Source organism: Bacillus cereus (assembly GCF_002561295.1).
Classification (GTDB): domain Bacteria; phylum Bacillota; class Bacilli; order Bacillales; family Bacillaceae_G; genus Bacillus_A; species Bacillus_A cereus_S.
Genome location: NZ_NTUG01000015.1, coordinates 1 through 83912, shown reverse-complemented (window position 1 = coordinate 83912; position 83912 = coordinate 1). Strand labels below are relative to the sequence as shown.

The window sequence follows — 83912 nt, the reverse complement described above, 5'->3', positions numbered from 1 at the left end:
TCTGCCCCCCTCCACCATTTTTCAAAAAAACAACCTGATAAAGGTTTATTTTTTTGAAAAGACAAGCATACTAGTAAATATTAATGGGCTATAGCCAAGCGGTAAGGCAACGGACTTTGACTCCGTCATGCGCTGGTTCGAATCCAGCTAGCCCAGCCATTTACGAGCCATTAGCTCAGTTGGTAGAGCATCTGACTTTTAATCAGAGGGTCGAAGGTTCGAGTCCTTCATGGCTCATCATTTTTGCGGAAGTAGTTCAGTGGTAGAATACAACCTTGCCAAGGTTGGGGTCGCGGGTTCGAATCCCGTCTTCCGCTTTGTTACTTTGGGGCCTTAGCTCAGCTGGGAGAGCGCCTGCCTTGCACGCAGGAGGTCAGCGGTTCGATCCCGCTAGGCTCCATAATCATTTATAGGAAAGCTTACATCGATTGATGTAAGCTTTTTTGTTTTATTCAAGGAAGACGGCTTGTACTCATTTTGTTTACAATAGAGGGGTAGAGTGAAGTATAGGATTTGAATTAAAGGGTATTTGGATAGGGAGAATGGAGGGATTGTGTTGAAGATTGTTATTGCTTGTGATTCGTATAAGGAAAGTTTACGGGCGATAGAGGTATGTAAAGCGATTGAAAAGGGATTTTCTAAAATCTTTCCCGAAGCTGAGTATGTAAATGTTCCAATTGGAGATGGAGGAGAGGGTACGGTCCAATCTCTTGTTGATGCTACTGGTGGAAAGATTATTTCACTTTATGTAACAGGTCCACTTGGAGAGCGTGTAGAGGCATTTTACGGCATTTCGAAGGATAATAGAACGGCATTTATTGAAATGGCGGCAGCATCTGGATTACATCATGTTTCAGTTGAAGAGCGAAACCCACTCATCACAACAACAAAAGGAACGGGAGAGCTTATATTAGATGCGTTAGACAGAGGTGTACAGCACATCATTTTAGGGCTTGGAGGAAGTGCTACGAATGATGGAGGTACGGGAATGCTCTCGGCCTTAGGCGTAAAGTTTTTGAAGAAAAACGGACAAATAATGGAGCCCGTCGGTGGAAATTTACAGTCTATTGATTCTTTAGATTTATCGACGTTAGATCCTCGTTTAGCACATGTAAAAATAGAAGCAGCGTGTGATGTAGATAATCCGTTAACAGGAAAAAAAGGAGCAGCTGCTGTATTTGCGAAGCAAAAAGGTGCTAGTAGCGAAATGATTGTAGAGTTAGATGAGAATTTAAAGCATTATGCCTACGTATTAAAACATCAGTTACATATTGATGTGGAACAAATTTCAGGTGCAGGAGCAGCAGGTGGATTAGGTGCTGCAGTTGTTGCTGTACTGCGAGGGGAATTAAGAAAAGGAATTGAAATTGTATTAGACTATACAAATTTCGATGAACATATAAGAGCCGCAGATATAGTTCTTACAGGTGAAGGAAGGATAGATGAACAAACAGCTTATGGAAAAGCTCCAGTTGGTGTTGCTAGGCGTGCAAAGAGATTCCGTATACCTGTCATAGCGATTGGAGGATCTGTAACTTCTAATCATATGTTAGTGTATAAGGAAGGGATAGATGCTGTGTTTAGTGCTACATCAAGTCCAATGAAGTTAGAAGAGGCTTATATGGCAGCGAAGGAAAATATTGAAATGACAGCAAGAAATATTGCATCTGTATGGAAAATGGCATCGGAAAAACGTCTCTAATATAAAGGGACGTTTTTTTATTTTCAATTATATGTATGCTTTTCTAATATATTTTTTGAAAATAATTCACTTTATGCATGAAATAGCTTCAAAACATAGATTTTCACATAAATATGAGTGAATAGTTTGTATATACATACAAAAAAATGTTGAGTTGAGTCAGAGTATATAAAAGATTTAAAATATTTAGTGAAGGCATAAAAGGGGGAGACTATCTATGAAGAAAGAAATTTCAATCGTTGGAGTTCCAATGGACTTAGGACAAATGCGTCGTGGGGTTGATATGGGACCAAGTGCAATTCGTTATGCGGGAGTAATTGAAAGAATTCAAAATATCGGGTATGACGTAGACGATATTGGGGACATTTGTATCGAGAGAGAAAAAGAAGTAGCTGAAAATACAAATTTAAGAAACCTTACACAAGTTGCAAAAGTTTGTGATGAATTAGCAGGTAAGGTTGATCATATTATAGAAGAAGGTCGTTTCCCACTTGTACTAGGTGGTGACCATAGTATTGCAATTGGTACACTTGCAGGAGTAGCAAAACATTATAAAAATTTAGGGGTTATTTGGTATGATGCACACGGTGATTTAAATACTGAGGAAACATCACCATCTGGAAATATTCATGGTATGTCACTTGCAGCAAGCTTAGGTTATGGACATCCTTCACTCGTTAATTTATATGAAGCGTATCCTAAGATCAAAAAGGAAAACGTTGTTATTATTGGTGCACGTGCATTAGATGAAGGAGAAAAAGACTTCATTCGTAATGAAGGAATTAAAGTATTTACAATGCATGAAATTGATCGTATGGGTATGACAGCTGTTATGGAAGAAACAATTGCATACTTGTCACATACAGATGGCGTTCATTTATCACTCGACTTAGATGGACTAGATCCACATGATGCGCCAGGAGTAGGAACGCCTGTAATTGGTGGATTATCATACCGTGAAAGTCATTTAGCAATGGAAATGTTAGCGGAGGCTGATATTATTACATCTGCTGAATTTGTTGAAGTAAACACAATTTTAGATGAGAAAAACAAAACAGCAACAACAGCGGTAGCTTTAATGGGTTCTTTATTCGGTGAAAAACTAAAATAAATGTAAGAAAAGCAGCTGAAAAGCTGCTTTTCTTATTTTAAAATGAGAGTATAATAATGAGTTATATTATACTGCTCTGCAAAATAAAGTTCGACATCTTACCAATTTCCACCAAGGAGGGAACGTCGTTTGTAATTGTCGTTTCTTTCATGTATGGTATAATTAACTAGTTGTTGTAAATACATACAGATAGAGCAAAATAATAATATTTCAGTATATAGATAAAAATGCTCATAAGTAGGAGGAAGGGTTAGCATGCCTTTTGGAGATATGAACTTTTTGAAATATCTCAGTACGATATTAGATATCGCCGTTGTGTGGTTTGTTATATATAAGCTAATTCTTGTAATCCGAGGTACAAAAGCTGTTCAACTTTTGAAAGGGATTACAGTTATTATTATTGTTCGTATATTGAGTTATTTATTTGAGCTACATACATTGCAGTGGCTCACAGATCAAGCTTTGACGTGGGGATTCTTAGCGATAATAATTATTTTCCAACCAGAGCTTAGAAGAGCGCTTGAACAATTAGGAAGAGGAAGCTTGTTCTCCCGTGGAATTGGCCAGGAAGAAGAAGAACATGAAATGGTAGCAAGTGCTGTAGCAAAGGCAACAGAATATATGGGGAAAAGGCGTATTGGCGCGCTTATTACCTTATCGAGGGAAACTGGGATGGGAGATTATGTAGAAACTGGGATTCCTTTAAATGCGAATGTCTCATCAGAACTTCTTATTAATATCTTTATTCCAAATACACCGCTTCATGATGGAGCTGTTATTATGCAGGGAAATACGATTAAAGCAGCGGCTTGTTATTTACCATTATCGGAAAGTCCATTCATCTCGAAAGAATTAGGTACACGTCATCGAGCTGCAATGGGAGTTAGTGAAGTAACTGATAGTATTACAGTAGTGGTATCGGAAGAAACAGGCCAAATTTCTTTAACTAAAAATGGAGAGTTACATCGTGACTTGAAAGTCGAACAGTTGAAAGAAATGCTTTTAGCAGAATTCAGTGGGAATGTGAAACCGACTTCTTCATCTTTATGGAATTGGAATTGGAGGAGAAAGCGTCATGGATAAGCTAATGGAGAACCACTGGTTTTTAAAAGGAATTTCATTACTATTGGCGTTCATGCTTTACATGTCAACGAATTTGTCAGACAAAAGTACAGTAGGAAATAAAAATACGTCACCTTTTCCAACGGGTGATATAACAGAAACAGTATCTAACATTGTGGTAGCAGTAAACTACGATGAAGATAAATATATTGTAAATGGAATTCCAAAGTATGTAAAAGTAAAATTAGAAGGATCTAAAAACGTAATTACTGCGGCAAAATCACAACGCGAATTTGGTGTATCTGTAGATTTACGAGGATATTCTACTGGAACATATGATGTTCCTTTAAAATATACCGGGATGGAAAGCAATTTAAAAGTAACAGTTCAACCAGAGACAGTTAAAGTTACAATCCAAAATAAGGCGAAGAAATCGTTTCCTGTGGAAGTGAAATATTCGAATGAGAATCAAATACCAGGAGGTAGTTTGATTGAACCGCCAACTATTAAACCAGGAACTGTTGAGGTTATTGGTACAGAAGAGGAACTAGAAAAAGTTGCTTTTGTTAGGGCGTATATTGATTTGAAGGGAATAACAAAAACAGTAACAAAAACAGCTGAAATTGTAATTTATGATAAAGATGGACAGAAGTTAGATTTACAAACAACACCATCTAAAGTCAATGTGACGATTCCAATTTCAAATCAAACTGCGACAAATAATATTGAAAAAACCGTCCCACTAACTTATGTGGAAAAAGGAAGTATAGCAGAAGGTTTAGCTGTTACAAATATCGGTATCGAACCAAAAGAAGTGACAATATCAGGTCCAAAAGATGTTTTGGACAATATAAAGTCCTTGGAGGGCGTCGAAGTAGACCTTAGTAAAATTACAGGTTCTACAACATTCGATGCCTCTGTTTTATTACCGAAAGGTGTAACAAGTGTAAGTCCTAGTCAAGTAAAGGTTTCTGTCGAAGTGCAAGAACAGAAAAAAACAAAGCATAAGACAATTGATGGCATTTCTATACAGGAAAATGGATTGTCAGATGAATTCACTTTACAGTTACTTTCTCCCCAAAGTGGGAAGATAAGCGTTGATATTTCAGGAGAAGCAAGTATAGTAGATAAAATAACAGCAGAACAAATAACAGCGTCGATTAATCTACAAAACGTGTCTTCTGGGACTCATGATATTTCCATTCAGGTTAGTGGACCTAACAATATTTTGATAGAAGCAAAACAAAAAAGTGCAAAGGTCACCCTTGTAAAGAAAGAAAAAAACGATCAAGAAGTGCAAGGTAAACCAGAGGAACCAGAGCCAGAGAATGAAACAGAGCAACCAAAAGAAGAGCAGAATCAAGATACAGAACAAGAGAATGCAGTAGGAAAACAAGAGGAAACTCAAAAACAGAATGAGCAAGAAAAAGGAGCGAATAGTAATGGGTAAATATTTTGGTACAGATGGTGTGCGCGGTGTTGCAAATGAGGAGTTAACGCCTGAATTAGCGTTTAAAATTGGACGTTTTGGAGGTTATGTATTAACAAAAGATACAGATCGTCCAAAGGTTATTATTGGTCGTGACACACGTGTATCTGGTCATATGTTAGAAGGTGCTTTAGTAGCAGGCCTATTATCAACAGGAGCAGAAGTTATGCGCCTTGGCGTTATTTCAACTCCAGGAGTTGCATACTTAACAAAAGCATTAGATGCACAAGCAGGCGTTATGATTTCAGCATCTCATAATCCAGTACAAGATAACGGAATTAAATTCTTCGGTTCAGATGGATTTAAATTAACTGATGAGCAAGAAGCAGAAATTGAAGCTTTATTAGATAAAGCAGTAGATGAATTACCACGTCCAACAGGAACGGCACTTGGACAGGTGAATGATTACTTCGAAGGTGGACAAAAGTACTTACAATACATTAAACAAACTGTAGAAGAAGACTTCTCTGGTTTACATATTGCGTTAGACTGTGCACATGGGGCAACATCTTCTTTAGCACCATATTTATTTGCAGATTTAGAAGCTGATATTTCTACAATGGGAACTTCACCAAACGGCATGAATATTAATGATGGTGTGGGTTCTACACATCCAGAAGTTCTAGCAGAACTAGTAAAAGAAAAAGGTGCAGATATTGGACTTGCATTCGATGGCGATGGAGACCGTCTAATTGCAGTAGATGAAAAAGGCAACATCGTTGATGGCGATCAAATCATGTATATTTGTGCGAAGTATATGAAGCAAACTGGTCAATTAAAACATAACACAGTTGTTTCAACAGTTATGAGTAACTTAGGTTTCTATAAAGCGCTTGAAGCAAACGGTATTACAAGTGATAAAACAGCAGTTGGTGATCGCTACGTAATGGAAGAGATGAAACGCGGCGGTTATAACCTTGGTGGTGAACAATCTGGTCATATTATCTTACTTGATTACATTACAACTGGAGATGGAATGTTAAGTGCACTTCAGCTTGTAAATATTATGAAAATGACGAAAAAACCATTGTCTGAGCTTGCAAGTGAAATGACAAAGTTCCCGCAATTATTAGTGAACGTTCGTGTAACAGATAAAAAATTAGCATTAGAAAATGAAAAAATTAAAGAAATCATCCGTGTGGTAGAAGAAGAAATGAACGGAGATGGACGTATTCTTGTTCGTCCTTCTGGAACAGAACCACTTATTCGTGTAATGGCAGAAGCACCAACACAAGAGATTTGTGATGGATATGTACATCGTATTGTAGAAGTTGTGAAAGCTGAAGTTGGAGCTGAATAATTCGTTGGTTTTATACAAAAAAGGAGCACAAAGCGTGCTCCTTTTTCATATGTTTTATAGACAATGAAAAATTTTCATTGACGGTTTATGTTGTTTGTTATAAGATTGTCTTGTTCTTTTTCTCAAAGTAAATATATGAATTATGAAAGCGCCAGAACTACAAGTTGTGTAGTTGACGAGGAGGAGTTTTATCGAGATTTCGGCGGATGACTCCCGGTTGTTCATCACAACCGAAAGCTTTTACTTAAATCACAGAGGTGACTCGGTGGACAAAGGTAAAGGTTTGATGAGAGAAAAGGAACGGATCAATACTAGCTGTATAACTGTATAAGTATATACGGACTTAAACCCAATCGAGAGGAAGGTGAAAGCCGTTACAGACTTACAGGGCTAGCAATATGTAATCCGTTTTTTATATATAAATAATGGGATCGGACTATGTCGTTACATGTTCGCAGAGCAATGTAAGTATTTGTAACGGCGACTAAACATGTGTGGAATCGTAGGATTTATTGGAGATCAAGATGCAAAGGAAATTTTATTAAAAGGTTTAGAAAAGCTAGAGTACCGTGGATATGATTCAGCGGGTATTGCAGTACAAGCAGAGAACGGCGTTGTTGTATACAAAGAAAAAGGCCGTATTGCAAAACTTCGTGAAATCGTAGACGAGAACGTAGCAGCAAGCGTAGGAATCGGTCACACACGCTGGGCTACACATGGTGTTCCAAGCAAAGTAAACGCGCATCCGCATCAAAGTACATCAAAACGTTTTACATTAGTTCATAACGGTGTAATTGAAAACTATGAATTAGTGAAAAAGGAATATTTACAAGATGTAACGTTCGTAAGTGAAACAGATACAGAGGTTATCGTACAACTTATGGAACAACAAGTGAGCACTGGATTAAGTGTAGAAGAAGCGTTCCGTAATACGCTGTCTCTTTTACATGGTTCTTATGCAATCGGATTACTTGATGCTGAAAATCCAAACATGATTTATGTTGCTAAAAACAAAAGCCCGCTATTAGTAGGTGTTGGTGACAACTTTAATGTTGTGGCGAGCGATGCTATGGCGATGTTACAAGTTACAGATCAGTTTATCGAGTTAATGGATAAAGAAATTGTAATCGTAACAAAAGAAAGCATTACAATTAAAAACTTACAAGGTGAAACGATTGAACGTGCACCGTTTACAGCGGAATTAGACGCAAGTGATATTGAAAAAGGAACATACCCTCATTTCATGCTTAAAGAAATCGATGAGCAACCACTTGTAATCCGTAATATTATTCAAAAGTATCAAGATGAAAATGGCGAAATTGAATTAGATCAAGACATCCGCAATGCGATTTTAGATAGCGATCGTATTTACATCATTGCATGTGGAACGAGTTATCATGCGGGTCTTGTTGGAAAGCAATTTATCGAGAAGTTTGCAAAAATGCCAGTTGAAGTACACGTAGCAAGCGAATTCTCTTACAACATGCCATTATTAACAGAAAGACCATTCTTCATTTACATTTCGCAAAGTGGTGAAACAGCAGATAGCCGTGCAGTACTTGTACAAACAAACGAAATGGGTCATAAAGCATTAACAATTACAAACGTACCTGGTTCTACACTTTCTCGTGAAGCAGATTATACACTTCCGTTATATGCGGGACCAGAAATCGCAGTTGCATCAACGAAAGCTTACACAGCACAGCTTGCAGTACTTTCAATTTTAGCAGCGGATATTGCTAAAGCGAAAGGTGAAGTTCTTGATTTTGATTTAACATATGAACTAGGACTTATAGCAAATGCAATGGTAGTACTTTGTGATCAAAAAGAAGAAATGGATGCACTAGCAAAACAATTTTTAGCAACAACTCGCAACTGTTTCTTCATCGGACGTAGCGTAGACTTCTTCGTAGGCTTAGAAGGAGCGCTAAAGTTAAAAGAAATCTCTTACATCCAAGCAGAAGGATTTGCTGGTGGAGAATTAAAACACGGTACAATCGCGTTAATTGAACAAGGTACACCAGTTATCGCACTTGCTACACAAGAGCACGTAAACCTTGGAATTCGCGGCAACGTGAAAGAAGTAGTAGCACGCGGAGCAAACCCATGTATCATCTCAATGAAAGGTTTAGAAATGGAAGGCGATAGCTTCGTATTACCAGCTGTACACGAAGCATTAGCACCGCTTGTAGCAGTTATTCCATTACAACTTATCTCATACTACGCAGCGCTTCACCGCGAGTGTGATGTTGATAAGCCTCGTAACTTAGCTAAGTCTGTTACGGTTGAGTAGGAAATTAAGCAATTTATAATCTTTGTGTAGATTTGAAATAAAGTCGCGACGTTTTAAAAAAAGTTGCGAAGCTTTGCCCCTTTGGATATGGTTATCTAAAGGGGTGTTTTTGTGTCGAAAAGAAAAAGAACATCTAAAATCGATAAGTGGTTTGGCAGTGGGGAAGATTATCAGCCTTGGCTTAAAATTCAAGGTGTTTCCTCATTAGATCGGTCAACAAGATTAAAAGATATAAAAGCCGGCAGACAACAGGGGTCTTTATCGGATTTGGAACAGAACTATCCTTATTTAACTGAATTTTCTGTTGTTATTTCGGTATTCGTGAATAATTTCTCTTATTATCACAAGACGGGACGATAGATTACTGGACATTACGAGGGGGTTTATTAATGAAAATGAACGAAAAAACATATTTAAGTATAGAAGAGGTTATTTCATTACCAACCTTATCAGGTACAAACATAAGTGATAATGGTAAAAACGTAGCATTTGTCAAGAAGACAGCTAACTGGAAAGACAATAAATATAGGAATCATGTATGGATATATGAAAAAGATAAGGGGCGGAGTTACCCATTAGCAACTGGGGATATAGATAGTACATACCCATTATGGTCTCCAGATTCTAAGAATATCGCATACCTTAGCCCAGTTGGTGACGGGGATAATAAAAAAAATCAGATCTTTGTTAAGTCAATAGATGGTTATAGTGGGGTTCAAATTACTGATGAGAAAGAAGGAGTCAGTAAATTCAAGTGGGAGCCTACTGGCAAGGGTTTTTATTATGTTGCACAGTCAAAAGAATCTGAGGCGATAAAGAAACGTAAGGAACTATATGGGGATTTCCATCATATAGGTAAGGAATACCAGAATAATTGTTTATATTACATTGAAGTAGAAAAAGTGATACAAAATGATAAATATGAACACGAAAATAGCGTTGTTTATCCACTAACGGATGGGAAGGATTTTCATATCCATGAATTTGATATTTCAAATGATGGGAAAAAGGTTGTATTTATGGCTACACCAAGCCCAAATATGGGAGATTATATGAATGGAGATCTATACATACTAGATATTAAAGCTGGAGAGCTACAAAAGATGAATAGGGATAAGTTGTTGGGAGGGAGTGTTTGCTTTTCTCCTGAAGGTAGCAAAATATGTTATTCAGCAAGCATAAGGGAGAGGGATTACTATAAGACCCATATACAAGACAATACACTAGAGATATATGATATTAATAATGGAGAGCTAATTCAGCCTTTAACAGATTTTGATAGTACGGTTATTCCATTACGGTGGACAGCTAAGGGAATTTTAATTAGATGGCAGAATAAAACGAATTATCTTATTGGGTTGTTATCTGAGAATGGCACTGTGGAAAGGTTAAGCGAAAAAGCAGATAGCTTTATAATGGATGCTTCTATAACAAGGGATGGAAATCATATATCTTATAGTAAGGCTATTACAAATGAAACCTTTGAAATCTATTTGGACGATAAAAAAATAACGAATGAAAATAGCTTTTTCAAAGGAAGGCTTAAAGGTAACAGGGAAATAATCTCATGGAAAAGTAGTGATGGTCTTGAAATAGAGGGTGTTTTATCAACCCCGGTAGAGTTTGACGCAAATAAAAAATATCCTTTATTAGTGGTAATCCATGGTGGTCCGGCTTGGGCATCCTTTCCAATATTTTCATACTGTTTTAATGAGAAATATCCTATTGAACAGTTTATCGAAAAAGGATTTATAGTTTTAGAACCAAATTACAGGGGAAGTTCTGGTTATGGTAATGAATTCTTAAAAGCAAATTATAGAAAACTGGGACTTGCTGACTACGATGATGTTATATCTGGAGTGGATAAACTGGTTGATAAAGGGATGGCAGATAAAGATAGAGTAGGGGTTATGGGGTGGAGCAACGGGGGATATATATCAGCTTTCTGTTCTACATTTAGTAGTAGATTTAAAGCTATTTCAGTTGGAGGTGGAATTACGAATTGGAGTACCCATTATGTAAATACAGATATACCTTACTTCATTAGGATGTATTTAGGAAATAATCCATGGAATGATCCAGAGATATATACGAAAACATCACCAATGACATATATTAAATCAGCCTGTACGCCCACTTTAATCCAACATGGCGAAAAGGATGCAAGAATTCCAACTCCAAATGCATATGAGCTATATCAAGGATTAAGGGATATGGAAGTTGATACAGAATTAATTATATTTAAAGGAATGGCATATAGTTCTGATCATCCAGGAATTAATATGGCTATTATGAAGCAAAACTTGATGTGGTTTTCCCACTATATTCTTGGAGAAAGTATGAAAGATTTTAGGGTTTTATAATGGTTGCCACTGTATAATACGCTAGCAACTACATTGACTTATAATTGTATAGCAATATCATGTCAGTAAGTTCCCTGTACTTTTATAGGGGTACGGAAACGACTCGTGTAAAAACTGCAATAGGATAAAAGCGTGGCTCGGATATGGAAAATTACATATTTGCCACGTTTTCTTCTTATAAAAGATTAATTAGGCCTAGAAGGCAAAGTAGATATAAGAAATAGGTACTTCAGTCATGAGATGAAGTGGAAATCCGTTCAAGCTGTTGTATAGTGTTCTCATGAAAAGAAGCTAGGGTGAGGAAAAACCTCATCCTAGCTTCTTTTAACTTTATTTTATTTAGTTAATGTAAATTTCACTTTGTGTCCTTTTGAAATATCTTTCGCCTCTTTATTTCTCATAGGACCTAATTCGATTTCGAAGCTTTTGTCTTTCCAAATTTTTTCATATTGTTCTTGATCCAACGTGTAAACCTGTAATAGCTCTCCAGATGTTCCGGTTTTGATTACATCGTTATATTTGTAATTCAGTAACATGCCTTCGCTGATTGTGTATTGTGCGCCATCATTCACTCTTAGTGTAGAGCTTATAGGAGACAACGCGATATCTTCAGCCTCTTTATTATCGAGTTTAAATTTGACTGTTAATAAAACAACACCATTTTTGAAATTTTCAAACCGAGGAGCTTCAACGGAATTTGGTGTGAATTTAGTGAATTGGTATCCATCTAATGTAACGTTGGTAGCACCTAATTGTTCACTTTTATTTATGTTTGATTTCTCGTTTAGCATTTGCTTCTCGCCCATGTTATCAGTCGTTGCTTTATCTTGATAAAAAGCTTTATCTGCCGAAACTTTTTGATCACCTTGTTTATTCAAACTTAATGCGAAATTTCCTGCACTTCCAATTGGGGTGTCATATTTTCCTTTATTCGCTTGCGCTTCAGGAACTTTGACTGATACTGTCGATAGCCCTAAAATCTTTGCTAAATCATCTTTACCAAATGGATATGCAATATAACCAGAAATGCTTTCTCCGGCTTTTACTAAATAATCATTGCTTGGAGATAATTTTGTAGGTAATTGATCCTCTTTTGGAATTAAATCTCTATAGTTACTGTAAACTTTCTGAGCGCCTGTAAATGTCATGTCTAAAGTTGGCATATAATACACATCTTTATTTGAATCATTCTTTACAGTATAGTGTGCAAGAATGACCCCACCGTTTGTTTGATTGTTAAACGGAATGTTAAAATCGGTATGAAAATCATTTAATTCAACTAATGTATAGTTATCGAGCGATACGGAAACCTCTTGTAATTTATGTACTTGTGGTTCCTTATTTTCATAAAGGACTTTCGTCTTACCTTGTGTTTCTTTCTCCATATATGAGATAAGCTTTGAATAATCATTTGAATTAGCTGTTGTATTTTTATCTTTTGCCTCTTTTTCAGTATCTGTTTTTGTTGTATCCTTTTTTTCTTCTTTGTTTTCTTTTTCAGTATCTGTTTTTGCCGTATCTTTTTTTTCTTCCTTATTTTCTTTTGTTACGGTCTCTTTTTGGTCTTTATTTGTTGTCTCACTTTGACCGCAACCAGTCATCATAAAGACTACAACCGTCATGATAGAAAATAAAGAAATTACTTTGTTTGACATTTCTTTTCCCCCTATTGTTCTCTACTAAACTTTTCACCTACCAAATTAAATAATGAATTGTATCCCCCCTATCGCCGTTATATTACATTATAGAAAAAAAAACCATCTTTTTCTAGTTAGTTCCATTAATTGAGTTGTAATTCAGGTCTGCCAAAAAGAAAGATGTATGACAAGAGATTCTATTAATTGGGAAAAATTCTATAAAATTCAAAAAACTATTGGCAATGTGCACGATTTAATATATAAATAAGGGATATTACTAGAAATGGGGGAGAGCGACTAATGAAAAAAATTATCGCAGTTTCTGGTTTAGTACTTATGATTGGGGTAGCAGGAGGATGTAGTAGTGAAAAGACTACAAAGAACAGTGAGTCCAAAACAGAATCAGTGCAAAAAGAAAAAGAGTTAGTAGCAAAGGATATTTTTAAGAAAGCGACTGAGGAGTTTAAAAAAGAAGAATATGTAACAATGGCATATGATATGGCTATGAAGGGGACAAATAAGTCAGAAGATATGAAAATGAAAATACAGATGCAACCAAAGGCAAAGAGTTCCCGAAGTGAGATGAATGTCTCGGGGACAGAAATCATAGTGTTTGAAGTTGATGGGAAGATTGTCGGTCAGGTGAAAAATCCTAATACAGGAGAGCTTATGACGATTCCTAATGAACAATTAAACACAGGTGATTTGCAGGTGACGAAAAATATATTGGAGGATGCCGATCTGCCGGCACCGATAGCAAATAAAATGAAAGCAGATAAAGATGGAGATAAGTACAAGCTTACACTTAGCTTAAAAGGAAAAGAAGCGATAGATGCTTTACAAAAAATGAACGGGAACATGAAAAATGTATTCGAAGGGTTAAATCTAGACTCGTTAAATGTGGAATATATAATTACAAAAGATTTTAAATTTGAAGCCTTTAAAGTAGATATGAAGGTGAGTGCAAATAAAGAAGAAATGAAAGCAATTATAGGCGGGAAAATTACTTCTTATGAGAAATTCGATCCAATTAAACTGCCAGAATTAAAATAAAAAAATAGTTTATATATATGAAGTGATGAATTTAGCGGAGGTGTCTTAAATAGAAGGCATCTCTTTTTTTATACTGTGATATGCTTCCCTTAAAAAGTAGGTACAATACAAACATAGATAAATGTTCTGGTTAATGGCATATACAAATTTTGTATTAAAAAAATTGAAGAAAGTGTAACTTGAAAAACGAAAGGCTGTAGTTATAATGGTGGCATGATTTCATAGTATTATTTTTAATAGCTTCGAGAATTTAAATATTTTAGTGGATATGTTTATACGTAAAAATGAAGAAATGCCCTTTGTATAGGGCATTTTTTTACATTGTTGGCTTCATAATTTCCTGCATAATCCCACCTATGCTCATTAAAGCAGTAGTAATTACAAATAACACAATCACCAGTATCATAATTTTCTTTTTATGTAATCCCGTTAAAACATATAACCCAATACCTAAGACGATATAGTACCAAATCGCAAATATATCTATTCTTTGCGCCATTGCATGTAAGATGGGATTATCGGTGAGTAAGGGGGCTAAACTCGTATAGGAAATTTGATAATCTCCTAGTAAAACAGCAATCGTTCCATTCAATAGCATGCCGAGTTTCATAATGAACACAGAATAGAGTGTAACGCAAAGTAATTCTTTGTAGGTTGTATCGACTCCAAAAAAGATTATGATGTTTTTATAGAAGATAGGAGCGCAAAATATGGATATAATGCCGCTAAATGCTGCAAAGCCGAAAGTAGTTAAGAAAGTAATATCAGTAGAGATTTGAAAAGCAGAATTACTATTCATTTGTTTTATTGCAGGATTATTGAGTGTGACATATGAGAAAAGAGCACTTGTAATAATTGTTAAAAGTAGAATTATGAATAATGGTACTATAATTGGTTTGTGAGTACGCATTCTTTGAAATTGTAGTGCGGGTGAGGTAATGATACTGAATATAGATGGTTTTTTTATAAGTTCTTCGTTTATTGCTGCTGGTGATTCCATGATTACCCCCTTCTTCTGAAATACTTATTTCCAATTTTATCATAAAGGTATTTTGTATTCCTATTTTTACCTCATTACCCCTTATTTGGTATACTAAAAGGGAAGACATAATAAAAGGAGACATTGCCTTTGATTAAATTTATAGTTTTAGCCATTCTCACGTTGTTTTTGATTCCATGGACAAGGGGCGGTAAGGCACTTCGTACGGTGGATAAAGAAGGATCTGAGAAAGTTATAAAGAGAAAAACAGCACCGATTTTATTTATTCCGATTCTATTTTGGATTGGTATTGCAATCTATGAATATCTTTGGTTAATTGATGACCGCGTGGATTCGATTATTACGCATTATTCAGTTGTAATTGCGTTATTAATTGGGGTGGTCCTTGTTTCTCAAGGAAAGAGAGGGAGATTAGAAGTTAAACTGAAGGCGGTAGTGATGCTTATTTTACTAGTATCTTACGGCTATTTTGGTTACTTGCATGATATCGTAATCTCTCAAAAAAAATATGATTCAGTTGTGAAAGTAGAAAAAGATATTTCAGAGCCATTTACGGAAAATGATCAACCGTTTACTGTTCCTCCAAAAACGGCAGAAAATAAGATGAAAAAGGTATTTGGAGATATTCCAAAAGTAGCATATTTTGAATTAGGAGAGCTTACGCCACAAATGGTGAATGGAGAAGCATTATATGTAGCTCCAATTGAAGTTTCTGGATTCTTTAAGGCGCGTAAGGCAGAAACAATTCCAGGTTATGTAACGATGTCAGGCACAAATCCTGATGCGGAGGCAAAATTACATCTTGGTTATAAAATGAAATACGTACCAAGTATGTTTTTCGGTAATAAATTGGAACGTGTTGTTCGAAAAGCGGAGCCAAATCTTATCTTTAAGGGGAAACCGAAGTTTGAAGTAGATGATCAAGGCAAACCATATTATACAATGACATATGGTGAATTTATTTCAGGGCGATCTGGATTTGAAGTACAAGGTGTTGTAGTTGTAGACGCGCAAACAGGTGATGTGAAAAAATATGATAAAGGGCAAGCACCTAAGTTTATTGATGGTGTCTTAAATCATGAAACAGCGTCAACATTAAATACGTATTTTGGTAAGTTCATACATGGTTTTTGGAACACGAAATTTTCCCAAAGTGATGTGAAGATTCCGACTGAATGGGGGACGAAGGAAGGGGTTACACCAATCTTCGGGAAGGATGGCAAACTGTATTACTTTACAGACTTTACTTCTCCAAAAGAAGGTGTTGATTCCGCATTAGGTTATTCCTTAGTAGATGCACGTACAGGGAAGCTGTATTACTACAATGGAAAAGAAGTAAAAGGAATCATGGATGGTTCAGCCGCTACAGAAGTGGTGGATAATTCCTTTAAAAGAGAGAAATGGCATGGAACAATGCCTGTAATTTATAATGTATATGGCAAACCTTCTTGGATTGTACCTGTTATTGATGACGGAGGCTTAGTACGTGCTCATACTGTTATTTATGCTTCGAATGCCAAAGTTTTTGCGACAGGTTCAACGCAAAAAGAAGCGCTTGAAAAATATAAGAGTGTATTAACTGGAAGTGGCGATTCATTCCGTCCAACTTCTAGTGGAAAAGAAGCACAAAAAGAAGGCATAGTACAACGTGTTTACAAAGAAAAATCAGGTGAAAATACAATGGTATTTCTACTGCTAGAAAATGAGCAAAAGGTATTTATGATTTCAGCAAAAGACTTTCCGTATGCTATGTTTACAGAAGTTGGAGATCCAATTCAAATCACATATTTAGACACAGGAGAAACGATGTCTTCTGTATCTAAGTTTGCAAATAGTAACTTGAAAAAATAAGGCGATAGATATTCTATCGCCTTTTTCATTTGGTTATACAGGAAAATACGCTATACTTGACGTAGATTTAACGTTGTAACTATAATTGTTACGAATTTAATTTTAGTATTAGAAAGGATGAATGATGAAAGTGAATGAAGTTAATCACGGTTTATATAAGCCTGTAAAACCAAACAGGTTATGGATGATTCTTGTATTAGGGACACTTACAGCAATTGGACCGTTGTCTATTGATATGTATTTACCTTCGTTACCAAAACTAACGGATGATTTACAAACGAATGCTTCTCTCGCCCAGCTTACTTTAACAGCTTGTTTACTCGGACTTTCGGTTGGACAGCTATTTGTTGGATCTATTAGTGATATTTATGGGCGGCGCAAACCACTTATTATTGCTCTTATTATTTATGTTGCCTCCTCTTTACTTTGCGCAGCTGCACCATCTATTTGGAGTCTAGTTCTCTTACGTTTCTTACAAGGAGCTTCAGGTTCAGCCGGGATTGTGATATCTCGTGCAATGGTACGTGATATGTACACAGGTTCTGAGATGACAAAGTTTTTCTCACTTCTTATGTTAGTAAATGGAGCAGCACCGATTTTAGCACCGATTATCGGCGGACAATTATTACAGTTTACATCATGGCGAGGAGTCTTTATCGTCCTTGGAGTAATGAGCGTTTTTATGTTAGTATCCGCTATTTTTGTATTGCGTGAGACATTGCCTTTTGAAGAGAGGGAAACAGGTGGGTTGGCAGGAACGTTGTCAACGTACGGAAAGCTATTAAAAGACCGTTTATTTATGGGATATGCTTTGTCGCAAGGTTTAGTGTCAGCGGCGATGTTTGCTTATATTTCGGGGTCGCCGTTTGTGTTGCAAAATATATATGGAGCAACGCCACAAGCATTTAGTTTATTCTTTGCTATTAATGGTATTGGTATTATTATTGCTAGCCAAATTACCGGCCGTTTAGCAGGGAAGGTGAGTGAGAAAACATTGTTTGTAGCGGGTATCGGTATTGCTGCATTTGGTGGCATTTCCTTACTCCTTACAATTGTATTAGGAATCGGACTAATTGGAGTTTTATGCTCATTATTTCTTGTTGTATCGAGTGTTGGGGTAGTATCGACAACAGGTTTTTCACTCGCGATGAGAAACCAAAAACAAGCTGCGGGCACAGCCTCGGCTTTACTCGGATTGTTACAGTTTATTTCTGGGGCACTTGTTGCACCTTTAGTGGGGCTTGGAGGTAGTAATACTGCACTGCCTATGGGGATTGTGATTGCCCTTTGTGAAGTAGGTGCAGTGTTATGTTATATCTTTATGGCAAATCGTAGTGAAAAGCAGTTAGTATTTCAAGAGAAGCGAGATATAGAAGCATAGGGAAAATATAAAAAGCCGCAATGAGAATTGCGGCTTTTACCATTATTTTTTTGAACGGGCCAGTAACCAAATAAAGTATGGCCCACCAATAAGTGCTGTAAAGACTCCAGCAGGAATTTCTAGAGGAGGTACGAGCCCTTTTCCTAAAGTATCAGCAAGTAGTAAAACAATGATTCCTATTAAAGCAGAGGCGGGAAGGAGTACGTAATATTTTCCCCCAACAAGCCTTCTTGCAATATGCGGTGCGATTAACCCAACAAAACCAATTGTCCCGACAGTTGTAACAGTAGCAGCGACAAGTAATGCGGATAAGAATAATAGAAGCATCCTTGTACGATCCACATTTGTTCCTAAACCTGTTGCAAGTTCATCTCCTAATGAGAGTACTTCAATACGAAGCGAGAAATACATGATAAGTGGTACGAGAACGACGATCCATGGTAGTAGTTGACAGACGTGATCCCATTGTCGTCCCCAAAGGCTCCCAGCTAACCATGCGAGTGCAGTATTAATTTGTACTGGGAATTTCACCATCAGTAGTTGTAATCCTGCCTGACAAAGTGCTGAAAGGGCAACTCCGACAAGAGCTAAAGTCGAAGTTTTTAACTTGTTACCTCGTGCAAAAAGGTATAAACATACTGTAACAAGCATAGCACCAATAAATGCAAAGATAGGCAGAGCATAAACCGGTGCGCTTGGTAAAAGTAAAATAACAATTGCAGCACCTAGTCCAGCACCTTTAGATACACCGATAACATCAGGAGATGCCAGTGGGTTTTTTAAAATTCCTTGCAAAATTGCCCCAGAAATAGAAAGACCAATTCCCGCTAAAATAGCAATAAAGTACCTTGGTAAGCGAAATGTTATAAGAATGTTTTTAACTGAAGTAGGTTCTCCGGTAAATAGACACTGAATGATGTCGATAGGGGAAATCCAAATTGCTCCAGCCCCTAAACTAAGTAAGCTTGCAATAATCAAAAGAGCTAATAAAGCTGTAAAAGTAATGGATAGTTTCTTTCTATGATTTACGTTTGTTGTTTTCATTGCTTCTCAAGTCTCGCTCCTTTCTTCGCTAAAAATAAGAAGAATGGAGAACCGATAATCGCTGTTACAATTCCGACAGGTGTATCGTAAGGGTACATGATAAAGCGTGATAAAATATCGGTATATACTAATAGTACACCGCCCAGTACAGCGGTAAATGGAATGAGTCTTTGGTAAGACGATCCGATAAGTGAACGCGCAATATGGGGTCCCATTAATCCAATAAATCCAATAGGACCAGCAATTGCTACAGAAGCGCCTGATAGTAGTACAACGCTAATTGCAGCTAGAATTTGTGTTCTTTTTACATTGGTCCCAAGTCCTTTTGCTACTTCTTGCCCCATATTTAATAGAGTTAAAGATTTGGATAGCCAAATAGCAAGGATTAAACCAAGGATATACCAAGGCCAAGCCATTTGTACTTTAATCCAGCGAGCTCCATCTACACCACCAGCCATCCAATAAATGATACTATCTGTAGAATTTTCATCTATTAGAATCAGTGTTTGTGTAAATGAAGATAAAATTAAATGAATGACCATTCCGGCTAGTGCGAGACGTACGGGTGACATTTCTTTTATATTTGCTAACATATAGACGATACAACCGCCTAATGCTGCACCGATAAACGCAGCTATAACCATCCCAGTGCTTGAAACGGAAGGGAATAGTACCATGATTGTAACGACCGCAAGGGAAGCACCTGCATTTACTCCAAAAACTTGTGGTGAAGCAAGAGCGTTACGAGTGATTGCTTGCATAATCGCACCAGATACGGCTAAGGCGCTACCAACAAGAAAGGTAACAATAAGGCGAGGCATACGAATATCTCGGATTATTAAATATGTTTTATGATCTTTTGGTGCCCATAAATCGTGCATTTGTATATTTGTAGCGCCGATTAAAAAGCTGCCAAATGCCCCGATAATAAGTAAAAGAAAAAGTAAAATATAAAATATGATGGCACGTTTTTGATTAGTGCTCCTCATGTTCTTTAATCGCTCCTTTTATCATAAATAAAAAAGTAAGGTATATACGTAGAAGTAAGCTACTACTCCACATACACCTTACTTTGTTTACTATTATTTCTTTTCTACCTTTTTCAGTGTATCGATTGTTTGATCCATAATAATTTCAGCTGGAATTAATCCACGGAAACGAGCCCATTTCATACGGTCAAAATAGTAGATTTGTTTGTTGTTTGCGACTTTTGTTTCTTTCCAGAGTGCTTCTGTTTCCCAATCCTTTTCAATTGTTTTTTCGCCATCTGTCATTAGGAATAGAACATCTGGATTTATTTTTAAGAATTGCTCTAAGTTAACGCTATAGTATGGGCCACCAGCTGTTTCTTTAAATGCTTGTGCATCTTTATCTTGTAGTGCAGTTGAAAGGCCAAGCTTTTTAAAGATTGTTCCTACATATGAAATGTCTGAGTGTAAAAACATTTTATCTACTGTTGCGTGAGCTGGAGCAATAACTAAATCTTTAAATTTACTTTCATCTAGTTCTTTTTGGAACTGGGCTACTTTTTCATTATGTTTTTTTAATACTTCTTCCCCTTTTTTGTCTTCTCCAACCGCATGCGCAATTTGTTTAAACTGTTCGAGTGTTTGATCATAAGTTTGATTTGAACTTTGGAAGCCAATTGTTGGTGCGATATCACTTAATTGCTTATAAATATCTTTATGACTTTGACGACTAGAGTCGATAATAATTAAATCTGGTTGCAATGAACTAATCACTTCAACATTTGGTTGTTTACGTGAACCAACAGATGTATAATCCTTTACTTTATCTTTTATTTCTGGAATAATGCGTTCGGGCTTACTATCATCAGCGATTCCTACAGGAGAAATATTTAAGTTAGCCAAAGCGTCTAAGAAAGAAAACTCTAGCACAACGATTTTTTTCGGTTTTCCTTTTATTTTTGTAGTACCTAAATCATGTTTTACAGTAATTGTTTCTGCATTGCTGTTATCCTTTTTATTGGCCTGTGCCGTCCCCTTATCACTACCACATGCTGTTAAAGCAAAAAGTAGAATAGCGGCTAAAATAGAAAAGGCCCATTTTTTTCCTCTCATCCTAAAACATCTCCTTATTACCATATATAAATCGATATTGAAAATCGTTTTCAATTATACTGTTGTTTGTAAGCGAAATCAATATATTTATTTCACTAGGTGTATTTTTTTATTTTTCTTATATAATTTTATTTAGTAAGGTACAAAGAGGAGACTATGAAGATCTTGTTCGTATAAAGTGACGATACTGTGACAAAAATGAGGGTATGTATATAAAATTATGTCTATAAGTGCACAATTTGAGGCGTTCTCGTTATAATAACAGTGGAGATAAGTAGTAGACGTAGATAAAAGGAGAGTAATAAATGAAGAAAGTATGGGGGATTGCCTTGCTTGGAAGTATGCTCCTGCTAGCAGGATGTACTGGAAATGAGGATACAAAAGAACCGACAGAAAAAGTAGAACAATCGGCAGATCAGCAAGAAGATCTGAAAGTATATCGTGATGTGCATAAGAAGTACGATGAGAAAATGAACAAAGAGTTAAATGAATCAGTAAAATTATTTGAAGAAGCAAAAGAAAAAGGCGGAAAAGCATTAGTTCATCCGCAATTTAAAGAAGATGTACAAAAAGTAACAGCGAGTATGTTAGAGGACATTGATCATATGCGTAAAGAGATTCGTGTACCTAAGTCAAAAGAACAAGAACATGAGTTGTATATTGGTTTCTTAAATGAGACAGAACAAGCAATGAAAAAGCTGGATAAATTAGCAAAAGAAGAAGATTCATCATTAATTCGAGATATAGAAGTACATTTTTCAACAGCTTCCACGTACTATAAACGTTTTCTGGAAGAATTTCAAAAATAACCTTGCGATGCGCAAGGTTATTTTTTCTTTTTCCCATCGCCGTCTTCATCTTCAGCTACTAAAACTTTCTGTTCCTCGTGAAATTCTGAAATTGTTTGTCCAGTAATATTATCGAATGGGGTATAGAAAGAGGTTATACTTTTCTTTTTAATAAATAATTTATAGAAGCCAATTATTACTAAAATAACGATTGTTAACGGTAATCCTATAACAGCCATAAGCAAAGGATCCGTGGTTAATCCCCTTTCTACAAAGTCCAATTATATTCTTGTTTGCAAAAGTCATCTGTATGTGGTCTAGAATATTCTATTGATTCTAAACTTAGTTTACAATATATTGTTAAAAAGTGAAAAATAAAGAAGTAGGCAATCGCCTACTTCTTTATTTTATTTCCTTTTTATATTCTTTCTTCGTACCATCTGAGAAAACAACTTCTAAATCAAATTTTTGATAGTCTTTGTCTAATTGGAATACATCTACAACTTGATCGATTACTTCTTGATCAGGTGTATCTTTATCAAACTTTAACTTTTGTAAAAGCGGGCTTAGTTTTGTAATTGCTTCGTCACCTGTGAATTTCACATCAGTTTTATGGTCTTCAATTTTTGCTTCCATCTTTTTATCAGCAGCTTTATTTTTATAGTCAGCTTCATAATCTTTTTTCGTATCCTGATAATCTGTATCTAAACTGAATTCGTTAAAATTTAGTTTTAAATCCGCAGGTGCTTCATCTTTTGCATTCTCTGTAGTCTTTTTATCAGAGGTTGCATCTTCTTTTGCAGGTGCTTTACAGCCTGCTAATGCCGGTACTAGCATAAGTGTTAATAGAACAGAAAGTAGAATTCTCATTATATATTCCTCCTTAGTATATCTTCTCTTCCACATTAGTTTTTCCCATTTTTATGTAATTATGTATGTGTTTTGAATAATTTATTGCCTTTGCTATACGAGATATTTCGCAATTCAAATCAAAAAACAATTGTATGTATATGGTAAATTTAGAGTGTGAGGAGGGACTAAAATGTATGGAGAATATGAAGAGGTTATGAACAAAGCTGTTTTGTATATTGAAGAACATTTAAATGAAGAACTTACAACAGAAAAAGTTGCTTCTTATAGCGCTATATCCATGTATCATTTTCATCGTATTTTTCAAAGTTATCTAGGGATGAGCGTTGCTGAATATGTACGAAAAAGAAGGTTAACACATGCGGCGCAAACATTAGTAATGACAGAAAGGCCAGTTCTTGACATTGCAATTCAATATGGTTTTTCTTCACAAGAAGCATTTACAAGGGCATTTAAGCGCATGTTTCATTTGCCGCCAAAAAGATATCGTACATATTTTCAATCGTTTTATATAGAAAGGGAGGGAATTTCAATGCAAAAAGGCTTACCAAAGGGATGGGTATTAAGCGGAAGTCATCCTACAGAATACGAAATGGGATTAGATTATGAGACTGTTCATCAAGGAAGAGCATCAGCTTATATACAGGCGAGAGAAGGTGTTACACATGGTGGGTTTACAACGTTGATGCAGATATTTAAGGCGGACAAATATAGGGGGAAGCGTTTGCGTTTAACGGCTTTTATTAAAAGTGAGGATGTAAAAGATTGGGCAGGGCTGTGGATGCGTGTAGATGGAAAAGATACAGAGCCATTAGCAATGGATAATATGCAAAATCGCCCCATTAAAAATACATCAAACTGGCAACCATATTCAGTTGTTTTAGATATAAAAGAAGAAGCACTTGGTATTGCATTTGGTATTTTATTATCAGGAAAAGGTTGTATATGGGCTGATAGTTTTCGATTGGATGAAGTTGATGAAAAGGTACCATCGACAGACTTAGCAGAAAATTTTTATGAGACTCTGTCTGAAGAACCAGCGAATTTACAGTTTGAAGAGATAGAAGTGTAAGAAAAGGTGAGGGCGTATATATGTGGAAAATGCTATTCTATTCAATTGCGGAATTATTGAAATTAGAGACTCCTTTTTATTTCATTATATGGTTTTTTGTATTATTTATAATTGGTGTGTTGAATGAAATGATAGAAGTAATAGGGAAAAGAAAACAAATTTTATCTTCTCTCTTAAAGGCTAGTATAGAATGCTTCCTTGCATTAATTATTTGTATCGGCATGGGGATGCTATTATTTCGTATCATACATTTCATATTTCCAAGCCAAATTGAACCCTACGATATTACTTATGGAAGATGGCTAGCATTTATTGCATTAACTTTATTTTCAATTATTGGTTTTTTAGTGAAAATCACAAAACACCAGACGAGGATATGGCTGAAACCAACAGGATTCATTGCTCAATTCGTCTTTTTTAGTATGAGTGTGTGGGTAGCAATTACTATCTTTTATCCATCTCTACATATGAGTATATTAGTAATACTCTTATTTAGTTTTATATTAACTATAGTTCAGTTTTTTTGCTGTTTATACGAATATCGTTCTTAGTGATTTGCAAAAAATGGATTGACAATAATTAGAAAAGTTATATAATCTAAATGTAAGTGATCACTTGCATTAGGGAGAGAGGATTGTATGGCGCGCTCAAAGACAGCAGACAAAATTATTCAAGCAGCAATTGAATTAGTGAAAGAAAAAGGATATAAGGCAGCAACAACAAAAGAAATTGCAATACGCGCTGGTGTTAATGAAGTAACGATCTTTCGTAACTTTAAAAACAAAAAGGGCGTCATTGAAGCAGCCGTTTATGAATTTTCATATGTGCCGCATTTACAACGATTTTTACAAACAGAAATTGTGTGGGAATTAGAAACAGATTTAAAGAATTTAGCAAGGCATTATCATAAATTTTTGAATGAAGCAAAAGACATCATTTCTATTGGTATACGTGAAACGGGCTTGTTTCCTGAATTAGATGAGGAAATTGCCAAAATACCAAAAGGTTTAAAAGAAGAATTGATGAGTTATTTTGCACAAATGCAACGAAAAGGAAAAATTATTGATACAAATATTGAAGCTCAAGTAATGAACTTTATATGGATTAATTTTGGTTACTTTTTATCTAAATTACGTTTTGAAAATCGACTTATGGAAATAAATGATGAGGATTTTATTGAAAATAATATAACCTTATATACTAGGGCACTAAGACCCTAGTATTTATTTAAAACAAAATGCAAGTATGTACTTGCTTGCTGGAGGGAGGAAGCATGAATATATTAAAACAATTTTTAAAAATGCCAGGTACGTATATAGGGATTGTGGTGGCATTAGCATTTCAGCTTATTTTCTTTTGTATTTGGCTTACAGCGTATGATGGAGTAAATGAAAGAGCCAATGAAATGAAAATCGCCATCGTGAACCAAGATGCGAATATGGGGAGCAAAATAGGAGAAGAATTAAAGAAAAATTTGCCTTTTCAAGTAACGAAAGAGAAGTCTATGGAAACAGCAAAAAGAGAAATGGATAAACATTCATACGATATGATTATTGAAATTCCAGCTTCTTTTTCAAAGAATATAAGTGAAAAGGGCAAGACAGATTTAAACTTCCATATTAACCAAGCAAACTCTATGATGGCTAAACAAATGATGGAGGGAGTTGCTAAGCAAGTACATGACAATGTAAATAAAGAGATATCAAATTATAAGCGGCAAATAGTTACTGGAAAACTACAAGATATGAGTCCTGAAAATATAGAGGTGATCAAAAGCTTAACAGGAGACTCAGTTGGATTTACTGTTTATAAGGTTCATAATGCAGAAGGATTTTCTGTAAATATGGTACCGCTTATGATTGTGCTAGCCTCATTTGTAGGAGCTATGGTCATGAGTGTGGAGTTATCCAAAGTGGCGAAAGAAGTGGGAGGAGATTGGAGTAATTTTCTTTCACGACAAGCGATTAACGGTATAGTATCCATTCTACTAGCCTGCATTACAATTGGTTTAATGAAAGGCTTTCAAGTTGAATCTCAAGAAACGATAGGGAATGTGTGGTTATTCCAAGCTATTGTCTTTTTTGCTTTCCTATCATTAACCCAGATGTTCCTTGTTTTATTTGGAAATGCAGGCATGTTATTTAATATTATTTCGCTTTCATTACAACTTGTAAGTTCTGGTGTGATAGTACCACATGCTATGTTATCAAAAACATATCAAACAATCGGTGAATTATTTCCCGCAACATATGCCGCGGAGGGTTATTTCGCAATAGTATTTGGTGGTGGGGATTTAAAAGGAAATATTATCTCTCTATTATTTATAATTGTTGTCACACAAATTGTAGCTTTAATCGCTGTGGGGGTATCAATCGTATTGAAGAAGAGAGTTGTAATAAAAGAAGCGTAAAGAAAAAGGAATCCTGGTGAAGGATTCCTTTTCTTCTCATTGAGGCTTTATTTTTCAATTTTAGCCCATTTGAAATTAAGTGGTCCCGCAAAATCAACTTCAACTACGCCTTTTACATAAGAACGCTCTAAGTATGTTGTTCCATTTTGATAAAGAGGAGAGATCACGGCATCTTTAAATAAGATTTTTTCTGCTTGTTTTAAAGCTTCCCAACGTGCTTTTTCATCACCAGCTAAGTCGGTTTTAACTTTTTGGATTAAGTCATCAAATTCCTTGTTAGAATAGTGATCTAAGTTATATGGGTTATCAGTTGTAAATAACTCTAAGAATGTAATTGGATCAGCAAAATCCGGGCTCCATCCGTCGATAGCAATTTCATAATTTCCTTGCAGTAATAATGTGACTTGTTGTTTACGTGGTTGTGGCTTCACGTTTACTGTTAATCCTTCTAAATTTTTCTCCAGTTGTTCTTTTAAATATTCACCTGTTTTTCTAGGTAGATCGCCATCACTTGTTAATAATTCAATTGAAATTTTATCAGATCCTAATTCTTGTTTTGCTTGTTTCCAAAATTGTTGTGCCTCTTTTGTATTTTCTTTTGTTAAATTCCCATTCTCTTCGCGGAAGTCTTTTCCATCTGGCCCTTTAGCGAAATTTTTTGGCACTAGGGAGTAGGCAGGAAGAGATCCATCATTTAAGAGAACATTTACAAAAGCCTTTTTATCTATTGATTTATCAATAGCTTTGCGGACATTTATATTTTGCAGCGTTTTATTTTTCTGGTTCATACGTACAAATTGTACGCCAACATCTGGTCGTTCTTTAAAGTTACTATCTTTGCGATATTTATCAACAAGGTCCGATGTTAAAGTAAGACGATCAATTTGTTTAGATTCATATAAATTAACAGCCGTTGAATGATCTTTGACAACATTAAAATTAATTTCTTCAAGTTTCACATTATCCTTATCCCAATAGTTGGTATTCTTCTTAAACTTAAAGCTTTGTTCGTGTTTCCAATCACTTAATGTAAAGGCACCATTATAAAGAATTGTATTATCTTCTAAAGCATATTTATCGCCTTGTGATTTGAAGAATTCCTCGTTAATAGGTAAAAATGTTGGGAATGCAGTCAAGCTAATGAAATAGGGCACAGGGCGCTCTAACTCTACTTCAAAAGTGTGATCGTCGATTGCTTTTACACCAAGCTGATCAGCCGGAAGTTCTTTACTATTAATCTTTTTCGCATTTTTTATATCAAAAAATAGAAATGCGTATTCAGAAGCTGTCGCCGGATCAACGGCACGTTGCCAAGCAAAGAGGAAATCTTTTGCTGTAACAGGAGTACCATTTGACCACTTAGAATCTCGTAAATGGAACGTATATTTCGTTTTATCGGGACTTACGTCATGAGATTTCGCTACACCAGGAACAGGTTTATTTCCTTCGCCGAGGTTATATAAACCTTCAAATACATTTCTCATTACTTGACCAGAGTCAGTATCTGTAGCACGTGCAGTATCCATCGTACGAATTTCTGTGCCTGTGGCTAAGTTCAATATTTGTTTATCAGGAGCTTTATCTTTCGCTTTTGCTCCACTTGCTTCGTCTTTATAACTACCGCAACCTGTTAATAAAAGGCTTGCTCCTAAAACAGATGCGACAGCAGGTACAAATTTCTTCTTCATGTAAAATTCCTCCCTAAATTGTGTTGTTATTAAGTATGAGGGAAAGAAAAAATCCCTCTTTTCATATTGAGAAAGAGGGATTTTTGTTTACAAGGCATGTACCTATATATAAACGAAGTCCCTCATTCTATCTTTCAAGCATAATGCTTGCAGGAAGTGGCACAGTATTCAAAATGAACCTGCTGCCGAGGTTTCAAAGGGCCAGTCCCTCCACCTCTCTTGATACAATGAGTAAACAAATGAGTTATATTAATTTTTTGTTTCTTTGATTATTCAAAATCTTACACCTTGATAAAAGAACTGTCAACGGGATGTTATATAGTTGTAATTTTCAGTTTTCTAACAAAGGAGGAAAAGTCACTGCACGATTACACAGTGACTTTTCTCTTGAGAATCAAAACGATCAGGGACGGGGCCAACAAGGTTGTTTCATTTAAAGGCTTAATTCAAAATCAAAGATGTTTGCATTTTTACACCGTTATATAATGTTGTGCAATCTTGTAGGCTTGTTACTTTCATATTATTTTCCCCTAGCTTTTTTATTTGTTTCTTCAATTGCTTGAGAAAGGATCTTAGAAAAATTATTCTCATATAGAACTTTCAAACCTTCTGCAGTTGAGCCACCTGGTGTTGTCACTTGTTCGCGAAGCATAGCTGGATCTTGTTCTTGTTCAAGCATAGCAGCAGAGCCGGCGATCATTTGAATAACGAGGTGTTTTGCTGTAGCCTTATCAATTCCATAGCTTTTTGTTGCCTCAATTAATCCTTCAGCAAAGTGGTAAAGGAATGCGGGAGCACTTCCAGTAACAGCGGTAAGTTGATGTATTTCTTCTTCTGTGCAGAGTTGCGCTGTGCCAATCCCCTTTAAGAGTAGTTGCAGTGTTTCTTGATGTTCACTATTTACAAAATTACCTGTTGCATAGAGAGAAATAGACTTTCCTATTGTTGCAGCTGTATTTGGCATAATCCAGGCAACAGGTGTGCCTGAAGGAAGTTTTTCTTCTAAATAAGATGGACCGATCCCGGCGGCAACTGTTACAACAAGCTGATTGGTTAGAAGAGGGGATAACTCTGATAATAATTGTTCATGAGCAGCAGGTGGCATCGCTAAAACAATGGTATCCACAATTTTGATGTGTTGTTTCCAATCACTTGTAACGGAGATATTATATTTTTCTTCTAATTGTTTAAGTTTTACTATATTACTTCTATTAGATACGATAATTTTTTCAATGTGTTCGTTACTTGTTTTGAGAAGTCCGGCAAAAATGGCCTCTGCCATACGGCCAGCTCCAATAAATAAAATTCTATGTTTCTTTAGCATATCAAGTGTCCCTTTCTATTTAAAATATATTATAAAAAACGATAACATTGATGGGAGAAGATTGTAAAAAGAAAAGTCTTATTCAGTTATTCACGTGGACGATCTCTACTATGAAAATCGAATTGTTAAGGGTTAATGATTCATACAAAAGAGGTTAGTTCTATTTATCCCGCTATTCGCGGGCAGTAAGCCCCCGCTGGTTAAAGTTTCACTTTATGGCATTGTGTAGATTATAATCCATCTATATAAACTATGTTTTAAATATTCTGTATATATATTGTGTTTATCACAATATATATGTTATATTAAGACGCTGGTTTTTTTAATAACTTACTGATTTTGGGTTCCTTATATGTATTCTTTGTGAATATGTATAGATTTATGAAAGATAAATGTATTTTTTCATATAACATATATAATCAAGTTTTTAGGAGGAATGTATGGAGAGGAATGTAAACTTAGCTGGCGTCCTTTATAAGTTAATAGCAGATTATGAAGCAATATATGGTGAAATGATTTTTAAATTTCGGAAAGATAATGACGAGTTTATTTATACAGATATAGACCCCAGGCTCTTAAAATTAATAGGCTTAAAGAGGGAACAATTTGTTAATAGAACCCCTCAAGAGATTTTCAGTAGAAAAGAGACAGCTGATAAATTATTCACTATTTATAAAGAAGCTTGGGGAGGGGGAAAAGTTCTTTACTGTATAATAGATCCATTAAAAAATGTCTATTTAATATCTTTACAAGAAAAGGTGAAGAACGATGAAGTTGAAGAAGTGCATGGTCATTGTATTATTATTGCCGCGGAGGATAATGTACTAGACATGACCGAAAAGATAATTAGTTTCGATTATTCTGACTTTTCAATTGAATTGTTGTGTTATCTACTGCTTGACGCAGCTTGCGAATAATATGAATAATAAATTCAAGTTCATCTTCAGTAATATTTTTCCCATCGAGTGTAATATTGTATTTGTACAGTAGTTCCTTTGAATCCATATCTAAATCTTGAAGAAACTCTTTTTCATTTTTTTTATGCTTTTCTTCATCTTCATCATTTAAAAGATCCCACATATCTACCTCATAAATATTTGCAATTTTTTTTAATAATGTTAAAGAAGGTGTATAAATGCCGCGTTCAATTTTTGAAAGGTTACTATAATCATAATTAATTTTTTCAGCTAAGCTTTTTAACGTATCGCCATTTTTTTTTCGTAGTTCTTTAATTTTTGAGTTCATTTTTCTCCCACCTTAACAAATCACATACAACTCAATTTTACCTAAATTTGTATTCAAAAGGATATTCTTATTTTATTTTTTGGTCTAATAATCAAAAAATAAAAACATTTGGTATAAAAAACCAATATATATATACTACAAAACTATTTTTCTTTTAAATAGGCTGCAACGTTAGGGGATTGGATAACTTGTAGATCGTGTTCATTAAGAATTGAATAGCTTGAAGCAGAGATAATCCATATATATGGGAATATAGACCTCGAGTATGAGAGTGAACGAGGCATCCATTTCTTAGATTTTAAATAATTTCTATAACGACTTCATTTTTCCTCTATTATTGCAGAGGAATAGCTAGAATTTTGAATTTCAACAAAAAACTCTTCTTTACACCATATCATATATACGTCCGGTTACATAAAGTAATGGAAAATAAATATAAGGTTGAAAAGTTGTATTCGCTTCTATATACTTTTCGCGCCTTAACCTTTTTAAGTTATAAAAAAGCCCGACTTTTAAATTGTCGGACTTTATGAAAATAGCATTATGCTTTTGTCATACCAAGTAGAACAGCACCGCCGATAATGAGAACACTACCTAGTGCAATAAATACCATTTGACGCTTTGTTTTCTTTTCGCCTAAGAAGACGATTGCTCCAAATGTAGAGATAACGATACCAGTTTGAGATAATGGGAAGCTTGTTGCTACTCCAACTCTTGGTAAAGAAAGAAGTAAGAATAAGTTACCTGTTCCCCAAAGTAGGCCAGATAAAGCATTACGAATTGCATATTTGTTAAATGGTTTATGTTTAGATGTCAATACAACTGCTCCGACAAACATACCGACTGCTTGCGGTAAAATAGCAGACCAACCATCAATATTGTACCAACGAATAATAATTACATATACAAGGTAACCGAATGTAGAAACAATTAAAGTTAAAAGTCCTTTTTTCAGTTGTCCTGGTGGTTGAGCATTTTCTTTATCATCTAATGAAGTGAAGACAACACCGACTACAATTAAAAGGATTGCAATCGTTCCCAGAATGATTGTAGTAGTAGTAGTCCACTCACGAAAAGCGATAACGCCAAAGATAGAAGTCGCAACAAGTTGCATACCAGTAGAAATCGTTACAGTGGTTGAAACACCTAGTTTTTCAACTGTTTTTAATTGGTTTACTTGTCCTAAAGCCCAGAATAAACCTGAAATGAAGCCGACGATTAAGACTGTCATCGTTAAAGCTGGTTGAGTAAATACATACATAATTGTTGCGAAGAATAGAGCACCGATTGTCATACCTACCGTTTGGCTGTATGCACCACCGCCCATTTTTACGCTAACTAATAAGATGTTTCCCCATGCAATTGCAGGGAGAAGCGCTAATAAAATGTCCATTACAAGACTCCCTTCATTTCTCTATATTAATATAATTTTTAATTCGTTCTAACGATCGGTAATTTCCCACTTAGAAGTTGGGAGATTACCGATCGTTAAAACAAAATGAAGAATGTACAATATAAATACGTTTTCATTTCTTCATTTTTTTCAAATACCTAAATATAATAACAGGAAAGCGACTGTTTTAGAAAGTAAATTCAAATAGAATGTATATTTCTATAAATATTAAAATTCTGTTATTTTACCGCGATAAAAAAGACCTCAAAAATTGAGGTCTTTTTTTATAAAGGGGGGGATAAAGTTATTTAGCTCTTTTTTAGTAATGGGAAAAGGGGGGACAACCTAATTCCCATTGGCTTTACTTTATGACTTAATTATATGCAATAAGGAAAGTAGTAACTATCGAATTAGCTTACAGTAGGATTACAGTTTTGTAAGGTTGTGATAAGGGGAAACTTTAATCAATGAAGGGGTTGCTGCCTGCTAATGCGGGATAAATTATTTTATTCAACAAAACAGTTTATTTTTCGGGAAATATAAAGGCAGCCTTTGTCGAAAGCTGCCTTAAGAAGTAGTAATTCTTTTATTAATGAGTTGGATGGACAATAAGAAGAGGAGTGACATACCAACTGTTATGATAACAAGCGTCCAAGCAAGCTGCATATTACTTGCATCGATCGCCATATAAATGGCTGTAGGAATCGTTTGTGTCTTTCCTGGAATATTACCAGCAAACATAAGTGTTGCTCCAAACTCGCCAAGTGCACGCACAAAGCTTAAAATCATGCCGCTAAGTAGTGCAGGAAATGCAAGTGGTAATGTGACGTGTAAAAAGACTTGATATTCACTTGCTCCAAGATCACGAGCACCTTCTTCAATTTGCTTGTTTGCAATAGAAAACCCTGTCTTTGCCGATTGATACATCAGCGGAAATGAAACAACTGTTGAAGCAATGACAGCTGCCCATGATGTAAACATAATTGATTGTTGAAATAATGATTCAACCCACTTCCCAACAGGGCTGTTATTCCCAAAAACAATAATGAGAAAGAACCCAATAACAGTTGGCGGAAGCACCATCGGTAATAGAAAAATAGTTTCTAATAACACTTTATATCGCCATGAGGAGCGTGCTAATATTCGTCCAATAACCGTGCCCAAAATCATAACAATAATGGTGGCGAGTGCAGCTACTTTTAAGGAAAGAAAAACAGGCGACCAAAGTGTATCAAATGTCATAGTTGTTACGATAGGATTGTAAATCCATATTTTTTAAAGATAGATTGTGCATCTTTTGACTGCAAATATTCATAGAATGAAGTCGCCTCTTTCTTATGCTTAGATTCTTTTATAACTCCTACTGGATAGTGGATCGGTTCATGAGAATTAGCGGGTGCAGTATTTGCGATTTTTACTTTGTCTGAAATAAGGGCATCGGTTTTGTATACAATTCCAGCGTCCACATTCCCTGTTTCTACATATGTTAACACTTGGCGGACGTCTTTTGTTAATACGATTTTGTTTTGAAGGTCGTTCCATAAATTTTCATGTGTAAGAGAAGCCTTTGCATATTTTCCAGCCGGGACAGACTCAGGTGTACCAATTGCTAGTTTCTTCACTTTTTCTTCTTTTAATTCTTGAAATGTTTTAATGGAGCTCTCTTTTGGAACGACTAAAACAAGTTCGTTTCCTAGAAGATTTTTCCCCTCTTTTTCATTGATAAATCCTTTTTTCACAAGCGTTTGGAATTTGTCTTCTGCTGCAGAGAAGAATAAATCCGCAGGAGCTCCTTGTTCAATTTGCTGCTGAAGTGCACCAGAACCACCGAAATTAAAAGAGAGTTTTATATTTGGTTCTTTCTGTTTATATTCTTTTTCAATTTCTTTGAAAGCATCTTGTAAACTTGCAGCTGCAGATATTGTGAGTTCAACCTGTTTTTCTTCTTTAGCATTTGTTTTTTCTTTCTTTTCCCCATTTGCGCAAGCGCTACTCAAAATAAGAAGAAAAGACAGGACGAATACCCCAATGTACCGTAATGTAAATTTGTTCATACATATAATCCCCTTTCTTTTTCATCATATTAATTATAACTAATTATATTTAATTATAAATAGATATAACTAAATATAATGTGAAATAAATCACTTTTTGAAAAAATAGGAGAAATTTTCTTTCTTTGTTACAATGGAAAAAGAAAGTGAGGAATCGTCTATGGATCATCATTCCTACACAACGGAAGAGGTAGCAAATCGACTAAAAGTTTCAAAGTTAACAGTGTATGATTTAATTAAAAAGGGAGAACTACCTTCTTATAGGGTTGGTAGACAAATGCGTATTGATGCATCGGATTTAGAAGAATATATTAAACAAATGAAAACAGGGAAAGTGCAGCAGGTTTCTATGAAACTAGAGAAGAAGAACAGGGAATCTTCCTGTGTGATTAGTGGACAAGAATTAACATTAGATGTGCTAGCAAAACACCTTGAAAGGCTTTTACCAGGCTCTAGTATGCTTAGGGCTTATCAGGGAAGTCTAATAAGTTTAATTAAACTATCTCAAGGAGACGGAAGTATTGTTAGTTTACATTTGTTTGATGGCGATACAAGGGAATATAACATCCCATATGTAAAACGGATTTTAGTTGGACAGCCGTGTATTGTGGTGAACTTATTAGCGAGAAATGTTGGGTTTTACGTACAAAAAGGAAATCCAAAAGGAATACAAACATGGGCTGACTTAAGTAATTCGTCGATTCAATATGTGAATCGTGAAAAAGGATCGGGAATTCGAGTGTTAGTAGATGAACAGGTAAGAATTCAAAATTTGGCGAAAACAACGATTCGAGGTTATGATTGGGAAGAGTCGAATCACCTTGGAGTTGCTTCTCAAATTGCTAACGGAAAAGCCGATGTTGGTGTAGGGGCAGAAAAGGTAGCTCAAATTGTGAATGTAGATTTTATTCCACTTATGAAAGAGCAATATGACTTGGTAATCTTAAAAAATAAAGAAAACGAAAAACTCATTGAAGCAGTAAAAGAAATATTGCAATCGACAGAATTCCAAAATGAACTGCGAGCAATTGGTGGATACGATATAAGTAAAACGGGTCAAGTTATATATGAAACGAATTGAGAAAGGCTGCTTGTCTATGAGACGAGCAGCCTTTTTCTCTATATAAAGGGGTTACGGGAAACAATTTTATAAGACAATACCTTGTGCCAGTGCATAAATAAAACCTGTAAGAAGAGCTGCACCGCTAGCAAGTCCGATAAAGTCTAATTTGTTAAAAGTAATGTTGTTCATAGGTATCTCTCCTTATTTGTTTAAAGTTGTAGCAACCGCTTTTGCATCGATTAGGGCAGATAGCACCATGCCCATTGTATTTACGAATTTATTTGTTTTCATTTTGTTCATCATGCGTATCCGCTCCTTTTCGAATGTTTGTCGTTGCCCTTGTTTCTGTCTTAATTATATGAAATATAGGCAGGAGTAACTATCGAATTAGCTTACGGAAGAATTACAGTTTTGTAAGAAAAAAAGACATTCGTGTAAGAATGTCTCTTAAAGCATATTGATATGATGGTGCTCCTCTATCGTTTTTAAAAAGCTTCGCATCGAGTTTGTCATATAGGTATCTTTCCGGCGGATAAATACGGTTGAAATGCTACCGTATTTTTCAGGGATTGGGTGACAATGAATCTTACCTGTCGTAGAAAGATACTGAACGGCAGATTGTGGAACGAGCGTAATTCCAAGGCCGAGTGCGACGCTGTTTAAAATTGTCTCTAGTACATTGAATTCCATAATTCTTTTTGGGAGTAATCCTTCATCTTTGAGCCAGCGTTCTAGTTTTGAACGATATCCACATCCTTGATTAAAGACGAGAAGTGGCGTTGTTATAAATTCATCTATATGAAAGGCTTTATTTTGTGTAATGAGAACGAGCTTTTCTGTACATACATTATATTGTTCTAATAATGGATGTTTAATGGGCCCTGATATAAAGGCACCATCTAATTGGTGGTCAATCACTTCTTTCATAAGCTCCTCTGTCAAACCAGCTTGTAGTGACAAATCGACATTTGGATATTTTTTATAGTAAGAAGAGAGTATGGTTGGTAATGTACGTACTGTTTCGACTGTACCAATTTTTAAAATACCAGATGGAGTATCATTATCCAGAAATACTTGTTTTAGTTCTTCAACATCTTGCAAAATTTTATTAACGTAAACAAGCATTTTTCTTCCTTCTGCATTTAACGTCATCCCTTTTTTATGGCGATAAAAAAGCGGCATTTTGAGCTCGTTTTCTAATTGTTTAATACGTGCTGTTACATTGGATTGTACATAATTTAATTCTTTTGCGGCTTTACTGATACTTCCGTAATCTGCAACGCACTGAAAAATTTGTAAGTCTCGAAGTTCCACTAAGTATTCCCCCTTGATGTTAACTATCATTATAAATGATAGTTAACATCATTTTGAATCATTTTACGTGATATATTTTTTCTTTTACAATGCTCATTGTGCAATGTATCAAGATTTACATAGAAGCGGGGGATTACAGTGAGAAAAAGTCAAATGATAATGGGGGCACTAGCATGTTTAATTGCAAGCATGTCATGGGGAGCGATGTTTCCAGTTGCAGATCATGCACTAGAGTATATAGATCCATTTTATTTTTCATTTATTCGTTATGGGGCAGTAGCGATTATATTAGTTTTATTGTTATTGATGAAAGAAGGTAAGAAGGCATTCCGTTTAGAAGGGAAAGGCAAGCTACTCGTCTTTTTCGGAACGATGGCGTTTACTGTATATAATGTGCTTGTTTTTTTAGGTCAAATGATGATGGGGAAACCTGGCGTTATGGTAGCTTCTATTATGGAGGCGCTTATGCCAATGATTTCAATTTGTATTCTGTGGGGATATAAACATATAAAACCGAAGAAGTATATGATAACAAGTATGGTTATTGCTTTTGTTGGAGCTGTTTTTGTTATTACAAAAGGTGATATGAGTTTCTTTCTTACATTGAAAGATAATCTATTTTCGCTAGCATTTATTTTTATAGGTGTTGTGGGATGGGTAGTCTACACGATGGGTGGCCAAGTATTTAGTGACTGGTCGACGCTTCGCTATTCTACATTGACATGTGTATTTGGTACAGCTGTAACAGGTGTTATAACAATAATCATTACAATGCTAGGCTATGTGCCAGTACCAAGTGCGGAAATACTTTCTATCGTTAAGTACGATTTATTATTTATGATGACATTACCGGGTATTGTAGCGCTACTTGCCTGGAACTATGGTGTAAAAATTTTATCATCGATTAACGGGATTTTATTTATTAACTTTGTGCCAATTACTACATTGGTTATTATGATGATGCAAGGATATAAAATAACAACTTTTGATATAGTAGGAACATTGCTTGTTATGACAGCTCTTATTCGAAATAACGTATGTCAGCGCAAAGAAGAAAGTAAAAATAAGCAGGTTTTACAAGAAGAACCGTTACGTAGAGCTGTCTAATAGACAATGCATTTGGAGGATTTTATATGTCGGAAAGTTTATTGTTTTTCCTTGCTGTTGGAATTGCTTGCGAGCTTGCGGCGATTAATCGAAATGGCCGTAAAAAAATAAAACAACAAGCAGAAATGATTCAATTATTAAAGGAATTACAAGAAAGAAAGGCATAATAAGAAAGACGACCGGGCATAGACGGTCGTCTTTCTATTACTATCTATATAAAGGGGAAAGGGGACACAAAATTTATAGGAGTGTAGCGGCATAAATGAAAGCTGTAAGAAGAGCAGAGCCACTAGCTAGTCCGATAAAATCTAATTTGTTAAAAGTAATGTTGTTCATCATAATCTCTCCTTACTTGTTTAATGAAGTAACAACCGCTCCTTTTCGAATGGTTGTTGTTACTTTGTTACTTTCTGACTTAATTGTACGAAATGTAGAGAGAAGTCACTATCGAATTAGCTTACAGTAAGATTACATTTTTGTAAGAATTAATTTTTATAAATTGTCACTTATTTTTAATACCAACTACTAAAACTTAGTGTTATAATTCTTGTAAGAGAATGATTAAACCTTTGACATGGAGAAAGGAACAAAACGAATGTATAAACCAATTACATTTTCGTTGAAATATATATTTAAAACGCTTGGAAAAGTGGAGGTTCAAGGGAGAGAAAAGTTACCTGAGGGTGGGCCGTATGTTGTTGCTTGTACACATACAAGTTTTATGGATGTTTTAATGTTAGCGGCAGGTATGTATCCAACAGAAATTCATTATATGGCGAAAAAAGAATTATTTGAAAGTAAGTTTACAAATTGGTTTTTTAAGAATGTAAATGCTTTTCCGGTAGATCGTGCGAATCCAGGACCAAGTACATTAAAAATTCCATCTCGTTTATTAAAAGACGGTAAAGTAGTAGGTATTTTTCCAAGTGGAACGAGATCGTCAGAAGATGTTTCTTTAAAAGCAGGAGCCGTTACAATCGCAATGCGTTCGAATGTTCCTTTAGTACCAGCAGCTTATGTTGGACCGTCAAGTGTAAAGGAATTAATAAAAGGAAAAAGAGCACAATTGATTTTCGGTGATCCGATTCAAATAGAAGCGGGAGAGACAGTAGACCGAAAAACAGCGATGAAAATGATGACAGATCAATTGAACGAAACATTTGAAGAACTAACAGAAACATTAAAAAACATGAGCAAATAGGAAAAAACGACCGGGCATAGACGGTCGTTTTTTCTATTATTATCTATATAAAGGGGAAAGGGGACACAAAATTATAGAAGCGTAGCAGCGTAAATGAAAGCTGTAAGAAGAGCCGCGCCGCTAGCAAGTCCAATAAAATCTAATTTGTTAAAAGTAATGTTGTTCATTATAATCTCTCCTTACTTGTTTAATGAAGTAGCAACCGCTTTTGCATCGATAAGAGTGGATAACACCATGCTCATTGTATTTACGAATTTGTTTGTTTTCATTTTGTTCATCATGCGTATCCGCTCCTTTTCGAATGGTTGTTGTTACTTTCTGACCTAATTGTACGAAATGTAGAGAGAAATCACTATCGAATTAGCTTACAGTAAGATTACACTTTTGTAAGAGAAATGCATGGGGAGGTAAGGTAGGGAGTATTTGAGAAGGATAACTTCACCTTTTCATACCAACAAGGTAAATTTGTTGGAGCAAAAGTAATCGACTTCATTGTCGAAGGAATTAATACGAAAACAGCAGTTACAATTATATCAAGTCAACCAGATTTAATTCGTGAAACGATTACGAAACATATGACACGCGGTATTACTGTGTTAGAAGGACGCGGTGGTTATACCGGAAAAAATAAGGAAGTACTATATGTCGTAATCAATAAGCAAGAGCTTGTAAAATTAAAACAAGTAATCAGTAACGTGGATGAAGATGCGTTTGTTGTTATTCATGAAGTACGAGATGTACTTGGCGGTGGTTTTAAAGCAAGCTAAAAAGATGAACGAGGGGTTCGTTCATCTTTTTTATTTTATAACTTGAGGAAGAACCTTCATTAGTTTTTCTTTTATTCGTTTGGCCAAGGATGGGCTTCTCCCTGACGTGGATATGCTTATAACATACTCATCATCGCGAATAACTGCGGGTGTATGAAAGGAGGATTCTTTTCCATCACTGACGATATTAACCCATTGAAATTCATGTGCTGCTTGTTTAACCATCATATTTACATCATGATAATTTGTTGCAGCGTAGATGAGATGTGCGTCTTTAATGTCTTCTTCTGAAAATGTTTTTTGTTTCCATGTAATATAGGAAAGGTTTTTCATTTCCTCACAAATATACGGGCTCACAACAGTGATAAAAGCTCCTGTGTTTTCTAATCCGCTCGCTTTTCGGTATGCAATTTTTCCACCACCGATAATTACAACTGTTTTGTTCTGCAGATTACACATGATAGGGTAGATGTTATGCATGAACATGTTCCTCCATTCGCTCTAACAAAGCGGATTTCATATAGGAATCAAATTGAAGACAGTTACAAGTTGTAACGTTAGCGTATTTTTTAGCGTACCGATTAATCTTTTGAAGTAATAATCCGGTGAAGAGAAGATAGGGCATGACATATACATGCTTTGCCGATGCTGCTTTGTTATTGAGTTCATCAGTAAAAGAAGGCGTTCCTTTTGTTAAAAAGGAGCAGGAAACTGGTAAGGAAATCCTTTCCCCGACAGTTGCTCCAATTTGCTTCAACTCATGTATAGGTTGAGGATCGCTACTACCACGACCGACAAGTATAATTTCGCTATTTTCTATTGGTATAGCTTCACGTATTCGTTTTATCACAAGTTCAATCATAAGCGGATGCGTACTAAAAGGTGGCACAACTGAAAATGTAATGTGTGGATAGAGCTTCTGTATTTTTTTTATTTCAAAAGGGACATCACGTTTATAATGGGCTGCTGCAAATAATAGAACAGGGACAATTAAAATCTCAGTTGCGCCGTCTTGAATCGCTTTTACAATCGCATCCTGAACAGTCGGTGTTGTTAGTTCAAGAAAGCCGATCTTTTGGATACTTTCGCTGCGCTCCTTTATAACGGACTTAACAAAGTGAATGAATTGTTCATTGCCTTCTTGTAATCGGCTACCATGTCCAATATAGACAATGCCTTTCATCTTGTCACCACTTCTTTCTCATTGATGATAGTTTGCAGCTGGTGATCGATAGTATGGAATCCAACTTTATTTGCATATTGCAGCGTGAGTTCATCGGCATATGAGAATGGCAAATGAAGAATATCGCTGAAACCAAGGCGTTGTACTTCGGATATAAACGTATCAATTGCAGCACGACCTTCAAATACGATACTATCCCATGCGAATTCAGTTAGCGTACGTGCATGAATTTCATCAAAACGATGATCAATGTTATATTCATGTGTTATGATCTGAGAACCCGCCCCTATTTTTTCTTGAATGATGGCAATGCGATTGATATTTCGCCCTAAGTAAATAGTTGTTTCGGTAGAAGATCTTGCGGATTCGCTTAATAATCCATAGTCCATTAATGCTTTTTGAGTAGTGCTATTCATATGTTGTAGTGTTGCTTGTAAGGAGCGAATATCTTTTTGATGCTGCGCACATGATTGTAATAAGATTCCTACACTTTCAGGTGAACAGAAAACAAGGCGCTCAGCTTTAAATATTTCACAAAGTTTATTGGATGTTAATACATGTTCCTGCTTTTTGAAAGTGGGTATTTGATATATTTCTGCCCCAGCTTCTTGTAACTTCTGCGCTAGTATACTTGTTTTGTTCGTTGCAGAAGCAAATAAAACTTTTTTTCCGTATAGTGATTTGCGTTCTTGCCAAGCAATTTGTTTACGTAAAGATACAACCTCACCAACAATTGTCATCGAAGGGTTTGAAATATGTTCTTTCTTTACGGAATCGACGATTGTAGAGAGTGTACCTGTAACAACTCGCTGTTTTCCGGTTGTACCCCATTCAATGACTGCTACGGGAGTATCCTTTTTTCTTCCTGTTTGCAGCAAGTTTTCACAAATTACAGGTAGATTTTTAACGCCCATGTAAAAGGCGATTGTATCGCTGTTTAAGAGGGCACTGTAATTGACTTGATCGCTAATTGCGCCTTTTGTATGACCAGTTAACAATGTTACACTATTGCTGTAATTACGATGAGTAAGAGGGATACCGGCATACGCACTAGCTGCAATACTAGATGTAATACCTGGGACGATCTCATATAAAATATTTTCTTCAGCTAAAGCGGTTGCTTCTTCACCGACGCGTCCAAAAATAGAAGGATCTCCGCCTTTTAAGCGAACGACTGTCTTACCTTCTTTGGCAGATTGGATTAAATGCGTGTTAATCATTTCTTGTCGCATAATATGATTTGTTGGCATTTTTCCGCAATAGACGAATTCACAAGTTGGCTTCGTATAACGAAGTAAACTTTGATTCAATAATCGGTCATATAAAACAACATCTGCCTTCTTTAGACAATCTATCGCCTTTTTTGTAATAAGTCCTTCATCACCAGGCCCTGCACCAACTAAATATACGTATCCGTTCATCTCTACACCTCATCTATTTTTACTTGAAAGGAAACCCAAAAAGGGATTACCTGTACAAGTTACATGTATATATAAATATCGCCATCAATAACTTTTACTTCATAGGTTTGAATACAACCGTCATCAGGCTTTTGCACTTCACCCGTTATTAATGAAATTTTCCAGTCGTGCAATGGACAGAAGACGAATTCTCCAGAAACAATCCCCTCTGCTAAAGGTCCATTTTTATGAGGGCACCGATTTTCTACCGCACGAATATCACCATTGGAAAGGCGAAATAAGGAGATGGACAACTCCTTTATTCGTACCTCCTTACCAATTTGCACGGGAAGGTCTTCGGCACGCATGATTTTTACTTTCTCTTTCGTTTGTAACATGTAGATCGCTCCTTACTTTACAGTTTCAACTTCATACATAGCTTTTAGTGACTGAGTTTCTAACGCTTGTCCCCAGGCTTCTTCATATGTGTTACGTGCTTTTTGGAAACGCTCATTTAACATTGCGACCATACCTTCATCTTGCAGCACTTTTTTTATGTGATCTAAGCCGATTCGTTCTACCCAAGGGGCAGTTCGTTCGCCATAAATACCAGTTTCACGATAATGTTGTACATAAGCTGTGGCAATATGAAGTACGTCGTCTTCAGTAGGAACAATCATGACAAAATCAGCTTCACGAACTTCCGTACCACCGTTACCACCAATATAAAGCTGGAATCCATTTTCAACACAAACGACGCCAAAGTCTTTTGTTAATGCTTCCGCGCAGTTACGTGGACAACCCGTTACACCCATTTTCATTTTGTGCGGTGTATCGACCATTTCTAACGATTGTTCTAGTAACATACCAAGTCCTAACGAATCTTTTGTACCAAAGCGACAGAACCGAGAACCAACGCATGATTTCACATTACGAAGGGATTTTGAATAGGCATAACCTGAAGGCATATCTAGATCAGACCAAACTTTTGGTAAATCTTCTTTTTTAACACCATATAAGCCAATCCGACTTGCACCTGTTATTTTGACGAGCGGTACATCGTATTTTTTCGCAACTTCGGCGATTTTCATTAAATCATCTGCAGTAGTAACGCCACCGTACATACGAGGAATAACAGAAAATGTACCATCATGCTGAATATTACCGTTCATTCTTTCATTCACGAAGCGGGATGATTTATCATCTGCATATTCTTCTGGACGTGCCATACGTAAATAGTAATTTAATGCAGGGCGGCATTTTGAACAGCCATCTTCATGTGCGAAGCCGAGGACATTTCGTACTTCTTTTGGTGATTTTAAACCTTTCTCATGAATTGCTGTGACAACTTCATCACGCGATAAAGTTGTACATCCACACATACCTACATTTTGAGCGGATGCATCGAAGCTATCCCCGAGTGTATGAGATAAAATTTGTTCAACAAGTGGACGACATTTACCACATGATCCAGCGGCTTTCGTGCATCCTTTTACTTCTTCAAAAGTTGTTAAATCTTGCTCTAAAATGGCATGAACAATTGCGCCCTTCGTCACACCGTTACATCCACACACAGTGTCATCAGCACTCATGCTTGCAACGTCAAGTCCGCTTTCTTCACCAGCTTTATGAAGTAGAGAAGCTGATGTATAGTCTTGTATATCTTCTTCTTTCTTCAACATGCTAAAGAGACGTGTACCTTCAGCTGTATCTCCATATAAAACAATGCCAACGACTTTATTGTCACGAATAAGTACTTTCTTATAGGAACGAGTACATTCATTAAAGATTGAGATTGCTTTTGTATTATTATCTTCATGAATTTGTCCAGCGGAGAATAAATCGCATCCAGCAACTTTTAGCTGTGTACCGACAATACTACCTGTATATCCGTCAGTTTGTGAGTTTGTAATATGTTTTGCTAGTACGGCCCCTTGTTCATATAAGGGAGCGACAAGACCATAGGCAATACCGTTATGCTCTGCACATTCGCCAACTGCATAGATGGATTCATCATCTGTTTGCATATAGTCATTTGTAACGATTCCGCGATTTACAAGTAAGTCCGCTTCTTTTGCTAATTGTGTATTTGGACGTATTCCGACAGCCATTACAATTAAATCGCATTCTGCAATACTGCCATCTTCAAATTGAATTCCTTCAACATGGTCAGTACCAAGAATTTTCACCGTTTTCTTTTCCATAAGAAATTTCATACCTTGTGCTTCTAAGTCTTCACGCAGTAACGAAGCAGCTTTTGCGTCAAGTTGTTGCTCCATTAAGTGTGGCATTAAATGAACAACATGTACGTCCATGCCAAGGTCAATAAGTCCTCGCGCGGCTTCTAAACCAAGTAAGCCACCGCCTATTACAACAGCTTTTTTATATTGCTTAGCAGCATTCATCATAAATTGTGTATCTTCAATTGTACGAAATCCTGTTACACCTGGAAGTTCTGAACCTTCAACAGGTAAGATAAAAGCACTTGAACCTGTTGCAATAATAAGCTTGTCATACATGACAATACGGTTCTTTTCTGTAACAATGACTTGTTCTTCACGATCAATAGTTATTACTTTTTCATTTGTATACAGGGTAATGTTATTTTCTTCGTACCAATTGTATTCGTTCATGATGATATCGTGTATATTGGTTTTTCCTTGTAGGACGTGAGATAGCATAATGCGATTGTAGTTTGGATGAGGTTCATCGCCAAAAATGGTAATGTCATAAAGAGTTGCATCTTGTTTTAAAATTTCTTCTATGCAGCGTATACCAGCCATACCATTTCCGATCATGACTAAACGTTTTTTCATATTCATTTCCCCTCTTAAATGTGAAATGTTTAACAAAGTTTTATACTTGTATTATAGAACCTTTGGAAAATGGAGAGTGTGATGTTTATCACAGTTTTGGAGGGTTCACAAATTGTTAAAAATAATATAAAATTTCATTCGGATTCTTACAAAAATGTAAGGCAAATGTAATAGGATTCAATGGCAGAATTGCTTCAGTCTCTTTAAAATAAATGTATAGAAAACTACACATATTGTGTGGAGGAGGAATCTACTGTGGGGTGGGAAAAAGTAAAAAAGCGAGTAATTATTACTGGAATGGCAGCACTAGCTATGATTATACTGTTACTACCAACAAAGCTTGGGCCAGTAATTGATAAATACAATCCATTTTATAAAACGAAAGAATACTATACAATTGTGAACGGTATCGGTCAGCATATTGGAGATGATTGGTATGAATATGAATTTGTTGCATACGACGAAAAAGGCAGGAAACAAACAATAAAGAAAACTGTAAAACATATGTTAAAGAGAGATGAACCTTTGAAGATTTTTGCAAAAGGGCGTTATGGTGAATCGTTGGTAGAGATAGATGTTCAAAATATTCCTGTGCAGGCGAGAAGTAAGCTTTTGGCAGTGAGGTAACGTCGTTTATGACAATATTGTAAGGTATATGTAAGTTAATTCGATAGTTAGCATTTGCGAAGTTTATTACAATACAAGTAGAAAGTTTGGACATACAACTTTCTGTCTGAAATGATGATGAATGTTTGAAAGCCAACCAACTATTGAATAGGTCTCTTCTCTTTATGAGATGAGGCCATTTTTTTAAACCTTACAACATTGTAAGGTTTACGTAAGTTAATTCGATAGCTTGTTTGTCATATTTTTTGCATAATAAAGTGAAACTTCCATCAGAGGGGACGTTATTCCCCCTACGATGGTTAGCCCTCATCAATCGGGCTTTTACTACGGGCAGTTGTTCTCCGTCTTATTTTCCTTGTTTTTTCTGAAGCTTGAGGTAGGGGCTTACTGCCCGTTAATGCGGGGTAAAAAAAGATAAGAAATTAGGGAGATAATGAGAAGGGAGAAGAATGGGATGCGAAAAGAAGAAGTAGTTAATTTTCAGGTGAAAGATTTCTGTGGCTACTTTACCGTTGCTGCCATATGTATTGGGCTCTTTGATATAATTACAAATTTAATTGTTAAATAACATAGATGGTAAAACAAGAAGGAGGCCCTTCTTGTTTTTTTTATTGCCTTTAATCTGAAGTAGAGTATTAAAATAGATATGAGAGGTGATAGAAATGAAGTGGATTGATAGTCATATACATTTGGATCAATATAAGGAAAAAGAGCAGATGAAGCTAATTGATGATGTGAAAAGAAGTAGTGAGATAGCTGGATTGATTGCGGTGTCCATGAACTATCGTTCTTGTCAGCAAACACTATCTTTAGCGGAGCAACATACATGTGTATATCCGGCGCTGGGGTTTCATCCGGAGCAGGAAATCAATAAAAAAGAATGCGAAGAAATTTATAAGTTAATTGAAGAAAATGTAGAGCAGCTTGTTGCGATAGGTGAGGTGGGCTTACCGTATTATTTGCGGCAAGAAAAGAAAGATATTATGGTAGGACCTTATATAGAAATATTAGAAGAATTTGTGGTGTTATCGAAAAGGCATGACTTGCCAATTGTGCTACATGCAGTTTATGAAGATGCGGACCTTGTATGTAACTTACTTGAACGATATGAAATTTCACGGGCACATTTTCATTGGTTTAAAGGAAGTAAAGAAACGATGGAGCGAATGATTCAAAACGGATATTATATTTCAATTACGCCTGATGTTTTACAGAAGGAGAAAATTAGAAAAATCGTATCGTTTTATCCGTTAGAATATATGATGGTAGAAACGGATGGACCTTGGGAATTTCAAGACAATGCGATGACACATCCAAGAATGATTCACGATGTGTTAAAAGAAATAAGTTTGATAAAAAATATTTCTATGGATAAGGTTGCGGAGCAAATATATCAAAATACAGTTCGTTTTTATGGGGAAAGATAGAGGAGAAAAAAGAAGTGGAAGTAGATGAAATGTCTTACTTTGATTTGGATAAAAAATCCCAAGCACAAATTTGTGCTTGGGATTTTCTATGATTCAAGTCGTTTTGCACGTCGTATCAATAAAAGAAATACAATCAAAATAACACCAAGTATGAGGAAAAATCCATATTTTTTCAGAAGTTCAACCGTAGCATTTAAAGAAAAGGGTTTATCAATATGGATACCATCTTTATTAGAAGTAATATGGATATCCTTCGCCTTTACTTCATTTGATTCTCTTTGTAAATCAATCCATTCTATATTTGGGATTGTTTCTAGCTCATTTAATAGCTTCTTGAAAGGCTTGATACCTAAGTATGGATGATAAAAGGCGCCAATTATACCATCTGATAGTTTTGTGAATGATAAGGCCCGTTCTTTTATTTGATACGCTGCATGAGACTTATTTGCTTCTACAAAACCGACTGTTTCAGGAAGTACTTTCATTCCATGTAAAAAGGATGGATTACTTTGAAAGGCTGTGGCATGCATAGCTCTCCATGTTGCGTCACCTAACTGTAATTGTCCTACATAAGTTGAGAAGTAGCGTGATAATATTTCGTATCCTTTTTGTGATATTGCATAGTGTGGCGCTTCAAAAGCGAGTGGATATAGTTTAGCTAATGCGAGCTCCGTAATTCCTTTTTCGATATGATCTCTTATATACGTTTCCTCAAATTTTTCACCATTTTCCACATATGCATTATAAGCAGCATCTGATTTGAAATCTTGTCTTGTTTTTGGTTGTTCATGATTTGGATGACGGATAGGCTGATCTGTTTTTACATCCCAAAATTCAAACCCTTCTCCTGTTTCACTATCATAAAATTGATGAGTATAGCCATGCATAACAATGGAACCGCCATTGCTCTGCATAAAACGTAATACATCTACTACCTCAGGTTTATCTTTAAGGTGTATTGTCTTTCCGGTACTTGGATCCATATATACTGGGATAACAGCAATCATATACGGTATATTTTTTTCTTTTAATAATTCAGCGATTTCTTGTAATTGCTTCGTATCAGCGGCTGGGTGCACATCTTCTAATCGTAAATAAGCACGATGTTTATCTGTTTCCGGTTTTTGCTGAAAGTAAGAAAAGAGCATTTCACCAACATAATGAGACGTCCAATCAAACAGTTGAGATGTCGCTACGTAATAAGATTGATTTTGTTTTACGATAAAGGGATACGTACCTTTTGAACCGATCGCATAAGCAAGAGATTCCCCAGTTGTATCAAATTGTTGAATTAAACGATCTTCGTGTAAGTTGTTTTTGAGATGATGTGTTGGATATTGTAAAGTATGAATTCGTGTTTGTTCTCGCTTAAGCGTAATAAAGGAAAAACGATTGGGTAATTGTTCTATATTTTTCCCGAGAAATAATAAGGGGCCTGAAAAACTTTCTAGAAATTGTTTTGTTTCATCAGGTAATTGTTCTTGTTGCTCTCCTATGTAAATGACATGTGTGTAAGATGATTGTGCGGACAGTTCGCTTGGCTGCGATGCACTTTTCAGTGTTATATCACTTGTGAAATGGCCGACTAGACTATTTAAAATTTGTATATCATTTGTAACTTGCCCATTTTCTGTGCTATATAAAATCAGTACTTTTGGTTTTTTTGTTGTTTGAGCGGAAGTATGGATAGGAATGAGTAATAAAATGGTGAGCAAGAGTAATAACGCTCTTTTCATATAGGTAGTCTCCTGTTCTTTGTATATAATTCAATTTACAATTATATACAAAGGGAAAGATGGAATCCATTTTAAATAAGTGTTGGTAAAAATTACATATATTTGAGTGAAGGAAAGGATCTTACATTTTCTCTCTAGTTTTACCATTTATTTTTCGCAAAATCAGTCTTAAGCATGATGTTAAGATAAGTGCTTGTTTGATATGATTAAAGGGTAGTAGGTTGATAGACTTCCGGTAATTGTAAGGAAGGGCTGAAAGGGGAAAAATTTCAGCAGAGAAAGAGGTAGAGGTAGTGAAAAAATTCTTTGTAGGATTTTTAGTTGTTCTTGGAATGTATTTATATTTCCAAGGAGAGTCTGAAGGAATGGAAAGATCGAAGAATCAAACAAGTTATGTTGATTCAGAGGAAGCAAAACAGATGAAACAAATTATTACTGAAGAAGCAAAGAAAGTAAATCTTCCGGAATGGATACCTCTTACAATTGCCGAGCATGAAAGTCGTTTGAACCCACGAAGTGTTGGAGATAATGGTACTTCATTTGGACTCTTTCAATTACATCGCGGTGGAGGGCTTGCTCCTGATGACTTAACGGACGAGCAATTGAAAGACCCACGGACAAATGCCCAAATTGCTATGCCTCATTTAATGAAAGGGTATAAAAGAGGTGTGGAAAAAGGTTTGACTGATTTCCAATTACTAAAATATGTAGCAAATACATCCGGATGGCCAGGTAATTTAGGACCTGAGTGGACTGATAAAAATATGAAGTATAACGTTGGGCTAGAGGACGTGTACTATCGAAATAAAGGAATAGTGAAAGAGTAGGTGCTAGGCACCTACTCTATTTTTTTGTGGGGTGGTTCAAAAAGTATTGTTCGAGCTGTTGTTTTACATCTTCTAGTTTTGTAGAAACTTGTGGGATTTTATACCCGACATATAAAGGTGAAACAACAAAGCGTGGAACGACTTTACAAATGATTTTGTCATTCAAGTGATAGAAAAATAAGTTATAGCTACTGCACCCTTTATGAAAGTCAGTTAATATATAACGCACCATCTGCTGTATATAATGTGCCATTATATCGATGAATTTTATGCTTTCAATGATGATATTAAACTCAGTAAAACCGATAATCGGTCGTGTAGAAATGTTGAGTTCAACCTGTGCATCTTTTTGTACGATTACGCCTTGAAAGTTTTCAGGTGTTATATTTTCAAGGTAGTCTACATATTTCATGCCGATAATTTGCATATGTGCATGGTGCAAACTCCCACCTGAAAATGGCCCGTGATTTTTATATAAAATAACAGAAGTAAATTCATCACTGCTTTCTAAAGCAATCCAATGTTTAATTGAGAAACGAATTAATTTTTGCATATGTTCTTCTGTATAGGTTGCGATATGATCATCGCAATTATCTGTTTCGATAAGAACGGTTTGAAACGTATCTTTCAGTGTTGGAAATTTGTTTTTTAACCAGATAATAGAGTCTTCGGTTTCTAAAATATCAGTGAGATTTTCCGTATCACAAAAAGGACAAGCCGTATTCTTATTACGGATGCTTTCTGGTTTTTGTTTGCTAATATCATTTAAAAAATAAAGTTGTTGTGTATCCATTCGTATATGCCCCTTTGAAAATATATGTAAAATTCCCGTCTACTATATTCGTGAAAAGGAAAGGGAAATCCTGTATAGTGAAAATGGAATATAGATAAAAGAAGGAGCTAGAAGATGGAAGAGCAACAAAATGTATCATTTCAAGATATATGGAAAACCGCTAATCCGCCCAAAAAAATATTTGCAGTAGGATTAGCGGTTTTCAATACTATCAACAATCGCTGGATTAGGTATCCCCCTATTAATTAAAGAGCTGATGGAAGGATTTTCGAAGGGATTCTCCTTTTCGACGTTAGGAATAATAGCTGGGTTATTATTATTTGAGTTTATTTGTGAAGCGACCTCCATGTATATGCTGTCTCGAGTTGGAGAAGGTATCGTGCGAACAATAAGGGAGAAAGCGTGGAGGAAATTACTAAATCTTCCTGTAGATTACTATGATAAAAATCAGTCTGGTGAGATGGTAAGTCGTATAACAAATGACACCACAGTACTTATGACACTCATTTCTGATGAAATTGTACAACTTATTAATAGTGCATTATCTATTACTATATCGATTATTATTTTATTTATTTTGGATATTCCAATGACTTTAGTTCTATTGTCAGCGGTACCAATTACGTTGTTAATTGTTTTTCCACTTGGAAAAAAGCTTGCTGACTTATCTGATCGAGAACAAGAGAAAATGTCAGAGCTAACAGCATTTCTATCACAAACATTAGGCGAAATTAAACTAATTAAATCATATAATGCTGAAAAGATTGAATATAAAAGAGGTAAAAATAAGTTTCAAAGTTTATTGCAATATGGAATGAAGCAATCCAAAATTAAATCTATTTTAGGGCCAGCTTTAGGAATATGTACGATTGTGGTATTAATGAGCGTTGTTGGATTTGGTGTATGGAGAGTGGACCAAGGATATATTTCTTCTGGTGAATTGGTAGCATTCATTTTATATTTATTTCAAATTTTAATGCCGTTTGTACAAATGAACCAATTCGTAACAAGTTTCCAAGAGGCAAAAGGATCTACACGTCGTTTATTCCAAATATTGAATGAAAGAGAAGAAGAGCATATTTCTATGCCACAAAAATTTGAAGAGCCGGAAAAGTTGGTATTTCAAAATGTAAATTTTCATTATAATGAGTGTGACCCTATTTTGAAAGATATTTCATTTACAGTGAGAAAAGGTACAACGACAGCGCTTGTAGGACCAAGTGGGGCAGGGAAAAGTACAATCTTTGCATTGATGGAACGGTTTTATGAGCCAACAGGTGGAGACATTTCATTAAATGGAAAGTCATATCGTGAGCTAAATATAGAAGCATGGCGACAACATTTTAGCTATGTTGCTCAAGCAGCTCCTGTATTGTCTGGAACAATTACAGATAATATTACATATGGTATGAATCGTAAGGTTTTATCAGAAGAAATCGTTCGTGCAGCGAAACTTGCGAATGCACATGAATTTATTATGGCATTTCCAGATGGATATGAAACAGAAGTTGGAGAGCGTGGTAACCAATTATCAGGTGGTCAAAAACAACGAATCGCCATTGCACGTGCCCTTTTACGTGATGCAGAATTTCTATTATTAGATGAAGCGACAGCAAGCCTGGATTCGGAATCAGAAGCCAAAATACAAAGAGCAATTGAAAATGTATTTGCGAGTAGAACGACGTTTGTGATTGCACATCGCTTATCCACGGTAGTGCAGGCAGATACTATTCTTGTATTAGAGAACGGTAATATTACAGGAACTGGTACACATGAGGAGTTAATGAAACATCATCCATATTATAAAAAAATTGCGGAACAGCAATTTTTAATAAAAAAAACAAAAGACAAGATATCCTAATTGTGTGAGGGTATCTTGTCTTTTATTTTTTCTGTAATAATGTATATGGATAATATAAAGTGTTTTCGTTTTGTTTCTTTTTTCTATTTTTTAGTGTGTACAAAGCAACAATTGTGCTTGCGATTGTAATCATAGCTTTCTTCATATTCCTTTACCCCTTTTTATTGTTCATTTAATTCTTGGCTAACTGCTTTTGCATCAATTAAAGCATGGAGAATCATTTTTACCATGTTCATCATTTTACTTCCTCCTTTTATAGTTGGTTAAGCTCTTTTACAACTGCTTGTCCATTTACTAATACCTCGAAGGTTGCTTTTACGATTTCTTTCATCATGATTACTTCCTCCCTTTGTTTGTCTCTTGTTTACATCTTTATTGTATAGGTAGGCGCTGTTTCGTACTATCGCTTTCCATTACGTGAACATAACAGTTTTGTAAGATTGGATGTTGTTTGTTGAAATGTTTAGTCTATCTTCATTATTTTCAGAAAAATGACTATTCAAACATGAAATGGGACAGTATAATAAAAGAGTAAGTATTAATTTCCGTACGAAAGGAGTGAATGAGATGAAACGTTCTTTAGCTTCGCGCGCAAAATTTTTAGATTTTATTTATTTTTGTCGTGCGATTTTTCATGATGTGGTTGCGAACGGGATACGTATGCCCTTTTTTAGCAATTGCATAGTAGCTATTGAACGATAGAAATCTCTTCACCCATTTTATAAACGTGTGAAAAGGGAGGCTATTCGGCTTCCTTTTTCTATGCAAAAAACCATGGGGAAAGTTTCTTTCCCTGTGGTTTTTTACGTTGGAAGGAGTATGGAAAATGACAATTTGTAGTGTAAACAATATAAAGAAATCTTTTGGTGGAAACATCATATTTGAAAATATATCGCTTGAAATTAAGAACGGTGAAAGAATTGGATTAGTTGGCCGAAATGGAAGCGGAAAGACAACGATTTTTCAATTGTTAACAGGAATAGAGAATGTAGATGCAGGCGCAATTCATTTCAAGAAAGGTACATGTATTGGACATGTGGCACAAATTCCAAGTTTTGCTGACGAAATGACTGTATATGATGTGTTAAGCGCTGCTTTTATAAAAGAAAAAGAATTAGAAACAGAAATGCGTAGTTTGGAGAAACGTATGGCAGAGGAACAAGAACCAGCTGATCTACAAAAATTGATGGATAAATATGGGGCAGTACAGGAACAATTCGCATTTTTGGGCGGCTATGAAATAGAAGCGAATATTATGAAGGTAGCAAATGGTTTGCAAGTTACAGATCTATTTTCTCGAATGTTTACTAAACTTAGCGGTGGCGAACAGACGAAAGTAAGTCTTGCATATATGCTATTGCAGAAGCCAGATTTGCTACTTTTAGATGAGCCGACAAACCATTTAGATTTATTTGCAGTGGAATGGCTAGAACAATTTTTAAAAGAGTATATAGGAACAGTTGTTGTCATTTCACATGATCGTTATTTTCTGGATGAAGTTGTTACGAAGATTTTTGATTTAGAAGATGGAGAACTTCATGTCTATCATACGAATTACTCGCAGTTTGTGAAAGAAAAGGAAGAAAGACTGCTGCAAGAGTTCCAATCGTATCAAGAACAGCAAAAGAAGATAAAGAAAATGAAAGAAGCAATTAAACGTTTAAGAGAATGGGCGAATCAAGCGAATCCTCCGAATGAGGGATTGCATAAGAGAGCAAGAAATATGGAACGTGCGCTAGAACGGATGGAGAAGTTAAAGAAACCAATTATAGAAAGAAAACAGATGGGACTTCAGTTTGAAGGGAAAGAGAGAAGCGGGAAAGATGTTGTTGTAATGAAGGAAGTTAGTAAAAGTTTTATGAGTCGTACTTTATTTCAAGAAGCCAATTTACATGTTCGTTTTCAAGAGCGTGCTGCTATTGTTGGGCGGAACGGTACAGGGAAAACAACATTATTAAAATTGTTATTAGGTGAAATGAAACAGGATGCTGGTGAAATTCGAATTGGTAGTGCTGTGAAAGTTGGATATTTATCGCAGCATACTTATGGAAACATAAAGGCTAATGTATTGGAAGCTTTTCGTGAGTGTGTACCCGTAACAGAGGGAGAGGCAAGACATATATTAGCACGCTTCTTATTTTACGGACCGGCTGTTTTTAAGAAGGTGAATCAACTTAGCGGAGGAGAACGGATGAGGCTAAGGTTATCACAGCTCATGTACCAAGATGTAAACTTTCTCGTGCTAGATGAGCCAACGAATCACCTCGATATTGAATCAAGAGAGGTGCTGGAGGAAGCTCTTGAACAATATAATGGAACAATTCTCGCTGTTTCACATGACCGCTACTTTTTAAATAAGTTATTTGAGAAAACGTATTGGATTGATGAACATAGATTATTTGAATTTGCAGGGAATTATGCTTGGGCGCGTCAGAAATGGGCAGAAAAAATAGAGAAAGAAGAAGTGAAACAACAAGAGGCTCCAAAAATGAAAGGAATGAATATAAGGGTAAAAGAGAAAGAATGTAGTGGTATAGACGAACTTGAAGATAAGCTTATGCATATAGAAGAAGAGATATATGCACTGGAGTGTACAATGGAAGAAACAGGTGAGGTTGAAGTATTGGAACAGTTATATAAAGAGAAAACGGAAAAAGAACGATTACGGGCGGAATTATATAATCGATTAGATAGTATGATGGAATAGATGAAAGAAAGATAAGCCATTCCTCTCATGTATGTGAGTAGGATGGCTTGTTTTTCTTTTTTATGTAGAGTACATGCTAATGTACTGACACTTCTCCTAATTTTGTACTGTATATGCATTACTTGTTTCACGTGAAACAAAATACTGGAGCAGTTTTTTTATCTCTAAATATATGCTTATATTTGAGTACACTTCGAATTAATTTGGTAATTTTTGTAATTGACTTAACAAGAATACGTTATGATTGAAAAAAAGAAAGCAGAGTCTACAGCTTCACCCGCTGAACCCTGCTTTCTTTTTGTGTATTGTCTTCCCCTATGGAAATGGTAATCGCAATTCCGAGCATAAAGAAAAATGCTAAAAAGAGGACGAACTTTGGGAAGAACGGGAATAGTAGCAATGCCCCCGCTATTATGAGTGTCAATGCAACATAGTGCAAGACATATTGGAATAGTTTGTCCATATTTTCGCCCCCTTTTTTGGTAGTTTGTTATTATCCTATGCCTGTCCACTAGATAATAGAATGCCTTTTTATTATTTCTTTTTTGTAAAAATAATAATGGAATTTTATTAAGTTTACCTAAATTGCAGATTCAATAATAGTTTTATAAAAATTCTTGAAATATTTATATAGAAAGAATTGACAAAATATAATGAACGATATAAGCTAATAACCATAAAGTCTAGCGGAAAAGTCGGAATAAGATTGTTACCCCTCATAAAACATCTATTTTTTTGCTTTTAAAACCGACTTTTCCGATGGAATATAAAACGTGTTGCTCGGAAGGCATACATTAGGCAAGCAGTTCATAAAGTGTAATTATTAAAAAAAGTTAGGGTGGGGACAATGAAGAAAAAGTCAAAAAAGTGGGCTGGTGTATTCTCGGTTTTATTAAGTAGTTCATTGGTGTTATCCGCATGCGGGGGAGCAGAGGATAAGGCTTCAACAGAACCAGCTAAACAGCAGGATGTAAAAGATTTGAAAATAGAGAAGGTTACAGCGACGGATAAGTCAAAAAATCCTGAAAAGGCGAAACAAAGAAAAGATACGCTTATTGTCGGGATTTCAAAGCCTGGCGGTGTGTTCTTACCTTATTTCCAAGAGAATGGTTGGGATGGAAATGTAACATCAGTTATATTTGCGTCTCTTGTATCAACAGATAAACAAGGAAAACCAGTTCCAGAGCTTGCGGAAAAATGGGACGTATCTTCTGACCAGTTAAAGTATACATTCCACTTACGAAAAGATTTGAAGTTTAGTGATGGCTCACCGTTAACAGCAGATGATGTAGCATTTACGTTAACATTGTTACACGATAAAGCTTATGAAGGTGGAGCAGATATTTTACAATATGCAATTAAGGGTGGAAAAGATTATAAAGAAGGAAAGGCAACATCGATTGAAGGAATTAAAGTAGTTGATCCACAAACAATTGAAATTACGACAGAAAAAGTAAATTCACAAGCTTTAACTGCTTTAGGTGGATCAGTATTATCAAAAGCTTATTATGGTAAAGATTATAAGCAAAATACAAGTTTAGATTATTTAAAAGATTTATATGGTAAGCCGATTGCGGCAGGGCCTTATAAATTTGAAAAATATGTTCCAGGTCAAGAAGTACGATTTGTGGCAAATGAGCATTACTATGCTGGTAAGCCGAAAGTGAAAAACTTTATTTATAAAATTACATCACCAGACACAAACTTCCAGTTATTCCAAACAGGAGAAACGGATTATGATGGGTTTGCTGCTAACAATGACAATATTGAACAATTAAAGAGTCTAGGCTTTGCTAATTTCAATATCGAAACAGTAAGTTCATACTCATATATTTATATGAATAATAAAAAGCCATATTTAAAAGATAAAAAAGTACGTCAAGCACTTATTTATGGATTAGATCGTAAAAAATATGTAGATACAAACTTCCAAGGGAACGCTTCTGTTGCCAATATACCGATTTCACCAACTTCATGGGCTTATGACGATAAGGATATCAACCCATACGAATACAATTTAGAGAAAGCGAAAAAATTGTTAGATGAAGCTGGTTGGAAAGTGGGTTCTGATGGTATTCGTGAAAAAGATGGCCAGAAATTAAAGTTAAGCTATTATGCAGCAAGTGGTAGAAAGCAAGAAGAGGTATTTATTCCAATTGCAAAAGAAAACTATAAAGCATTAGGTGTAGAGTTCAATGCGGAAATTATGGACTTTAATACTCTTGTATCGAAGGTTGGAAAATTTGATTATGATTTAGCTGCTGTTGCAACGCCAATTCTTTCTGATCCAAATGACGCAGTAGCTGACCTTGCATCTACACATCCAGATAACTCAGCGGGTTATAGTAATCCAAAAGTGGATGAATTAATTCAAAAAGGTATCGAGACAGTTGATATTGAAAAAAGAAAACCGATTTATAAAGAACTGTATAAAGAATTAAGCGAAGATCCACCTGTAATTCTATTAAATTATCGTAAAAGTATTTCAGCATACAATGCACGTGTGAAAGGTATTGAACCAGAGAAATACAATAGCATTAGTGCAAATTTACCTGTTTTATCTATTGAACAATAAGGATAAGTAAGGATAAATAGAAGACATTTTTTCATACAGCTATAAGAGTATGCTGTTTTGAAAAAATGTTCTTCTATTTTTAAGTCACTATGATTGGGGAGACAAAAAGGTGAAAACATATATCATTCGTAGGTTTCTACAAATGATTCCTACACTGTTTGGTACATCTATTATTATCTTTTTCTTATTTGCACTTTTGCCGGGGGATTATGTGGATTCAAATCCAAAGTTAACACCAGAAAGAGCGCAAGAGTTAAGAGAACTGTATGGATTAAATAAGCCTATTGTTGAAAGATACTTTCATTGGTTAGGTAATGCGTTACATGGAGATTTTGGCTTCTCGCTGCAATATCAGGAACCTGTAACAGCATTGCTTAATAAATTTATTTGGAATACTTTTATTGTTGCGGTGGCGGCTTTATTTTTCACTTGGATTATTGCACTTATTGTTGGCGTTATTTCAGCAACGAAGCAACATTCATGGTTTGATGCATTAGTAACAATTGGTGTCTTTGCTGCGATGTCATTTCCATCATTCTTTATCGGTCTATTTTTCATTAAAGTATTTGCTGTCGATCTGAACATATTACCTATCGGTGGCATGATTGATATAGGAAGTAACTCGACTGGCCTTGCTTACATACTGGAAGTTTTAAGGCATATGATTTTACCGGTATGCATTTTAACGCTCCTTGGCGTTGGCTCATTGACTCGTTATTTTAGAACAGGGATGTTAGAAGTTATTAGACAAGATTATATCCGGACTGCTCGTGCAAAAGGTTTGAAAGAGAGAGTAGTTATTTATAAACATGCTTTAAAAAATGCAATTTTACCAGCGATTACATTACTGGCATTTGAACTTCCAGGATTGTTCTCTGGTGCCATTATTATTGAACAAATTTTTAACTGGCCTGGAATTGGAAGTATCCAATTAGAAGCGTTAAGTTTTCGAGATTATACGGTGTTAATGGCATTCACAATGTTTCTCTCTTGCCTGACAGTTATCGCAAACTTTTTAGCAGACATCGTGTATGCGATGGTCGATCCGCGTATTCGATTAAAGTAAGGGGGGGAGAAAGATGGAGACTGTTGTAACAGTAGAGAAGAAAAAGAAGAAAAAAGGAAATGTAACTTCACCATGGCGGCAAGCATTTGCAAGAATTAAGAAAAATAAATTAGCATTGTTTGGTCTTTATACTTTAATTTTTATGTTTTTCTTTTGTTTCATTGGACCATTTTTTTCACCGTACGTTTCTGGTGCGATTCAAGTAACACAAATTAATAAGCCACCTACCCTTTCGCATTGGCTTGGTACGGACCAATTAGGACGAGACATTTTAACGAGATTAATGTTAGCGGGAAGGATTTCTTTAACAATCGGTTTAGCATCTATGCTACTATCTGTCATCCTTGGCGCAGTATTAGGGGCTATTTCTGGTTTTTATCGTGGTGTTGTAGATCATATTATTATGCGTATTGCGGACGTATTAATGTCTATTCCAGGATTACCATTACTGATTATTATGGGAGCGATTTTATCAGAATGGAAATTACCATCTGAATATCGTCTGTATGTCGTTATGATTATGTTAAGCCTGATTGGATGGCCAGGATTGGCACGCTTAGTACGAGGCCAAATTTTAACACTTCGAGAGCAATCATTTATGCAGGCTGCTGATGTACTAGGATTAAAGGATTACCGGAAAATTTTGTACCACTTAATTCCGAATGTATTTCCTTTGCTAATTGTTGTAGCGACGTTAGGTGTGGCAGGAGCTATTTTAAGCGAATCAGCATTAAGTTATTTAGGGCTTGGAGTTGTTCCACCTACACCATCATGGGGGAATATGATTAGCGCAGCGAACTCATTAATCGATTTCCAAAAGCGCCCATGGTTATGGATTCCACCTGGTTTTGCGATTTTTATAACAGTTGTATCAATTAATTTACTTGGTGATGCACTTCGTGATGCATTGGATCCAAAAATGAAGCGGTAGGTGAGGAAGCATGAGTAAAGCAGTAGTAGAGCTAAAGGATTTACAAACACACTTTCAAACAGACGAAGGTACGGTAAAGGCCGTCAACCATGTTAGTTTTTCGGTTCGTGAAGGTGAAACAGTTTGTGTAGTAGGAGAATCAGGTTGCGGGAAAAGTGTAACAGCTTTATCTATTATGGGACTTATTGCTGAATCTGGCGGCGTTGTTGGCGGTGATATCCTGTATGAAGGGCGAAGTCTTTTGGGCATGAAAGAGAAAGAACTTCGTAGTTTAAGAGGAAACGATATTGCGATGATTTTCCAAGAGCCAATGACATCCCTTAATCCAGTTTTTACTGTGGGAGAACAAATTGTAGAGACGTTAAGAGAACATGAACTTCTTAGTAAAAATGAAGCGTATAAAAAGGCAATTGAACTCATTCGCAAGGTGGGGATTGCACGTGCCGATGAAATAGTTCACGCCTATCCACATGAACTAAGCGGGGGAATGTTACAGCGAATTATGATCGCAGTTGCACTTAGTTGTAATCCAAAGCTGTTAATTGCTGACGAACCAACAACAGCACTTGATGTTACAATTCAAGCGCAAATATTAGACTTATTGAGACAGATAAAGGAAGAATTTAAAACATCTATTTTATTAATTACACATGATTTAGGTGTTGTAGCGGAAATGGCAGATTATGTTGTTGTAATGTATGGCGGCAAAGTCATTGAAGAAGCACCTGTACTGGAGCTATTCCAAAATCCGAAACACCCATATACAAAAGGTTTACTAAAATCAAAACCGGTAATGGGAAAACGAACAGATAAACTATATTCAATTCCGGGGCAAGTTCCAAACTTAGTTGGCTTAGGAGAGTTTTGCTACTTTAGTGGTCGTTGCGAACATTGCATGGACATATGCAAAAATGAAGCGCCAAATCTGAATGTGCATGAAGATAATCATAAAGTAGCTTGCTGGTTATATGAGGAGCGTGCTGAACAATGAGTGAACCGTTATTAGAAGTAAAGAATTTAAAAACGTATTTTCCGATTAAAGGCGGCGTATTTAGTAGAACAATTGGGCATGTAAAGGCTGTAGATGGAGTAAGTTTTACAATTAATAAAGGTGAAGTATTCGGTCTAGTTGGTGAATCCGGAAGCGGAAAAACGACAATTGGGAAAACAATTCTTCGCCTCGTTCAAAAAACAGAAGGTGAAGTGAAATTTAAAGGGCAAGATGTTCATACGCTATCAAAAGGAGAACTGCGAAAATATCGTCCGAATATGCAGCTTGTATTCCAAGATCCGTTTAGTTCATTAAATCCACGGATGCGCATTGGTGAAGCACTCGGTGAACCGATGTTAGCGCATGGACTAGCGACAAAAGAAAACGTTCGTGAAAAAGTATTAGAAGTGCTAGAGCTATGTGGATTAGCACCATACCATATCGATCGTTATCCACATGAATTTTCTGGAGGACAACGTCAGCGCATTGTTATTGCAAGGGCGATGGTATTAAATCCAGAGTTTATCGTTGCTGATGAACCTGTTGCAGCGTTAGATGTGTCAATTCAAGCGCAAATCATTAATTTATTCAGTGAGTTACGAGAGAAAAAAGGTTTATCCTACTTATTCATTTCGCACGATTTAAGTGTTGTAGAACACTTATGTACGAAAATAGGGATTATGTATTTAGGGACAATTGTAGAAACAGCTCCTCGTGATGAATTGTTTGCAAATCCGCTTCATCCGTATACGAAGGCGTTGTTATCTGCGGTACCAATCCCTGATCCAACGGTTAAACGAGAACGAATTATTTTGCAGGGGGACATTCCAAGTCCGGCGAATCCGCCGTCAGGTTGCCGTTTTCATACACGTTGCCCGTTTGCAACAGATATTTGTAAGCAGGATGTACCGGAATTTCGTGATGTTGGGGAAGGACATTTTGTTGCTTGCCATCATGTGTAAAAGAAAAGGACTCTTTCAAATTAAGAAAGAGTCCTTTTCTTTTATTTACTTGATGATGGTTGCAATACATACTGTTCAATTGCATGTGCAACACCATGCTCATCATTTGTTAATGTAACAACATCGCATAATTTCTTTACATCTTCCTCAGCATTTCCCATTGCAACAGATAAACCAGCTACTTCAAGCATTGGTACATCGTTGAAGTTGTCTCCGATTGCGATTGTATCTTGAATTGGAATGTTGAAATAAGATGCCATTTCTTGCAATCCATTTCCTTTATGGCCATGCTTATCCATAATTTCTAAATTTGTTGGAGCTGATGCTGTGACCATAATTTCCGTATCTTTTTGTAAAACATGCAGTAGTTGTGAACGATGCTCTGAATTAAATGTCAAAATGAAGAATTTAGATACTTCTAATTCTGGATTATCAACGACATCTTCTATTTTTTTGAAATCGGTAATTAAGTTTGCTTTCTTTTGTTTTTCAGTGATACGTTCAAGTTCTTCTAATGAAACTTCTAGTGCATGCTTATTTTCTTCAAATGCATGCATCACTTTTTCTTGCCATGTAGAAGGAGCATAAACTCCTTTATTTGTGTACAATTTATATGGAAAACCTTCAGATTCTAGTAATTTTGCAAGTTTGTATACTTTATCATTTTGTAAACAACGTGCGTTAATTACTTTTCCGTCAACATAAACAATTGCCCCATTGCTTGCTCCAACTGGAATTGATAATCGATACTCTTCCAATAGTTTTAAAGCATCTTCTTTTGCGCGACCTGAACAAATCATCACAATATGCCCAGCTGCTTGAGCAGTGCGAATCGCTTGTAAGTTTTCTTTGGAGATTTCGAGATTAGATGATAATAATGTACCATCCATATCTAGTGCGATTAATTTCAAAATGACCACCTCTTTGTTTTTATTATACATAGTTATTTGGAGGAAACATATAAACTTCTCTTGGGTCACGTTCTTTTGAAACTAGAATGTAATGGGATTTTTTCTGCCGTTTAAGACTATTAGGAATTGAAACATTATATTTTGTAACAAAAAGTAGTAGAAAAGCCATTTTTAATGCTTCCTACTACTTTTTGTTTCGCTTTGTAACCTCAATGTTACAGTAGTATTACAAATGCGTTTGTGTTGGAAAATGCTATACATAAGGGTTTCTGAGCGGTTTTCGAATTTTGTTGTAAAAAAAGTGTAATAAATTTTACGTATTTATATTGCAGTGTAGAAAAACTTATGTTACATTAATGTTACAAACGTTACACGGAATAATTTAATGTAACGTTAAGATAAAAACTATGAATTAATCATTTCTTAGAAATTACATATAAATATCTATTAATAAGGAGAGAATACATATGAAAATCGAACAAGTATTACAAGTAACAAAAATGGATTTCTTAGGATCAGCAGGCGGAGCAGCAGTATTAACAGCATTTATCGTATTTATTTCAAGTGTATTAGTATAATAGAAACTTTGTGAAAATAAAGAAGTAGAATAAAGATGAAGGGAGAACGAGGAATATGGAACAAGTATTACAAGTAACAAAAACGGATTTATTAGGAGCAGCAGGTGGAGCGGCAGTATTAACAGCATTTATCGTATTTATTTCAAGTGTATTAGTATAATAGGAACTTTGTGAAAATAAAGAAGTAGAATAAAGATGAAGGGAGAACGAGGGATATGGAACAAGTATTACAAGTAACAAAAATGGATTTATTAGGAGCAGCAGGTGGAGCAGCGGTATTAACAGCACTTATTGTATTCCTTGCAAATGTATTAGTATGATGAGTATAGATAAGAGGGAATTCTCATATTATATTCGAACCATTATCCAAAAAAAATAAAGACTCTAGCATATTATAGGTATTTAATATGTTAGGGTCTTTTTTATTTGGTTTATATTTTGTATAAGGAAAGAAATCGATGGGTTATTGTTAGTGCGGGATGAAAAATAGAGAATCACATGTGGACTCGCTATACGATTATATAAATCGTAAAAGGGACAAACGATATAGTCGGAAGACAGCTTGCCCGGTTCAATTGAATGTTGGGCTTTTCGTGGATGGCTTAAAGGATGTAACGATTAAAAATAGAAAAAAGTCGAATTTTATATGGGAGAAAAAAGAGGGATTTGACAGAAAAGATAGAAAATTTTAAGAGTTAGAAATTTGTTAGCTTGCTAACTAATTTTTTTAGTGATAACTGGAAGCGTTTTCGATTAGTTCTAAGTATGTAACATTCAATTTATTTACAGGGGGATGAGGAATTTATGAAACAAAAATCTATGGATACGCTAGCTGCACAAATGGAGGATTTCTTTCCGGTACGTGATGTCGATCATTTAGAATTTTATGTAGGAAATGCAAAGCAATCAAGTTATTACCTTGCGAGAGCGTTTGGATTTAAAATTGTTGCTTATTCTGGATTGGAAACTGGAAATCGCGAAAAGGTATCGTATGTTCTTGTGCAAAAAAACATGCGTTTTGTTGTGTCTGGAACTTTAAATAGTGAGAGTCGTATCGCGGAATTTGTAAAGACTCATGGTGATGGAGTAAAAGACGTAGCTTTACTTGTTGACGATGTTGAAAAGGCCTATTCAGAGGCTGTCAAACGAGGTGCTGTTGCGATTGCTCCGCCGGAAGAATTAACGGATGAGCATGGAACATTAAAAAAGGCTGTTATCGGTACGTATGGTGATACAATTCATACTCTTGTGGAGCGTAAAAATTATAAGGGTAAATTTATGCCTGGTTATGAAGAAATTGAATTTAATATTCCAAGTGACGAATCAGGATTAATCGCTGTGGATCATGTTGTTGGTAACGTTGAAAAAATGGAAGAGTGGGTTAGCTATTATGAAAACGTTATGGGCTTTAAACAAATGATTCATTTTGATGATGACGATATTAGCACGGAATATTCAGCTTTAATGTCAAAGGTTATGACAAATGGAAGTCGTATTAAATTTCCAATTAATGAACCTGCAGATGGTAAACGTAAATCACAAATTCAAGAATACTTAGAGTTTTATAACGGTGCCGGTGTACAGCATCTAGCATTATTGACAAATGATATTGTGAAAACAGTTAAAGCGCTTCGTGCGAATGGGGTGGAGTTTTTAGATACACCAGACACATATTATGATGAGTTGACAGCGCGTGTCGGTGAAATTGATGAAGAGGTTGATAAGTTAAAAGAACTTAAGATTCTTGTGGACCGTGATGAAGAGGGCTACTTGCTGCAAATCTTTACGAAGCCAATCGTGGATCGTCCAACATTATTTATTGAAATTATTCAGCGTAAAGGTTCTCGTGGATTCGGAGAAGGGAATTTTAAAGCTTTATTTGAATCTATTGAAAGAGAACAAGAGCGCCGCGGAAATTTATAAAATGGTTATCTGTCAGTGGGGGATCTCCCCCACTGATTAAAGTTTCACTTTACCCCGCATTAACGGACAGTAACACTCCCACCTTAGAATTTGGCGGAATCAAAGAAGTTAGGTAGGGAATGAACTGTCCGTAAAAGCCCGATTGGTGCGGGCTGATAATCAGTGGGGGATGGAGAAAATCCCCACTGATTAAAGTTTCACTTTATATAAACGGTGAGGAGGAATAGTGATGAGATTTATTACATTTCGTCTTCCTTCAGGAGAAACGCATGCAGGTTGGCTGGAAGGTAACAAAGTCATTGATATGAATCTAGCAAGTGATGGAGTTCTTCCTTCATCTATGCTCGCTTTTTTAGAGAAAGCGGATGAATATGTAGGAATCGTACGTGGTATTCAAAAGCCTATAAGTGGCGTGTACGCTTTGGAAGATGTACAGCTTTGTGCAGCCATTCCTAATCCAGGTAGTATTCGTGATTTTTATGCATTTGAGCAACACGTGAAAACAGCACGTGGCCGTCGTGGTTTAGATGTTGTTCCGGAGTGGTATGATATTCCGGTTTTTTACTTTACAAACCATCGTGCAGTTATTGGTCCGGAAGTTGCAGTTTCTTGCCCGAAACAATCTCAAAAGCTCGACTATGAGTTAGAAATTGCTTGTGTTATTGGGAAAGAGGGAAGAAATATTTCGCGTGAACAAGCAGAAGAATATATTTTTGGCTATTGTATTATGAATGATTGGAGTGCAAGGGATTTGCAAGCTGAGGAAATGAAAGTGGGGCTTGGCCCAGCAAAAGGAAAGGATTTTGCAACTTCATTAGGGGCGTATCTTGTTACGAAAGAAGAGTTAGCACCGTACCGTATAGGTGAACGGTATAACTTAGAGATGACTACTCACGTTAATGGAGAACTTTTGTCTAAAGGGAATTTCCGAGACATTTACTATACGTTTGCAGAAATGATAGAACGTGCTTCAGCGGATGTTACGCTATATCCAGGAGATGTAATTGGTTCTGGTACGGTTGGAACAGGATGTATTTTAGAACTTGGTACAGAAAAGTGGTTACAAGATGGTGACGTTGTAGAACTTGCGATTACCGGATTGGGCACGTTGCGTAATACAGTAAAAAAAGAAATGAAGGCGGGTGATGGGCATGTATTATCGTCACATGGGGGAGCTTCCTCATAAACGACATGTACAATTTCGTAAAGAAGATGGATCGCTTTATCGTGAACAGGTGATGGGAACGAAAGGTTTCTCTGGTACCCAATCTATTTTGTATCATCATTATATGCCAACTGAAGTAGGACACGCTGCGCTAGCGCATTCCTGTCAGTTGCAGTATGAAGAAGATGTAGTTCTTGCTCATCGTCATTTTCGTACGAAGGAAAATAGAAAAACGGGTGACGCAGTAAGTGGAAGGAACTTTATATTAGGGAATGAGGATTTATTAATTGGTGTTGTGAATCCGACGGAAAAAATGGATTATTTCTATCGTAATGGTGATGGCGATGAAATGTTGTTTATTCATTATGGAACTGGGAAAATTGAGACAATGTTTGGAACAATTCATTACCGTAAAGGTGATTATGTAACAATTCCAATCGGAACAATTTACCGAGTTATTCCAGATGAGGGAGAGTCTAAGTTCCTTGTTGTGGAAGCAAATAGCCAAATTACAACACCGCGCCGTTATCGTAATGAATATGGTCAATTATTAGAACATAGCCCTTTCTGTGAAAGAGATATTCGTGGTCCAGAGAAGTTAGAGACATATGATGAGAAAGGCGAGTTTGTTGTTATGACAAAGTCGAGAGGGTATATGCATAAACATATTATGCAGCATCATCCGTTAGATGTTGTTGGCTGGGATGGATATTTATATCCTTGGGTCTTTAATGTGGAGGATTTTGAACCAATTACAGGTCGTATTCATCAGCCGCCACCAGTCCATCAAACTTTTGAAGGTCATAACTTTGTTATTTGTTCCTTTGTGCCGCGTTTATATGATTATCATCCGGATGCAATTCCGGCGCCATATTATCATAGTAACGTAAATAGTGATGAAGTTCTTTATTATGTAGAAGGAAACTTTATGAGTAGAAAAGGTGTAGAGGAAGGTTCCATTACACTTCATCCAAGTGGGATTCCGCATGGACCACATCCTGGAAAAACAGAAGCTAGTTTAGGGAAAAAAGAAACGATTGAACTAGCAGTCATGATTGATACATTCCGCCCGCTTCGAATTGTGAAACAAGCACATGAAGCGGAAGACGAGAAATATATGTATAGTTGGATTGAAGAAGGTTCATATACTACAAAATAAAAGAAAAGAGGCATGCTCATTTTATGAGTATGCCTCTTTTTAGTTGGAATCGACAATTTATAGAATATCAAAAATAATTATAAAAAGATATAGGGATATAACTATATACATTATTTGTATATTGTTTATCTTTTTATGTCGAATGATAAATTTATTTAATGTGGTGAACAAATGTGATAATGAAGGGGGCTATGTATTGATTGTATTACATTTTTTTTGTTGTTTAGTTATTTTTCTGTTTATTTCGACAAAAGTATTGACTAAAAAATATGTTATGAGTAAAATAAAAACACGAATTAAAAATTTTCTGAAAATTATAAATTAGAGGTGCATGCTATGAAACAAATTTTTCAAAAAAAGCCGATTGCGAAACTAATGCAAGAAAGTAAACAGAAAACATTAGCAAGAACATTGGGAGCACTGGATTTAACAATGCTTGGGATTGGAGCTATTGTTGGAACAGGGATTTTTGTTCTAACAGGTGTTGTAGCGGCGAAACATTCTGGACCAGCTATCATTTTATCATTTGCTGTAGCTGCATTAGCATGTGCCTTTGCTGCATTCTGTTACGCAGAATTTGCATCTTCTGTCCCAGTTTCGGGAAGCGTTTACACGTATACGTATGCGACGATGGGAGAGGTGTTTGCATTTTTAATTGGATGGGATTTAATGTTGGAATATTTATTAGCAACATCTGCGGTAGCCAATGGATGGTCTGCGTATTTCCAATCTTTATTAAAAGGCTTTGGGATTCATATTCCGACTATTCTAGCTTCTGCACCTGGAACAGGAAAGGGTGGCCTTATCGATTTACCAGCTGTCATTATCATTCTAATTATGACTGCCCTTTTATCTAGAGGTGTACGTGAAAGTGCCCGCGTAAACAATATTATGGTTTTTATTAAAATAGCAGTCGTATTACTCTTTATCTTTGCTGGTTTTAATTATGTAAAGCCGGAAAACTGGACACCGTTTATGCCGTTTGGTCTTGATGGCGTAATGGCTGGGGCTGCAACAGTATTCTTTGCATTCATTGGATTTGATGCTGTATCGACAGCAGCGGAGGAGGTAAAACGTCCACAACGAGATTTACCAATTGGTATTATCGCATCATTACTCATTTGTACGATTCTTTATATCGTTGTTTCACTTATTTTGACAGGGATTGTACCGTATGGTCAGCTGAATATTTCTGATCCGGTGGCTTTTGCGCTTCAGTTTATTGGACAAGATGGTTTAGCGGGTGTTATCTCGGTAGGAGCAATTACGGGGATTACAACTGTAATGTTAGTTATGATGTATGGGCAGGTTCGTGTTTCATATGCAATGAGTCGTGATGGATTATTACCGAAGCGTCTTGCAAAAGTTCATCCGAAATTTAAAACACCATTTTTAAATACATGGACAACAGGGATTATCGCAGCACTTATTTCGGGGCTTATCGATTTAAATGTATTAGCACACCTTGTAAACATGGGAACATTATCTGCTTTTGCACTTGTGGCAGTTGCAGTTATCGTAATAAGAAGAACACATCCAGATCTACCACGTGCTTTTAAAGCGCCACTTGTACCAGTTTTACCTGCGTTAACAGTTATCTTTTGTTTATATTTAATGCTTCAATTATCAGGAACTGCATGGATGAGCTTTGGCATCTGGATGGTGATTGGTATAGCCGTTTACTTCCTATATAGTCGAAAGCATAGTGTTTTAAATAATAAAAAAGATGAAGAAGATGTAGCGAATTTATAGAGAAAAGATCCGTTCTAAATAGAATAGAACGGATCTTTTGTTTTGAAAATTTACATTTTTCTAAAAATGATATAAGATAAGGGGTGGTCGATTAAAGGAGTGTTGTAAATGAAACAGACATGGCGTGAGTTACAAGCGATGGATCGTAACGTGTGGATCCGTTTTATAGGAGAAACATTAAATGGCATTGCGATGATGATGTTAATGCCATTTTTTGCACTGTATTTAAAAGATAAGGTGGATTCTTTATTGCAAGTAGGGATTATCATGGCGCTTTCTCCGATTGCGGCCAGTTTTGGATCTTTGATAGGGGGCAGAATTGCTGATATATATGGAAGAAAGCCAATTATGATTATTTCGATGGCGAGTAATGCAGTGTTGATGCTCGGTTTTTTATTTATAGAAGGATTTATACCGTATGCTATTTTATCAATTCTTTTAGGATTAAGTAATTCGCTATTCCATCCAGCGGCATCGGCAATGGTAGCGGATGTGACAGCGCCTGAGAAAAGGACGGAAGCATATGGGTTATTGCGAATGGGGCATAATATCGGGGCGGCTATCGGACCAATTATGGGAGCTTCAGTAGTTGTTCTTTCGAAAAATATAGTGTTTATTATTGCTTCATCTACAATGCTATTTTACGCGCTTCTTGTGTTAATACTTATTCAAGAAACTATGCCGAAAACTGTATTGAAAGAAGAAAAGGATAAGGAATCTGGCCCTGTCTGGAAAGTTGTTCTGCAAGATAAAGTGTTGGTGATTTATTTGTTGGCAGGCGTTATTATTTCCATGGGTTTTTCACAAACAGAAGGTATGCTTCCTCTTCATTTTGATAACGAGATGAAAGAAATATTCGGTAAAAACAACCCGTATCCATATTTAATGGCTTTAAATGGTCTGCTAGTCGTCTTATTCCAATTTCAAATTTCGAAATGGGCGACAGATAAACCTGTTGGAAGGACGATGTTATATGGAGCGTGGTTATTTGGAATTGGGTTGTTTTTCATCGGTTGGATTCCAAAGTGGTTTGGTGGATTTGGTGCAAGTGCGACTGTTATTTTAATAACGTTACTAGTTATATATGCGGTATATACGCTAGGTGAAATGATTATGTCACCTGTACAAATGACATTTGTGGCCAATTTAGCACCGGAGCATTTACGCGGGACATATATGGGTGCAGCGAGCTTACAGTGGATTACAGGGAACGCATTTGGGCCGCTTCTTGGAGGTTTTTTACTTGACCGATTGTTAGGGCATTTATTATTTACAATATTAGGAGTGGGCTGTGTAGTAGCTGGTCTTATATATATTTCTTTAGATCGTCTTGTAGAGCAAAGACAAAAAGGAGTTGTCACAAAACAATCTTCCTAACCCATAAGTGACATACACCAAAAGAAGCGTTTCTTCATATATTTTAGGTACATAACTAGAATATGAGGTGAAATTTGTTATAAGAAAGTACAAGAAGATTAGAATTATTGCTTGAAAGATATAATGAAGAAAACAGTCCTATCACTCATGGAAGTTTCATTTTATTTTAAATAGGAACTACCTATTTCTATAAAAAGTGCTAAAATAGAAAAATGAAAACAATTGGTTAGGGTGATTTCATTGACGAAAATTAAATTAGGTTTATTATATGGTGGAAAATCGGCGGAGCATCAAGTTTCATTACAAACAGCTCTTGCCGCTATTAAAGCATTAAATCAAGATAAATTCGAGATTCATCCAATTTATATTACAGAACAAGGCCAATGGATGCGCGGTGAGCGTATTGAAGGCGAAGTAACAACTGTTGAAGCATTACAAATGAGTGGGGAAGAAAATACAATCTCTCCTGTTTCATTAAGTACAGAAATTATCCCAACTGCAAATTCTAAACAAGAAGATGCAATTGATGTTATTTTCCCGTTATTACATGGACCAAATGGTGAAGATGGAACGGTACAAGGGTTATTAGAATTACTGAACATTCCATACGTAGGTAACGGTGTATTAGCATCAGCTGCCGGCATGGATAAAGTTGTTATGAAAAATATCTTTGCAGAAGCTGGATTGAAACAAGCGAAATATGCATCTTTCATTCGTAGCACATGGGAAAAAGATCGTGAAACAGCATATGAAAAGGTAGAAGAAGTATTAGGCTATCCTTGCTTCGTAAAACCAGCAAACCTTGGCTCAAGTGTTGGTATTAATAAGTGTAAAGATCGTGAAGAGCTGGACAATGCATTTGAAGAGGCGTTCCAATTTGATCGCAAAATTATTGTAGAAGAAAACATCGTAGGGCGTGAAGTAGAAGTTGGTGTATTAGGTAATGATGAGCCGAAATGTTCAGTTGTAGGTGAAATTGTACCGAAAAAAGACTTCTATGATTACAAGTCGAAATACATCGATGGTGATACAGCATTAATTATCCCAGCTGAAATGACAGAAGAAGAGTCTGATGTAATTAAGCGAGATGCAATTATTGCATTCCAATCTTTAGATAGTGCGGGCTTAACAAGAGCTGATTTCTTCTTAACGAAAGATGGAGAAGTGTACATTAATGAAGTAAATACAATGCCAGGATTTACGCCATTTAGTATGTTCCCGTTATTATGGCAACATACAAACTTACCATATCCAGAGTTAATTGAAGAATTAATTCGTTTGGCAATTGAGCGTCACGAAGAAAAGCAAAAAATTAAATATACAATCTAACAAAAAAGGAGGAAGCACTATTCAAAAAGAATAGTGCTTCCTCTATGTAAGGAGTGCTTTTTATGATAAAACGAACGTTAAAACAAGTAGAGAAAATGATAAATGGAACGGGTTTAGTAGAGAGATATGCCGAAATTACTGTACAAGGTGTATCAATTGATACACGGAAAATTGAAAAAGGTAATCTATATGTTCCGATTCAAGGTGATCGCTTTGACGGTCATTCTTTTGTAGATAAAGCAGTTGAAAATGGTGCTGTAGCTACGCTTTGGAAAAAAGATGTGCAAAATCCCCCTACGGATATACCAGTGATTTTTGTAGAAGATACACTAGAAGCATTGCAAGCATTAGCGAAAAGCTATCGTGATCAGTTAGATGTAAAAGTTATAGGTGTAACAGGAAGTAACGGTAAAACGTCTACGAAGGACATTGTGACAAGTCTCCTTGCAACAAAATTTAAAGTTCAAAAAACAGAGGGGAACTTTAATAATCATATCGGTTTGCCACTTACTATTTTAAGCCTAGAAGAGAATACAGAAATGGCTGTATTAGAGATGGGAATGTCTAGCTTGGGTGAAATTGAATTTTTATCTAAATTAGCTCGCCCAAATGCTGCGATTATTACAAATATTGGAGAAGCGCATTTAATGGATTTAGGTTCTCGTGATGCGATTGCTGAGGCGAAGCTTGAAATCGTTACTGGTTTACAAAACGGTGGAGTATTTGTATACAATGGTGATGAGCCACTTTTAACAAATCGTGTCCCAAATATGAACCTAGCTGCTGAGACGATTACATTTGGTGATGCAAGGGCAAATGATTATTATCCAACTTCTGTAACATTGCAGGCAACGGGAACGTACTTTAAGATGAATCAGGATAAGGATACGGTATTTTATCTACCGGTTCTTGGAAAGCATAATGTATATAATACACTTGCCTCAATGGCGATTGCGAAATATTTCGGTGTAACGTGGGAAGAGATGAAGCAAGGGTTAGTAACACTTCAAATGACGGGCATGCGTATGGAAATTGTGAAAACAAATAATGGTTTAACGGTCATCAACGATGCTTATAATGCGAGTCCAACAGCAATGGAGGCTGCGTTCCATTTAATGAATGGTCTAGATGGATTTGCTAAAAAAGTTGTTGTACTTGGTGATATGCTAGAGCTTGGGGATCAAGAAGTACAGTTCCATTATGAAGTAGGTAAATTAATTGATCCAGCAAAAATCTCATATGTATTCACATACGGTAGATTAGGGGCTCAAATTGCTGAAGGAGCAAAAATTAATTTTCCTAAAGAGCGCGTAAAAGTATATGACAATAAAGAGGAACTTGTGAAAGAATTACAAACAGTAATTGATGAAAAAGATGTTGTGTTAGTTAAAGCATCTCGCGGCATGAAATTAGAAGAAATTATTACGATGTTGAAATAATTGGTGTATGTAAATAGGGATGATAGCTACAAAAATAGCGGAAACTGTTAATAAGCGCTTACAGTAAAGAATAAAAAAATAAAAGTAAAGAAAAAAGCTTTTTATATGAAATAAGGTAACAGTTGGGTTTGCTTTTTGCACATACAAAACTTATAATTGATAAAGTGTAATAACGTTTAGAAGTATTTTCGCGAAGAATATACGCCCGTTTATATACGTGAGCATTCAGGAAAAGGGCTTTTCCGCAATTTCGGAAAACGCCTTTTTTTAAATGATAAGTATAGGATAGAAAAGGAGAAGTAACATTGACAACATTTCGAGAATTAGGATTAAGTGATTCTTTATTGCAATCTGTTGAAAGTATGGGCTTTGAAGAGGCTACGCCGATTCAAGCTGAAACAATTCCACATGCATTGCAAGGTAAAGACATTATTGGACAGGCGCAAACAGGTACAGGGAAAACAGCAGCATTCGGATTACCACTATTAGACAAAGTGGATACACATAAAGAATCGGTTCAAGGTATTGTTATCGCGCCAACGCGTGAATTAGCAATTCAAGTTGGAGAAGAGCTTTACAAAATCGGTAAGCATAAACGTGTTCGTATTTTACCAATCTATGGTGGCCAAGATATTAACCGCCAAATTCGTGCTCTAAAAAAACACCCACACATTATTGTTGGTACGCCGGGTCGTATTTTAGATCATATTAACCGTAAAACACTTCGTCTACAAAACGTAGAAACTGTTGTTCTTGATGAAGCGGATGAAATGTTAAACATGGGCTTCATTGAAGATATTGAAGCGATTTTAACAGATGTGCCAGAAACGCATCAAACATTATTATTCTCAGCAACAATGCCAGATCCAATCCGTCGTATTGCTGAGCGTTTCATGACTGAGCCTCAACACATTAAAGTAAAAGCAAAAGAAGTAACAATGCCAAACATTCAGCAGTTCTATTTAGAAGTGCAAGAAAAGAAAAAGTTTGACGTATTAACACGCTTATTAGATATTCAATCTCCAGAGCTTGCAATCGTATTCGGTCGCACAAAGCGTCGTGTTGATGAATTATCAGAAGCATTAAACTTACGTGGTTATGCAGCAGAAGGTATTCATGGTGATTTAACACAAGCGAAACGTATGTCTGTACTACGTAAATTTAAAGAAGGTTCTATCGAAGTTCTTGTTGCAACAGACGTTGCAGCGCGTGGTCTTGATATTTCAGGTGTAACACACGTATACAACTTTGATATTCCACAAGATCCAGAATCATATGTTCACCGTATTGGTCGTACTGGCCGTGCTGGTAAAAAAGGTATTGCAATGCTATTTGTAACACCACGTGAATCAGGACAATTAAAAAATATCGAGCGTACAACTAAACGTAAAATGGACCGTATGAATGCACCGACACTTGACGAAGCATTAGAAGGTCAACAACGTTTAATCGCAGAAAAACTTCAAAGCACAATTGAAAGTGATAACTTATCATACTACAAGCGTATTGCAGAAGAAATGTTAGAAGAGAATGACTCTGTAACAGTAGTAGCTGCTGCTTTAAAAATGATGACAAAAGAGCCAGATACAACTCCAATCGCTTTAACATCAGAACCACCAGTTGTTTCAAGAGGTGGCGGTTCTAAAAAACGCGGTGGTAACGGAAGTGGATACCGTGATGGTAACCGTAACCGTAGTCGTGATGGACGCGGCGGAGATGGTCGTAATCGTGACCGTAACCGTGATGGTCGTAATCGTGACGGTAATCGTGATGGTAACCGCAACCGTGGTGGTCGTAAAGGTGAAGGTCAAGGTCGCCCAGGATCTTCAAATGGACGCGGCGAAAGAAAACATCATAGCCGTAAGCCACAAGCTTAATAAAAGTGAGGATGTCCCCAAAAAGGATATCCTCTTTTTTTATTTATGTAATTGTACATACTACATAGTAAGTTGTATAGAGAAGAGGGGTTTTATGCTTGTAAGGCTCGGTTATGTAGCGATGAGCATGCATTTGAAAAATGCATCTCCGTCTCAAACGATGACATATGCACAATTTCAACGTATTAAAGATCGAGAGGCGGCGATTTATAAACTTGAAAGAATTGCAAATTCTAATTTGGACAATTGTTTGCGATTATTAAAACATAATAAAGGGAATGACATATCTTTTTTTCGATTTAGTTCAAAATTGGTGCCATTAGCTAACCATGAAGAGCTATTAGATTGGAATTATATTCGTCCTTTAAAAGAGAAATTGAAAGAAGTGGGTGATTACGCGCATCGGATGAAGATGAGAATCGATTTTCATCCAGATCACTTCGTGGTGCTAAATTCACCTCAAGAACATATTTTGAAACAATCAATAAAGACACTTCAAATGCATCGGAAGCTATTAAAGGGAATGGGAATGCAGAAAGGACCCCGCTGTGTGTTACATGTTGGTGGAGGTTATGGTGATAAAGAACTTGCCTTAGAACGCTTTATAGAAAATTGGTCGAATATTCCTGTAAGTATCCAAGAGATGATTATGTTAGAAAATGATGATACGACTTTTTCGTTACAAGAAACATTATATTTAGGTGAAAAACTTGCAGTTCCGGTTGTATTTGATCTGCATCATCATATGATGAATAACGATAAAGAAGATTGGTATGAACATTGGGGTCGTGTAGTGGATACATGGAAAACTTCTTTATTACCAATCAAGATGCATATTTCTAGCCCGCGAGAAGGAAATGACCCTAGAGCTCACGCAGATTTTATTGATGCGGGTACATTTTTATCCTTTTTACAGAAAATCAAAGGTAGTGTCCCTCAGATTGATTGTATGATTGAAGCGAAGAAAAAGGATGAGGCTTTATTTCAATTACTACGAGATCTTGGTACAAAACCAGAAGTGGAAATAATCGATGGTGGGAGCTTTTATATGAAATAAGCTCTACACCATCGATTTTTTTATGAAAAGTGGAGTGCCAATACCACCGATTAGTAGTCCGGTTAAATGGCTAATAGGGTTAGCGGAAGGATTAAAGAAGGTAAAAAGAAGTAATAGAAATATAATTGAAGAGAGGAAAACGAACTCTTTTGGTTGAGAAGAATGGTAGCGACTATATAAAAGAAAAAGTTGTGCGCCAAGTAACCCGAAAATACCGCCCGATGCGCCGGCATGAATATACTCAATAGGCATAATGATATAAGATGCAATATTGCCACTAATGCCGGCTGTGAAAAATAAAAGAATGAAGCGAATACTACCTAGTTGTTTTTCGATAGATTGACCGAGAAAGAATAGACAAATGCTATTGGAAAGAAAGTGTTGAAAGTCTACGTGTATAAATAGAGAGGTTATAAGACGCCAATATTCCCCTTTAGAAATATACTCGTTGTAAGCAGCTAAATGATAAAAGAAAAAATCCCCTGGTATGATTATGACGAGTTGTAAGGTCAGGAAAAAGAGAACGGTGGGTTGTAAGGTGGTTCGCATATGTGAGAATGTCATTTCTATTTTCACTCCTTTTGCATCAGAATGATTCTCTGTTATTCTTACAATATGAATGAAGGAAGATAAATAGAAGAAGGGGACTTTTGAAATGATTATAGGGATTGGAATAGATATTATCGAACTGAATCGAATTGAAAAAATGTTAGATGGAAAGCTTAAATTTATGGATCGTGTTTTAACTGAGGGAGAAAGAAATGTTGCTGCTGAATTGAAAGGGCATCGCCTTGTGGAATTTGTAGCAGGAAGGTTTGCGGCGAAAGAAGCATATTCGAAAGCTGTTGGAACTGGCATTGGAAAAGAAGTAAGCTTTTTGGATATTGAAATAAAAAATGATGATAGAGGTAAGCCGATTCTTGTGGTAAATACGGAACATATTGTTCATCTATCGATTAGTCATAGTAGAGAATTTGCGGTAGCGCAAGTTGTTTTAGAAAGCTCGTCACGCTAGTCTGCATATTTTATATCTTTGTCTCATATATTTGAGTTAGCGATAAGGGAGAAATATCTTCCATTCATTTATAGGGGCAAAGGGGCTGAAATGATGAAAAGGCGGCTATTTTTAGTGATTGTCGGTTTATTGACCGTTTTTGCACTAGTGGGTTGTATGGAAAAGAAACAAGAAGATGTCGTGCGAGATTTAGAGGCGAAGGTTAAGGGGATGAAGAGTTATCAAGCTGAAGCGAAATTATCTATTAAGACGGGGAATGAACCGCAAGAATATAATGTGGAAGTTTGGCATAAAGAACCCTCCTATTATCGTGTGAATTTAAAAAATGCAAAGAAAGATCAGAGTCAAATCATTTTAAGAAATGATGAAGGTGTATTTGTATTAACGCCAGCTCTTAATAAAAGTTTTCGATTTCAAAGTGATTGGCCGCAAAATAGTAGCCAGGCTTACCTATATGAATCACTTGTAAGAGATATCTTAAAGGATAAGAAGAATCTTTCATTTGAGAAAACCGATAAATACTACGTGTTTAAGACTAAGACGAATTACAATCATCAAAATATGCTACCAAAGCAAGAGATTAAATTGAATAAAAGTGATTTAGCGCCTGTTTCAGTGAAATTGATGGATAATGATCAAAATGTTCTTGTAAAAGTGGAGTTTTCAAAGGTGAAGTTTGATACAAAGTTTGATAAGGGTGCATTTGATACGAAGCAAAATATGTCTAGGGCGCAAGTCGATGTACAAACAACAGTGAAAGAAGAGAAACCATTTGCTGTTCTGTATCCGAGTGATACTCCGCAAGGGATGGTTTTAAATGAAGAGAAAGAGTTAAAGACAGACGGTGGCAAGCGTGCGATACTCACATACACTGGGAAGAAGAAGTCCTTTACATTAATACAAGAAAAGGCGAAGGTTGCTGAAGCTTCAGCGTCAATAAGTGTAAGTGGAGAGCCAGTGGATCTTGGTTTTACAATTGGTGCTTTAGCAAAAGACTCGTTAACATGGTCGCATAATGGAGTGGAATATATGCTCGTGTCTAAAGGTTTAGAACCGGATGAGCTATTAATGGTAGCTCGTTCTGTTACGGCAAAACAGGTGAAATAAACTTTTTAGACGTGGTGATGTATATGCACCACGTCTTTTCTTGTTTTGGAGAATGGATTTCCTAAAAAGATGAATATAAAAGAATAAGCCTCGCATATCGTATATAAGGAAGTGTTTTTATGGGAGAATCATCATTTTACCGTGATACGTGGGTAGAAGTAAATTTGGATGCTATTTATAACAATGTAACACATATTAAAAAAATGATTCCGGAAAATGTTGAGGTTTTTGCTGTAGTGAAAGGAAATTCGTATGGACATGATTATGTGCCGGTGGCTAAGACTGCATTAGAGGCTGGAGCAACAAGGCTAGCTGTTGCTTTTTTAGATGAAGCATTAGTGCTTCGCCGATCCGGTATTACTGCACCGATTCTAGTGCTAGGCCCATCATCACCACGTGTTGTGAATGTAGCTGCCGAAAATGATGTGGCATTAACTGTTTTTCAAAGAGAGTGGGTCGAGGAGGCACTAGAAATTTGGGATAGCTCGGTACCGTTACGATTTCATCTTAATTTTGACAGTGGTATGGGGAGAATCGGAATTCGAGAACGCGAAGAATTAAAAGGTTTTTTGCGTAGTTTAGAAGAAGCTCCGTTTTTTGATTTAGAAGGAGTGTATACGCACTTTTCAACAGCTGATGAAGTGGGAACCTCGTATTTTGACAAGCAATATAATACGTTTTTGAAACAGTTAAGTTGGCTTCAGGGATTTGGAGTGGATCCAAAATTTATTCATGCGGCTAATAGTGCCGCCACCATGAGGTTTCACGGGATTACATTTAATGCTGTTAGGATTGGGATTGTAATGTATGGCTTAACTCCTTCTCTAGAAATATTTCCATTCATACCGATTCAATTAGAACCTGCTCTTTCACTTCATACAACAGTCTCTCATATTAAGCAAGTTATTAAAGGGGATGGGATTAGTTATGGTGTTACTTACCGGACGAAGATAGAAGAGTGGATCGCGACTGTCCCAATTGGATATGCAGATGGATGGCTTAGAAGGTTACAAGGATTTAAGGTGCTTGTAGATGGGGAAAGGGTTCCTATTGTAGGGCGTGTTACGATGGATCAATTGATGCTACATCTTCCTTACGAAGTACCACTTGGCACAAAAGTTACTCTTATTGGAAAGCAGGGTGATGAATACATTAGTGCAAATGAGGTTGCGGAGTATTCAGGTACCATTAACTATGAAATTATTACAACAATAAGCTTTCGAGTTCCTCGTATATTTATTCGAGATGGGAAGGCTGTCGATGTTATAAATTATTTAAATGATATATAAGTAAGCAATATTTACAGTAGTCGTTTTGTGTTAGAAAGAGATAAAAAGTAAAAGAGAGTGAATGTTTTGTTTGTCAATTGGAAAACATAAACAAGGAATAAGGAAGTCTTTGCAACAGGCTCCATACAATGGTATTATTACAATAGGTGTCATATATATTTGGGTGTGTAGTTGACGGTGGAGGTGTATTTTTGTGTCCGAATCGAGTGTAACTACTGAAATCGTGGTTCGGTTACCAAAGCAAGTGGTAACGGAATTGGACGGAATTGGAAAACAAGAGAATAAGAATCGCCATGAACTAATTTTCCAGGCAACACAACTGTTATTGCGTCAACATAAGACGAAGAAACGCTACCAACATGAATCAATGCGACGTGGGTACATTGAAATGGGAAAAATTAATCTTGGTATTGCATCTGAAGCTTTCTTAGCAGAGTATGAAGCAGCTCATACAGTAGAACGCTTAGTTAGCGGGGGGTAATATTTTGATTGTAAAACGCGGCGACGTGTATTTTGCAGACCTTTCCCCAGTTGTTGGTTCTGAGCAAGGAGGCGTTCGTCCGGTTCTTGTCATTCAAAATGACATCGGAAATCGTTTTAGTCCGACTGTGATTGTAGCGGCTATTACTGCGCAGATTCAGAAAGCGAAATTGCCCACACATGTGGAAATTGATGCGAAAAAGTACGGCTTTGAGAGGGATTCTGTTATCTTGCTCGAACAGATTCGAACAATCGATAAGCAACGCTTAACGGATAAAATCACTCATTTAGATGAGTTGATGATGGGTCGTGTAGATGAAGCGCTGCAAATTAGTTTAGGACTAATAGATTTTTAAATCGGCAGTTTAAGTTGCTCTCTTAGGAGCAACTTTTTTTATTAAGGGAGGTTCGGTTGTATATGGAAATGGTAGATAATCGACAAGCGTTAATGAAGATGTTAGTGAAAGAATTAGGCTTTACAGAAAAGCAAGTTCGTCATGTTATTCAATTAACAGAAGAAGGTAATACAGTTCCATTTATTGCTCGTTACCGAAAAGAATGGACCGGATCTTTAGATGAAGTGCAAATTCGTGCAATCTTAGAAAGATGGCAATATATGATGCAACTTGAAGATCGAAAAGAAGAGGTTCTTCGTCTGATTCATGAAAAGGGAAAATTAACAGAAGAGTTGCGTCAATATATTATATCTGCAACAAAACTACAAGAAGTAGAAGACTTGTACCGTCCATATAAAGAAAAAAGAAGGACGAAAGCGACGATCGCTAAGGATAAGGGGCTTGAACCGTTAGCTGAATGGCTACTTCTGTTCACGAAAGAGGACCCAAAAGATAAGGCAAAAGAGTTTGTTAATGCTGAGAAAGAAGTGCAATCTGTCCAAGAAGCATTGCAAGGTGCGCAAGATATTATTGCAGAATTTGTATCGGATGATGCGGCGTACCGCAGCTGGATTCGTAATGTTACCTTTAGAAAAGGAATGATCGCGTCCTCTGTAAAAGATGAAGAGAAAGACGAAAAAAATATATATGAGATGTACTATGGTTATGAAGAGCCTTTGCAAAAGATTGTGCCACATCGTGTATTAGCTATGAACCGTGGTGAAAAAGAAGAGATTTTAAAAGTTTCTGTTGTGCCGCCGATAGAAGAAATTGTTCGCTTTTTACATAAGAAAGTGATTCGTGATGATGCTTCTAAAAGTGCAGAGTATGTACAATTAGCGATTGATGATGGATACAAGCGATTAGTTCAACCGTCAATCGAAAGGGAGATTCGTAAAGAATTAACTGAAACTGCAGAAGAGCAAGCGATTCACATTTTCTCTGAGAATTTGCGTAATTTATTATTACAGCCACCGATGAAAGGGAAGGTAGTATTAGCAGTAGATCCTGCGTATCGAACGGGATGTAAATTAGCGGTAGTAGATGATACAGGGAAAGTATTGCATATCGGTGTTATTTATCCGCACCCACCTGTTCGGAAGTATGAAGATGCAAAAGAAAAAGTTATTTCTATTATAGATAAATATCAAGTTCAGATGATTGCAATTGGAAATGGTACAGCTTCAAGGGAAACAGAGGAGTTTATAGTAGATGTTTTACAAGCGGTGCCGCGAGATGTATTTTATATTATTGTTAATGAAGCGGGGGCGAGTGTATATTCAGCTTCTGATTTGGCTCGTGAAGAATTTCCGGATTTGCAAGTTGAGGAAAGAAGTGCTGTTTCAATTGGAAGACGTCTGCAAGATCCACTTGCAGAACTTGTGAAAATCGATCCGAAATCAGTTGGGGTAGGACAATATCAACATGATGTATCACAAAAGAGATTAAATGAATCATTAACATTTGTTGTGGAAACGGCTGTTAACCAAGTGGGAGTAAATGTGAATACAGCTTCTGTCGCGTTATTACAATACGTTTCGGGGCTATCAAAAACTGTTGCGAAAAATATTGTAAGCAAGCGTGAAGAAGATGGGAAATTTACAAAACGTACAGAGTTAAAGAAAATACCGCGGTTAGGTGCTAAAACGTATGAACAGTGTATTGGTTTCTTGCGTATACTAGAGGGTAAAAATCCACTTGATAGAACGAGCATCCATCCAGAGCAGTATAAAAATGTTGAATTGCTATTAAAGAGCTTAGGGTTATCGATTGATGATGTAGGACAACCACATTTACAACAATGTTTAGAAGGAGTAGAGCTTTCTAAATTATCTCAAGAGACGAATATTGGCGAACCGACATTAATTGATATTATAGATTCCTTAATTAGTCCAGAACGAGATATGCGTGATGAATTGCCAAAGCCACTTTTGAAAAAAGGAATTCTCAAATTAGAAGATTTAAAGCGCGCCATGGAGTTAGAAGGAACCGTTCGAAATGTTGTTGATTTTGGTGCTTTTGTTGATATTGGTGTGAAACAAGATGGTTTAGTACATATTTCTAAACTGAGCAAACAGTTTGTGAAGCATCCGTTAGATGTGGTATCTGTCGGACAAATTGTAAAGGTATGGGTAGATGATGTTGATATGAAAAAAGGGCGCGTTGCTTTATCGATGTTACCTATTGAATAATAATAAAAAGAGAGCAGGTATGATACTGCTCTTTTTTTGAACGGATATTAGTGGATTTCTAATCGGGGAAAGAAGTACAAACCTACCGATTAAAAATCCACTTTATTAGGAATTTTGATTTGTTTTACTATAATAAAACCAGCATTCGTTTAGTAACCTAATTTGATACCGGTTTTTTTCGTAATATGCGCGTTGCATTTGTTTTCGGAGCCATGCAGGCATAAGAATCCCTCCTTGTTTAATCCTGCCCTAACAAGTAGTCCCTATAAATGAAAAGTAAGCGGAAAGTTCAATCTTGGGAACTTCTTATAAGAGTTTGGTCAGCGAGGTTCTATGAACAGATAGGATTTCATAGAAGTTGCGCTTTTTGAATGAGGATGGGTATATGTACTATTTAATATATGTATAAGAAAGAAGAAAAGTGTAAGTTTATTTTTAGTTTTTGGAGGGATAGAAATGAATGAAAAGGAAGTTCAAAGACTTGTAGAAGAAATATCGTTACGATACTTCGGAAGGGCTTTTGTACATAAAGCAATGTTTAATAAACGTCTGCGTACAACTGGGGGGAGATATTTGCTCAGAAGTCATAATATAGAATTAAACTATCATTATTATGAAGCGTATGGAAAAGAAGAACTAATCGGCATCATTAAGCATGAGTTGTGTCATTATCATCTACATATTATGGGGAAAGGATATCAACATCGGGATCGAGATTTTCGTCAGTTATTAAAAGAGGTTGGAGCCCCTAGGTTTTGCAAGAAAATACAGGGGGTGAAAAAAGAGCTTAAAACGAAAGTGTATGAGTGCATAGAATGCTCTTTTCAATATGTAAGAAGACGATCAATTAATACAGAAAGATATGTTTGTGGAAAGTGTAAAGGTAGATTAAAAGAGGTAAAAAAACACCTTGACAGTTAAAAATCAATCCAGTATATTATAAACATGTCACGTTTGTACAAAACATTGTATAAATGACTTGACTTATAATATGAATTTATATAAGATGTAAATTGTCTTTCTTATTCCGCAGTAGCTCAGTGGTAGAGCTATCGGCTGTTAACCGATCGGTCGTAGGTTCGAGTCCTACCTGCGGAGCCATATAGAGAAGTACCCAAGTGGCTCAAGGGGCTCCCCTGCTAAGGGAGTAGATCGCTAACGCGGTGCGAGGGTTCGAATCCCTTCTTCTCTGCCATTCATATTGGCCCGTTGGTCAAGTGGTTAAGACACCGCCCTTTCACGGCGGTAACACGGGTTCGAATCCCGTACGGGTCACCACTATCGGAGGATTAGCTCAGCTGG

79 protein-coding genes, 7 tRNA genes, 3 pseudogenes and 1 riboswitch are annotated in these 83912 nt (G+C 36.1%); of the genes and pseudogenes, 60 read left to right on the top strand and 29 right to left on the bottom strand.

Annotation, left to right across the window (positions count from 1 at the left end; all coding sequences use genetic code 11):
* Positions 1–84 precede the first annotated feature (84 nt).
* The 13 genes and pseudogenes from CN373_RS12105 to CN373_RS12045 all read left to right on the top strand — a co-directional run bounded on the left by CN373_RS12105 (position 85) and on the right by CN373_RS12045 (position 11320).
* A tRNA-Gln gene (locus CN373_RS12105) sits at positions 85–159 on the top strand.
* Positions 160–164: 5 nt separating this feature from the next.
* Positions 165–237, top strand: a tRNA-Lys gene (locus CN373_RS12100).
* 8 nt (positions 238–245) lie between these two features.
* Positions 246–317 (top strand) — tRNA-Gly (locus tag CN373_RS12095).
* A gap of 10 nt (positions 318–327) precedes the next feature.
* A tRNA-Ala gene (locus CN373_RS12090) sits at positions 328–400 on the top strand.
* A 156-nt stretch (positions 401–556) separates the two neighbouring features.
* A complete protein-coding gene (locus tag CN373_RS12085; RefSeq protein WP_098359443.1) occupies positions 557–1702 on the top strand; it encodes a glycerate kinase in 1146 nt (381 codons plus the stop codon).
* A 217-nt stretch (positions 1703–1919) separates the two neighbouring features.
* Complete coding sequence (rocF, locus tag CN373_RS12080) at positions 1920–2813, top strand: arginase (protein ID WP_000711554.1); 894 nt, start codon at positions 1920–1922, stop codon at positions 2811–2813.
* 255 nt (positions 2814–3068) lie between these two features.
* Complete coding sequence (gene cdaA, locus CN373_RS12075; protein WP_001115802.1) at positions 3069–3896, top strand: diadenylate cyclase CdaA; 828 nt, start codon at positions 3069–3071, stop codon at positions 3894–3896.
* Positions 3889–5325: a CdaR family protein gene (locus tag CN373_RS12070; protein ID WP_098359442.1), complete on the top strand. Its 1437-nt coding sequence runs from the start codon at positions 3889–3891 to the stop codon at positions 5323–5325. Before cdaA ends, CN373_RS12070 begins: the two co-directional genes overlap by 8 nt.
* The gene (glmM, locus tag CN373_RS12065; protein WP_098359441.1) at positions 5318–6664 is read left to right on the top strand and encodes a phosphoglucosamine mutase; all 1347 of its coding nucleotides are present in this window, start codon (positions 5318–5320) and stop codon (positions 6662–6664) included. Before CN373_RS12070 ends, glmM begins: the two co-directional genes overlap by 8 nt.
* A 286-nt stretch (positions 6665–6950) precedes the next feature.
* Positions 6951–7142: pseudogene (locus CN373_RS25850) on the top strand (hypothetical protein).
* A gap of 12 nt (positions 7143–7154) precedes the next feature.
* Positions 7155–8957, top strand: coding sequence for a glutamine--fructose-6-phosphate transaminase (isomerizing) (gene glmS, locus CN373_RS12055; protein WP_000334143.1), 1803 nt, complete (start codon positions 7155–7157; stop codon positions 8955–8957).
* Positions 8958–9068: 111 nt separating this feature from the next.
* On the top strand, positions 9069–9317 hold the full coding sequence (locus CN373_RS12050; RefSeq protein WP_033663906.1) for a hypothetical protein: 249 nt from the start codon (positions 9069–9071) through the stop codon (positions 9315–9317).
* A gap of 29 nt (positions 9318–9346) precedes the next feature.
* On the top strand, positions 9347–11320 hold the full coding sequence (locus tag CN373_RS12045) for a S9 family peptidase (protein ID WP_000783357.1): 1974 nt from the start codon (positions 9347–9349) through the stop codon (positions 11318–11320).
* Positions 11321–11655: 335 nt separating this feature from the next.
* Here the strand turns inward: CN373_RS12045 and CN373_RS12040 are convergent, their stop codons facing one another.
* Positions 11656–12975, bottom strand: a complete 1320-nt coding sequence (locus CN373_RS12040) for a DUF5068 domain-containing protein (RefSeq protein WP_098359440.1) — start codon at positions 12973–12975, stop codon at positions 11656–11658.
* Between the two features lie 282 nt (positions 12976–13257).
* Here CN373_RS12040 and CN373_RS12035 point away from each other — a divergent pair, with 282 nt between their 5' ends.
* Entirely contained in the window at positions 13258–14010 is a 753-nt protein-coding gene (locus CN373_RS12035) for a DUF6612 family protein (RefSeq protein ID WP_000719912.1), read from the top strand.
* 316 nt (positions 14011–14326) lie between these two features.
* Here CN373_RS12035 and CN373_RS12030 read toward each other — a convergent pair whose 3' ends face one another.
* Complete coding sequence (locus tag CN373_RS12030; protein WP_000445592.1) at positions 14327–15010, bottom strand: YIP1 family protein; 684 nt, start codon at positions 15008–15010, stop codon at positions 14327–14329.
* A 132-nt stretch (positions 15011–15142) separates the two neighbouring features.
* Here CN373_RS12030 and CN373_RS12025 point away from each other — a divergent pair, with 132 nt between their 5' ends.
* Both CN373_RS12025 and CN373_RS12020 read left to right on the top strand, forming a co-directional pair.
* Positions 15143–16861 carry a DUF3981 domain-containing protein gene (locus CN373_RS12025; RefSeq protein WP_098359445.1) on the top strand — a complete coding sequence of 573 codons (1719 nt, stop codon included), beginning with the start codon at positions 15143–15145 and terminating at the stop codon, positions 16859–16861.
* A 121-nt stretch (positions 16862–16982) separates the two neighbouring features.
* Positions 16983–18242: a multidrug effflux MFS transporter gene (locus CN373_RS12020; protein ID WP_002058870.1), complete on the top strand. Its 1260-nt coding sequence runs from the start codon at positions 16983–16985 to the stop codon at positions 18240–18242.
* Between the two features lie 42 nt (positions 18243–18284).
* On the opposite strand, the gene CN373_RS12015 is transcribed toward CN373_RS12020, so the two are convergent.
* From CN373_RS12015 to CN373_RS12005, 3 genes are all read right to left on the bottom strand, one after another.
* The gene (locus CN373_RS12015; protein WP_000859019.1) at positions 18285–19286 is read right to left on the bottom strand and encodes a FecCD family ABC transporter permease; all 1002 of its coding nucleotides are present in this window, start codon (positions 19284–19286) and stop codon (positions 18285–18287) included.
* On the bottom strand, positions 19283–20275 hold the full coding sequence (locus CN373_RS12010; RefSeq protein ID WP_001257971.1) for a FecCD family ABC transporter permease: 993 nt from the start codon (positions 20273–20275) through the stop codon (positions 19283–19285). The genes CN373_RS12015 and CN373_RS12010 overlap by 4 nt, the downstream gene beginning before the upstream one ends.
* 93 nt (positions 20276–20368) lie before the next feature.
* Positions 20369–21367 (bottom strand): ABC transporter substrate-binding protein, encoded by a 999-nt coding sequence (locus CN373_RS12005; RefSeq protein ID WP_098359439.1) that lies wholly within the window; start codon positions 21365–21367, stop codon positions 20369–20371.
* Between the two features lie 305 nt (positions 21368–21672).
* Here CN373_RS12005 and CN373_RS12000 point away from each other — a divergent pair, with 305 nt between their 5' ends.
* Complete coding sequence (locus tag CN373_RS12000) at positions 21673–22176, top strand: hypothetical protein (protein ID WP_000758395.1); 504 nt, start codon at positions 21673–21675, stop codon at positions 22174–22176.
* Positions 22177–22193: 17 nt separating this feature from the next.
* Here CN373_RS12000 and CN373_RS11995 read toward each other — a convergent pair whose 3' ends face one another.
* On the bottom strand, positions 22194–22394 hold the full coding sequence (locus tag CN373_RS11995; RefSeq protein ID WP_000268360.1) for a DUF3951 domain-containing protein: 201 nt from the start codon (positions 22392–22394) through the stop codon (positions 22194–22196).
* Positions 22395–22557: 163 nt separating this feature from the next.
* Positions 22558–23025 (bottom strand): YusW family protein, encoded by a 468-nt coding sequence (locus tag CN373_RS11990; RefSeq protein WP_098359438.1) that lies wholly within the window; start codon positions 23023–23025, stop codon positions 22558–22560.
* 172 nt (positions 23026–23197) lie between these two features.
* Between CN373_RS11990 and CN373_RS11985 the strand changes: the two genes are divergently transcribed.
* From CN373_RS11985 to CN373_RS11970, 4 genes are all read left to right on the top strand, one after another.
* Complete coding sequence (locus CN373_RS11985) at positions 23198–24097, top strand: helix-turn-helix transcriptional regulator (RefSeq protein ID WP_098359437.1); 900 nt, start codon at positions 23198–23200, stop codon at positions 24095–24097.
* A 20-nt stretch (positions 24098–24117) separates the two neighbouring features.
* Positions 24118–24648 carry a hypothetical protein gene (locus tag CN373_RS11980; RefSeq protein ID WP_000265746.1) on the top strand — a complete coding sequence of 177 codons (531 nt, stop codon included), beginning with the start codon at positions 24118–24120 and terminating at the stop codon, positions 24646–24648.
* A gap of 87 nt (positions 24649–24735) precedes the next feature.
* Positions 24736–25317 (top strand): TetR/AcrR family transcriptional regulator, encoded by a 582-nt coding sequence (locus CN373_RS11975; protein WP_000124363.1) that lies wholly within the window; start codon positions 24736–24738, stop codon positions 25315–25317.
* A 53-nt stretch (positions 25318–25370) separates the two neighbouring features.
* On the top strand, positions 25371–26507 hold the full coding sequence (locus CN373_RS11970; RefSeq protein ID WP_001023504.1) for a YhgE/Pip domain-containing protein: 1137 nt from the start codon (positions 25371–25373) through the stop codon (positions 26505–26507).
* 47 nt (positions 26508–26554) lie between these two features.
* Here CN373_RS11970 and CN373_RS11965 read toward each other — a convergent pair whose 3' ends face one another.
* The gene (locus CN373_RS11965; protein WP_000726436.1) at positions 26555–28195 is read right to left on the bottom strand and encodes a peptide ABC transporter substrate-binding protein; all 1641 of its coding nucleotides are present in this window, start codon (positions 28193–28195) and stop codon (positions 26555–26557) included.
* Between the two features lie 124 nt (positions 28196–28319).
* Positions 28320–28424, bottom strand: a riboswitch (SAM riboswitch).
* A 291-nt stretch (positions 28425–28715) separates the two neighbouring features.
* On the bottom strand, positions 28716–29519 hold the full coding sequence (gene proC, locus CN373_RS11960; protein ID WP_000913450.1) for a pyrroline-5-carboxylate reductase: 804 nt from the start codon (positions 29517–29519) through the stop codon (positions 28716–28718).
* Between the two features lie 440 nt (positions 29520–29959).
* On the opposite strand from proC, the gene CN373_RS11955 reads away from it, so the two are divergent.
* Positions 29960–30436 carry a hypothetical protein gene (locus CN373_RS11955; RefSeq protein WP_000440866.1) on the top strand — a complete coding sequence of 159 codons (477 nt, stop codon included), beginning with the start codon at positions 29960–29962 and terminating at the stop codon, positions 30434–30436.
* Here the strand turns inward: CN373_RS11955 and CN373_RS11950 are convergent.
* The 4 genes from CN373_RS11950 to modA all read right to left on the bottom strand — a co-directional run bounded on the left by CN373_RS11950 (position 30366) and on the right by modA (position 34211).
* Positions 30366–30764 (bottom strand): helix-turn-helix domain-containing protein, encoded by a 399-nt coding sequence (locus CN373_RS11950; RefSeq protein WP_098359436.1) that lies wholly within the window; start codon positions 30762–30764, stop codon positions 30366–30368. The genes CN373_RS11955 and CN373_RS11950 overlap by 71 nt on opposite strands.
* Positions 30765–31305: 541 nt before the next feature.
* Positions 31306–32157 (bottom strand): GRP family sugar transporter, encoded by an 852-nt coding sequence (locus CN373_RS11945; RefSeq protein WP_000353547.1) that lies wholly within the window; start codon positions 32155–32157, stop codon positions 31306–31308.
* A 567-nt stretch (positions 32158–32724) separates the two neighbouring features.
* Positions 32725–33399 (bottom strand): molybdate ABC transporter permease subunit, encoded by a 675-nt coding sequence (modB, locus tag CN373_RS11940; RefSeq protein ID WP_098359435.1) that lies wholly within the window; start codon positions 33397–33399, stop codon positions 32725–32727.
* A gap of 5 nt (positions 33400–33404) precedes the next feature.
* Positions 33405–34211 carry a molybdate ABC transporter substrate-binding protein gene (gene modA, locus CN373_RS11935; protein WP_001032256.1) on the bottom strand — a complete coding sequence of 269 codons (807 nt, stop codon included), beginning with the start codon at positions 34209–34211 and terminating at the stop codon, positions 33405–33407.
* Positions 34212–34344: 133 nt separating this feature from the next.
* Here modA and CN373_RS11930 point away from each other — a divergent pair, with 133 nt between their 5' ends.
* Complete coding sequence (locus CN373_RS11930; RefSeq protein ID WP_000410254.1) at positions 34345–35292, top strand: substrate-binding domain-containing protein; 948 nt, start codon at positions 34345–34347, stop codon at positions 35290–35292.
* A 66-nt stretch (positions 35293–35358) separates the two neighbouring features.
* Here the strand turns inward: CN373_RS11930 and CN373_RS11925 are convergent, their stop codons facing one another.
* Together CN373_RS11925 and CN373_RS11915 are read right to left on the bottom strand one after the other, a co-directional pair.
* Positions 35359–35463 (bottom strand): DUF3948 family protein, encoded by a 105-nt coding sequence (locus tag CN373_RS11925; protein WP_001059996.1) that lies wholly within the window; start codon positions 35461–35463, stop codon positions 35359–35361.
* A gap of 258 nt (positions 35464–35721) precedes the next feature.
* Complete coding sequence (locus tag CN373_RS11915) at positions 35722–36588, bottom strand: LysR family transcriptional regulator (protein ID WP_000423043.1); 867 nt, start codon at positions 36586–36588, stop codon at positions 35722–35724.
* Between the two features lie 138 nt (positions 36589–36726).
* On the opposite strand from CN373_RS11915, the gene CN373_RS11910 reads away from it, so the two are divergent.
* Positions 36727–37695, top strand: coding sequence for a DMT family transporter (locus CN373_RS11910; protein WP_001232325.1), 969 nt, complete (start codon positions 36727–36729; stop codon positions 37693–37695).
* A 26-nt stretch (positions 37696–37721) separates the two neighbouring features.
* A complete protein-coding gene (locus tag CN373_RS11905) occupies positions 37722–37862 on the top strand; it encodes a YrzO family protein (protein ID WP_000004410.1) in 141 nt (46 codons plus the stop codon).
* Between the two features lie 73 nt (positions 37863–37935).
* Here the strand turns inward: CN373_RS11905 and CN373_RS11900 are convergent, their stop codons facing one another.
* A complete protein-coding gene (locus CN373_RS11900) occupies positions 37936–38031 on the bottom strand; it encodes a DUF3948 family protein (RefSeq protein WP_018767156.1) in 96 nt (31 codons plus the stop codon).
* Positions 38032–38290: 259 nt separating this feature from the next.
* Here CN373_RS11900 and CN373_RS11895 point away from each other — a divergent pair, with 259 nt between their 5' ends.
* The gene (locus CN373_RS11895) at positions 38291–38896 is read left to right on the top strand and encodes a lysophospholipid acyltransferase family protein (protein WP_098359444.1); all 606 of its coding nucleotides are present in this window, start codon (positions 38291–38293) and stop codon (positions 38894–38896) included.
* A 71-nt stretch (positions 38897–38967) separates the two neighbouring features.
* On the opposite strand, the gene CN373_RS11890 is transcribed toward CN373_RS11895, so the two are convergent.
* Positions 38968–39063, bottom strand: coding sequence for a DUF3948 family protein (locus CN373_RS11890; protein ID WP_098359434.1), 96 nt, complete (start codon positions 39061–39063; stop codon positions 38968–38970).
* Between the two features lie 297 nt (positions 39064–39360).
* Between CN373_RS11890 and CN373_RS11880 the strand changes: the two are divergent.
* A pseudogene (locus tag CN373_RS11880) lies at positions 39361–39663 on the top strand (YitT family protein); the annotation flags it as partial.
* 30 nt (positions 39664–39693) lie between these two features.
* On the opposite strand, the gene CN373_RS11875 reads toward CN373_RS11880, so the two are convergent.
* From CN373_RS11875 to nirB, 5 genes are read right to left on the bottom strand one after another with little or no spacing between them, the layout of a single operon-like run.
* Positions 39694–40143, bottom strand: a complete 450-nt coding sequence (locus CN373_RS11875; protein ID WP_000551588.1) for a precorrin-2 dehydrogenase — start codon at positions 40141–40143, stop codon at positions 39694–39696.
* Positions 40136–40846 (bottom strand): sirohydrochlorin chelatase, encoded by a 711-nt coding sequence (locus tag CN373_RS11870; RefSeq protein ID WP_000676442.1) that lies wholly within the window; start codon positions 40844–40846, stop codon positions 40136–40138. The genes CN373_RS11875 and CN373_RS11870 overlap by 8 nt, the downstream gene beginning before the upstream one ends.
* Complete coding sequence (locus tag CN373_RS11865) at positions 40843–42267, bottom strand: uroporphyrin-III C-methyltransferase (protein ID WP_001014919.1); 1425 nt, start codon at positions 42265–42267, stop codon at positions 40843–40845. The genes CN373_RS11870 and CN373_RS11865 overlap by 4 nt, the downstream gene beginning before the upstream one ends.
* Positions 42268–42326: 59 nt before the next feature.
* Positions 42327–42644: a nitrite reductase small subunit NirD gene (gene nirD / locus CN373_RS11860; protein ID WP_000942190.1), complete on the bottom strand. Its 318-nt coding sequence runs from the start codon at positions 42642–42644 to the stop codon at positions 42327–42329.
* A gap of 12 nt (positions 42645–42656) precedes the next feature.
* Complete coding sequence (nirB, locus tag CN373_RS11855) at positions 42657–45062, bottom strand: nitrite reductase large subunit NirB (RefSeq protein WP_098359433.1); 2406 nt, start codon at positions 45060–45062, stop codon at positions 42657–42659.
* A gap of 285 nt (positions 45063–45347) precedes the next feature.
* On the opposite strand from nirB, the gene CN373_RS11850 reads away from it, so the two are divergent.
* Positions 45348–45689 (top strand): YxeA family protein, encoded by a 342-nt coding sequence (locus CN373_RS11850; RefSeq protein WP_425290444.1) that lies wholly within the window; start codon positions 45348–45350, stop codon positions 45687–45689.
* A 662-nt stretch (positions 45690–46351) separates the two neighbouring features.
* Positions 46352–47116, top strand: a complete 765-nt coding sequence (locus CN373_RS11840; protein ID WP_098359432.1) for a TatD family hydrolase — start codon at positions 46352–46354, stop codon at positions 47114–47116.
* 86 nt (positions 47117–47202) lie between these two features.
* Here CN373_RS11840 and CN373_RS11835 read toward each other — a convergent pair whose 3' ends face one another.
* A complete protein-coding gene (locus CN373_RS11835; RefSeq protein WP_098359431.1) occupies positions 47203–48852 on the bottom strand; it encodes a DUF2334 domain-containing protein in 1650 nt (549 codons plus the stop codon).
* A 293-nt stretch (positions 48853–49145) separates the two neighbouring features.
* Here CN373_RS11835 and CN373_RS11830 point away from each other — a divergent pair, with 293 nt between their 5' ends.
* Entirely contained in the window at positions 49146–49679 is a 534-nt protein-coding gene (locus CN373_RS11830; protein ID WP_000713239.1) for a transglycosylase SLT domain-containing protein, read from the top strand.
* A 16-nt stretch (positions 49680–49695) separates the two neighbouring features.
* On the opposite strand, the gene CN373_RS11825 is transcribed toward CN373_RS11830, so the two are convergent.
* Positions 49696–50472: a DUF4931 domain-containing protein gene (locus CN373_RS11825; RefSeq protein WP_000381060.1), complete on the bottom strand. Its 777-nt coding sequence runs from the start codon at positions 50470–50472 to the stop codon at positions 49696–49698.
* Between the two features lie 114 nt (positions 50473–50586).
* Here CN373_RS11825 and CN373_RS11820 point away from each other — a divergent pair.
* Positions 50587–52333: pseudogene (locus CN373_RS11820) on the top strand (ABC transporter ATP-binding protein).
* Between the two features lie 22 nt (positions 52334–52355).
* On the opposite strand, the gene CN373_RS11815 reads toward CN373_RS11820, so the two are convergent.
* On the bottom strand, positions 52356–52478 hold the full coding sequence (locus tag CN373_RS11815; RefSeq protein ID WP_000710037.1) for a hypothetical protein: 123 nt from the start codon (positions 52476–52478) through the stop codon (positions 52356–52358).
* A 422-nt stretch (positions 52479–52900) separates the two neighbouring features.
* Here CN373_RS11815 and CN373_RS25710 point away from each other — a divergent pair, with 422 nt between their 5' ends.
* Both CN373_RS25710 and abc-f read left to right on the top strand, forming a co-directional pair.
* Positions 52901–53035, top strand: a complete 135-nt coding sequence (locus CN373_RS25710) for an RAxF-45 family protein (protein ID WP_000830645.1) — start codon at positions 52901–52903, stop codon at positions 53033–53035.
* 124 nt (positions 53036–53159) lie between these two features.
* Positions 53160–55040 (top strand): ribosomal protection-like ABC-F family protein, encoded by a 1881-nt coding sequence (gene abc-f / locus CN373_RS11805; protein WP_098359430.1) that lies wholly within the window; start codon positions 53160–53162, stop codon positions 55038–55040.
* Between the two features lie 265 nt (positions 55041–55305).
* On the opposite strand, the gene CN373_RS11800 is transcribed toward abc-f, so the two are convergent.
* Positions 55306–55503 (bottom strand): hypothetical protein, encoded by a 198-nt coding sequence (locus CN373_RS11800; protein WP_000359316.1) that lies wholly within the window; start codon positions 55501–55503, stop codon positions 55306–55308.
* A 384-nt stretch (positions 55504–55887) separates the two neighbouring features.
* Between CN373_RS11800 and CN373_RS11795 the strand changes: the two genes are divergently transcribed.
* From CN373_RS11795 to CN373_RS11775, 5 genes are all read left to right on the top strand, one after another.
* Positions 55888–57615 carry an ABC transporter substrate-binding protein gene (locus CN373_RS11795; protein ID WP_098359429.1) on the top strand — a complete coding sequence of 576 codons (1728 nt, stop codon included), beginning with the start codon at positions 55888–55890 and terminating at the stop codon, positions 57613–57615.
* A 109-nt stretch (positions 57616–57724) separates the two neighbouring features.
* Complete coding sequence (locus tag CN373_RS11790; protein ID WP_000860696.1) at positions 57725–58681, top strand: ABC transporter permease; 957 nt, start codon at positions 57725–57727, stop codon at positions 58679–58681.
* A 13-nt stretch (positions 58682–58694) separates the two neighbouring features.
* Entirely contained in the window at positions 58695–59612 is a 918-nt protein-coding gene (gene opp4C, locus CN373_RS11785; protein WP_000451091.1) for an oligopeptide ABC transporter permease, read from the top strand.
* 10 nt (positions 59613–59622) lie between these two features.
* Positions 59623–60603 (top strand): ABC transporter ATP-binding protein, encoded by a 981-nt coding sequence (locus CN373_RS11780; protein ID WP_098359428.1) that lies wholly within the window; start codon positions 59623–59625, stop codon positions 60601–60603.
* Positions 60600–61565: an ABC transporter ATP-binding protein gene (locus CN373_RS11775; RefSeq protein WP_001294524.1), complete on the top strand. Its 966-nt coding sequence runs from the start codon at positions 60600–60602 to the stop codon at positions 61563–61565. Before CN373_RS11780 ends, CN373_RS11775 begins: the two co-directional genes overlap by 4 nt.
* Positions 61566–61606: 41 nt before the next feature.
* Here the strand turns inward: CN373_RS11775 and CN373_RS11770 are convergent, their stop codons facing one another.
* Positions 61607–62476 carry a Cof-type HAD-IIB family hydrolase gene (locus tag CN373_RS11770; RefSeq protein WP_098359427.1) on the bottom strand — a complete coding sequence of 290 codons (870 nt, stop codon included), beginning with the start codon at positions 62474–62476 and terminating at the stop codon, positions 61607–61609.
* Positions 62477–62943: 467 nt separating this feature from the next.
* On the opposite strand from CN373_RS11770, the gene CN373_RS11765 reads away from it, so the two are divergent.
* The 12 genes from CN373_RS11765 (at position 62944) to uvsE (ending at position 76132) form a co-directional block, all read left to right on the top strand.
* On the top strand, positions 62944–63054 hold the full coding sequence (locus CN373_RS11765) for a DUF3948 family protein (RefSeq protein WP_098359426.1): 111 nt from the start codon (positions 62944–62946) through the stop codon (positions 63052–63054).
* A 55-nt stretch (positions 63055–63109) separates the two neighbouring features.
* Positions 63110–63214 carry a DUF3948 family protein gene (locus tag CN373_RS11760; protein ID WP_098359425.1) on the top strand — a complete coding sequence of 35 codons (105 nt, stop codon included), beginning with the start codon at positions 63110–63112 and terminating at the stop codon, positions 63212–63214.
* A gap of 55 nt (positions 63215–63269) precedes the next feature.
* Positions 63270–63374 carry a DUF3948 family protein gene (locus CN373_RS11755; protein ID WP_026592761.1) on the top strand — a complete coding sequence of 35 codons (105 nt, stop codon included), beginning with the start codon at positions 63270–63272 and terminating at the stop codon, positions 63372–63374.
* A gap of 484 nt (positions 63375–63858) precedes the next feature.
* A complete protein-coding gene (gene hppD, locus CN373_RS11745; protein WP_000810924.1) occupies positions 63859–64977 on the top strand; it encodes a 4-hydroxyphenylpyruvate dioxygenase in 1119 nt (372 codons plus the stop codon).
* Between the two features lie 229 nt (positions 64978–65206).
* Positions 65207–66163 (top strand): fumarylacetoacetate hydrolase family protein, encoded by a 957-nt coding sequence (locus tag CN373_RS11740; protein WP_001211062.1) that lies wholly within the window; start codon positions 65207–65209, stop codon positions 66161–66163.
* Complete coding sequence (locus CN373_RS11735) at positions 66129–67301, top strand: homogentisate 1,2-dioxygenase (RefSeq protein WP_000291796.1); 1173 nt, start codon at positions 66129–66131, stop codon at positions 67299–67301. The genes CN373_RS11740 and CN373_RS11735 overlap by 35 nt, the downstream gene beginning before the upstream one ends.
* A gap of 336 nt (positions 67302–67637) precedes the next feature.
* Complete coding sequence (locus CN373_RS11730) at positions 67638–69053, top strand: amino acid permease (RefSeq protein WP_098359423.1); 1416 nt, start codon at positions 67638–67640, stop codon at positions 69051–69053.
* Between the two features lie 108 nt (positions 69054–69161).
* Positions 69162–70430 carry an MDR family MFS transporter gene (locus CN373_RS11725; RefSeq protein WP_000815477.1) on the top strand — a complete coding sequence of 423 codons (1269 nt, stop codon included), beginning with the start codon at positions 69162–69164 and terminating at the stop codon, positions 70428–70430.
* 240 nt (positions 70431–70670) lie between these two features.
* A complete protein-coding gene (locus CN373_RS11720; protein WP_098359422.1) occupies positions 70671–71759 on the top strand; it encodes a D-alanine--D-alanine ligase in 1089 nt (362 codons plus the stop codon).
* Between the two features lie 62 nt (positions 71760–71821).
* The gene (locus CN373_RS11715) at positions 71822–73198 is read left to right on the top strand and encodes a UDP-N-acetylmuramoyl-tripeptide--D-alanyl-D-alanine ligase (RefSeq protein ID WP_098359421.1); all 1377 of its coding nucleotides are present in this window, start codon (positions 71822–71824) and stop codon (positions 73196–73198) included.
* A gap of 305 nt (positions 73199–73503) precedes the next feature.
* Positions 73504–75075 carry a DEAD/DEAH box helicase gene (locus tag CN373_RS11710; RefSeq protein WP_098359420.1) on the top strand — a complete coding sequence of 524 codons (1572 nt, stop codon included), beginning with the start codon at positions 73504–73506 and terminating at the stop codon, positions 75073–75075.
* Between the two features lie 94 nt (positions 75076–75169).
* A complete protein-coding gene (gene uvsE, locus CN373_RS11705; RefSeq protein ID WP_000961142.1) occupies positions 75170–76132 on the top strand; it encodes a UV DNA damage repair endonuclease UvsE in 963 nt (320 codons plus the stop codon).
* Positions 76133–76135: 3 nt separating this feature from the next.
* On the opposite strand, the gene CN373_RS11700 is transcribed toward uvsE, so the two are convergent.
* Entirely contained in the window at positions 76136–76696 is a 561-nt protein-coding gene (locus tag CN373_RS11700; protein ID WP_002055547.1) for a rhomboid family intramembrane serine protease, read from the bottom strand.
* Positions 76697–76787: 91 nt separating this feature from the next.
* On the opposite strand from CN373_RS11700, the gene acpS reads away from it, so the two are divergent.
* The 6 genes from acpS to CN373_RS11670 all read left to right on the top strand — a co-directional run bounded on the left by acpS (position 76788) and on the right by CN373_RS11670 (position 82610).
* Positions 76788–77147, top strand: a complete 360-nt coding sequence (gene acpS, locus CN373_RS11695) for a holo-ACP synthase (protein ID WP_000583413.1) — start codon at positions 76788–76790, stop codon at positions 77145–77147.
* A 156-nt stretch (positions 77148–77303) separates the two neighbouring features.
* Positions 77304–78254 carry a LolA family protein gene (locus tag CN373_RS11690; protein ID WP_033664599.1) on the top strand — a complete coding sequence of 317 codons (951 nt, stop codon included), beginning with the start codon at positions 77304–77306 and terminating at the stop codon, positions 78252–78254.
* Positions 78255–78373: 119 nt separating this feature from the next.
* A complete protein-coding gene (gene alr / locus CN373_RS11685) occupies positions 78374–79543 on the top strand; it encodes an alanine racemase (RefSeq protein WP_000504747.1) in 1170 nt (389 codons plus the stop codon).
* Between the two features lie 193 nt (positions 79544–79736).
* Complete coding sequence (locus CN373_RS11680; protein WP_098359419.1) at positions 79737–80024, top strand: antitoxin endoai; 288 nt, start codon at positions 79737–79739, stop codon at positions 80022–80024.
* 4 nt (positions 80025–80028) lie between these two features.
* Positions 80029–80379, top strand: a complete 351-nt coding sequence (ndoA, locus tag CN373_RS11675; RefSeq protein ID WP_000635962.1) for a type II toxin-antitoxin system endoribonuclease NdoA — start codon at positions 80029–80031, stop codon at positions 80377–80379.
* A gap of 62 nt (positions 80380–80441) precedes the next feature.
* Positions 80442–82610, top strand: coding sequence for a Tex family protein (locus CN373_RS11670; RefSeq protein WP_111901915.1), 2169 nt, complete (start codon positions 80442–80444; stop codon positions 82608–82610).
* A gap of 105 nt (positions 82611–82715) precedes the next feature.
* Here the strand turns inward: CN373_RS11670 and cmpA are convergent, their stop codons facing one another.
* On the bottom strand, positions 82716–82832 hold the full coding sequence (gene cmpA / locus CN373_RS11665; RefSeq protein WP_001112064.1) for a cortex morphogenetic protein CmpA: 117 nt from the start codon (positions 82830–82832) through the stop codon (positions 82716–82718).
* 234 nt (positions 82833–83066) lie between these two features.
* Between cmpA and CN373_RS11660 the strand changes: the two genes are divergently transcribed.
* From CN373_RS11660 to CN373_RS11645, 4 genes are all read left to right on the top strand, one after another.
* Entirely contained in the window at positions 83067–83531 is a 465-nt protein-coding gene (locus tag CN373_RS11660) for a SprT family protein (protein WP_098359417.1), read from the top strand.
* A gap of 105 nt (positions 83532–83636) precedes the next feature.
* A tRNA-Asn gene (locus CN373_RS11655) sits at positions 83637–83711 on the top strand.
* Positions 83712–83714: 3 nt separating this feature from the next.
* Positions 83715–83805, top strand: a tRNA-Ser gene (locus CN373_RS11650).
* An 8-nt stretch (positions 83806–83813) separates the two neighbouring features.
* Positions 83814–83888: transfer RNA gene (locus CN373_RS11645), tRNA-Glu, on the top strand.
* The last annotated feature ends 24 nt before the right edge of the window (positions 83889–83912 follow it).

Bases quoted from the DNA above. Each gene is read 5' to 3' on its own strand.
- CN373_RS11755 (WP_026592761.1), top strand. From the start codon at position 63,270: ATGGAACAAGTATTACAAGTAACAAAAATGGATTTATTAGGAGCAGCA.
- CN373_RS12030 (WP_000445592.1), bottom strand. From the start codon at position 15,010: ATGGAATCACCAGCAGCAATAAACGAAGAACTTATAAAAAAACCATCT.
- CN373_RS11945 (WP_000353547.1), bottom strand. From the start codon at position 32,157: ATGGACATTTTATTAGCGCTTCTCCCTGCAATTGCATGGGGAAACATC.
- modA (WP_001032256.1), bottom strand. From the start codon at position 34,211: ATGAACAAATTTACATTACGGTACATTGGGGTATTCGTCCTGTCTTTT.
- cdaA (WP_001115802.1), top strand. From the start codon at position 3,069: ATGCCTTTTGGAGATATGAACTTTTTGAAATATCTCAGTACGATATTA.
- CN373_RS11735 (WP_000291796.1), top strand. From the start codon at position 66,129: ATGTATTATCGTCACATGGGGGAGCTTCCTCATAAACGACATGTACAA.
- glmS (WP_000334143.1), top strand. From the start codon at position 7,155: ATGTGTGGAATCGTAGGATTTATTGGAGATCAAGATGCAAAGGAAATT.
- proC (WP_000913450.1), bottom strand. From the start codon at position 29,519: ATGCTAAAGAAACATAGAATTTTATTTATTGGAGCTGGCCGTATGGCA.
- acpS (WP_000583413.1), top strand. From the start codon at position 76,788: ATGATTATAGGGATTGGAATAGATATTATCGAACTGAATCGAATTGAA.
- CN373_RS11950 (WP_098359436.1), bottom strand. From the start codon at position 30,764: ATGAACTCAAAAATTAAAGAACTACGAAAAAAAAATGGCGATACGTTA.
- CN373_RS11970 (WP_001023504.1), top strand. From the start codon at position 25,371: ATGAATATATTAAAACAATTTTTAAAAATGCCAGGTACGTATATAGGG.
- CN373_RS11930 (WP_000410254.1), top strand. From the start codon at position 34,345: ATGGAAAAAGAAAGTGAGGAATCGTCTATGGATCATCATTCCTACACA.
- glmM (WP_098359441.1), top strand. From the start codon at position 5,318: ATGGGTAAATATTTTGGTACAGATGGTGTGCGCGGTGTTGCAAATGAG.
- CN373_RS11690 (WP_033664599.1), top strand. From the start codon at position 77,304: ATGGAAAAGAAACAAGAAGATGTCGTGCGAGATTTAGAGGCGAAGGTT.
- CN373_RS11975 (WP_000124363.1), top strand. From the start codon at position 24,736: ATGGCGCGCTCAAAGACAGCAGACAAAATTATTCAAGCAGCAATTGAA.
- CN373_RS11660 (WP_098359417.1), top strand. From the start codon at position 83,067: ATGAATGAAAAGGAAGTTCAAAGACTTGTAGAAGAAATATCGTTACGA.
- CN373_RS11840 (WP_098359432.1), top strand. From the start codon at position 46,352: ATGAAGTGGATTGATAGTCATATACATTTGGATCAATATAAGGAAAAA.
- CN373_RS11870 (WP_000676442.1), bottom strand. From the start codon at position 40,846: ATGAAAGGCATTGTCTATATTGGACATGGTAGCCGATTACAAGAAGGC.
- CN373_RS25710 (WP_000830645.1), top strand. From the start codon at position 52,901: ATGAAACGTTCTTTAGCTTCGCGCGCAAAATTTTTAGATTTTATTTAT.
- CN373_RS11985 (WP_098359437.1), top strand. From the start codon at position 23,198: ATGTATGGAGAATATGAAGAGGTTATGAACAAAGCTGTTTTGTATATT.
- CN373_RS11795 (WP_098359429.1), top strand. From the start codon at position 55,888: ATGAAGAAAAAGTCAAAAAAGTGGGCTGGTGTATTCTCGGTTTTATTA.
- CN373_RS11865 (WP_001014919.1), bottom strand. From the start codon at position 42,267: ATGAACGGATACGTATATTTAGTTGGTGCAGGGCCTGGTGATGAAGGA.
- CN373_RS12020 (WP_002058870.1), top strand. From the start codon at position 16,983: ATGATGAAAGTGAATGAAGTTAATCACGGTTTATATAAGCCTGTAAAA.
- CN373_RS11725 (WP_000815477.1), top strand. From the start codon at position 69,162: ATGAAACAGACATGGCGTGAGTTACAAGCGATGGATCGTAACGTGTGG.
- CN373_RS12010 (WP_001257971.1), bottom strand. From the start codon at position 20,275: ATGAGGAGCACTAATCAAAAACGTGCCATCATATTTTATATTTTACTT.
- CN373_RS11980 (WP_000265746.1), top strand. From the start codon at position 24,118: ATGTGGAAAATGCTATTCTATTCAATTGCGGAATTATTGAAATTAGAG.
- CN373_RS11875 (WP_000551588.1), bottom strand. From the start codon at position 40,143: ATGCATAACATCTACCCTATCATGTGTAATCTGCAGAACAAAACAGTT.
- CN373_RS11965 (WP_000726436.1), bottom strand. From the start codon at position 28,195: ATGAAGAAGAAATTTGTACCTGCTGTCGCATCTGTTTTAGGAGCAAGC.
- CN373_RS11955 (WP_000440866.1), top strand. From the start codon at position 29,960: ATGGAGAGGAATGTAAACTTAGCTGGCGTCCTTTATAAGTTAATAGCA.
- CN373_RS12040 (WP_098359440.1), bottom strand. From the start codon at position 12,975: ATGTCAAACAAAGTAATTTCTTTATTTTCTATCATGACGGTTGTAGTC.
- CN373_RS11765 (WP_098359426.1), top strand. From the start codon at position 62,944: ATGAAAATCGAACAAGTATTACAAGTAACAAAAATGGATTTCTTAGGA.
- CN373_RS11780 (WP_098359428.1), top strand. From the start codon at position 59,623: ATGAGTAAAGCAGTAGTAGAGCTAAAGGATTTACAAACACACTTTCAA.
- CN373_RS11925 (WP_001059996.1), bottom strand. From the start codon at position 35,463: ATGAACAACATTACTTTTAACAAATTAGACTTTATCGGACTTGCTAGC.
- opp4C (WP_000451091.1), top strand. From the start codon at position 58,695: ATGGAGACTGTTGTAACAGTAGAGAAGAAAAAGAAGAAAAAAGGAAAT.
- CN373_RS12005 (WP_098359439.1), bottom strand. From the start codon at position 21,367: ATGAGAGGAAAAAAATGGGCCTTTTCTATTTTAGCCGCTATTCTACTT.
- CN373_RS11700 (WP_002055547.1), bottom strand. From the start codon at position 76,696: ATGACATTCTCACATATGCGAACCACCTTACAACCCACCGTTCTCTTT.
- nirB (WP_098359433.1), bottom strand. From the start codon at position 45,062: ATGAAAAAACGTTTAGTCATGATCGGAAATGGTATGGCTGGTATACGC.
- CN373_RS12070 (WP_098359442.1), top strand. From the start codon at position 3,889: ATGGATAAGCTAATGGAGAACCACTGGTTTTTAAAAGGAATTTCATTA.
- cmpA (WP_001112064.1), bottom strand. From the start codon at position 82,832: ATGCCTGCATGGCTCCGAAAACAAATGCAACGCGCATATTACGAAAAA.
- hppD (WP_000810924.1), top strand. From the start codon at position 63,859: ATGAAACAAAAATCTATGGATACGCTAGCTGCACAAATGGAGGATTTC.
- CN373_RS12045 (WP_000783357.1), top strand. From the start codon at position 9,347: ATGAAAATGAACGAAAAAACATATTTAAGTATAGAAGAGGTTATTTCA.
- CN373_RS11895 (WP_098359444.1), top strand. From the start codon at position 38,291: ATGTATAAACCAATTACATTTTCGTTGAAATATATATTTAAAACGCTT.
- nirD (WP_000942190.1), bottom strand. From the start codon at position 42,644: ATGTTACAAACGAAAGAGAAAGTAAAAATCATGCGTGCCGAAGACCTT.
- modB (WP_098359435.1), bottom strand. From the start codon at position 33,399: ATGACATTTGATACACTTTGGTCGCCTGTTTTTCTTTCCTTAAAAGTA.
- CN373_RS11670 (WP_111901915.1), top strand. From the start codon at position 80,442: ATGGAAATGGTAGATAATCGACAAGCGTTAATGAAGATGTTAGTGAAA.
- CN373_RS11905 (WP_000004410.1), top strand. From the start codon at position 37,722: ATGTCGGAAAGTTTATTGTTTTTCCTTGCTGTTGGAATTGCTTGCGAG.
- CN373_RS11800 (WP_000359316.1), bottom strand. From the start codon at position 55,503: ATGGACAAACTATTCCAATATGTCTTGCACTATGTTGCATTGACACTC.
- CN373_RS12035 (WP_000719912.1), top strand. From the start codon at position 13,258: ATGAAAAAAATTATCGCAGTTTCTGGTTTAGTACTTATGATTGGGGTA.
- abc-f (WP_098359430.1), top strand. From the start codon at position 53,160: ATGACAATTTGTAGTGTAAACAATATAAAGAAATCTTTTGGTGGAAAC.
- CN373_RS11715 (WP_098359421.1), top strand. From the start codon at position 71,822: ATGATAAAACGAACGTTAAAACAAGTAGAGAAAATGATAAATGGAACG.
- CN373_RS11890 (WP_098359434.1), bottom strand. From the start codon at position 39,063: ATGAACAACATTACTTTTAACAAATTAGATTTTATTGGACTTGCTAGC.
- CN373_RS11815 (WP_000710037.1), bottom strand. From the start codon at position 52,478: ATGAAGAAAGCTATGATTACAATCGCAAGCACAATTGTTGCTTTGTAC.
- CN373_RS12000 (WP_000758395.1), top strand. From the start codon at position 21,673: ATGAAGAAAGTATGGGGGATTGCCTTGCTTGGAAGTATGCTCCTGCTA.
- CN373_RS12015 (WP_000859019.1), bottom strand. From the start codon at position 19,286: ATGAAAACAACAAACGTAAATCATAGAAAGAAACTATCCATTACTTTT.
- CN373_RS11760 (WP_098359425.1), top strand. From the start codon at position 63,110: ATGGAACAAGTATTACAAGTAACAAAAACGGATTTATTAGGAGCAGCA.
- rocF (WP_000711554.1), top strand. From the start codon at position 1,920: ATGAAGAAAGAAATTTCAATCGTTGGAGTTCCAATGGACTTAGGACAA.
- CN373_RS11825 (WP_000381060.1), bottom strand. From the start codon at position 50,472: ATGGATACACAACAACTTTATTTTTTAAATGATATTAGCAAACAAAAA.
- CN373_RS11835 (WP_098359431.1), bottom strand. From the start codon at position 48,852: ATGAAAAGAGCGTTATTACTCTTGCTCACCATTTTATTACTCATTCCT.
- CN373_RS11900 (WP_018767156.1), bottom strand. From the start codon at position 38,031: ATGAACAACATTACTTTTAACAAATTAGATTTTATCGGACTAGCTAGT.
- uvsE (WP_000961142.1), top strand. From the start codon at position 75,170: ATGCTTGTAAGGCTCGGTTATGTAGCGATGAGCATGCATTTGAAAAAT.
- alr (WP_000504747.1), top strand. From the start codon at position 78,374: ATGGGAGAATCATCATTTTACCGTGATACGTGGGTAGAAGTAAATTTG.
- CN373_RS11730 (WP_098359423.1), top strand. From the start codon at position 67,638: ATGAAACAAATTTTTCAAAAAAAGCCGATTGCGAAACTAATGCAAGAA.
- CN373_RS11990 (WP_098359438.1), bottom strand. From the start codon at position 23,025: ATGAGAATTCTACTTTCTGTTCTATTAACACTTATGCTAGTACCGGCA.
- CN373_RS11740 (WP_001211062.1), top strand. From the start codon at position 65,207: ATGAGATTTATTACATTTCGTCTTCCTTCAGGAGAAACGCATGCAGGT.
- CN373_RS11775 (WP_001294524.1), top strand. From the start codon at position 60,600: ATGAGTGAACCGTTATTAGAAGTAAAGAATTTAAAAACGTATTTTCCG.
- CN373_RS11995 (WP_000268360.1), bottom strand. From the start codon at position 22,394: ATGGCTGTTATAGGATTACCGTTAACAATCGTTATTTTAGTAATAATT.